We start from the raw sequence: 108,933 nt of genomic DNA, 5'->3' as shown, positions 1-108,933 counted from the left end.
GGACTCCACAGAGCAGGGTGGTGGGCAACACCCACCCGGGGCGACCCGCGGGACAGTGCCACAGAAAACAGACCGCCCCCTCTCCGGTCCGCCGGCGAGGAGGTAAGGGTGAAACGGTGGTGTAAGAGACCACCAGCACCCCAGGTGACTGGGGTGGCTCGGTAAACCCCACCCGGAGCAAGATCAAGAGGATGCGCCGAGCGCGCATCTGCGGAGACGCCCGAGGGCTGCTCGCCCGAGTCTCCGGGTAGATCGCACCAGGCCGCTGGCAACAGCGGTCGCAGATGGATGATCGTCGCTCACCGTACGGTGAGAACAGAATCCGGCTTACCGACCGGCTCGTCCCCCACTCCCGCCTGGCCGGGCCGAATTAAGGCTCTGACCAGGGATCGCACGTTCCCCCGCGACTCCACTTCACTCCAGTTCGCGCCAGTCCGCGACGGAGAAATACGGTGCAGTCCCCGCGTGAACTCCGGATCGGCCGAGGCCGTGACGGAGATATACGGAGCAAGCTCGGCGTCCAGGATCGCCACCAGATCGGCCTTATCCGACGGCCACAGATGGGCGTAGGTCCGCAGGTTCTCGGCCGCGTCGGCATGGCTCATCCGATCGGCCACAGCCTTCGGCGACCGGCCAGCGTGGATCAGCACCGACGCGTGGTAATGCCGGAACTCGTGCCACCCCGTGCGGGGCCGCAACCCCATGCCCGCAGTGGCCACCCGCCAGATCTCACTCATCTGCTTCCGGCGGAGCGCGCCCGACTCGCGGCTGGTGAAGATCAGACCCTCCGGGCCCGGCGGGAACTGCTCCATGTGCTCAGCCAACGCCGCCCGGCCGAGGTGACCGTTCGAGATCCGGCGATCGAGGCATCCGACTTCGGCGGCCCGAACACCGGCGCACCGCCGGGCAGCACGTCGACCAACTGCCGGTCGATGACCAGGTCACCGAGGACGGCCTGCTCCGTTGTCAGGCCGGCCAGCTCGCCCGGCCGCAGCCCGTTCTGTGCCGCGATGATCACCATCGCCCCGTACCTCGGTGCGACGGCCGCGGCGATCGCTCCGACCTGCCCCGAGGTCAGGGGGATGATCTTGCGCCGGGCCCGCGGCGGCAGGTTCAGCCGGACGCACGGCGAGACCGGGATCAGCTTGTCCTCGGCCGCCGAGCCGAACATGTTGCGGAGGAAGCTGACGACGAGCCGCACCGCGTTCGGCGCCAGGTCGTCGGACCAGCGCGTGATCTGTGTCTGCACATCGAGCCTCGTGATGTCGACCTTTGACCTTCCGACCGTTGGGGCCCTTCCTCATCCAGACGTCGTGGACATGCGCCATCAGCGGGAGAGCGTGACAAGGAACTGGATGATCACGTAGAAGATCGCCAGCAGCCCGACAATGCATCCCATGATGATCAAGAAGTTCACGTCGGCAGGCCGCTTGGGCCGGGTCGCCTCGGCGAGCAGCTTGGCCCGTTGAATCTCCCAGCGGATCGGGTCGATCTCGCCGGCCGCCCTCCTCGAGTCGAGGCGGCCGATGGCCGTCACATACTCATCCACCTGTTGCTTCGTGTTGCCCATTGCGCCACTCCCCTAGATTCGAATTGATCGCGGTGATCATCTATCTGCTCTCGGGGTACCGAAGAGGACCAGGACGAACCCGCTCGCGTCGCATTCGTCCTGCTCGCAAAGGCCACCCTGCTAGATCAGGTGATGATCAAGGTAAAGATGTGCGATCGCGTGGGCCTGGGCTTCCGCCCAGTGGTCACCGCTCCACGCCCGAGCGTCCAGCAGGATCAGCTGGTGCTCGCGGTCGATTAGCTCCGTGCTGCCCTACAGGTATGCGAGCGCGATCCGCCAGCCCGGCCAACGCGTTCTCGCGTCTTCGGCCTGGTCGTAACTGGTCGCACGTCCGTCATCAGACACGCTCTACTTCCCCCGTGCCACCGGGGTTGTCGACGTTGACACCCTCCGGTGTTGATCTTGGTCTAGGTGCCGCCCCATGGCGGTGCGGCAATACTAGGCGCTCAATTCAGGGTCTGTAACCGGTTCACAAGATGCTGAAGATTCTCAACCTAAGGTCTGGGCTTGCGCGATTTTTTGCGGCGACCGGTACACCGTGCCCCCGGATGCCGCTCAAGCTTTGTCCGGACGAAGCCCGGCCGCCACCTTCCTCCGACTCACCGTCGGCGCGCCCGTCCGTCGTCTTCTGAGCCTCAGGCTGCCGGTCATCCGCTGTACCTCCGTCTCCCAGTAGCCTGGCGGCGAGGGCGAAGATCCCGGACGGCTGGCAGCTGATCGTCTGGGTCGCACCAGAGCACCACCCCGAAAGCTAGCGCCGGAGCTCGCCGATCGCGCACACAGGCTCGCTGCGGTGCCCCCAGACGACCAGGCCGTGATGCACGATCGGCTCGAGGTGCATTGTCCGGCCCCCCTGGTCGACGTCCGGCCAGGACTGCATCAGATGGCCCATCACGTCGTCCTGCACGCGGTCGGCCAGCCACGCCAAGCCGTCCGGCGGCTCATCCCCGGACAGCATCAGGAAGTCGGAGCCGTAGATCCGGCCGACCATCCCGGTCGGGCCGAAGTCCTCCGGCGGCTCCAGCCGATCAGGCGAGGGCTCGACTACCCACCCTTCCACTTCGAGGTCGTAGATTCCGATGATGGCCGCCGGGTCCACGCCGGCGACATCGCGCTGCAGCCGCTCCACGAACTCCCGCAGCTCGGCCAGCTCCGCCGTATCTGTTGCCATGTCACAGCCCTTCGTCGCTCCGCAGGGGCACCTACAGCACCCGGCACCGCATCGTATAAGCGAGGACCAGCTTGCCGCCCTCCGTGACCTTGCCGGTGATCTCCAACGTCTTCCCGGAGCCCTTGCGGGCCTGGTCCGGATGGATCGAGCCGTGAGGTGGGTAGCGTTGCGACTTGTCGCCGATCTTCCTGCCGCCGAGGATGACCTTGACCGTGTACAGGTCGCCGGTCAGGTGCTCCTTCGGGTAGGCACCCCACGCGATCCTTCCACCCTTCTTCTCCTGCTGTACGGTGAACCGGCCGAACAGCGTGTGTGCCCGGTAGTCGTGGCAGGTCGTGAACACCGGGTCGGCCTCCACCCGGCCACGACCCCCGGCGCAACCGGCCAGCAGCACGACCATCGTTAGTACCGAGGCCAGCACCACAATCGCTCGCCGGATGATCATGATCATGGCGTCAGAACGTCCCACAGCTGCTCGCACGGTAGTGGCGTGAGCCCGTCACTGACGTCGGCGTCGACTTTGATCGTCAGCCCCGGAAACCGTCGGCCAATCGCCGCCGCGTACTCCTCGGCGGCCGCCGCGCCAGCTCGGTAGTTGTGCAAGAGGTGTGGGCCGAACCACAGTTGCACCCGCCGGTCGGCCACAGTCTGCCGTTCCGCTGTCTCCGCATCGTTCATACACCCACGATCGGCCTGAACGCGGCGGTCACAGGTCACCGACGGTGAAGGGACACTCCCAGTGGCCCTGAGTCAGTCCGGCAGACTCGCCGCCGTCAGCAGGGGCTGCAGGTCTGGCAGCACGGCCGCCTTCGCCCGCCCCTGTAGTTGACGCAGCGTCTCCCGCACCTGGACGCTGTGCCGAAGTTCCTCCGGGGACTCTCGGTAGATCCGCTGGAGCATATGCACTGCCGCGAAGTCGTTGTCCTTGCGCAAGTACCCGCGCGCCGCGTCGAGGTGGTACGTCAGCCTGCGCTCGACCGCCGAAGCCTTCTCGATCGTGACCCGCTCGGCCATGCTCAGGGCTTGCCTCGTCCGGCCGAGCTCCATCGCCACGGAGACGCGGTGCAGGGCCACGTTCATCGGGCCGAAGACCATCCGGAAGTGGTTCGTCTCCCCGACCCGCCCGGCAAGCTGCTCGGCGAGGTCAAGCCTCCGCTGCGCCTCGTCGGCATGGTCATCGCGGGCCGCCGCGACGGCGCCCATCAGGTGCAGCCCGCCGAGCACGGCCAGCCGCTGGTCGGACGGCTCCTCAAGGTGCGGCTGCAGGTCCTCGATCGCCCGGACCGCGACCTCCCTGGCCGAGTCCGTCTTGCCCTGCGCCGACAAGATCATCGCCATGTTCCACGCCGCGGCGGCTGCCAGGTCAGGATCGTCGGCGTCCAGCGCGGCCGATACAGCCCGATCGGCCGCCAGCAGCGAGAGCTCGAACTCGCCGACCCGCTTCGTCCAGGTCCGCACCAGTTGATAGGTCTTGCTCGCCTGGCGCAGAGCGCGCCGCCGCTCCCCGCCCCGGGCCCGGAGCGCCAGTTCGCAGGCGCGCACGAGCACCGGAAGTCGCTGACCCACGATCGAGTACCGGAAAGCCGATGGCTCCTGCCAGGCGCGCCAAGTCTGCTCGATGTCGCGGGACAACCCGTCCGGATCCGGCGGGTCACCGGCCGCCGACCGCACGGTCATCGCTCGCCGGACCGCCTCGGCAGCCGGGTGGCCACGGTGCCCGCCTGGCATCATCGGCAGCGGGACACCGGTCAACTCCTGCAGGTCCTTGACCCGCAGCACCTGCGCGAACAGCACCAGCTGCGAGAACCTCGTGACCAGGCGATCGCCGGACTCGATCTTCTTCATCATCGAGAGGCTGATCCCCGCCAGCCCGGCCAACTCCTCCTGAGTCAGGCCGCGCCGAGCCCGATGACTGGCTATCCGCCGGCCGATAGCCCACTCGTCGACTTCCATGCCACCGCCCAACGTCGTCACGGCGAAACCTCACCTGCCAGAGTAACGGCCCCGGTGCGACACTCGTCACATGCCGATCGCCGGGACCCGACCGACCCTCATCCTGTGGGACATCGATCACACCCTCATCGAGACCCGCGGAGTGGGGGGCCGGCTCGCCCGGGCGGCCTTCGCAGAGGTCACCGGCATCGAGCCAGCCCGAATGGCCACAGCGAACGGCAAGACCGAGGGCGTCATCCTCGCCGAGACGCTCCGGGCCCACGACATCGAGCCGACCGAGGAGCACCACGTGCGGTACGCGGTCGCGCTGCCCGAGCAGTATCGGCTGCACACCAACGACCTGCGCCATGCCGGCCGGGCACTCCCAGGCACGAGCGAGGCCATCGCGGCTCTGAGCCGACTCCCTGGTGTCATCCAGACCGTGCTGACGGGCAACTACCGTGCGGTCTCCGTGATCAAGCTCGCGATCTTCCATCCCGGCGATGTCCTCGACCTCGAGGTCGGCGCCTACGCCGATGACTCGGCCGACCGTGCCGCGCTGGTCCCGATCGCGCAGCGTCGATCGCGCGACAAATACGGGCACGAGTACACCGGCACGAATACGTTGATCATCGGCGACACGTCCCACGACGTCGCGGCCGCGCATCATGGCGGCGCCAGCGCAATCGCCGTCGCGACCGGGCAGGAATCCGCCGACGACCTTCGGGCCGCCGGCGCCGACATCGTCCTCGACGACCTGGCCGACACCGACGCCGTGATCAACACCGTCGACCAACTCGTACGGACAGCAGGGCTATGACGGATCACTGACGGAGCGCCTCGATCGTTCGGCCTAGTCAGAGCATGTTCGTGTGGAATCCGGCTTACCGACCGGCTCGTCTCCCACTCCCGAACCCGCCAACCGGGCACAAACGCAGGCGTTCTGGCGTGTGCTGCACAGGTGCCGACTCGATCGGGGGTCAGACGACGTCGCCTCGACGACGCCGGGCGCGCACGCGGGTCCTTAGTACGCGACGTGTCACCCTGGCCAGGGGCGCCATTCGACGCCGGTCGGCCGGTCGCCGCGGTTGATCATGAAGTCCTTCACCGCGGCCCGGACGAGATCGATCGGGACCAGCGAGTCGGCCGGCCACTCCTCGTCCTTGCCGAGGTGGAAGTACTCGAGGGGTGGATCGTCGGCGAGCGTGCCCGCCGCGTACCAGGTGCCGTCCGCGCCGTCGGCGGGGCCGCCGTACAGGATGCCGCCCCTCGTGCAGAGGGCCGCGATCCGAAGTTCGTGATCGGGCAGTCCGCTCGGCAGGGTCGGTCGGTCCGGGCAGGTCAGCGACGCCACCGAATAGTCGGCTCCGGACCGGACCATGCTGTCGATCATCGCGTCGACGTCACCGTCCGTGGACAGGATCGACGCCGCACCGTGCTGCCACCACGCTTCGACCATGATCATCCTCCCGCACTGGATGTAGTTCAGGACATGCCGAACGTACCGATCACCGGTCGCACCCCCGACCGGAAACCGGCAAGCTCCCGTCCCAACCCGCATGCCGGCGAATGACCGCGTCGTCCGTCGAGAACCATGGTCCCGCATCTCGGCCAGGAGTTCACCCCGCCGGGCGCTGCTGATATCAACTCGGGACCTCCGCCACCCCCAGTTGAGGCTGCCTGACCCTGGAATCCGGCCTCCAGTCCATCCCAAGGACCGGAATCGCCGCGTGCCGGACCGGTCCCGGCCGACTGCGGGGTCGATTCCAGGGACGAGTCAGCGCGGGCACCGGGCGCTGAGACCGGAGACCTTGATCCTGCCGGAGCCGTCCACCCGGATTCGGGTCACCCGGCGCCGGCGCCCAGCGCTCCCGCGGCCGGCAGTGACCGCGTTGTCCACAGCGCCCGAGCACCCGATCGACCGCCGGGACTGCGGGTTTCATCCCTGGTCAGGGCAATTTCCTAGGGTACTTGAGCCGATCCTGAGCCGCCGGAGGCCCGGTTCGGTCCGCGCCCGATTGATCGATCGGCAACAATAGGGCCCATGTCCAGGGAGCCGGAAGGCAATCGGACCACAGCAGCGCATCGGGGGGTGCCCGCGACCGCTGCATCGTCGCGTGCCCGCTTTGGAGTGGCGTCCCTGGCCGGCCGGGTCGCTGCTGCGGCGAGCCGCATCACCCGCCAGGACGGGTCCGCGCTGCGTGGTCAGGTGATTCGCCGCGTCGACCCTGCCGCGCTGTCCCGGGTGGTCCGCCGCCAGCCCTGGGTCCTGGTCGTCGGGCAGTACGGGACCACCGTGCTGTCCAGCCTGCTGGTCGCGGCGGTACGCGCCTCGCACGGTACTCACGAACGCCCGCTCGCGCAGCTCGAGGCCGACGACGGACTGGACGGAGTGGTCGCCGCGCTGACCGGTCGCGTCGTCCCGGAACTGGCCGTCATCGCCGCCCGGCCCGACGACGCCGTGGAACTACTCACCACCGGCGACCTGCCGCGGGCGATCGTGCTGCTGAACAGCTCCGGCGCGTCGCCCAACGAGCGGTACGCCCAGGCCCGCCGATTACGCGCGGCGATCGATCGGATCCATGCGGTCGTTCCGGTGATCGCCGACGCCGACGATCCGATGACCGTCCTGGCCGCCGGTTCAGCCCGGCGGGCGATCTGGGTTCGCGGCACCAGGACGTACCATGATCAACTTCTGTGCCCGAACTGCGGTTCGATCCTGACCGGCAACACCGATGATCATCCCGGCTGGAGTTGTCCGCGGCGTGACTACCAGCAGCCCGAGCCGGACTATCTGGTGCAGGACGGCAAGATCACCGACGCCGAGGGCCAGGTCTGGGATCCTCGATTACCGCTGCCGGGACGATTGATCATCGACCAGGCCTGCTTCGCCCTCGCCACTGCGGGAACCCTCGGCATCAATGCGGGTACGGTCTTCGTCGGCATGCGCCAGTGCGACGACGCGCTCGGCCGATTCGCTCCGATCAAGCTCGGCGAGACGATGGCCCGGCTGATCGTGGCCCGCCATCCGGCCGAGTTCACCGACGCCCTTTCCATGATCGAGAACCCTACCGTGATCATGGCCACCGACGATACCGAACTGTCCTGGATCTGGGACTGTGATCCGGCACCGCTGGCCGGCCGGACCATGATCGCCACCGGCCCGCGCGCCCCCGACGTGTCGGTACGGTTCGGCCACGCGGGACTGGACTGCCGAGACGTGCCCGACCTCGCCGCCGCGCTCGCCGGACACCGCCGCGGCGCCGACGTGATCGCCACCCCGGGCGCATTCCGTGCCCTGCTCCGGCTCGGCGGACGATCATGAACCAGACCTCCGGCGAAACGGTCGACATCGTCGTGGTCTATCCCGACCTGCTCCGCGCCCCCGGCGACGCCGGGAACGCGGAAGTGCTGGCCCGGCGGCTCGAGTGGCGCGGCTTCCGGCCCCGGCTGCGGCTGGTCGGCCACGATCAACCGTTGCCGGACAACGCCCGGCTGTATCTGGTCGGCGGCGCCGAGGGCCCGGCCCAGGTGGCCGCCGTTCAGCTGCTGGCCGCGGACGGCCGGCTCGCCCGCGCGGCTCTGGCCGGCGCCGTGGTGTTCGCGACCGGTGGCGGCTACCAGCTGCTGGGCCGTTCCTTCCCCGCCCCGGACGGCACCCGGATCGACGGTCTCGGACTGCTCGATGTCGAGACGGTTCCGGGCACCGATCCGGCGCGCGGCGATGTCGTCGGCCGCCTGCATCTGTTGGCCGGCAACCGGATCGCGGCCGAGCAGAAGGGGGCGGACCGGTCGCCCGCCGACGAGACGCACCCGCCGGAGCCCGAGCTCGACGCCGACCAGGCCGCCTCGGATCCGCAGATCGTGACCGGCTACGAAGATCATTCCGGCGTGACCCACCTCGGGCCGGAGGCCGACCCGCTGGCCATGATCAGCGTCGGCTACGGCAACTGCGGCGACGGCACCGAGGGCGCCGTGACCGGATCGGTCATCGGGACCAACCTGCAGGGGCCGGTGCTGGCCCGCAACCCGGGCCTGGCCGACCGGATCCTCGGCCTGGCGCTGGATCGTTCCTTGCGTTCTCTGGTCCGAACTGACGTCGATGAGCTCCGTCGTCGGCGTATCCTGGCGGCCATGAGGACGACCCACTGATCATGACCACACGGAACGGCCTTGCGGGAGCCGACCGGCGAACGATCCTGCCCACGCTCTGGACCAAGATCTGGTTCGGGGCGTTCCTGATCATGAGCATCGCCGACGTGGCGGCCGAGTTCGCCGAGGCGAAGCCCCTCACCCGAATCCTGATCTTCTTCCCGATGCCGCTGCTGTTCGGCTACGTGCTGGCCCGGGTCCGGCCGACCGGAGCACTGGTCCGCTGGCTGCTCGCCGCGATCGTGTTCTCCTGGCTCGGCGACGCCTTCGGTCAGCAGGTGATCGTCAAGATCGGCTTCTTCGCGGTGGCCCAGATCTGTTACCTGGTGGCGTTCCTGCCGTACTGGCGGAACAGTGTGCTGCGACGGCGGCCGCTGTTCCTGATCTTGTACGCGATCGCGACCGTCGCCATGATCGTGTTCCTGATCCCGTACGCGGGCACGGTGGCGATCCCGGTCATCGGCTACGCCCTGCTGGTCGGAGCGATGGCCGTGCTGGCCACCGGGCTGGGCCGGCTCGGCGTGATCGGCGGGCTGCTGTTCTTCGCCTCCGACACCATCCTGGCCCTGATGCTGTTCGTGCCGAGCATGGCCTTCCCCACCCAGGGCGCCTGGGTGATGATCACCTATCTCGGCGCCCAGGCGGTGCTGGCCATCGCGGTGCTGGCCCGGGTGCCGGCCGAGGCGTACCGTGCCGGGTGATCCGGACGTCGCCGTCATCGGCGGCGGGCACAATGCGGGCGTCGCGGCGGCCTATCTCGCCCGAGCCGGGTTGCGGGTCGTCGTCTGCGAGGCACGGGACCGGTTCGGCGGGGCGGTCGCCGGCGAACCCGTCTTCCCCGGCGTCGCGGCCACCCTGTCCCGGTTCTCCTACCTGGTCTCGCTGCTGCCCGACCGGATCGTCGACGACCTCGGGCTGGCGATCGAACTGCGGTCGCGGCCGGTCGCCTCGTACACGCCGGTCGGGGACGACGGCATCTTCGTCGAACGGCCGGAGGGTGACGAGACGGCCGTGTCGTTCGCCCGGCTCGCCGGCAGCGCCGACTACCCGGCCTGGGGCCGGTTCCATGATCAACTCACCGACGTCGCGGCCGCGATCGCGCCGACCCTGACCGAGCCGCTGCCCACGGCCGACGAGGTCCGCGCCCTGATCGATCCGGAACTTTGGCGAGGCCTGGTCGAACGCCCGCTCGACGAGCTGTTGCGGACCCGCTTCAGCAGCGACGTGGTCCGCGGGATCGTCGCGACCGACGCGCTGATCGGCACCGACACCCGGCTGGACGACCCGTCCCTGCGCCAGAACCGCTGCTTCCTCTACCACGTGATCGGCAACGGCACCGGCGAGTGGCGGGTCCCGGTCGGTGGCATGGGAACGGTCGCCGCCGCGATCCACCGTGCCGCTCTGGACGCGGGCGCCGAGGTCCGGCTCGGGACCCGGGTCGAGGCGGTCCGTGCGGAGGGCGACACCCGCGTCCTCGACCTGGCGGACGGGACCGAGCTGCGCGCCGGGCTGGTCCTGGCCAACTGCGCGCCGGCGGTGCTGGACCGGCTCCGCGGCCGTACTCCGGCCGAGGTGGCCGAGGGCACCCAGATCAAGATCAACATGGTGCTCCGCCGGCTGCCCCGGCTGCGCTCGGGCCGGGATCCCGAACAGGGTTTCGCCGGCACCCTGCACCTGCACCAGTCGGCCACCGAGCTGGCCCGCGCCGCCGACGCCGCCGCGGCTGGCCGGATCCCGGACCCGCTGCCCTGCGAGGTCTACTGCCACACCCTGACCGACCGCTCGATCCTCGCCGAGGGGCTGGACACCGCCGGCTGGCACACGCTGACGTTGTTCGGTCTGCACACGCCGGCCCGGCTGTTCCGCGCCGATCCGGAGGGCACCCGGGACCTGGTCCGCGATGCCGCGCTGCGCAGCCTGCAGCACGCCCTGGCCGAACCGCTGGAGGACTGCCTCGCCACCGATGTGAACGGCCGGCCCTGCGTCGAGGCGATGAGCCCGCTCGACGTCGAGGCCGAGTTGGGCATGCCCGGCGGCCAGATCTTCCACGGTGACCTGTCCTGGCCGTGGCTGGCCGGGCCGGACGCTCCCCGTACCGCAGCCGAACGGTGGGGCGTCGGCACCGACGACCCGCGGATCCTGCTCTGCGGCTCGGGCGCCGTCCGTGGCGGTGCGGTCAGCGGCCTCGGCGGCCACAACGCAGCCCAGGCGGTGCTCGAGCTTCTTGATCACGGGCCCGGGGATAAATAAATGATCTTTCTGTACAAGCGGGCGTTCGGTCGGCCAGCATCGGTACCAGGAGGCCACATCCCGGTGGCTGCGGACCGAGGAGACTGCCATGAAGATCGCCGTCCGACTCATCCTGGGGGCCGTGCTGGCCCTGTTCATCGTCCCCGCCCTCGGCATCACGCCGGCGGCGGCCGCCGATGCGAAGCACATCTCGATCCCGTCGAACTACGTCTACAACCCGAACACGAATCACCAGCGCACGCTGCACGACTACTGCACCAAGTCGCCCGACTCGTTCCCGACGCCGGGCAAGAACGCTGACTTCCGCGGGCCGTGCGCCCGACACGACATGTGCATCCAGTACAAGCAGAAGAAGCGCAGCTCGTGCGACTCCGATCTGCTGAGCAACATGTCCAGCGAGTGCCGCTACACGTACAAGTGGTACGACCCGCGGCGTGGCGCCTGCCTGGACACGGCGAAGGTCTACTGGGCCGTCGTCCGGGTGAAGACCGTCTTCTCCTGATCTTGATCTTGACCCCCCTCCGACCCGGCCGGGTCGGGACCGGCAGAGTCCGGTTCCGGCTCGGCCGGGTCTTCTTTCATAATCAAGAACTCGCCGACCAGCCCGCGGACGCAGACGCCGAACAGGGTCCAGGTCCCGGCCACCGCCTCGTCGTCGTCGCCGATGATCACGTCCGGATGTTCCAGTCCCTCCAGCGCATGCAACCCGAACCCTTCGCCGAGCGCCGCCATCGCCCCGGCGAACTGCTCCATCGTGTACGGCCGGCGCAGCCGGTAGCCGAACCGATCGATCACCCGCTGGTAGAAGGCCATGAACTCGGCCACCGACTCGGCATGCCGGTCCCGGCTGGCGTCGCGCAGCCCGTCGCACGCCTGGGCGGTGGCGCGGACCGCCAGCGCGAGCAGGAAGAGCCGGGACGACCGTGACCGGCCGGCGGTCGCCGCGGTGAACGTCGCCACGTGCCGGGCGGACGCGATCCGGATCACCTCGTCCAGGCTCGACTCGGCCTCGAGTAGCGCGCCGACCGCCCGCTCGGTGCTGTCCACCGGCGCGTCGTGGCGCCAGCGGACCACCGCGGCGGCCAGATCACGGTGGAAATCCTCCTGGTCGGCCCAGAGCCGGTAGGCGGCACCGGTGGTCAGCCCGGTCCGCCGGACCACCTCCTGCAGCCTGATGTGGGCCACCCCGTTGGCCACACCCCGTTCGAGCAGCAACTCCTTGGCCGTCTCCAACAACAGGGCCTGGGTCTCCGCACCGGATCGGCGTGGCATCTCAGCACCTCCTGGTCACCCTCCGCAGGGTGCTGATCGTAGTGATCGGCGTCCCTCGGGGGTCGGATCGACGCCGGCCGATTCCAATTTCACGCTTCTGCCCTAGGTTTGCTACAGTCATCCCCGCGCGCCATTAGCTCAATTGGCAGAGCAAGTGACTCTTAATCACTGGGTTCGGGGTTCGAGTCCCTGATGGCGCACCGAAAGGCCCCCGACTGGAGCGATCCGGTCGGGGGTTTCGGCTTGTCAGGAGCTTGTTCTCAGTCGTCGTACGTGTCGCAGGCGCCGACCGCGTCGTAGCCGTACACCTGGCCGAACCAGCAGACCTCGTCGCCGGGCTGGTCGCCCACCTCGGCGGCCGGTACGCCCTCGAAGACCGGGTTGTCGCCCGCGGGCGCGTCCGGGTACGAGGACGACATCACCGTGGTGCCGTTCACGGTGAGCCGGCCGCCGAGGTCGGTCGGGACGTAGCAGCGGAGGTACGCCTCGCCGAAGTAGCGGGTGTCGCTCGGGCTGCTGACCGGGAAGCGTTCGACGTCGGACCGCAGCCCGACGCAGTCGCCGGAGCCGGCGGGCGGGGCCGGGGTGATCAGGCAGCCGGACGCCTCGCGGGCGCCGGAGGAGTGCACCTCGAAGCAGATCTTCTCGCCGCCCTCCAGGCCGGGCGCCTCGGCGGCGGAGAGGGTGCCGTCGACGGTCACGGTGCCCGCGCCGGTCGAAGTGGTGCTCTGCTTCACCTGCTGGCCGTTCACCAGGAACCGCAGGGTGAACTCGGTCGGCGCCGTGCAGTCGAGGACGCCGGCCCCGGTGAACGGTGCCGTGCTGGCCTGACTGCCGTTCAGGTCGATCGAGGTCGCGACGCAGTTCGTCGAGTCCGCCGTGGCGGGCTTCGCCTGGGCGGCCGTCACCGGCAGGGCTGCCGCGAGCACGACGGCCAACGCCCCGACCAGCGCCGAGATGATCTTGATGCGATGCACGATGCCTCCCACAGCCCGGAGCCCGGAACCGGCTCCACCAGCAGCAGGACATCCCAACCCGCGACCACGTGTCAACGCTCCACCAAGATCAACACGGGACCTTCCGCCGCCGTTCGACGACCGTTCGCCCAACCGTCGGCGCCGACCGCTTGCCCACCCACCTGACCCGAACCACCTTCGCGCCCGCTTCCCGAACTTCGGTCCCTCCGCAGAGGGCGGAAGGGCGAGAAGTGGGCGCGAAGGGGTCGGCGGGGGTCAATCGAGCGGTGGGTCTGTGGGGGTGAGGAGGTCGGCGGTCCGGATCGGGTGGCTGCCGACGCGCTCGGTCAGGATGTCGGGGCGGAGCAGGCGGGATCTGATCAGGAAGCGGTGACCGGTCGGGGCCTCCAGCGAGAAGCCGGAGCCCCGCCCGGGCACCACGTCGATGGTCAGGTGGGTGTGCGACCACAGCTCGAACTGCTCGACGGACATCCAGACCGGCACCGTGCGGCCGTCGCCGAGATCAAGATCACCGAGCCGGACGTCGGAGTCGCCGGTCAGGAACTCACCGTCGGGGTAGCACATCGGCGACGACCCGTCACAGCAGCCGCCGGACTGGTGGAACATCAGCGGCCCGTGCTGGTCCCACAGGTCGCGGAGCAGGTCCGCGGCCGGTGGGGTGACGGCGACCCGCTCGGTCATCAGAAGAATCCCTGGGCGTTCTCGTCGTAGGAGACGAGCAGGTTCTTCGTCTGCTGGTAATGATCAAGCATCATGGCGTGGTTCTCCCGGCCGATGCCGGACGACTTGTAGCCGCCGAACGCCGCGTGTGCCGGATAGGCGTGGTAGCAGTTCGTCCAGACCCGACCGGCCTGGATGTCCCGACCGGCCCGGTACGCGGTGTTGGTGTCCCGCGACCAGACGCCGGCGCCGAGCCCGTACAGGGTGTCGTTGGCGAGCGAGATCGCGTCGTCGTAGTCGTCGAAGCTGGTCACCGAGACGACCGGGCCGAAGATCTCCTCCTGGAAGATCCGCATCCGGTTCGTACCCTCGAAGATCGTCGGTGCGACGTAGTAGCCGCCGGAGAGATCACCGCCGAGATCGACCCGTTCGCCGCCGGCGACCACCCGGGCGCCTTCCTCCAGCCCGATCTGGATGTAGGACAGGATCTTCTCCAGTTGATCATTGCTCGCCTGCGCGCCGATCATGGTGTCGGTGTCCAGCGGATTGCCCTGGACGATCTTCTTGGTCCGCTCCGTCGCCGCGGGCAGGAACTGGTCGTAGATCGACCGCTGGATCAGCGCCCGGCTCGGGCAGGTGCAGACCTCGCCCTGGTTCAGCGCGAACATGGCGAAACCCTCGAGAGCCTTGTCGTAGAAGGCGTCGTCGGCCCGGGCCACGTCGTCGAAGAAGAGGTTCGGGCTCTTGCCGCCCAGCTCCAGGGTGACCGGGATCAGGTTCTGGCTGGCGTACTGCATGATCAACCGGCCGGTCGTCGTCTCGCCGGTGAACGCGATCTTGCGGATCCGGCGCGACGACGCCAGCGGCTTGCCGGCCTCCACGCCGAACCCGTTCACGATGTTCACCACGCCGGGCGGCAGCAGGTCGGCGATCAGCTGGATCAGCAGCATGATCGACGCGGGCGTCTGTTCGGCCGGTTTGATCACGACGGCGTTGCCGGCGGCCAGGGCCGGGGCGAGCTTCCAGGTCGCCATCAGCAGCGGGAAGTTCCACGGGATGATCTGGCCGACGACGCCGAGCGGCTCGCGGAAGTGGTAGGCCACCGTGTTGTCGTCGAGCTGGCTGAGCGCGCCCTCCTGGGCCCGGATTGCGCCGGCGAAGTAGCGGAAATGATCAACGGCGAGCGGCAGGTCGGCGGCCAGCGTCTCCCGGACCGGCTTGCCGTTGTCCCAGGTCTCGCCGACAGCGAGCAGCTCCAGGTTCTCCTCCATCCGGTCGGCGATCTTGTTCAAGATCACCGCGCGTTCAGCCGGCGAGGTCTTGCCCCAGGCCGGGGCGGCTACGTGGGCCGCGTCCAGCGCCAGGTCGATGTCCTCGGCGGTGGACCGGGCCACCTCGCAGAACGTCTGACCGGTGACCGGCGACGGGTTCTCGAAGTAGCCGCCCTTGACCGGCGGTACGAACTCGCCGCCGATCCAGTTCTCGTAGCGGGATTGATAGCTGACCGGCTGTCCGCTTCGCCCGGCTTGGCGTACGTCGTCATCGACACTCCTCGAAATCTGCGGCGCCGAGCGGCCTCGCCCGGCGACTCGACGCTAGGCCGGGCAGGGTTGCAACAACGTTGCGACCGAGGTCAGCGCAGCGAGGCGTCGAGCCGGGCCAGGTGGGCCTCGACCTGAGGCCGCCGCGGCGACGCCGGCGGCAACGCCCGCAACGAGGCCAGCCAGACCTCGTAGTCGTCGGCGCCATGGGCGGTGTCGGCGAACCGCAGCAGGGCATCGGCGTCACCGGACCGGAGCAGGCCCGCCCGCAGCCGGTGGTGCAGATCGGCCCGCAGTTCCCTGATCGCCGGGGCCTCCGACTGCGGCAGCACCGGTCCGCGGTACGCGGTCACGGCACCCCTCAGGTCGCCCCGCGCCAACGCGATCCGGAGCAGGCCGATGTCGGTGTCCAGCGGATCGCCCAGCCGGTACGGCCGGGCCAGCAGCCGGACCGGCGCGAGCACCTGGCGCAGCCGGGCCAGCTCGGCGCGGACGGTGACCTCGGGAACCTCGCGGTGATGCAGCGCCACGGCCAGCTCGGCCGCGGTCAGGCCGTCCCCGGCCAGCGCGAGCAGCACCAGCAGTTCGGAGTGCCGCAGGCTCAGCCGGTGCACGGTGTCGGGCCCGGCCAGGATCCCGGTATGGGCACCGAGGACCTCGAGTCGCGGGGTCTGCGGATCGACGGCAGTCCGGGCCGGGACGGAACGGCCGAGGATCCGGGCCACCCGGAGCTCGGCCTCGACCGCCGACGCGGTGGCCCGGACCAGCGACAGGCTCTGCGGCAGCGCGACTTCGTCGCCGCCGGTGACGTCGAGCACGCCGAGCATCGCACCGGTGTCGGGGTCGTGGATCGGCGCCGCCGCGCAACTCCACGGCGTCACCTGGCGGACCAGGTGCTCGGCGCCGAGGATCTGCACCGGCCGGTCCAGGCTGAGTGCGGTTCCGGGCGCGTTGGTGCCGGCGACCTCCTCGCTCCAGTCCGCGCCCTCGACGAACAGCATGCCCTCGGCCCGGCCGCGCAGGCCACGGTCGCCCTCGACCCAGAGCAGCCGGCCGGCCGCGTCGGAGACGGCCACGATCAGGCCGGCGTCGGCGGCCTCGGCGACCAGCAGCTTGCGGATCACCGGCATCGCCGGAGCCAGCGGATGATCGGCCCGCAGCCGGTTCAGGTCGTCCCCGGTCAGCCGGAGCGGGACCTTGGCGTACTCGGGATCGACGCCGGCGGCGAGGCTGCGCCGCCACGATTCCAGGACCAGCCCGCGGGCGGCCCCGGTCTCGCCGGTGGCCAGGAATTCGTCGTGGACCCGGCGCAGCTGCCGTACTCGATCATCGAGTTCGGCCAGCCGTGGCAGCGCCGCCCCGCCGTCGGGGCGCGGTCGGTCCATCAATCCACTGTAAGGGCCCCGCCGAGTTGTTGCTGCACGGCGGGAGCGATCTGGTCGACCAGCTCGTCGAGCGGAAGGCCGGCCAGTGGTTCCACCCGCAGGATGTGCCGTACGACAGCGATGCCGAGCAGCGTGCCCAACGCCAGCTCGACCCGCTGTTCCGCCCGCTCGCGACCGATCACCATGATCAACCGTTCCGCCAGCACCTCGGTCAGGAACTCCCGGATCAGCGCCGTGACGTCCGCATCGGTGACCGCCGCCCGGAACACGGCCTGCAGCCGCGGCCCGGTGTCGGCGGACTCCCACATGCCGAGGAACCCGGCGGCGAGCCGGCGGCCCAGCCCGTCCGGACCCGCGGCCGTGAGTTGATCAAGGAACACCGCCGGGTCGAAGGGCCACTCGATGACGGCCCGGAACAGCCCTTCCTTGGAACCGAAATAGTGCACGACGAGCGACGGGTCGACCGCCGCCTCGGCCGCGATGGACCGGAGCGACGCGCGGGCGTACCCGACCTCGGCGAACCGTCGCCGGGCGGCGTCGAGCACCACCTTCCGGGTGTCCGCTCCGCCGGGCCTTCGTCCTCGCGCCATAGGTGTTATTCTACAAGTGTTGAATTACGGGGAAGGGCCAAGGACATGGTGTTTTCCAGGAAGATCGCCGAACGCAATCGCGTCGGACTCAACCGCTTCACCCGGCACATCGCCGACCGGCTCCCGGGGTTCGGCATCGTGCTGCACCGCGGTCGCCGATCCGGCCGCGAGTTCCGTACCCCGCTCAATGTCTTCCGGGCCGACGACGGCTTCGTCATCGCCCTCACCTACGGGCCGGAGGCGGACTGGGTGAAGAACGTGCTCGCCGCGGGCGGCTGCGACCTGCTGACCCGGGGTCGGCGGTATGCGCTGACCAACCCGCGCGTCGTGCACGACGAGACCCGGCGGCACATGCCGAAGGTGTTCGTCAGCCAGGTTCTGGCCCTGGCCGACGTGAAGGAGTTCCTCTACCTGGACCGGGCTCAGAGATAGAGGCCGGTGTTGCCGTCGGACAGCCGTTCGGCGGCGACGGCGTGCAGGTCCCGCTCGCGGAGCAGGACGTAGTCCTTGCTGCGTACCTCGACCTCGGCCCGGTCGGCCGGGTCGTACAGCACGCGGTCATCCACCTTGACGGTACGGACGTTGGACCCGACCGCGACCACCTTGGCCCAGGACAACCGCCGCCCGATGGCCACGGTCGCCGGAATGACGATCCCTCCCCCGCTGCGGCGCTCGCCCGCCTCGCTCTCGGCCGAAACCAGAACCCGGTCGTGCAGCATCCGAATCGGCAGCGGGTCGACGCTGCCAGTTTGATCAGCCACGAGTCAGCTTTTCCTCTTCCGTACGATCGCGCGGACGATGACCACGAAGGTGACGAAGCCGGCCACCGCCCCACCGATCACGGCGAGACGCTCGGTCCGTACCTTTCCGTCCTCGTTGACGAACTGCGCCTTGGCGTTCTCCACCTCGGCGGTCACCCAATCCTTGAGGCCCGCGATCTGCCGCTGCTTGATCCGGGTCGGGTGCACCTGATCGATCAACTGCTCCACCGAGTGACCGAGCCGTGCTCGGGCCGCCGCGAGATCGGCTTCGATCTGGTCCCGCGTCCGCTCCGGGCGTTGTGCTTCCGTCGCCATCGCTGATCCTCCTTCGACCGATTCTCCTGCGACCCCGTGCCGTCAACCCGCAACAGCGTATTGCACTGGCCCGGTGCGCACGCCGTGCCCCGGCCGTGACCGCGAAGATCAGGCCGTAGGGTGCTCACCATGACCGACCGACTGACCGCGGGCGACGTCGCGCCCGCCTTCTCCCTGCCCGACGCGGACGGCAAGGCGGTCTCGCTGTCCGACTTCGCCGGCCAGCGCGTGATCGTCTACTTCTACCCGGCTGCGATGACGCCCGGCTGCACCACGCAGGCGGTCGATTTCACGGCAGCCGGACCCGACCTGGACCAGGCCGGTCTGCAGGTCCTCGGCATCTCGCCGGACCCGGTCCGGAAGCTGGCCCAGTTCCGCGACGCCGAGGCGGTGTCCTTCCCGCTGCTGTCCGACGAGGACAAGTCGACGCTCGAGGCGTACGCGGCGTTCGGCGAGAAGATGCTGTACGGGAAGCTGATCCAGGGCGTCATCCGCTCAACCTTCGTGATCGACGTCGACGCCGACGGGAACGGCACCATCGCGGTCGCCCAGTACAACGTGAAGGCGACCGGGCACGTGGCCAAACTTAGGCGCGACCTCGGCGTCTGAGCGGCACTTCCACCCTGGCCGGGACGGCATCGCGCCAGGAGTGACCTTGTGCCGAAGGCGGGACTCGAACCCGCACACCCGTGGGTACGGCATCCTAAGTGCCGCGTGTCTACCAGTTCCACCACTTCGGCTCGTGCCCGCATCATCCTACTCAGTGTCGTCATCGCCCAGATGCGGGCGCGAACGGACGTACGACCCGGCGCTGCGACCCGCATGATTCGGAGTCTGTCGGTGGCAGTTCGGGCAGAGGAACCTCAGGTTCGCCCTCTCGTTGTTGTAGAAGTCGCCATCGATGTGATCAACCTCGAGAATCAGTTCGCGCCCGAACCACCGGCCGTCATTGCCACAGGCAACGCAGGCGTACCGAACCCCGCTCTCGACCAAGGCCCGACGCAACAGTCGTGGCTTCTGACGACGACTTCCCTCGGCAGTACGGACAAGGATCTGGTCGGGCGTAAGACGATTCACCGGACCTCCTATCGGCCCTCGCCGAAAGTGGGCGGTGTCCAGGCCGTAGCGCCTTGATCAGGCCACTGAGGTGCGCATGGCTCCCACCGTTCGCTCGAAGACCGAGCCGGCGAAGAACATCGGCAACCGAAATTGAACGCTCGACAATCGGGCCGAGCAACTCCGCCGTGTACTTGCGTGGACCGCCCATGGCGCTGACGTTAGGCGTCGACTCCGACATTGATCCTCAAGCCGACAGGCTCGCGACAGGCTGCACCCACGATCCGGCGCCGGCACCTTCCGTCGCGTGGGACGATGTGCAGTCAGGAGGTGCTGAAACGTGACTGCAACAGTCCGAGACATCGCACGGCTCGCGAAGGTGTCGCCCGCAACGGTGTCGCGGGCCCTCAGCCGGCCGGACACGGTGGCCGAGGCGACCCGTCATCGGGTGCTCCAGGTCGCCGACGAGCTCGGCTATCAGCGCCAGCCCAGCCGGCCCGCGGAACGCCCGGAGCAGACCGGGGCGATCGGGATCGTGCTGCCGGACCTGGACAACCCGACCTTCGCCTCGCTGCTCAAGTCCGCCCAGCACCGCCTCCAGGTGCGTGGGTACGGGGTCTACGTGGCCGACTCGGACCGCAACGCCGAGGCCGAGACCGAGTTGGCGCGGTCGTTGGCGCCGCGGGTCGACGGGTTGATCATCTGCTCCCCGCTGGGTGACCCGCAGACCAATCTGGAGCTCGGCGCGGAGGTGCCACTGCTGCTGGTGGACGGCCAGGTGGAGGGCCTCTCCTCGGTCAACATCGAGTACGCCGACGGGATGCGGCAGGCCGTCACTCACCTTGCAGCGTTGGGACATCGCCGGATCGCGTACGCCGGCGGGCGGATCGTCACCTGGTCCGAGGCGCAGCGCCGGGTCGGCCTGGAGCAGGCGATCGCCGAACACGCACTGCCGGACCTGATCGATCTTGGTCACTTCTTCGCCGGCGTCGGCGGCGGCTACGCGGCAGCAGACCAACTGCTGGCCACCGACGCGACCGCGATCATCTGCGTCAATACGTTCGTCGCGATGGGCATCGTCAACCGGCTCGCCCAGCGCGGCGGCCGGGTGCCCGACGACCTCAGCATCGTCGAGTTCGACGCGGCCAACACCAACCACCTGGTGACGCCGATGCTGACGACGGTCGCCCCGTCCTACGGCTCGGTCGGCTGGGCCGCCGCCGACGCGATCGTGCAACTGATCGGCACCGAGGGATCCGCGATCGGCCGGACCGTGCCGGTGGAACTGTCCGTGCAGCAATCGACCAGCGCCCCGCCGACCCGGCCGTAATCTGTTTCATTTGTTTCTGTAACGTCTAGCGAGTTCCTGCAACAGCGTGCTATATCTGGTGCGACGGCACGGCAGAAGGAACCTCGATGACGAATCCTCAGCTCTCCCGGCGCACCCTGTTGGGCCTCGCCGGCGGCATGGCGGCGACCCTCCTCAGCGGCTGCGGCTCCGGCGACTCGGACGGCGCCACCGGCGTGATCAACTTCTGGAGTTACTACGAGGCGGCCGAGCGCGGCGCGACCTTCGGTGACCTCGCCAAGCGGTACGAGGCAGCGAACGCGGGCGTGACGATCAACCTCAACCTCGCCCCGCAGAACTTCAACACGGTGCTCCGGACCGCGATGATGAGCGACGACCGGCCCGAGTTCCTCGGCATCACGCAATACAACATGCGTGACTTCGCCGCGGCCGGCCTGCTCGCCGACGTCGGGACGGTGCTCGACGATGCCGGGATCCGGGACGACATCTTCCCGGCTGCGATCGAGGCCGGAACCGTCGACGGCACCCTGTACGGGATCTCCGACGCGCTCCGCTTCGGGATGTGGTTCTACAACCCCAAGGGCTTCGATGATCTCGGGATCGAGCCCCCGAAGACGTACGACGACCTGGCCGAGGCCGCCGGCCGGATCCGGGCCAAGAAGCGCTATCCGATCTTGTTCGGCCTCAAGGAGGTCAACACGGCAGCGAATTCGTTCCAGGCGTTCGTCCCGACCTTCATCGGGCTGACCGAGATGATCAAGGCCTCGGCGGCCCGCGACTACACCGGCCAGCCTTTCGTCGACGCGCTGACGATGTACCGGACGATGGTCGAGGACGGCATCCTCGACCCCGCCGACACCGGAATGGCCGCAGCCGACACCCAGGCGATGCTGGCGACCGGCGAGGCGGTGATGCTGCCGTCGGCCAGCTATCAGATCGGCAGCTTGATCAAGCTGGATCCGGAGATCTCCGCGTTCGACGAGCCGGTCAAGCTGATCGACGACCCGGTCGCCACCTACTGGGGCGGCGCAGGGCAGATGTACTGCCTGACCGCGGACTCGGCGGTCGAGGAGGCCGCCCGCAAGCTGCTCACCTGGTGGGTGTCGCCGGAGCAGCTGACGGTTCAGGTCGAGAAGTCCGGGCTGGTCTCCAGTCTGCGGTCCGCGAACGAGAAGATCCCGGCCGGCGGGCTGGCCGAGTTCGCGGCCGCCCGGCTCGATCAGGTCGACCCGGAAGGGCTGTTCTACAACAACTACATCCCGCCCGGCGAGGCCGAGGCGTGGGGCCGCGCGATCCAGGAGGTCGTCTCCGGGGCGAAGACGCCGGAGCAGGCGATCGAGACCACGGTGCAGGCCGGGTTCAAGGGCTGATCTACCGGCATGCGTACCCTCAGGCGGTCGCTGGTTCCGGCCGCGTTCCTGCTGCCGGCCATCGCGATCTACTCGCTGTTGCACATCGCGCCGTTCCTCGGCACGTTCGGGCTCAGCCTGTTCGACTACAACGGACTGGGCCGGCCGAAGTTCGCCGGCGGTCGCAACTACGCGGCCATGCTCGCCTCGGACAGCTTCTACCAGGCCTTGATCAACAACCTGGTCTGGTTTGCCGGCGAGGTCGTGGTGAGCACACTGGTCGGACTCGGACTGGCCCTGTTGATCAACGCCCGGCCGCGGCTCGCCGCCCTGTTCCGGACCGTGCTGTTCCTGCCCTACATCCTGTCCTGGGCGGTGGCCGGGATGCTCTGGTCGCGGATCCTCAACCCGGCGCCCACGTACGGGATGTTGAACTCGCTGCTGGCCGCGATCGGCCTGTCGGACTGGACGCAGAACTGGCTCGGCGACGCCCGGACGGTGCTGCCGAGCATCATCGTCGCGGCGATCTGGAAGGGTTTCGGCTTCTCGATGGTGATCTTCCTGGCCGGCCTGCAGAACATCCCGGCGGAGTTGATCGAGGCGGCCCGGATCGACGGTGCCGGCGCAGCCCGGGCCCTCTGGCACGTCACCCTGCCGCTGCTCCGGCCGATCACGTCGATCGTGATCATCCTCGGCCTGATCGGGACGTTCCGGGTGTTCGACCCGGTCTGGGTGATGTCCCAGGGCGGACCGGGTACGGCCAGCTCGCTGCTCGCGATCCTGGTCTACCGGGCCGGCATGAACGACTTCGAGCTCGGCTACAGCGCCACGCTCTCGGTCGCCCTCTTCGCCTGTACCGCGATCGTGATGGGGCTCTACTGGCGGATCTTCGGCCGGCGGCGGGTGCTCGATGACTGAACCTCTCCGCAGGCGCCGGCCGCCCGCCGTGGTGGCCCGCCGGTTCGCCGGCTCGGCCGTGATCTTCACGGTGCTGGCCGTCGTGTCGGTCGCCACCGTGGTGCCGATGATCTGGATGATCTTCACGTCGCTCAAGTCGCCGGCCGAGTATCTGGTCAACAGCTGGTTCTGGCCGCGAGATCCGCAGTGGTCGGCCTACCTCACCTTGTTCACCGAGAAGAACTTCGGCCGCTACTTCCTGAACTCGACTGCGGTCACGGTGCCGGCCGTCGCCGCGATCCTGCTGATCGGCGCGATGGCCGCGTACGGGCTGGTGATCAGCTCCCGGCGGGCCCGCGACCGCACCCTGATGTACTTCGTGATCGGGCAGATGATCCCGGTCACCGGGATCATCGCGCCGCTCTACCTGATGCTGCGCGGCGCGGACTTGATCAACAACTACGCCGGCCTGATCCTGGCCTACATCGCCGGAGCGATGTCGTTCACGGTGTTCCTGACCTACGGGTTCTTCCGCGCCGTGCCGCCCGAGATCGCCGAGGCCGCGGCGATCGACGGCGCCGGCCGGCTCAGGACCTTCTGGAGCATCTACCTTCCGCTCGGTGCGCCCGGGCTGGCGACGGTCGGGATCTTCCAGTTCCTGTCCGTCTGGAACGACATCCTGCTGGTCATCCTGATCATGCAGCGCAACGAACTGCAGACGCTCAACGTCGCCGTGTTCCAGGCCGTCGGCGAGTACGGCACCGACGTGCCCGCCCTGTTCGCCGGGCTCACCGTCGCCGCCCTGCCCGTGGTCATCGTCTACCTCCTCTTCACCCGACAGTTCGTCGCCGGCCTGACCGCCGGCGCGACCAAGGGCTGAGTCACCCGCAAACCGACGAACGGAAGGCACTCTTCGATGGAAACCCTGCTGCAGGACGACTTCACGACGGCGCCGGTCGCCGTGATCGCCGGTGACTACACCCCGTCGGGCGAGTACCACGTCGTCCCCGCGCTGACCGACAGCGGCACCTGGCGGGAGGTGATGATCCATCACAGCTACCGGCGCAAGTCCACCAGCCGGGGCAACTGGCAGGTGGTCGAGGAGACCGACGGCAGCCGGTCGGTGGAGCAGACGATCGTCAGCGACGAGCACCCGCCGATGCTGGCCGCCGGCGACGAGACCTGGCTGATCACCGAGGCGTCGGTACGACTTCGGCCGCTGACCCACGGTGGCACCCGGGGTCTCGGCTTCCAGGTCCGGCACGCGAGCGACTACTACGCCGCCCTGGTCACCTGCTCGACGCTCCGGCTGGTCCGGTTCCGCTTCTTCACCGAGACCGTCCTCGCCGAGACCGAGGTCCGGCCGGACCCGGACACCGCGACCGAACTCAAGATCACGATCGACGGCGGAGTCGCGACGGCGAGGTTCGGCGACGTCTCGGTGTCGGCCGCCGTGGCGGCGGGCGGAGGCGGCGTCGCCCTGATCGCCGACCGGCCGGCCCGCTTCGGCGACGTCCGGGTCCGAGGTGACCGTCAGCCGGTCCGGGCCGGTTCGGTCGATCCCGAGCCCGCCGTCCGGCCGTACCTCTGGAGGCGGTTCGGCACTGGCGCCTGGGGCACCGACCGCAACCTCCGGATCGGCGACCTGAACGGCGACGGCCGGCCCGAGGTCGTCGTCGCCCGACGGACCGACCGGATGGGCAGCGACAACTTCTCCACGATCAGCTCGGTGGCCGCCTTCTCCCTGGACGGCGAGTTGCTGTGGACGTTCGGCACGCCCAGCGTGAACACGTTCGCCACCACCAGCGACCTCTGCTTCCAGGTCCACGACTGGGACGGCGACGGCGCGGCCGAGGTCATCCTGTGCAAGGACTGGGAGTTGTTGATCTTGGACGGCCGGACCGGCGAGGTCCGGCGCCGGACGACCGTGCCGCACAACCCGGACACCTCCGACGACGCCTACGTCCGGATGCTCGGCGACAGCCTGTACTTCGCCGACCTGACCGGGTCCGGCCGGCCCGACTCGTTGCTGCTGAAGGACCGCTACAAGAACATCTGGGCCTTCGACCGGGACCTCAACCAGCTCTGGACCTGGGCCGGCAAGACCGGCCACTACCCGTACACCAAGGACATCGACGGCGACGGGCGGGACGAAGTCATGATCGGCCATGCCCTGCTCGACGACGACGGCACCGAACTGTGGGCCACCAGCTATCCCGATCACTCCGACAACGTCGTGTTGATCAACCTGGACGACGGTGCCGGCGGCCTCGACCTGCGGTCGGTCATCGCCGGCAGTGATGCCGGCCTGATCATGCTCGACGGCAAGGGCCAGGAGTTGTGGCGGTTCCCGATCGGGCACGCACAGAGCATGTGCTTCGGCAACCTGATCCCGGAGCGGCCCGGGCTGGAGTTCATGTGCAACACGTTCTGGGGCCGGCTCGGCGTGAACGCAACGTTCGGCGAGACCGGCGAACTGCTCTGCGACTTCGAGCCGATGCCGTACGCATCCCTGCTACAGCTGGTGAACTGGGTGCCGGCCGGCGACACGGATCGGCCGGCTGACCTGGCGTTGCTGTCCACCCATCCGGTGCAGGGCGGCCTGATCGACGGTCACGGCGTCCGCCGGGTGATGTTCCCCGACGACGGGCACCCGGTGCTGTGCGCCGCGGTGTACGACCTGGACGGCGACGGCGTCGACGAGATCCTGACCTGGGACGAGGACGAGATCTGGATCTACAAGGCCGACGTGGCGGGCCGGACGCCGGCCAACTATCCGGTCCGGAACCCGTGGTTCAACGAGTCCAACTACCGGACCCAGGTGTCCCTGCCGCCGGGTGAGGCCGCGCGCCGCTGACCCCGCCCGGCGGGACGGACGGTCAGCCGGGGATTTTGTCCAGGAAGCCACGGACGTCGAGGATTCGGCCCTGCTCGTCGAGCACGATCACGTCGAACCCGATCACCACCGGCTCGGCGCCCTCGGGTCCCAGGCCCCACTGGAAGCGGACCTGCCGGTGGTGGCCGTCGGGCTCGCCGACCGGGGTGAAGACGAAGTTCGGGAACTGTTGCCGGGCGCCGTCGATCACCGCGGCGATCCCGGCGTGGCCGGTCACCTCGGCGAGCGGGTCGGTGTAGCCGACCGACTCCGACCAGTGCTCGGCGAGCAGCTGGTCGCGGTCGGCACCGTCGGCGTTCCAGGTGGCGAGGTAGGCCTTGACGATGTCGTTCATGATCTTGCTCCTTCGTGGGTTCCGTGAGGTTCGACGGGACCAAGCCTCGCCCGGCCGGTGTCCAGGGGCCATGACCTCGGAGGTCATGAAGGTCTGGACCCGCGGAGTTAGAGTGGCGGCCATGATCAGCACCGCCGAGCAGCGTCCGGTCGGGCCGCTGCTGCGCCAGTGGCGGGAGCGTCGCCGCTTCAGCCAGCAGGAGCTCTCGGACCGTTCGGACATCTCCACTCGGCACGTCAGCCGGGTGGAGACCGGCAAGGCCCACCCGACTGCGGAGATGATCATCCGGCTGGCCGATCATCTGGAAGTTCCGCTGCGGGACCGGAACCGGCTGCTGCTGGCCGCCGGCTATGCGCCGCGCTATCAAGATCAGCAGCTGGACAGCGCGGGCGTGTCGGTGGTGATGGACGGGCTGCGCCGGTTGCTCGACGCGCATCTGCCCTACCCGGCGCTGCTGCTCGATGATCACTGGGACGTGATCGACTCCAACGCCGGCGTCGAACCGCTGCTGGCCGGCTGCGCGCCGGAGCTGCTGGAACCGCCGATCAACGTGATCCGGCTCTCGGTGCACCCGGACGGCCTGGCACCGCGGATCGTGAACTTCGATGACTGGGCCGCGCACCTGTACCACCAGCTGGTGGCCCGGGCCGAACGTACCCACGACCCTCGGCTGGAGGAGCTGGCCGGCGAGGTCGGGGCCCGGGTCCGGCCGTCCGGCGGTGCCTCGGCTGCCGGGCCGGTGCTCGCCCTCGAACTCGCCGTCGACCACGGGGTGCTGCGGCTGTTCAGCATCTCGAGCCGGCTGACCACGGCGGCCGACGCGACCCTGGAGGGGCTGCACCTGGAGACCTTCGTCCCCGCGGACGACGAGACCCGGCGCCGATTCGCCACGACAGCGACCGACGCCGGGTCTTGAGAACCCACCGGGTGGATCAGGGGTTGTTGGCGACCCCCTCGTCCACCGGTGTCGCGTTGGCCCCGGTGATCAGCGCGTACGTGAAGCCCGCGATCGCCGCCCCGATGATCGGCGCGACGATGAACAACCAGACCTGCGACAACGCTGCCCCACCGGCGAACCAGGCCACCCCGAGCGAACGGGCCGGGTTCACCGAGGTGTTGGTGACCGGGATGCTGACCAGGTGGATCAGGGTGAGGCCGAGGCCGATCGCGATCGGCGCGAAACCCTTCGGTGCCCGGTCGTCGGTGGCGCCGAGGATGATGTACAGGAACACCGCGGTGAGCACCACCTCGATGATCAACGCCGCCAGCAGGCCGTAACCGTCCGGCGAACGATCACCGAAACCGTTGGTCGCGAACCCGCTCTCCACCGCGTTGAAGCCGTCCTTGCCGGCCGCGATGATGAACAACACCAGTCCGGCGAACGAGGCCGCGACGATCTGGGTCACGATGTAGGGCAGTACGCCCTTCCACTCGAACCGCTTCGCGATCGCCAGGCCGATCGTCACGGCCGGGTTGAAATGGCCGCCGGAGACGTGCCCGAAGGCGTACGCGCCGGTCAGCACGGTCAGGCCGAACGCCAGTGAGACGCCGACGAATCCGATCCCGAGCTGAACCTGGGTATTGGTACCGGGATCAGCCGACAGGAACTTCGCGGCAAGCACCGCGCTGCCGCATCCCCCGAAGACCAGCCAGAACGTGCCCAGGAACTCGGCGCCGAGTTTGGCGGCCAAGCGAGGCTCTGTCATGGAGATCTCCTCCTTGCCTAGGGCCCCTCGGAATGACGGGCCCGATTCCGGCATTGTCAGCCGAGAACCCCGCCCAGGCAATGATTCAGGCGACGACCCGCCGATAACCGACCCAGGCGAATCCGTCCCGCGCGTCCCGGGACACCTCGTGCCAGGTGGCGTCCGTGATCTCCGGGAACGTGACGTCACCCTCCGGTTCCGCATCGACCTCGGTGACGTCGAGGAATTCCGTACGATCCCAGGCGGCCCGGTAGATCTCGCCGCCGCCGGCGATGAAGATGATCGACTCCGGGTGCCGGGCCCGGGCCACCTCGATGGCTCGGTCGAGGCCGTCGGCGGTGATCACCCCGTCGGCCCGCCAGTCGGGATCCCGGGTGATCACGATCGTGTGCCGGCCGGGCAGCGGGCGACCGATCGACTCGTACGTCTTCCGGCCCATGATCAGCACGTGGCCGGTGGTGATCCGGCGGAACCTCTTCCAGTCCGCCGAGATCCGCCACGGGATCTCCGGGCCGTTGCCGATCACCCGGTTGCGGGCGTACGCGGCGATCGCGACGATCGAGCCGGGGCCCGCCCCCTCGACAAGCGCGGGAACCTCGACAGGCTCAGGGATCGAGGACATCAGACGGCGATCGGGGCCTTGATGCCCGGGTGCGGGTCGTAGCCCTCGATAGTGAAGTCGGCCAGGGTGAACTCGTCGATCTCCTTGACGTCCGGGTTCATGATCAGCTTCGGCAGCGGGCGCGGCTCCCGGGTCAGTTGTTTCTTGGCCTGCTCGACGTGGTTCAGGTAGAGGTGCGCGTCGCCCAGCGTGTGCACGAAGTCGCCCGGCGCCAGGCCGCAGACCTGGGCGATCATGCTGGTCAGCAGCGCGTACGAGGCGATGTTGAACGGGACGCCGAGGAAGATGTCCGCGGATCGCTGGTACAGCTGGCAGGACAGCCGCCCCTCGGCCACGTAGAACTGGAACATCGTGTGGCACGGCGGCAGCGCCATCTGGTCGAGATCGGCCACGTTCCAGGCGCTGACCAGGTGCCGCCGCGAGTCCGGGTTGGTCTTGATCGCATCGATCACCGCGGCGAGTTGATCAAGGTGCCGGCCGTCGGTCGTCGGCCAGGAACGCCACTGGTAGCCGTAGATCGGGCCGAGTTCGCCGTTCTCGTCGGCCCACTCGTCCCAGATCGACACGCCCTGTTCCTGCAGCGACCGGACGTTGGTCGAGCCGGCGATGAACCAGAGCAGCTCGGCGAAGATCGACTTCGTGTGCAGCTTCTTCGTCGTCAGCAACGGGAACCCTTGCGCCAGGTCGAACCGGAGCTGGTAGCCGAACGTGCTCAACGTCCCGGTCCCGGTCCGGTCGCCCTTGCGGACTCCCGTGGTCAGCACATGATCAAGAAGATCGAGATAGGTCTTCACGTCCAACCCTTCCCAGCTCGTCGGTCAGCACCTCGAGGATCGCCCGGACCGCCTTGCCGCGATGGCTGATCGCGTCCTTGGCCTCCCCGGTCAGCTCGGCGTTGGTCACCGTCTGCCCGTCGGTGACGAACAGCGGGTCGTAGCCGAAGCCACGCACGCCGGCCGGCGCCCGGAGCAGCCGGCCGTGCATCTCCCCGGTCCTGGTGTGCTCGGTCCCGTCCGGGAGGACCAGCGCCATGGCGCAGACGAACCGTGCGGTACGGCGCTCGTCCGGCACGTCGTCCAACTGCCGCAGCAGCAGCGCGTTGTTGTCGTCGTCGGTCGCGTCCGGCCCGGCCCAGCGCGCCGACCGTACGCCCGGCATGCCGTTCAGGACGTCGACGGCGATCCCGGAGTCGTCCGCGAGAGCCGGCCGGCCGGTCGCCGCGACGCAGGCCCGGGCCTTGATCAACGCGTTGCCCTCGAACGTCGGCTCGGTCTCGGCCGGCGGCGGATAGTCCGCGACCTCACCGAGCCCGTGCACCGTCACGTTCAGGCCGGCCGCCACCACCAGCCGGCGCAGTTCGGCCAGCTTCTTCGCGTTGGCGGTCGCCAGGACGACGGACTCCATGATCAACGACCCGTCAGGGCCTTCTCCTGCAGCTTCGTCAGGGCCACGCAGCCGGCGCTGCCCAGCTCGAGCAGGTCGTCCAGCGTGGTCCGGTCGAACGGCGCGCCCTCGGCCGTACCCTGCACCTCGATGAACTCGCCGGCGCCGCTCATCACCACGTTCATATCCACCTCGGCGGCGGCATCCTCGGTGTAGCAGAGATCGAGCATCGGGTCGCCGCCGACCACGCCGACCGACACCGCGGCTACCGACCCGGTCAGCGGCTCACCGGCCAGCAGGTTGCGGTGCCGCAGCCAGTCGACCGCGTCCGCCAGCGCGACGTACGCGCCGGTGATCGAAGCGGTCCGGGTGCCGCCGTCGGCCTGCAGCACGTCGCAGTCGAGCACGATCGTGTTCTCGCCGAGTGCCTGGTAGTCGATCACCGCGCGCAGGCTGCGGCCGATCAGCCGGCTGATCTCGTGGGTCCGGCCGCCGACCCGGCCCTTGATCGACTCGCGATCGGACCTGGTGTGGGTGGACCGGGGCAGCATCGCGTACTCGCTGGTCACCCAGCCGAGCCCGGAACCCTTCCGCCACCGCGGCACACCCTCGGTCACGCTGGCCGCGACCAGCACCCGGGTGTGACCGAATTCGACCAGCACCGATCCCTCGGCGTGGTCCAGCCACCCCCGCGTGATCTTCACGTCGCGTAGCTGGTCGTTGGCCCGTCCGTCGGCTCGTGTCGTCACGACAGCCCACCCTAGTGCCCCACACCGGCGGAGGTACGGGAGGTGGGAATCCGGCGGGCTGGGACACTGACCCCGTGGCCCAGCCTCCGACCGAAGCCCCGCGACTGCCTCCCCGGGAGGGCCTGGACCGGCTGCTGTCCGTGCTGACCGCCGAGGGCTGGCAGCCGGCGCTCGGCGGCTCGGGCCTGCTGGTCGCCCTCGGGCTCGGTACGGTCGCGCACGACTGGGACGTGACGGTCGACGCCCCGCCCGACGCCGTGCTCGCCGCCCTCGACCGCGCCGGGCTGCCGTACCGCGACGCCACCCGGACCGACGGCGTCTACGGCACGGACCGCTGCCTCAAGGTCCATGATCACCTCGACCTGATGGTCAACTTCGCCCTGCGCGGACCGGACGGCCTGGAGCCGCTGCCGACCCAGGTCACCGGCGCCTGGCGCGGACTGCCGCTGGCGGATCCGGTGGTCTGGGCGAGGGCGTACCGGCTGCTCGGGCGCACCGCGAAGGCCGATCTGCTGCAGGACTGGCTGGCCTCCGGCCGGCTCAGTTGATCATGAACCCTGCGGGCCCGGGAACCGGTGCACCTCCTGCGGCCAGTCGAGCGCGACGGCCATCCGGCCGGCCCAGTAGCGGGCCGCCTCGTCGTCCGGCACCTCGATGACACAGAACCCACCGAGGTGCTCCTTGGTCTCGACGTACGGCCCGTCGGTGAAGATCGGCTTCCCGTCCTTGGTCCGGACACTGCAGACCACGGTCGAGGCGTCGATGCCGCCGTTCTCGAACTGGAAGATGCCGGCTTCCTTCATCTCGGCCGACACCGCCCGGACGGCGACGCCCTTCGCGGTGAGCTCCTCCGGCGTGTGGTCGGGCACCCACTCGTCGTTGAACGCGATCAGATACTGCGGCACGGTCGTCTCCTCTCGGACGCGGCGACCCCGAGCGGGTCGCTCGCCAGGTCCACGAACGTCTGGGCCCCGATCCGACACCTTCCCAGAAACCTCGGCCGAAATTCGATGGCCCGGCCACGGATCCGCCACTATCGTGCGACGGGTGAATCCCCCGTCGGAGAGCCCGGAAGCCTCCTAGCTCCGGGCAGGCCGCTGCCCACCGATCCGGTGCGCGGCGGAGTTGGCGTCCCTGCCTCCGCGGACCGTGACGGTCCGCCAGCTCTCTGAGGGGAATCCTTCGTGATCACCGGAATTCCTCCGGTTCGTCGGTCTGCCCGCGACCGGATCGTTCCCGACCACACGGCCCGCTGTGCCCTCGTGCTCCGGCCCGAGGTCGGCCGTGACCCGCCCCGGCTCCTTGGCCATCGCATCCCACGACACCAAGGAGTTCGATCATGTCCAGTTCGATGTTTCGACGACGCTCCCGGGCCCGGGTCCGGCGGCACCGTGCGCAGTGGCGGCGGATCGCCGCCGTACCGCTGACCAGGTGCGCCAACCCGGCCTGCGGTGAGCTGACCCCGAAGCACCAGGCCTGCCCGGCCTGCGGTCGCTACCAGGGTCGGCAGGTGCTGCCGCCGCGCGAGCGCTAGGCGTCATCTCCTTCGACGGCCTGGTTTGATGGCCGGCGCCGCGGACCGGAAGCTGGTGACCAAGGTCCGTTCCGGTCCGCGGTGCGACGGGCGGATGATGAGCAGGGGCCCATCAAGGTGGGAGGTCACGATGGCTGTGCCGACGAGGACGCAGGAGCGGGACGGGGTCGAGTACGAGGTCCTCGATCTCGGCCGAGATCTCCTTCTGGGCAAGGTGGAGACCGACGAGGGCATGATCATCGTGTTCCGGATGAACGATGCCACCGGCCCGACCGAGGACGACTGGAACCTGGTGAAGTGCAGGCTTGCGAATCTGGTGAAGTGCGCCCGGGAGATTCCGCGGGGAACGCCACGTCCGCGATCACGCGAGATCCTCGATCGTTGTCTCGAACGGGAGTGTGGCAGGGGTCGCGGGGGCGGCGTGGTGATGGTGCTCAGCTGACGCGCTCGCCGAGCGCTGTCGCGAAAACTCCTCAACTGGAGTGCTGGAGCCCGAAATCGACCTCCAGCGGCCGAGTTGAGGAGTTCTGGCGACAGTCAGCCGATCGTCCAGCGCGCCCCGGACCGGGCCAGCTCGATCGAACCCGCGAAGTGCGGGGTCGCCTCGGCGAGCACCTGGTCCGGGTCGTGCCAGGGCGGGATGTGGGTCAGCACGATGGCGCCGACGCCGGCGGCCGTGCCGAGTTCGGCGGCCTGGCGGCCGGACAGGTGCAGCCCGGCGGGGTTGTCCGGCCGGTCCAGGAACGAGGCCTCGATCAGCAGCAGGTCGGCGCCGGTGGCCAGCTCGGCCAGCGCGGGCGACGGGCCGGTGTCACCGGAGAAGACCAGGGAGGCGCCGCTGCCGGCCCGCTCGGTGAGGCGGATCCCGTACGCCTCGACGGGGTGCGCGACCCGGGTCACGGTGACGTCGAAGGGCCCGATCTGCTGGCTCGGCTGCCAGGTGCGGTAGTCGAAGTAGTCGGCGATGCCCCGGGTCGGTTCGGCCGGTTCGGTCCCGGGCGGTGCGGCGACGTCGTACGCGCGAACCAGCCGCTCGGCGGTGTCGGCCGGGCCGTAGACGGCGGCCGGCCGCCAGGGCGCGGTCGGCGAGTAGCTGGCCCCGACGTACAGGGCGCACACGTCCAGGCAGTGGTCGGGATGCAGATGGCTGAGCAGGACGGCCTCGATGTCGGCCGGGTCCAGGTAGCGGTAGAGCGCGCCGAACGAGCCCGGCCCGAGATCCAGCAGCAGCGAGAAGGTACGGCCCTCGTGGTCGGCCTGGACCAGATAGCTCGAGGCCGGCGACTCCGGGCCGGATCCGGAACCGCTGCAACCGACGATGGTCAGCTTCATGGCGCCCTTTCGCCTCAGGTGAACTGGTCGACGGAGTTGATCATGCCCGGCATCAGCCGCTGCCCCAGCCGGGCGAACTGGTCCGGGCTGCCAGTGGTGAGGAACCGGGTGCTGCTCCGGCGCGGGGTCTCGTGCACCAGCCCGAGCCGGGTCAGCACCGCGTACGCCTCCTTGGCGCACTCCTCCGCGCTGGACACCAGGGTCACGTCGCCGATCACGTACGAGATCACGCCGGTGAGCAGCGGATAGTGCGTGCAGCCCAAGATCAATGTGTCGATATCGGCCGCCTGCAAGGGTTTCAGGTACTCCTCGGCGCAGGCCAGCAATTCCGGACCGCCGGTGATCCCGGCCTCGACGAACTCGACGAACCGCGGGCAGGCCGCCGTGTGCAGGTCGACCTGCGGCGCGGCGGCGAACGCGTCGTCGTACGACAGCGAGGTCGCCGTCGCCTCGGTGCAGATCACCCCGACCCGGCCCGTCCCGGTCGCCGCCACCGCCCGTCGGGCGGCAGGCAGGATCACCTCGACCACCGGCACCGGGTAGCGCTCCCGGGCGTCCCGGAGCACCGCCGAGCTGGCCGAGTTGCAGGCGATGACGAGCAGCTTCACGTCCTGCTCGACCAGGTGGTCCAGGCACTCCAGCGCGTACTCGCGAACCTCGGCCAACGGCTTCTCGCCGTACGGGGCGCGGGCGGTGTCGCCCAGGTAGAGCACGTCTTCGTACGGCAGCTGGTCCAGCACCGCGCGGGCGACGGTCAGCCCGCCGAACCCCGAATCGAAGATCCCGATCGGCGCCTGAGGATTCACGGGGACAGAGTAATGCCCGTCAGCCGGCGAACCAGAAGGAATAGAGGTCGGCGTTCACGATCGAGATCCGCAGCTTGACCTGCTGACCGCGCAGGTCGGACAGCTGCCGGCCGCCGCGCCAGGTGACCTCGGCGTCCAGCCGGTCGCCGGTGATCGGCACGGCCTGGTCGCGGCCGAAGCCGTCGATCACCCGGCCCTGCTCGTCGAGCACCTCGACCACCAGCGAACCCTCCGGCCGGGCCGTCGCGTTCAGGTGCAGCCGGCCGTCCGGGACGGTGATCGGCTTCGTGATCACTTGGCCCGGGTCGCCGACGCCTCCCGCGGCGCCGTTGCTGAGCGACACCCAGCCGTCCCGGCGCCAGCCGGCCAGGCCGATGTTGCCGACGTGCCGGTCCCGGTTCGGATCGTTCGGGTCGGCACCGCCGTGCTCGTTGTTGAACGCGCCGTAGAGCAGACTGACCGTCTCCGGCGTCACGTGCAGGGTGCTGGCCGTGTAGTGCGCGCCGTCGTTCCAGGCGCCGGGCGTTCCGATGTCGATCACCGGGTCCCGCACCGGCCGCTGCCAGTCGATCAGGTCGCGGGACGAGGCGACCTGGACCTCGACCGGGCCGTCGGCCGCCGACTTGTACTCACCGGAGGTGAAGTCGGTCAGCGAGAAGACCCAGGGGAAGCCGACGTACGTGCTCTCGTACCGGATCGCCGGCATGCCGTAGATCTGGCCCTCCAGGCCGCCGAGCTGCTCGGCCCGGCCGTCGTCGGCGTAGTCGCCGCTGACCGCGAGCGTCGGCTCGGTCCAGGTGATCGCGTCCGGGCTGGTCGACACGAAGGCCGACCGCTCGTAGGTGCCCGGCGTGCGCGCGGTGAACATCCGCTTCTTGATCGTCGCGACGTAGCGCTTGGTCACCGGATCCCAGGTGAGGTTGGAAACATCGCCGTCCAGCAGGGCCGGCTTGGCGGCCACCTCGGTCCAGCTGTAGCCGTCGGCGGAGAACCGGGTGTAGTAGCCCAACGTGTCGTTCACGGTGCCGGACCGGAAGGTCAGCATCACGTAGCGGCGGTCGGCCGGGGCGTCCGGGTTGTAGGCGACCGTTCCGGAGTGCGCGGCGACGATGTTGGTCTTCGAGGCCGGCAGGTCCCGGTACCCGACCGAGCCACGGCCGAGCGGCTTCGCCCAGGTCTTCAGATCCTTCGACTCGGCGTAGCAGAGGTGATAGTTCGGGGCCTGGTCGTTGTAGCACGTGTACCACATCCGGTACGTCGAGCCGAGCTTGATCACCGAGCCGTAGATGTACGCGCTGTGCTCCCACGGCTGGTCGGCCCGCAGCACCGGGGTCGGCGACACCTGGGCCGGATGGACGACCCGGCCGATGTCGTGGGCCGACTCGATCCGGTAGTCGTCCAGGAACAGTTCCCGGGCCGTCGTCAGCCGCGGGTCGTAGCCGGCCGCCGCCGCTTCAAGATCGACTTCGTCCCAGTACGAGACGCCGGCCGGAGCCTGGGTGCCGTAGATCAACACGGTCACGTGGGCCGCGGTCGGCGGCGCCTTCGCGGTCAGGGTCACCGTCTGCCAGTCCGGGGACGGCTCCGGCGCGACGACCTCGACGCCGACCCGGCTCCGGTTGAAGTCCCAGAACTCGAGGTAGAGCGAGCCGGGCGTGCCGCTGCCGGTCTTGACCTTCGCCGTCAGCCGGTAGTCCCGACCCGGAACGGCGACGACCTTCTCCGAGCGGACCGAGACCGAGCCGTCGGCCGGGTCGGTCAGCTGGAGCGAGCCCGGTCCGGCGGTCCGGTCGGCGGCCCGGTTGATCACGACCGCGGACCCCTGCGGCCCGGTGACGGCCCAGCCGATCGGCTGCCCGGATCCGTTGCCGGCATCGAATCCCGGGTTGGCCAGCAGCGGTGCCGGCGCGCCGACGACCCGCTGCGGCAGGGTCTGAGCCTGGGCCGTCGCCAGGCCCAGCAGCGCCGCGACCGCGATCACGGCGAACGTCCGGGGCAACCTCCGAGCAGGCCTCTTCCAGTTCATGATCAGTCCCCTCGCCGCGGATCATGCGGACACGAAACGATGTGCCACGTCACGATGATCGTGATCGCGGCCCCGTTCCATGTCAAGGACGAGGGGCCGTGGTGATCATGAACCGCCGAGGTACTGGCCCACCCGGGTGAAGAAGTGGAACGTCGTCCAGGCACCCTGGATGATCGTCACGAACTCCCGCTCATTGGTCTGGAACACCTGCCGGCCGGCCGGCGAGAACGGGTCCGGCGGCTCGAACTCGAACGCGACCCGGCGCGCCTCCTGGGTGGCCTGCTCCAGCGTCGGGAAGGCCTGCTCGACGCCGTACTCGATCAAGGTCGGCGGCTTCGCCTCGCCATGGTTCGAGAACTCCACCAGCACATAGAACATGTTCTCGGGAGTCGCCTCGGAACTCTGGCCCGGTTTGTAGACAGGGAATTCGGTCACCCCGGGGAGCCTAGCGGCGCGAGGCTCGCGTCAGGCCCAGAGCGTGAGGCGGGCCCCGCTGAAGCCGGCCCGGCGACCGTCGTCGGCCGTGTCCCCGGCATGGGCCTGCTCCCGGACCAGCAGGAAGCCGAGCCGGCCCTGCCGGGCCTTGCCGAGCACCCGGGTCACGTCGAGCCTGGCGACACCGGCCGCGGCCGGCGCGGTCAGCTGCCCGGCCGGGAATGCCTCCCGGCCGACCGAGTCCGCCCTGACCTCGACGGGATCGAAGCACGGCGCCGAGTCCCAGGTCAGGGTGTCATCCGCCCAGTCGGTCCGGGCCAGCGCGTAGACCTGGAAGGTCAGCGGCGAGCCGTCGCCGGCGGCGCCGTCGAGCTCGAGGATCGCGGACCGCCCGCCGTCGTCGGGCACGTCGAAGGCGAGATAGCTGACGGCCGGCCCCGCGCCGCGACCGACGGGCAGGTTGTCTGCCGTGCCGTCGGGAGTCAGACCGACGGCAGCGAGCGGCCGGTGCTGCCGCGGCTCGGATCGGCGTTCCAGCAGGGTGATCAGCCAGACGCAGCCGGCCGGCTGGGACACCGTGATCACGCCGGACTCCGGCACGGCGTCCACCATGATCACGTCTCCGCTGTGGTCGGCACTGACCTCGCGAACGATCATCGTCGCGCCGGCGGCCCGGAACGGGGTGCCGGTCAGGTCGAGGGTCAGCGGGTGGGCGACCTCGGACGAGCGGTGCGGCAGCCACACCGAACAGCGACCGAGGTCCCGGTCGTGGGACGCGACGATCGCGCCCGGCATCACCGTCGGTCCGGCGGAGCTGACGTTCGCCGCCAGCACGACGCGCTCGTCCCGGGCCGCGAAACGGTCGGCGAACATCCGGTTCGACTCGGCCGCCTTCTTCGCGCCGCGGATGTTGTAGTCGCCCGTGTTCTCGACGTAGTAATGCCCTGTCCCGTAAGGGATCCCGTTGGCCCGCATCGTGTTGTCGAACTTGAAGCAGATCATTCCCTCGGCGCCGCCGGTCAGCGTCGCACCCCAGATCTCGGCCAGTTCGCTGAAGACCAACGGGGTGTTCAGATCGTCGCCGCTGGTCTCGAACGCCCCGGTGTTGCGACGGTTGAACTCCGAGTAGACGACCGGCAACGCCACCCCGGTCGGCGTGTACTCGCGCATCTTCGACTCCATCATCCGGAGCTCGTACGCATACGTCTGGGCGGTCTTGTTGTACAGGTGGGTGTCGAACACGTCGAACAGATCATGATCAACGGTGTCGCCGTGATAGTCGGTGCGCAGGTTGCGCAGACAGATCTCGCCCCAGCCGTGCTCGTCGTCGCGCGCGTCGGCATCCGGGTCGGCGTCCATGTGATAGTCGGCGCCGGTCTGCGAGGCATGGGTGATCACCGGTGCCTGCACGATCGCCCGCAGCTTCTTGCCCTGCTCGGCGTTGACGTCCGCGATCGCCGCCCTGATCGCGTCCGCGGCGATCTGCAGCCCGCGGATGTAGACGGTCTGGTCGACGATGTCGTGGGCCGCGCTCGGATGATCGGGTTCGTTGACGAAGTTGTAGCGTTCGACATCCCACCGCGACGCCAGGTGGTGGGTGAACGCGTAGTGCTTCTGCCACATCAGCCAGAGGCCGGACCAGGGCGAGTTCCAGCGGAACTCGGCGGCCTCCATGATCGGCGTGATCCCCAGCCGGTGCAGCCGGTCGACCTGGTAGTCGAGGTTGTAGTGGTTGGTCGTCTCGTAGATGTGGGTGGACCAGACCCGGCGCAGCGCCCGCCAGTCGATGTAGCGGTCGGAATCCTTGCGCAGCTCGGCTTTCCGGGCGTCGAAGTCGTCGACCGTCTCGATGCCGGCACCCGCGTCGAACGCCGCGTCCGGGCACCAGATGGACAGCGTGGCGAAGAACCGGACCGCATTCACGGCCGCGTACTCGATCCAGGCGGCCGTGTTGCCGTCCGGCATGAAGTGCCCGGTGTTGAAGCCGACCAGCGGCATCCCGCCGCCCACGGCATCGCCGACGCGAACCGTGATCCCTTCCCCGGCAGCGTGCGCGGTCCCACCCACGAGGGCGGCACCGGCCGTACCGGCGGCCCCGACGGCCAGGAACTGTCGACGGTTGAACGGAGGCATGTTGATCACTCCCGGGATGCGGCCACTGTGCCGTGCTTCACCTCGAAGCCCGGCTCAACCTAGCACCGCCGGTTCATGATCGGCAAGCGTTTACCGAGAGTTTGCCGGAGGCGGCAGGCTCAGGGCACGTCGGTTGGGATCAGGCCCAGACCTGGCCGTCCAGCAGTTCCTCGGCGGTGTCCAGGTCGGTGTCGTAGGCGCCGGTGGACAGGTACTTCCAGCCGCCGTCGGCGATGATCACCACGATGTCGGCGGTCTCGCCGGCCTTCAGGGAGCGGGCCGCCTGGGCCAGCGCGGCATGCAGCACGGCGCCGGTGGACAGCCCGGCGAAGATGCCCTCGGTCTCCAGCAGTTGCCGGACCCGGCGGATGGCGTCCCGGGAACCGACCGAGAACCGGCCGGTGACGTACTTCTCCTCGTACAGCTCCGGGACGAAGCCCTCGTCGAGGTTGCGCAGGCCGTAGACGAGTTCGCCGTAACGCGGCTCGGCGGCGATGATCTTGACCGAGGGACGGTGCTCGGCGAAGTAGCGGCCGATGCCCATCAGGGTGCCGGTGGTGCCCAGCCCGGCGACGATGTGGGTCACCTCGGGCAGGTCGGCGGCGATCTCGGGCGCGGTGCCGGAGTAGTGCGCGTCGGCGTTGGCCTGGTTGCCGTACTGGTAGAGCATCACCCAGTCCGGATGCTCCGCGGCGAGCTTCTTGGCCACGGTGACCGCCTGGTTGGAGCCGCCGGCCGCGGGCGAGGACACGATCTCCGCGCCCCACATGGCGAGCAACTGCTTCCGTTCGGCGGAGGTGTTCTCCGGCATCACGCAGACCAGCCGGTAGCCCTTGATCTTGGCCGCCATGGCCAGCGCGATCCCGGTGTTGCCGCTGGTCGGCTCCAAGATCGTGCAGCCCGGCCGCAGCGTGCCGTCCGACTCCGCCGCCTCGATCATCGACAGCGCGGCCCGATCCTTGATCGATCCGGTCGGGTTGCGGTCCTCGAGCTTGGCCCAGAGCCGGACCCCCTCCCCCGGCGACAGCCGGGGCAGTCCGACCAGGGGCGTGTTGCCGACCGAGGCCGCCAGCGACTCGTACCGGGTCATCGGGCGGTCAGCCCCCGGCGACGGCCGGCAGGACGACGATCACGTCACCGTCGGCGACCGGCGAACCGAGCCCACCGGTGAACCGGACGTCCTCGTCGTTCACGTAGAGGTTGACGAAGCGGCGGATGCCCTGCTCCTCCACCAGCCGGTCCTTGAGTCCGGGATGCCGGCTCTCCAGGTCGTCGATCACCCGCTCGACGGTGTCACCGGTGCCCTGCACCTGCTTCTGCCCGTCCGTGTACGTCCGCAGAATGGTCGGAATCCTGATCTCGACGGCCATTCACCTTCTCCTTCGCTCGCCCGCCGGTGCGGGTCCCACTTCGTCAGCAACACCCTCGCCGGGCCGGGCTATTCCCGGAACGCGATCTCCTCTTCGGTGACGACACCGTCCAGGATCCGGTACGAACGCACCTCCACCGGGCCGTCGCCGTTGCCGCTCTCCGCCGTCGACACCAGCAGATAGTGCGCCTGCGGCTCCGCGGCCAGCGAGATGTCGGTCCGCGACGGGTAGGCCTCGGTCGCCGTGTGCGAGTGGTAGACCACGACGATCTCGTGGTCCTGCTCGAACAGCTCGTTGGCCAGCTGCTTGTGCTCGGTCGAATCGAACTCGAAGAACGTCGGCGACCGGGCGGCGTTGGTCATCCGCACCAGCCGGACCGGGTCGTCGGAACCCTCCGGCCCCGTGATCACGCCACAGGCCTCGTCCGGATGATCTTGCTTGGCATGCGCGATGATGTCATCGACCAGGTCACGGCGAATCGTCAGCACAGACGTGGAGCCTAGGTCGTCCGGCGCGGGCTCCGGCACCACGCCCGCATCCTGAGACTTCGCCTGCCGGCGGCTCTGCTTGACCCCGGTGATGATCGAGATGCCGATGATCACGGCCAGGCTGACCCAGAGCGCGTACTTGTCGACGGTGAGCACGATGTCGACCGCCCACTGGCCGAGCTGGAAGCCGAGGCCGGCCACCAGGCTGGTGATCAACAGCGCGCCGAGCGCGTCCAGCAGCAGGAACGTCAGCAGCCGCATCCCGGTCCAGCCGGCGATCGCGAAGACCAGCGCCGACGGGATGCCCGGCAGCATCGCGAGCACCACCGCGGACCGGACCAGCCAGGGATTGAGGTCGTGCGCCCGGCCGGCCAGCCGCTTCGCCCGCTCCCCGTTGGCGAACAACTTGATGATGCCGCGGCCCCACTGCCGCCCGGTCCACCAGAACAGCCAGTCGAACTTGATCATGCCGACCACGCCGGCGAAGATCACCTGCCAGAGCGGGAACTCGCCGATCCGGGCGAAGGCGGCGGCCGCGCCGATGGAGGCGTACCCGCCGGTCATGAACTCCAGCAGCACCGGGTGGGACGCGATCAGGAAGGGCTTCAGCGGCATCATCGCGAACCCGTACCCGATCAGGGCGATGATCGCGATCAGCAGCGCCTTGTCCAGCCGGGTCGCCTTGCCCTGCCAGGGCGCCAGGTCGCGCCAGCTGGTCGGCGGACCGGAATCGGTGGTCGTCAACCCGTCACCGGTCCAGGGCCATGATCATCGTCTCCTGGGCGAAGCCCAGCCACTCGTACACGCTGGCCATGAAGGCCCGCGGATCGTGCGGCGGGATCGAGGCGATCTCCTCCGCGCCCGCGGCGTCGGTGACGCCGAGCCGGGTGGCCACCGCGAGCCGGACGCTGGTCAGGGTGCGCAGCCAGGCGTCGGTCTCCTCGGCCGGGATCCGGAGCGGGTTGCGACCGCGGTCCGTCTCGCCGAGCCGGCGCAGCACCGCGGTGGCCTCGGCCACCTTGGTCGTCCGCAGGTCGCGTTCGGTGAACCGGCGGAAGTCGGAGGCGGCGTCCGCATCGGTCGGGTAGGCGTTCGGGAACAGCCGTTTCAGGACCGGATCCTCCGGCTCGCTCGTCTCCTCGGGCTGCTCCAGCTCCCGGGCCCACTGGGCGAACGAATCGTCCGCCGGACCCGAGTACTGCGCCGGCTCCCCCTCGGACACCATCTCGACCAGCTGTCCGACCAGCGAAGCCAGCAGATCGACCTCGTCGGCGGTCAGGGTCGTGACGATCGTCCCGCCCTTGCGCTTGAACCTCTGCAAAGTGGTACCCAGTTCCTTACTGTTCCGCGCGGTCGAGCGTCGCCCAGAGCCCGTACTCGTGCATCGCCTTGACGTCGCGCTCCATCGCCTCCCTGGTCCCGCTGGCCACGATCGCCTTGCCGTCGTTGTGCACCTGCAGCATCAACCGCTCGGCCTTGGCCTTCGGATAGTGGAAGTACGTGACGAAGACATGGGTGACGTACGACATCAGGTTGACCGGATCGTCCCAGACGATCGTCACCCAGGGAGTGTCCTGAACAGCGTCCTCGACCGGACGCTCGGCGATCGCGGTCCCTCCGGCCGGCGTGACGACCGGACCCTCGGTTTGCGACATGCCGCCATTGTGTCAAAGGCGGAGCCGAGGAGACGAAACCGCCGGGTTGGCCGCCGGGACCAGCGCCCCGACCTCGGACAGCCAGGCGTCCAGCCGGCCGGCGAGTCGGCCGACCAGCTCGGGCTCAGCGGCCGAACGGTCGTCCTGCTCGCCGACGTCGGCGGCCAGGTCGTAGAGGGCCTGCCGGCCGTCCTCGAACCAGCGGATCAGCTTCCACCGGCCCTGGCGAACCGCCGCACCGGGCGTACCGCCCTGGTTGGAGTAGTGCGGGTAGTGCCAGAACAGCGGCCCCCGGTCGAACGGTTCGCCGGCCGCGGCCGGAGCCACGTCGACCCCGTCCCGCGGGTACCAGTCCGGCGGCTCGACGCCGGCCAGCCCGAGCAGCGTCGGGTAGAGGTCCGGCGTGCTGGTCAGCGCATCGGTCTCCAGCGGCTCGATGCCGGGCCCGCTGATGATCAACGGCACCCGCAACCCGCCGTCCTCCATCCAGCCCTTGCCCTCGGCCAGCGGCGCGTTGCAGGTCGGCGAGCCCTCGGCGGTGGCGAGCCCGCCGTTGTCGGAGGTGAAGACGATCACGGTCCGGTCCAGCTGGCCGGTCCGGCGCAGCGCCGCGACGATCGCGCCGACGCTGTCGTCCAGCGTCTCGATCATCGCGGCGTAGCCGGGGTGGGAGTGCCGGGTCCGGCGGCGGACCCGGACGCCGTCCAGGTGCCAGGCCGGCATTGGTTCGCCCTCGACGATCGGCTCGGTGTCCAGGCCGAGCCGGTCGGCCTTGGCCTGGTACTTGTCGATCAACGGCTGCGGCGCCTGGATCGGCGTGTGCACGGTGTAGTGCCACAGGTTCAGGAAGAACGGCCGACGATGATCATGCTCGTCGATCAGCCGGACCGCCTCGTCGGTGAGCCGGCCGGTCAGGTACTCACCGTCCGGGCCGTCGGAAAGGGTCGGGATCCCGTACGGGCTGAAGTAGCTCGGCGGGTGGCCCAGGCCGCAACCGGCGACGTTGACGTCGAAGCCGTGCACCTCGGGCGAGGTCAGCCGGTCCCCCAGGTGCCACTTGCCGACGTGCCAGGTCGCGTACCCGCCGTCGGCCAGGGCCCGGGCCAGCGAGTGCTCGTTGCGCGGCAGAGCATGGAAGTACGGCACGTCGGCCAGCCGGCCCACCGCGTGGCCGCCGATGAAGTTGGTCACGCCGACCCTCGCCGGCCACTTGCCGGTCATCAGCGCGGCCCGGCTGGGCGAGCAGACCGGTGCGGCCGCGTAGGCCTGGGTGAACCGGGCGCCGCCGGCCGCCAGCGCGTCCAGGTGCGGCGTCTCGTAGAAGTCCGACCCGTAGCAGCTGAGATCGGTCCAGCCGAGGTCGTCGACCAAGATCACGATCAGGTTCGGCGTCACTTCAGAGCTCCTGACATCACGTCGGATCGGAAGAATCGTTGCAGGTAGAGGAACAGCGCGACCACCGGGATGCTGATCACCAGGACGACGGCCATCAGCCGGTTCCACTGGGTCGAATTCTCCTGGAAGAAGGTGGTCAGCCCGAGTTGGAGGGTACGGCGCTCGGGGCTGCGGGTCATCACCAGCGGCCAGAGGAAGTCGTTCCAGGCGGACTGGAACGCGAACACGGCGACGACGGCGACCGCGGGCAGCACCAAGGGCGTGTAGATCCGGGCGAACACGGTGAACTCGCCCGCCCCGTCGACCCGCGCCGCGTCACCGAGTTCGTCCGGCAGCCCACGGTAGAACTGGCGCATCAGGAAGATCGCCAGCGCACTGATCAGATGCGGCACGATCAGGCCCGCCATGGTGTCGATCAGTCCCTGCCCACCGAGCCCGAGCAGGTCGTTGCCGCCGGCCAGCGGGAACCGGGCCATGATCAGGAACAGCGGCACCATGACGATCTCCGGTGGCACCACGATCAGGGCGATCAACAGCAGCAGCCACCACCGGCTGCCGGGCAGCGGCAGCCGGGCCAGCGCGTAGCCGGCGGTCGCGGCCAGCACCACCTGGGCGATCACCGAGACGACCGCGATCAGCAGGCTGTTCAGGGCGAGCACACCGAACGAGCCACCGCCCAGCCCGGCCACGACATTTTCGAAGGCCAGCCGGCTGGGCCAGCCGCCGATCTCCTCGCCGTCCGGCGTCAGGGCGGCGAGCAGGACGTAGCCCATCGGCAGCACGTAGCCCGCGGCGAGGGCGATCGCCAGCAGGTGCCAGACGGCGCGGGCGCCGCCGCGGCGGGCCGATCCGGGACGCGCTCTCATACCGCCACCCGCCGACCGACCAGCCGCAGCGCGACCGACACCACGACCACGGCACCGAACAGCAGCACCGCGATCGCCGACGCCTTGCCGAAGTTCAGTGCGGCGAAGGCCTGGTCGTACATGATGTAGACGATCGTCCGGGTCGCGTTCACGGGACCGCCCTGGGTCATCACGTAGGACTGGGTGAACATCTGCAGCGCGCCGAGGAACCAGGTGATCGCGACGAAGATCACGGCCGGGATGATCTCCGGCAGGGTCACCCAGCGGAACCGGCTCACGGCACCCGCGCCGTCCACCCGGGCCGCCTCGAGCAGCTCGTTCGGCACCGCCTGCAGCGCGGCCAGCACGATGATCATGAAGTAGCCGAGGTTGCGCCACAGACTCATCACGACGATCGCGGGCAGCGCCCGGCCGGAATCGGTGAGAACCGGCAGGATCTCCCCGGTGAACTGCTGCACCAGCCGGCTTAGCGGTCCCGCGAACGGGTCCAGCAGCAGGTTCCAGACCAGCGCCACGACCACGTACGAAGCAGCCTGCGGCAGATAGACGATCGTCCGCATGATCGCGCCGCCGCGCAGCGCCTGGTTGAACAGTACGGCGACGAAGATCACCACGACGATGCCGACCGACACCTGGCCGACCGCGAAGATCAACGTGTTGCCGGTCGCGGTCCAGAACACCGGATCGGCCAGCAACTGTTGATAGTTGCGCAGGCCGATGAACCGCGGCGACGAGAACAGGTCGAAGCTGGTCAGGCTCAGCCCGACCGCGGCGATCAGCGGCACCACCGAGAACCCGAGCACCAGGAGCAGCGCCGGCGCGGACAGGACGATGCCGAAGGCGCGCTGCCGGTGCCGGGTCGAGGCCCGGGCCGCTTCAGACGCCATTGATCTCGTTGAGCTTGGCGTCCAGGGCGGTCAGGATCTCCTTCGGAGTGCCGGACAGCCGGATCGCCTGCTGCAGGTGGGTGGTGATCTGCGGCGCGATGGTGAGCATGTTCGGGTGCGGCGGCTGCGGCACGATGGACTCGGCGGCCCGGACCAGGTTCGGGCTGAGGTCCTTCAGATAACCGGCCTCGGCGAGGTCGGTCCGGGCCGGCAGGCCGCCGTACTGCTCGTCGAAGGTGACCGCGATGTCGGCGGAGACCAGGAACTGCAGCAGCCGCCAGGCACCGTCGCGGTTCTTGGTCTTGGCCGAGATCCCGATCTTGTTGATCCAGGCCGAGGTGACCGGACGGCCGGACGGATCCGCGCTCAGCGGGGTGCCGACCACGATGTCGTCGACCGCCTCGGCCAGATTGTCCCGTGCGTTCTTGATCGCGGAGAGGCCGGAGAAGATCATCGACGACCGGCCGCGGGTGAACGGCGAGGCACCGCTGCCGGTGTTGACCAGGTCGGGACTGGCGAGCTTGTCGGCGTAGAAGCTGATCATGAACTCGAGCGCCCGGACGCCGGCATCGGAGGCGAAGGTCGCCCGCCCGGCGTCGTCGTAGTAGCTCCCGCCCGCCTGCAGGAACAACTGGGCGAACGTCTGCTGCAGGCCGACCGACTTGTCCTGACTCCAATCGACCGGGAAGTCCGCCGGGCCGTCGGCGCCCAGCCGGCGAGCCGCCTCGGCGTAGTCGTCCCAGCTCTTCGGCAGCCGGTCCGGGTCGAGCCCGGCCTGCTCGAGATGGCTCTTGCGATACAGCGCGGTCCGGGTGTCGGAGTAGAGCGGCAGGCCGTACGTCTTCCCGTCGTAGCGGCAGTCCTCGAGCATCGCCGGATAGAACGCGTCCAGGTCGCCGTAGTCGCCGAGCAGTTCGTCCAGCGGCAGCAGGGCCTGCTTCGCGGCCAGCGGCGCGGTCCAGATGCCGCCCAGCATCAGCAGGTCCGTCAGGGTTCCGCTCGCCGCGGCCGTGAGCACCTTCTGGAAGCCGGAACCCCAGTCGGACTGCTGCAGCGACACCGTGATCCCGGTGTCGTCGGCGAAGCGCGGGATCACCGTCTCGGTGAAGAACCGTACGGTCTGATCGCTCGGACCGAGCAGCAGCACGGAGAGTTCCTGGCCGCCGGTCGTCCCGCGCGACGCCGAGCCCGGGCTGCACCCTGGCAGCACGGTCGCCGCGGCACCGGCCAGACCGGTCGTCAGCACGGTCCGCCGCGGCCAGCGGGCGGCATCGGAATGTGAGTCGTTCATCGGCGAGCGATCCTCCTCGGTCGGTCCCGCACGATTTATGTACCTGCGGTACATAATTAAGCCGGTTTGCTGCTCCCGTCAAGGTGGAGGCACGATCTGATCACATTCGGCCGCTGATCATGGAGGGAGGACGGATGCGGGACGACACCGAGCAGGGCGCCTCCCAGGCGCACATCCGGCAGCACAATCGCGTGCTGGCGCTGGCCGCCGTGGCCCAGCACGGCCGGCTCACCCGGGCCGCGCTGTCCGACTCGATGCGGCTGACCAAGCCGGCGGTGAGCCGGATCGCCACCGAGTTGATCACGGCCGGCCTGCTCACCGAGACAGCGGCGGAGGCGAGCAGCCGGCGCGGCCGGCCGACCACCTATCTCACCCTCAGCACCGGTCGCCACCTGTTCGTCGCGGTGGACGTTCGGGTGGACGGCTTGCTGGTGCAGGCGCGCGATCTCAGCGGCGCCGTGCTGGCCGAATCCCGGCACGCCCTCCCCCGGACCCTCGGCGCCGATCGCTCGGTCGAGTTGATCTCCGGCCAGATCGAGGCGCTCTGCACCGACCTCGGCCGGCGACCGGACGGGATCGGGCTGGCCGTGGGCGCCGGCGTCGACCCCGCCGGCCGGATGATCACCAGTTCGCCGTACCGGCCCTGGCGGGACGTCCCGCTGCCGGAGTTGATCAAGGAACGGCTGGGCTACGACCCGGGCCCGGTGGCGATGCGGGACGTCTCCACCTGTGCCGCGCTGGGCAACTGGCAGGAGATCGCCGCCGACCCGCTGGTGACCAGCCTGGCCCACATCCAGATCGGCATCGGGGCCGGCGGCGGCCTGGTCCGGCGCGGCGCGACCCTGCCCCGGGTCAGCTCGCTGACCATCTCGCACCTGCCGATGCAGGCGGACGGACCGCCCTGCGCCTGTGGCGCCCGTGGCTGCCTCGATGCCGTGGCCGGGTTCGATGCGCTGGTCCGGCACGCCGAGCCGACCGGCCTGCGCCCGCGGCAGGGCGCCCGCATGCTGGAGCGCTATTGTGCCGCCCTGCTCCGGCTCGCCGACGACGGCGATCCGGCCGCCCGGCGGGCGATCACCGAGACCGCGGGCTGGTTCGCCCGGGCCGCCGCGATGGTGATCAACATCGTGCGGCCGGACCGGATCACCTACGGCGGCTACCCGCTGCTGCTGGGACCCCTGTTCCGGGAACGCTTCCTGGCCGTCGCCGGTGATCATGCGCCGGCGGTGTCGACCCAGCTGACCGAGACCCGGGTCGGCGACGGCGCGTCGGTGACCGGCGCGTTCTGGCTGGCGCTCGGCGAGTTCCTGGCCGAACCGTTCCCGGTCGGAACCCTGGCCTGACCCGGCTCAGCCCGCGACGGCGGCCGCGAACACCTCGGCCGGGAACCTCCCCCACATCCCTTCCAGGGCGGTGTTCGTGCAGCTCACGATCGTGATCCCGCGTTCGAGGTCGACCGCCCAGCTGTGCCCGAACACGCCGCCCCAGCTGATCGAGCCGGCCGACAGCGGCGAGCCCTCCGCGGCCGGGTCGATGATCACCGACCAGCCGCGGCCGAACCCGCCGGTGACTCCGGGCGCCACCTCGCGGGCGATCCGGGACGGCAGCATCCCGGCCACCGTCTCGGCGGCGAGGATCGGGCCGCCGCCGGTCCGGATCGCCTCCAGGAACGACAACAGGTCGCCGGCCGGGCCGGCCATTCCGGCACCGCCGGCCGGGAACTGGCCCGCGTCGAGGATCCGCTCCGGCGACATCCGGAGCACGCCCAGGTCGCCGAACGGGACCGGGTTCGCCTCCAGCAGCCGGACCGGCTCCGGCACGCCGTCCGCGTACGGAGTCGCCAGCCGTTCGCCGCTCTCGACGGCGAACCGGGCCGACAGCCCCAGCGGGCCGGTGATCAACTCGGCCACGACATCCGGCAGCGGCCGGCCGGTGGCCGATTCGATCACGGCCCCGAGGACGTCGTAGCCGACCGAATAGGCCCACTCCGTGCCGGGCTCGAACAGCAGCGGGACCCGGGCGATCCGGGCGAGGTTGTCGGCCAGGGTCAGCGTGGTCCGGTCCAGACCGTCGGAGATGCCGGCCGCCGGGTAGTCGCCGGTCGGGTCGCCGAAGCCGTACCGCAGGCCCGACGTGTGCAACAGCAGCTGGTCGACGGTGAGCTCGGGCCGGGTGCCGTCGGCGAGCGCCGGCCGGAAGTCGGGCAGCCAGCGGGTGATCGGGCTGGTCAGGTCGAGGACACCGCGCTCGACCAGGGCCATCGTGGTCGCGGCGGTGATCGGTTTGGTCAGCGACGACCAGCGGAACCAGGTCTCCTCGGTCATCGGCCGGCCGGTCTCCCGATCGGCGAGCCCGGCCGCGCGCCGGTACGCGAGCTCCCCGTCCTCAGCGATCAGCACCACCGTGCCGACGATCCGCCGCTCCGCCAGCGCAGCGTCGATCGCCGCATCCACCGCGTCCCAGCTCATCCGGAGTCCTCTCGGGTCGACCGCGAAGGGACCTGCGGCCCTCCCGTGGTCTGGCTCAACCTCGCGGCCACGAGCGGCATTCCCGGCCGTCGCCGGATCGGAGCCGTAGGCTGGCCAGGTGGCAGCGGAACACGACCCGGCCGAGATCACGCCGAGCTGGGGACCGAGCGAAGTGCCGACCACGGCACTGCTCACCGACCATTACGAACTGACCATGCTCCGCGCCGCCCTGCGCAACGGGACGGCCTTGCGGCGCAGCGTCTTCGAGCTGTTCCCGCGGCGGCTACCGCCCGGTCGCCGGTACGGCGTCGTGGCCGGGGTCGGCCGGGCGCTGCGCGCACTGCGGCACTTCCGGTTCGACGACGAGACGATCCGGTTCCTGATCGACCGCGACGTGGTGGATTCCGAGACCGCCGACTGGCTGGCCGGCTACCGGTTCGCCGGATCGATCTGGGGCTACCCGGAGGGCGAGATCTACCTGCCCGGTTCGCCGCTGCTGGTGGTCGACGGCACCTTCGCCGAAGGCGTACTGCTGGAGACCGTGCTGCTCAGCATCTACAACCACGACTCGGCGATCGCGTCGGCGGCATCCCGGATGACGGTGACCGCGGGCGACCGGCCGTGCATCGAGATGGGTTCCCGCCGGACCCAGGAACTGGCCGCGGTCGGGGCCGCCCGGGCCGCCTACATCGCCGGCTTCCAGGCCACCTCCAACCTCGAGGCCGGGCGGCGGTACGGGGTGCCGACGACCGGGACCGCGGCCCACTCGTTCACCCTGCTGCACGACACCGAGGAGGCCGCCTTCGCGGCCCAGCTGGCGGCGATGGGCGAGCAGACCACGCTCCTGGTGGACACCTACGACGTCTTCGAGGCGGTACGGACCGGAGTGCGGCTCACCCAGGGCCGGCTGGGCGCCGTGCGCCTCGACTCCGGCGATCTCGGGCTGCTGGCGAAGCAGGTCCGCGAGCTGCTGGACTCGCTCGGCGCGACCCGGACCAAGATCATCGTGACCAGCGACCTGGACGAGTTCACCATCGCGACCCTGTCCGGCGCGCCGGTCGACGGCTACGGCGTCGGCACCGCCCTGGTCACCGGCAGCGGGCACCCGACCTGCGGCTTCGTCTACAAGCTGGTGGCCCGGGCAGGCTCGGCCGACCGCGATGCCGAGCTGGTCAGCGTCGCCAAGAAGAGCACCGACAAGATCAGCGTCGGCGGCCGCAAGTTCGCCCTGCGCCGGCTGGACCGGGCCGGGGTGGCGGAGGCCGAGGTGATCGGGATCGGCGAGCCGCCGGAGGGCGACGAGAACGACCGGCCGCTGCTGACGCAGTTCGTCGATCATGGCGAGATCGTCGGCGAGGAGCCGTTGTCGGCCGCCCGGGAGCGGCACTTCCGGTCCCGCGCCGAGCTGCCGATCGAAGCGTTGAAGATGTCCCGCGGCGAGCCGGTGATCGAGACCCGTTATCTCGATCATGGTGAGGACGCCGCGAATCCGTACCGGACCGGGAAGGGAAGTCGATCATGAGCACGGCACTGATCGTCGTCGACGTACAACGGGACTTCTGTGAGGGCGGCTCGCTGGCCGTCACCGGCGGCGCCGCCGTCGCGAGCAGGATCAGCGCCCTGTTGCAGGGCGGGCACGGCTACGACCACGTCGTGGCGACCCGTGATCACCACATCGATCCCGGTGATCATTTCTCGGAACAGCCCGACTTCGTCGACTCCTGGCCGCCGCACTGCGTGGTCGGCACCCCGGGCGTCGAGTTCCATGATCAACTGACGTTCCGCGACTTCGCGGCCGTGTTCGACAAGGGTGAGTACGCCGCCGCCTACTCCGGCTTCGAGGGCCGCTCCGCCGACGGCAAGGTGCTGGCCGCCTGGCTGACCGAGCACCACGTCACCCAGGTCGACGTCTGCGGCATCGCCACCGACTACTGCGTCCGCGCCACCGCCCTGGACGCCCGCTCCAACGGCCTGGACACCCGGGTGCTGCTCGACCTGACCGCCGCCGTCGCCCCGGACCGCTGGCCCGCGGCGAAGGCCGCCCTGGACGACGCCGGCGTCACGTTCACCGGCGACCTCGGCTAGCCGTCGTCACGCCAGGCGTACAGGTCGCGCAGCAGGCTGACCTCGGCACCGTGGTGGATCACCTCACGGTGAATGTGCAGGACGAACTTCGCCATCGGCGCTTCGGCGAACAGCTGCGGCCGGCCCTGCCGCAGCCCGAGTCCCGGCCCGCCGATGCCGCGGAGGTCCGCCAGCCACGCCGCGTAGCCCTCGTCGAGCGCGCCCAGCGCCCCGCTGGCCGTACCGGGAAAGCCGACCACCGGATGATCGGCCCGCGGGCTCTCGAAATGCGGCTGGTCCGGCGGACCGAACACGTCGATCAGGTGGGCCAGCCGCCAGGCGATCGTGGTCACCGGCTCCCGCTCATACGGCGGCGGGCTGTAGTCCATGACGAACTCACCGTCACCGATCGGCGACGTCGTCGGGCTGGCGCCGCGCCGGTTCAGCGTCCAGCAGCCACGGACCGGCTCCCAGAAGAACTCGTCGTCGGTCAGCCCGTCCAGCCGCGGCCGGAGTTGCTGCTGCCAGTGCGTTTCGAGTTGATCAACGAGCTCGGCGTTCCAGTCGACGTCCACCCCAAGACCCTAGACCGACCCGACTCCGAAAGGCGTGATGATGCCTGCCTTGCCCGAACTTCCGCTGCCGAACGGTGCAAGATCACGAATCGCCGCGATCTTCGCCCACCCCGATGACGAGTCCTACTTCGCCGGTGCCACCCTGGCCGACTACGCTCGCGCCGGCTGCGAGGTCCGCCTCGCCACACTCACCGGCGGTGAGGTGTTCGGCCCGATCCGGTTGCGGCAGTACGCTCTCGCCGGCGCGGCGCTGGGTGCCTCCGACTCACAGCTGTTGCGGCCCGGGACCTGGCAGGACCTCGGGAACTCGGGAGCGGCGGGTTCACTGTCCGCCGCGCCGCTGGCCGAGCTGTCCGACGCCATCGCCGAGTTCGCGGCGGAAGTCAGTCCGGACCTCATGATCATCAACGACGCCGACGGGGTGACGGGCCATCCCGACCACCTCCGAGTGCACGAGGCAGCCTTGGCCGCCCGCGGGTCGGTGCCCGTGGTCCTCGCCGGTTGCGTCCGCGCCGCGGACGTCGAAGCCGCGACCCTCCGGCTCGGCGAGCTCGCGCCCGGCGCCAAGATCGGATCCGGTGGGATTCGCGGAGTCCCGGCCGACGCCGAGCTGGTCGAGGTCGCTCCTTCCTCGTCCGCAAGGCGTTCTCGGGCCGCCGCGCTGGACGTCTACCATCCCGGACTCGGGACCTCGGCGTTGGAAGAGCTGACCGATCCTGGCGCCGGCGTGCACGACGGGGTGGTCCTGCGAGCGATCGCCGAAGCGGCCGCCCATCGTGAATTCTTCCGGCGGCTCTGAGTTCTCACCCAGAGCCGCGTGTCGGCTGACCTCGCCGGGAATCACGAGCCACTCGACTTGATCACCGCGACGCGGGGGCTTCGACGTTGCTCTCCCGCAGCGCGGTCAGGTCTACCGGCGGAGACCCGAGGTCGAGGGCGGCGATCTTGGCCCGGGTCTCGTCGGTCACGGTGACGCCCCACTCGTCCCAGAAGTCGGCCAGGTCGACGCCGGCGGCCACGCTGGTGCTGTAGACCACGTTCTGCCACCGCGCGGCGTCGTCCGGTGCCGGCAGGTCCTTGTCGCGGACCACGTCGTGCCAGCGGGTGATCATCTTCTCGCCGTAGGCCAGCCGCAGCTGCTCGAACGGGATGATCTTGACGAAGACGTTCAGGTCGACGTACGAGCCGATTCCTTGATCAAGAGCTGCCATCGCGTCGTCCCAGTACGAGGTGCCGCCGGAGTTCACCACCCGGAGCCGCGGCCGCTGACCGTACTGCTCGAAATCCCGTTGTACGGCGAGCGAGTAGATGTTGACCGATACCTCGACCAGATCGCCCGGATTGACCGGCGTGCGCTGATGCTGATGGCCGACCTCGTGGTACGGACCCCAGCCGTCGGTGCGCAACCCTTCGACGGTGAGCAGCTTCGACTGGATCGGCGGCGGATAGGCGGTGAAGGACGTGGTGGCGTACGCGCCGACGCCGTCGATCGCCCCGGGATACCCGACCAGGTGGTGCGGCCCGGCCGGGCGGGCGGCGGGGCCGCTGTCGTCGTAGCCGGCCAGCCGGTCCTCGATCTCGATCACCCGGTCCAGGGTGCGCAGCAGATCGGCGTGGTTCTCGTTGCGATAGAGCAGCACCTGGTCCCGCTGGAAGGTCATCATCGAACGCGCACCGTACAGCTCGACGAAGGGAGCGGTACGTTGATCAAGTTCCTGCTGGAACTGCTCTTCCGAGGTCGCGCCGAGGGTGAAGGTGGCCATCGGCTGCGCCGCGTCACCGAGCGTGAGGGTGGCGGTGCTCGGCTCCGCGGTCCGGGCCGGATAGCTGACGTAGATCACGCCGCCCTCCGAGTCCGAAACCGTGGTGGATCCCCGCTTCAGCTGGGTGTAGCGCGGGTCGAGAACGCGCTCGTACCACGGCGTCTCAGGCGTCGCGTCGGGATCGACCTGGGTCGCCGGCGCACCGATGGCGATCTGAGGCAGCCCGTTCGGATCACCGGCGTCCACGCCGGCGAGCGTGACGGTGAGGTCGGTGTCCGGCGGCAGGTAGAGCTTGGTCGGCTGCAGGTCGGTGCCGGGCGCGATGGCCAGCTTGAGCCGGGCCGCATCGTCGGCCGCGGCCGTCCGGGTGGTGATCTTCAGTTCAGTCGCCGCGGTGTCCTCCGCGACGGCGGCCGGTGCTCCGGCGGTGACGGTCGCGCAGGCGGCGGCCACCAGCAGGGCGAGCACGGTCCGGGGGCGGGACGAGAACATCATCGTTGGGGTCCTATCTGCTCCGCATGCAGGTCACGACGCGGGCCGTTAATCGATTAACACGCGCCGCGGAACACGCTAACAAGATGCCCGGCCGACCACAAGGGTCTGGATCATGATCATCAGTCGCCCCTCCGGAAATTCCTTTGTACGCCGACGAACGACTCCCTATCCCGGAACGTTCGCGTCAAACGACCGGCACCAAGGAACGCCCTGTCCGTTCGCGGAGCGGAGCGGGGGTTAAGGGGGGCGCCCCCTTGCCAAACGAAGGGACCCATGGACGACATCTCGATGCAGTCGCGGCTGCTCGGCGAACCGCACGACGTGCGGCGAGCGCTGCAACTGCTCGGCGAGCTGCTCACCGACACGGCGTCGATCACCGAATCGCCCGAGTCGTTCGTCTGGCGCGCCCTCGGCGCCCAGCCGACCTCGCTCGCCTGCGAGTCGATCACGACGACGGCCTGGGCCGGCATCTCGCTCTCGGCCGCGTTCAACGACCTGATCCTGAAGCACGATCCGCGGCTCGGTCCGTCGGTGAGCGACGAGGCCCCGACCTGGACCCAGTTCGACATCGACGGCGAGACCCTGTCCCTGCCGTCCGCCACGGCGGCCCACTTCCCGGCCGGCACGGTCTCGTCGGCACCTCTGGTCGTGCAGATCGAGCGCGAGGACTACGGCTCCTACTCCTGGTTCCTCCGGGTGTTCGCCGATCCGGCGCACCGGGCCGAGGCGCGCGCCCTGCTCGACGAGCTGAACCGCACCGCCGTCGAGGACAAGAACTTCTACCGCGGCCGGATGGTCGGTGTCGATCATGCGATGGGGCTGCAGTGGAAGATCCTCGACCCGCCGCTGCTCCGCCGCCAGGATCTGATCATCAAGCCCGACGTCTGGACCGAGCTCGATCTCAACCTGGCCGCCCTGACCGACCGGGCCGCCGTGATGCGCGAGCACGGCTTCCCCACCCGCCGCGGTGTGCTGATCGCCGGGCCGCCCGGCGTCGGCAAGAGCGCCGTCGCCCGGGTGATCGCCGGCGAGCTGGTCGGCCGGTTCACCGTGATCGTCGTCGACGCCCGCGCCGGGGCCAACGCACTGCGTGACGTCTACCGGGAGACCGAGCGGTTCGGCCCGGCCTTGATCATCCTGGAGGACATCGACCTCTACCTCGGCGACCGCCGGCAGGGCGATCGCGGTTCGGCGCTGGCCGACTTCCTCTCGGTGATGGACGGTGCCGAGGAGTACGAGGAGGTGATCACCATCGCCTCGACCAACGATCCCGGCGCGCTCGACGCGGCCGCGATCCGGAGCGCCCGGTTCGATTCGATCATCACCCTCGGCTACCCCGACCAGGCCGACCGGGCCCGGATCCTCACCCGCTATCTGGCCGGGCTCGACCCGCTGGTCGACGTCGACGCGATCGCCGCGCTGCTGCCGGACAACGTGTCCGGTGCCGATCTCCGCGAGATCGTCCGGCGGGCCCTGCTCGCGTACGGGGAAGAGCTGACCACCGACCGGCTCCGGACCGTGGTCAAGGACGGCCGCTGGCAGCCCGAGCCGCTACAGGGCAGCTACCTCTGATCCTGATCATTGAGCTGCTCCAGCACCCGCTTGGGAGCGACGGTCCGGAACGCATCCAGGCAGATCGCGTCCAGCTCGCCCTGGTCGATGTCGATCAGGTGGACGCCGAGCCAACCGCGGTGCCCGACGTACGGCGGCACGAAGAACCGGTCCGGCTCGGTGTCCACCTGATCCGCCTGCACCCCCGGCGGAGCGGCACACCAGATCGCCAGCCGCCCGTCCCCGTGATGATCATCGAGAAACATCACGAAGCACTTCTTGTCCTTGATGAAGAACGCCGGCCCGCCGTGACTCGGCCGCTCCGACGACTCCGGCAACCCGAGACAGGCCGCCCGGACAGCGGCCAGCGCACGATCGACATCCCCGTCGGTGTAGGTAGCCATGCCGCCCATTCTGCCTGTCGCCAAACCGCTGCCGGCGAAGCGCTGGAGCCGATTCCCACGTTGAACCGATCGAGTTCAAGAGCTTTGGCGACACCGCCCCGAGAACGCGCGCGGCGTTAGGCTGCGGGGATGCCGAACCGGGTCATGTTGGTCCGCCACGCGGCGCCGGTGAGCCAGGCCGGTCTCGATCCGGGCGCATGGCCGCTGAGCCCGGCCGGGCGGCGCGCCGCCGCCGAACTCCGCTCGCGCATTCCGGCCGACGCCACCCTCGCCGCCAGTACCGAGACGAAGGCGATCGAGACCCTGTGCCTCGCTGCCGGCCGCACCGCCGACGAACTTCACCTCGATCACCGCTTCGGCGAGGTCGTGCGCCCCGGAGAGCCGTTCGACGATGATCATCGGAGCCGACGGCTGGCCTGGGTGATCGGCCGGCCGGACGGGCGTCACCGCAGCTGGGAGACCCCCGAGCAGGCGGCCGCCCGGTTCCAGGCCGGACTTGATGATCTTCACGGCGACGTGGTGGTGGCCACGCACGGGATGGTGCTCACGGCCTGGTTGGTGGCCCGCGGGGTCGTCGCCGCCGGGGCCGCGGCCGGCTCGTTCTGGACGGGACTCGCCTTCCCGGACGTGATCGCGACCGAACGCTGACCCGCGGCGGCTACCCTGGCCCCGTGGTCGATTCCTGGCTGACCGGGTTGTTGGACGACGCGTCCGCGCGGATCGAGCCTGCCAAGATCACGGAGAACGGGCTGCTGGGCTCGGTGGTCGTGCCGGACGACCGGCTGGCCGCTGTCGATCGAGGTCTGGACGGACCCGATCCGGTGCCGTGCCGGGTGATCAACACCGGCGGGGCCGGCGGGCTGCTGGCGTTGTCCCGGCGGCGGTTCGAGCGGCTCCGGGTCACCGGCGTCCGGACCGGGTTGCGGGATCTCGACGACTTGGCGGGCGCGGCGGCCAGGGTTGCCGTGGCGGCCCGCGAGCTGGATCCCGACCTCCTGGTCATGATCGAGATCCCGGACGCGCCCGGCTGGCAGCGGGCGGTCGAGACGGCCGAGCTGGAGGGACTCTCGGCAGCGGTCCGCGACGACGGCGATCCGGCGCCCCGGCTCGAGGCGTTGATCGAGGCCGATGTCCCGTTCGTGATCACCGGGCCGGTCGGCACCGCCGACCGGGTCGTCGAGTTGATCATGATCATCGCGGGGATCGTGGACGGAACAGTACCGGCCGACGGGCCGCCGGACCCGGACCAGGGCCGCCGGATCCGGCGCCGGCTGCTCGGGATCGAGGTCGAGTCGCCGGCCGCGGTCGCGCAGCAGCTGGCCGACCGCGGCTGGCCCCTCGACCACTGACGCAACCCCATACGCGCTCGACCTCTGAGCCGAGACGATCACGCATGCCGCCGAGACTCAGAACGATGGTCCCAACGCTCCGCAAACCGTGTACTGGAGACACCAAGCCAGACACACACCAAGGAGCAGGTCATGAACATCACCGTCATCGGAGCCACCGGAACCGTCGGCCGACTGGTCGTCGAGCAGGCGCTCGACGCGGGTCACGCCGTCACCGCCGTGACCCGGGACCGCACCAAGATCACCCTCCGGGCCGAGCGGCTCACCGTCGTCGAGGCCGACCCGCTCGACCCCGACCAACTCACCCCCGCGCTGACCGGTACGGAGGCCGTGATCGTCGCGCTCGGCGCCGGCGCGAAGGGCGGGGTCCGCGCCGCCGGCACGATCGCGGTGATCGAGGCGATGCGCCGGGCCGGCGTCCGCCGGCTGATCTGCCAGTCCACCCTCGGCACCGGCGACAGCCGGCCGCACCTGACCTTCTGGTGGCGCTACATCATGTTCGGGCTGCTGCTGCGCAAGGCGTACGCCGACCACGAACTCCAGGAGGCCGCGGTACGCACGAGCGGCCTGGACTGGACGATCGTCCGGCCGGCCGCCTTCACCGACGGCCCGCGGACCGGGATCTATCAGCACGACTTCGACACCCGGGCCGGCCTCACCCTGAAGATCTCCCGGGCCGACGTCGCCGACTTCCTGATCGGCCGGTTGACCGACGAATCCTCGCTGCACAAGGCGCCCGGACTATCGTACTGATCAACTCCCACCAGGAACGGTGATCATCATGGACATGCTCGACGGATTGCTGGACGGGCCGCGGGCCCGGAGCGCGTTCCTGTTGCGGTCGATCATGAGCCCGCCCTGGTCGATCCGGATCGAGGACGAGTCGCCGCTCACGGTGGTCACCCCGATCGACGGCTGGGCCTGGATCGTGCCGCCCGACGGCGACGCGATCCGGCTGGTACCGGGCGACATCGCGGTGGCGACCGGCGGCGGCCACTACACGGTCGCCGACCATCCGGACACCGAACCGTCGGTGATCGTCTACCCGGGCCAGCGGTGCACCAGCGCCGCCGACGGCAGGTCCCTGGTGGACGAGTGGAACCTCGGCATCCGGACCTGGGGCGAGCACGCCGACGGTGCGACGGTGCTGCTCACCGCGAGCTACGAACGCGCCGGCGAGGTCAGCCGGGCTCTGCTGGCGGCGCTGCCGGCGCTGCTCGCGGTCCGCCGCGAGGAATGGGATTCACCCCTGGTCTCGTTGATCGCGCACGAATCGAACCGGGACGGCCCGGGCCAGCGGGCCATGCTGGACCGGCTGCTGGACGGGCTGGTGATCGCCGTCCTGCGCACCTGGTTCGGCCGGCAGCGGGACAAGGCCCCGGCCTGGTACCGCGCGCAGGGTGATCCGGTGGTCGGCAAGGCGCTGCGGCTGCTCCAACACGCGCCGGAACACCCGTGGACGGTGGCCGCGCTGGCCAAGGAGGTCGGGGTCTCCCGGGCGGTGCTGGCCCGCCGGTTCTCCGACCTGGTCGGCGAGCCGCCGATGGCGTACCTGACGGGCTGGCGACTGGCCCTCGCCGCCGACCTGGTCTGCCAGCCGGACCTGACCCTGGAGACCGTCGCGCGCCAGGTCGGCTACGCGACGGCGTTCGCCCTGAGCGCCGCCTTCAAGCGGGAACGCGGGATCAGCCCGCAACAGCACCGGCAGCTCGCGGCGGCTGCTTCCTGATCATGCCCCGGGTGTCTTCTTGATCACCTGGGTTCCGGCGGCGAGATCGTGCAGCGCCTGCTTCTTGGGATGACCGAGCGGCACCAGGACGTCGATCAACTGGAAGATCGACAGGATCGCCGCGACTCCGGGCAGCACCCAGATCAGGGTCCGCAAGATCACCGCGCGCCAGGGCAGCTGTCCGGCGAACCGGCCCTGATCGAGCGGCACCACCCGCAGCCCGACGACCAGCTTGCCCGGCGTCGCGCCGCGCCAGCGCAGGAAGAAGCCGTGGTAGAGCAGGCCGACGCCGACCGCGATCACGGTCAGCAGCATTTGATCACCGGGCGGCAGCAGCCGCGTGGTATCGGTCATCGGCATGATCCGGCCCTGCTCGGCCGCCCGCATCGACTCCTCGAACAGCGCCTGCAGCGCCGGCACCATCCGCAGATAGATCGGGATCGAGACCAGGCCGGAGATCACCGTGAAGATCAGCCAGTCGATCACCGCGGCCAGCACCCGGTACCACCAGCCGGAGACCTCGACCCCGTCGGCGGTACGCAACGCGGGCTGACCGCCGGGCGGCGTCCCGTACGGCTGCGGCATTCCGTACGGCTGCGGCATTCCGGGCTGGGGCATTCCCGGCTGGGGCGGCTGACCCTGCTGAGGCGGCATCCCCTGCTGGGGCGGGTAGCCCTGCTGCTGCGGCGGCTGGCCGGGCTGCTGCGGGTAACCCTGTTGGGGCGGATAGCCCTGCGGCGGCAGGCCCGGACCCGGAACGCCGGGCTGCGGCGCGGGCGGCGGCGGAGCCTCGGCCTCGCGGATGTTCCGCGACCACTGCCAGCCGTCCCAGTAGCGCTCCCGCGCCGGATCGACCGGATCCGGGTACCAGCCGCCGGGCGCCGCGTGGCGGCCGGGCGGGACGGGCGGGGAGCCGACCGGGATGTCATTACTCACGCGCCCTAGCCTAGTGAGGTGGGTACGAACACCGAGATCTTGATCACCGCGGGCGAGCTGGCCGAGTCGCTGGACTCGTCCGAACGGAAGCCGGTGCTGCTGGATGTGCGCTGGACCCTGGCCGAGCCGGACGGGCGGCCGGCCTATCGGGAGCGACATCTGCCCGGCGCCGTCTACGTCGACCTTGATCAACAACTGGCCGCGCCGGCCACCAAGGCCGACGGTCGGCACCCGCTGCCCGAGCTCGAGTTCCTGCAGCAGGCGGCCCGGAGCTGGGGCGTCGACGACGACTCGTCGGTCGTGGTCTACGACGACAGCGGCAACCTGGCCGCGGCCCGGGCCTGGTGGCTGCTCCGGTACGCCGGACTGGCCGACGTCCGCATCCTCGACGGCGCGCTGTCGGGCTGGGTCGCGGCCGGACTGCCGACCGAGTCCGGCGACGCCGAGCCGGAACCCGGTTCCGTCACGCTGAACTACGGTTCCCTGCCGACCACCGACCTGGACCAGGTCACCGACTTCGCCGCCGCCGGCCGGCTGCTCGACGTCCGGGCCGCCGAGCGCTACCGCGGCGAGACCGAGCCGATCGACCCGCGGGCCGGCCACATCCCGGGCGCCCGGAACGCGCCGACCGGCGAGAACCTCGACCCGGAGCAGCGCTTCCTGGCCCCGGCGGCGCTGCGCGAGCGCTACGCCGGACTCGGGCTGCCGGACGGCGCCGAGGTCGCGGTCTACTGCGGTTCCGGGGTCACCGCCTCCCATGCCGCGGCCGCGCTCACCGTGGCCGGCTACCGGCCGGTCCTCTACCCCGGCTCCTGGTCCCAGTGGTCCAACCGGCCCGAGCTGCCCGTCGAGACGGCCTGACCGCAGAGCCCGCACGTACGCGACACGCACAGAGGGGAGCCGTCGGCCCACGTGACGCGTCCGTGGGCAAGAATGTCCACGATGGAGACGATCGGTCGCTACCGCCTGGTCCGGCGCCTCGGCGCCGGGTCTTTCGCGACCGTGTACCTGGGCCACGACGACAGCCTCGACGTTCCGGTCGCGATCAAGGTGCTGGCCGAGAACTGGTCGGCCAACGAAGACGTCCGGCAGCGCTTCCTCGCCGAGGCGCGGATCATGCGCAAGATCCGGGACAAGCGGATCGTCCAGGTGTACGACATCGGCACGCTGGAGGACGGCCGGCCGTACTTCGTGATGGACTTCATCGACGGCGGCTCGCTTGACGACCTGCGGAAGAAGCGGGTCGAGCCGGAGCGGGCGCTGCGGCTGTGCGCCGAGGGCTGCCGGTCGCTCCAGGTGCTGCACGACAACGACCTCATCCATCGCGACGTCACCCCGGGCAACCTGCTGGTCAGCAACGGCTCCAACGGCGAGACCCGGGTCCTGATCGCCGACCTCGGCGTGGCCAAGTCGATGATCGACGCGGCCGGCGCGACGATGACCGCGGGCACGCCTTCCTATATGGCGATGGAGCAGGCCACCGGGATCGGCACCCTGGACCACCGCGCCGACATCTACTCCTTGACCGCGCTGACGTACGCGATGCTGACCGGCGAGCCGCCGTTCAAGGTACGGTCGCTCGCCGACATCCTCGGCCGCGGGCCGCAGTCCGACCCCGAGCCGATCGCGGAACGGCTCGGCGCACCGCCGATCCTGGACGCGCTGATGGTGTCCGGTCTCTCCATCGATCCGCAGCGCCGGCCGCCGTCCGCCGACGTGCTGGCCCAGGCGCTGGACAGCATCGCCGACCAGATGCACGCCGCGTCGGCCGAGGTCAGCCCGCTGCCCGACTCCACGACGCTGCGGCCGTCGCCGGCGACCGCGTACCTGCAGAACCCGACGCCGCACAGCCCCGGCACCTCGCCGCCCGGACCCGGCGCGACCCAGCCCGGTATGACACCGCACAGCCCGGGCACGTCGCCGCCGGTGCAGTCCGGCGGCAGCCCGACCAGCATGATCGGCCCGCCCGGATCGGGGCAGCCGCCGACCTACCTGCAGCAGGGGTACGGCTTCGAGTCGCCGGGCACCCAGCCGCCGACCTACCCGCAGCACCAGCCGGACCCGTACCGGCAACAACAACCGCAGCAGCAGTACGTCGAGCAGCAGCCGGCGGCCGAGACCACCGGCGAGACGCAGCGTCCGGTGATGTTCTACATCCTGATCGGGCTGGCCGCGCTGGCCCTGTTCGCAATCTCGCTGTTCGTCACGATCACCGCGCTCAACGGCTGACCGCGGCGCCGGACCCCGATGGCCGGGCCGTTCGGGCGATCGGTGAAGATCTTGGCCATGGATCACCTCACACCCAGGCCCGACCGCTACGACGTCCCGTACGCGATGGACAGCTTCCACCAGATGCCGTACCGCAAGCTCGGCGGCTCCGGGCTGTCGGCCGCGTCGATCGGCCTGGGCACCTGGAAGTTCGGCTATCCCGATACGGGCGACGGGTCCCGGGTGGACGGGCCGGGCAGCTTCGAGATCCTGGACCGCTCGGTCGAGCTGGGCGTCACGTTCTGGGACACGGCGAACCGGTACAACAACGGCTCCGGCAACTCGGAACGGATCATCGGCCGCTGGTTCAAGGCGAACCCGGATCAGCGCCGGACCATCGTGCTGGCCTCCAAGGTGCACGGCGGCATGGACGGCTACACCCCGAACCACTGCGGGCTGTCCCGCGGCGCGATCATCGACGCGCTGGACGCCTCGCTGGCCCGGCTCCAGCTGGACTACCTGGACGTGCTGTATTTCCACCGGCCGGATCCGAGCACGCCGGTGGAGGAGAGCCTGGAGACGATCGACGACCTGGTCCGGGCCGGCAAGGTCCGCTACCTGGCGGTGTCCAACTTCTCCGTCGACGAGCTGACCGAGCTGGTCGACGCGGCCGGACAGATCTCGCGGCGGTGCCGGCCGGTCGCGGTGCAGAACCAGTACAACCCGGTCGACGGCGAGACCGACAACCATGCCGGGGTGCTCAAGTTCTGCGCCGAGAACGCGATCTCCTACGTGCCGTACTCGCCGCTCGGGCGGGGCCTGCTGACCGGGCGTTACCTCGATCCGGCCAAGGTCGGCGCCGGCGATCGGCTGCACGACGAGGGGTCGATGGAGTCGGTCGCGGGGAGCCTGAACAAGGTGCGCGCGCTGGCCGGGCTGGCGAAGGAGTGGGGCCTCGAGGTGAGCCAGCTCGCGCTGGCGTACCTGCTGACGCTGCCGGGCATGGGCCCGCAGATCCCGAGCTCCTCCAACGTCGGCCAGCTGGAGTCCAACGCGCAGGCCGGCAAGGTCGCGCTGACCGACGACCAGGTCGCCGCGATCGGCCAGGCGCTGGCCTGAGCTAGCTCCTGGGCGGCGGTTGGCCGTACCCCTGCTGCGGCGGCCCGGGCGGATAGGCCCCGGGCTGCTGCGGTACGGGTGGGTAGGGCCCTGGCTGCTGCCGTGCCGGCGGATAGGGCCCCGGCTGTTGCGGTGCCGGCGGATAAGGCCCCGGCTGTTGCTGCCCCGGCGGATAGGGCCGGGGCTGCTGCGGTGCCGGCGGGCCCGGCTGGTGCGGCGCGGGCGGGTAGCCCTGCTGGGGCGGCGGACCCTGCGGCGGCGGGCCGGGCGGATAGGGCTGCTGGACCGGGACCGGCTGATAGGTCGCCTGCTGCTGCGGGTACGGGCCGGGCTGCTGCGGTGCCCCGGGCCACGGCTGCTGGGGCGATTGCCGGTACGGGAGCGGCGGCCGTTGCTGCTGCTGTTCCGGCTGCTCGGGCCCGCGGATCGCGCGGGACAGGACGTTCTTGAGCTTCGCGATCCCGTACAGCAGGAAGGCGCCGGCCAGCGAGGCGAACACCAGGCCGAGCACAACCATGGGGTAGCTGCCGCGGCCGGGATTGAGGAAGCTGTAGAGCGGGCTGCCACCGCGGACCCACGCGTAGCCGTCGGTCAGCGTGTAGCCGATCAGCCACGCCGCCGGGACGATGATCCAGAGGAACGGGTGCCACCAGCGGGCCCGGTTCTGGCTGCGGCCGACGAAGCACCAGTCGATGAAGACGAGCAGCGGCGTGACGACGTGGGTGAGCAGGTCGTACACCTCGGAGGTGTCGCCGCCCATGACGCCCACGTACGTGCCGCCGACCACCATCAGCAGCAGGGTCATCGCCCCGCGGAGCTTGCCCCGGCCCGGCTCGCGGCCGAGCGCGAGGCTGGCGATCGGATAATAGAAGGCGAGCCCGAGGTACACGATCGCCACCAGCAGGTTGCCGCTCTGGGTGAGAAACGGCAGCTCCTCGAACTCGTGGCCGTAGAGCCACCAGCCGGCGAACGCGCAGACGGCGATGCCGATCCGCCAGAGGGCGGTCAGGATCACGAGCACCGGATTTGGCTTCTTCATCGGCGCCGATCTTAGGGGCAACCGATGCCAGCGCGGTGGCGCGCTGGGGCGGATCAGGAGACCAGTGGGCGCGGCGTGGCCGCCAGGGAGCTCTGACCGATCCAGGTCGGCAGCGCGCGACGGGCCTGTTCGGGTCCCTCCAGGACCACCCGGCCGGTCCGCAGCGCGGCCTCCCAGGTCAGGTCGCCGCGCCAGATCCGGGTCAGCGTGACCAGTCCGGTCCGGACCGTGACCGTGACGTCGAAGCCGGGGTCGTAGTCGCACAGGTCCGCGTCCTCGCCGTCGACGACCAGCCACCAGGCCGTGGCCCGCGGGATGTCGTCGAACCGGATCGCGACCGTGGTCCGGGTGCGCGGCCAGGCGGTGACCGGCACCGTGCGCTGCACGTCCCAGAGCAGCAGGTGCGGATCGAGATCGGCGTCACCCAGTTCGCCGATCCAGCGGGTGCCCCAGATGCCGAGCGCGGTCACCACCTCGACCAACTCGGAGCCGCAGGGGGTCAGGCTGTAGCCGGCCGGGGTCCGGGTCACGATCCCGGCCCGGGTCAGCGTCCGCAGCCGTTTCGACAGCAGCGCCGGCGACATCTTCGGGACGCCGCGGCGGAGTTCGTTGAACCGGGTGCTGCCGAGCAGCAGTTCCCGGACCACGAGCAGCGTCCACCGCTCGTCCAGCACCTCCATCGCCTTGGCGACGGGGCAGTACTGCCCGTACGACGTCATCGTCATTCCCCCGATTCCCGATCACCCTCAGTAGAACCCCGGGCCGGACCGGCGCACCAGGGACCTTCGGTACAGATCGTGAACCGGTGCCGGTACAGATCTGGCACTGGAGGAGGGCGCCCGCCCGGGACGACTCTTGAGCCGACAGCACTCTCACCACACTCAGGGGGAATCATGAACCAACAGACCGTCGGCGGACCCGCCGACACCGAGGCCGATCGGGCACTGAAGGCCAAGCACCGCGCACTCTGGGCCTTGGGCGACTATCCGGCCGTCGCCGCCGACGTGGTCGCGCCGCTCGGGCCGATCCTGGTCGACGCCGCCGGAGTGACCGCGACCGACCGGGTGCTGGACACCGCTGCCGGCACCGGCAACGCGGCGATCGCGGCGGCACTGACCGGCGCCGAGGTGATCGCCACCGATCTGACGCCGGAACTGCTCGCCACCGGCGAACGCTTCGCGACCGAGCACGGGGTCCGGCTGACCTGGCAGGAAGCCGATGTCGAGGCGCTGCCGTTCCCGGACGCCGAGTTCGACGTGGTGCTGTCCTGCATCGGAGCGATGTTCGCGCCGCACCACCGGCGGACCGCCGACGAACTGCTCCGGGTCTGCCGGACCGGCGGCCGGATCGCCATGATCAACTGGACGCCGGAGGGCTTCATCGGGCAGCTGTTCGCCACCATGAAGCCGTACGCGCCGCCCCCGCCGCCCGGCGCCGAACCGCCGCCGCGCTGGGGCGACGAAGATCATCTCCAGGAGGTGTTCGGGAACCGGGTCCGCGACCTGACCGTGCGCCGGCAGGAGCTGGTCGTTGATCATTTCGCCGACGGCGCCGCGTTACGCGACTACTTCAAGCTCAACTACGGGCCGACCATCGTCACCTATCGCGCCATCGCTGACGACCCGGACCGGGTTGCCGCCCTCGACCAGGCGCTGGTCGATCTGGTGGACCGGTACCAGTCCGCCGGATCGATGCCGTGGGAGTACCTGGTGGTGGTCGGCGAGAAGGGTTGATCAGGACCTACCGCAGGTTTCAGAGCCAGCCGAGCCCGCCGGCTCGGCGCGGTGGCCGCGCACCACCGCGGCCGCGCAGCCGCAGCCGCCGCTTCGCGCTTTCCGGCAGCTTCCGGATCGTGATCGCCGTCATGGATCCACCTCCGCGACAAGGCTATCCCTGTTGCACGAGTGAGATGCCGACCTGCTGGCCCTCGCCGACGTCGACGGTGTCGCTGCCGGTCGACTCGGTGACGGTGAGCTCGTCGGTCAGGGTCTCGCCGACGATCAGGTCCCGATGGGTCTGGATCGCCGCCCGGACGTCGTGATCACCGGACAGGGTCAGCGCGATCCGGTCGGTGATCGCCAGGCCGGCGTCGCGGCGGGCCTGCTGCACGGCGCGTACGACGTCGCGGGCCAGGCCCTCGGCGGCGAGGTCCGGGGTGACGGCGGTCTCCAAGATCACGAACCCGGCGCCCGGCAGCAGCGCGACCGCGCGATGATCATCGGGACCGGACCGGTCGGCCACCGTCTGCACGGCGTACTCCCCTTCCAGCAGGGCGATCCCGCCGGCCGTGACCCGGCCGGAGTCGTCGATCGACCAGTCCCCGCTCTTGCTGGCCCGGATCGCCGTCTGCACGTCCCGGCCGAGCCGCGGCCCGGCAGCGCGGGCATCCACCCGCAGTTCTGCGTGTACGCCGAGCGTCGCCGGATCAACGTCGGCCGGGTCGAGGAGTTCGACCTCGCGCACGTTCAGCTCGGCGGCGATCACCTCGGTCAGCCCGGCCAGCGCCGTGGCATCGGCGGCGACGACGGTCAATCGGGACAGCGGCAGCCGGACCCGGAGCCCGGCCGCCTTCCGCAGCGCCGACGCCGTCGAGCAGATCGTCCGGACCCGCTCCATCGCCGCGACCAGCGCGTCGTCGGCCGGAAGTCGATCAAGGTCGGGCCAGTCGGTCAGATGCACCGAGCGACCGCCGGTCAGCCCGCGCCAGATCTCCTCGCCGACCAGCGGCAGCAGCGGCGCCATCGCCCGGACCGCGACCTCGAGCACCGTGTGCAGCGTGTCGAAGGCGGCCAGGGCGTCCGCGGACGTGCCGTCCCAGAAACGATCCCGGGACCGCCGGACGTACCAGTTGGACAGCGTGTCGAGGAAGTCCTTCACGTCGTCGCAGGCGTCGGCGATGTCCAGCGCCTCGAGATGATCACCGAGGGCCGCGACGAACGTCCGGGTCCGGGCCAGGATGAACCGGTCCAGGACGTGCTCCGCGCTGTCGATGATCTTGGCCTCGTAGCCGCGGCCGCCGCGTGCCACCCCGGCGTACAGGGCGAGGAAGTGCCAGGTGTTCCAGAGCGGGATGATCACCTGCCGGACGCCCTCGCGGATGGCCGGCTCAGTGACCACCAGGTTGCCGCCGCGCAGGATCGGCGATGACATCAGGAACCAGCGCATCGCGTCCGCGCCGTCCCGGTCGAACACCTCCCGGATGTCCGGGTAGTTGCGCAGCGACTTGCTCATCTTCTGCCCGTCGCTGCCGAGCACGATGCCGTGACTGAGGCAGTTCCGGAAGGCCGGCCGGTCGAAGAGCGCGGTCGCCAGCACATGCATGGTGTAGAACCAGCCCCGGGTCTGGCCGACGTACTCGACGATGAAGTCGCCCGGGAAATGATCATCGAACCAGTCCGGGTTCTCGAACGGGTAGTGCACCTGGGCGAACGGCATCGACCCGGAGTCGAACCAGACGTCCAGTACGTCCGGCACCCGGCGCATGGTGGACCGCCCGGTCGGGTCGTCCGGGTTCGGCCGGGTCAGCTGGTCGACGTAGGGCCGGTGCAGGTCCGGCACCGGGACCCCGAAGTCGGCCTCGAGTTCGGCGACCGAGCCGTACACGTCGATCCGCGGATGGGCCGGATCGTCCGACACCCAGATCGGGATCGGGCTGCCCCAGAAGCGATTCCGGCTGATCGACCAGTCCCGGGCCCCGTCCAGCCAGCGGCCGAACTGGCCGTCCTTGATGTGCTCCGGCACCCAGCCGATCTCCTGGTTCAGTTCGCCCATCCGGTCCCTGATCTTGGTCACCGCCACGAACCAGCTGGTCACCGCCTTGTAGATCAACGGGTTCCGGCAACGCCAGCAGTGCGGATAGGAGTGCACGTACGGCGCGCTGCGCAGCAGCACGGTGCCCGCCGACACCCGGCCCGATCCGGCCCGCAGGTCGTCGATGATCATCAGGTTGGCGTCCAGCACCACCAGGCCGGCGTACTCGTCGACCGGCGCGGTGAACCGGCCGCCGGCGTCGACCGGCAGCACCGGCTCGATCCCCTCGACCCGGGCCACCTCGAGGTCCTCCTCGCCGAACGCCCCGGCGTTGTGCACCAGGCCGGTCCCCTCGTCCGTGGTGACGAAGTCGGCGGCGACGATCCGGTGCGCGCCGGGATGGCCGGCGAAGTAGTCGAACGGCGGCGTGTAGGTCCGCCCGACCAGCTCGGATCCCTTCAGGCGTTTGACGATCGTGCCCTCGGCGAGCTCCGGATAGCTAGCCAGTAGGGCGGCGGCGATCACGTACCGCTCGCTACCCGCCTCGACCACCACGTAGTCGATCCCGGGCCCGACCATGATCGCCAGGTTGGACGGCAGGGTCCACGGCGTGGTGGTCCAGATCAGCGCCAGTTCGCCGGTCTCCAGCCGCAGCCCGACCGTGACCGACGGATCCTCGCGATCCTGGTAGACGTCGTCGTCCATCCGCAGCTCGTGCGACGACAGCGGCGTCTCGTCGTTCCAGCAGTACGGCAGCACCCGCAGGCCCTGATACACCAAGCCCTTGTCGTACAGGGTCTTGAAGCCCCACAGGACGCTCTCCATGTAGTCCCGGTCGAGCGTCTTGTAGTCGTTCTCGAAGTCGACCCAGCGGGCCTGCCGGGTCACGTAGCGGACCCATTCCTCGGTGTAGCGGAACACCGACTCCCGGGTCGCCGCGTTGAACTTCTCGATGCCGAGCTCGAGGATCTCGTCCCGCTTCTTCAGGCCGAGCTGGCTCATCGCCTCCAGTTCGGCCGGCAGCCCATGGGTGTCCCAGCCGAACCGCCGTTCCACCCGCCGGCCCCGCATGGTCTGGAAGCGCGGCACCACGTCCTTGACGTAACCGGTCAGCAGATGCCCGTAATGCGGCAGGCCGTTGGCGAACGGCGGCCCGTCGTAGAACACGAACTCGTTCGACCCCCGGTCGCCGGCCGGCCGCTGCTCGATCGAGGCGCGGAAGGTGTCGTCCGCCTTCCAGTACGCCAGCACCCGCTCCTCCAGCTCGGGCAGGCTCAGACCGGACGGGACCTTGTCGTGATCACCGGTGGTCGCCTTCGGGTAGTTCATGATCAATCCTCGTCTCGGTCGCTCAGGCCGAGGACGATGTCACCACCGCGGTACCACCTCGATTGCCGCGCCGGCCGGGCCGGTGCGACCACTCGTCGCGGGCTGTGACGGGCCCACCCGTCCGGTTCTACTGCAGCTTGTTCGCTGGTTCTTCCGGAGGCTCACCGGTGATGGCCGGGTCAACGCCGTGCTGTGCCGATCGTAGCTCGCTCCCGCCGTCGCCCGCCTCATCCTTTTCCGGTACGGTCCCGCCGCGCCGGACCAGCCGCGGGATCACCAGGGCCAGCGTCGCCAGCACCAGGGCACCGCAGAGCGCCACCACGGACAGGCTGTCGACGAACACCGAGCGAGCCGCCGTGATCATCGAGCCGGCCAGCTCCGGGCTCAGCTCCCGGGCCGAGCCGACGGCACCGGCCAGGGTCGCCTCGGCGACCTCGCGGACCGGACCGGGCAGCCCGGCCGGCAGGGCCGACCCGATCGACGCCCGGTACAGCGCGGTGCCGACCGATCCGAGCACCGCGACGCCGAGCGCGGCCCCGAGCTCGTTGCCGGTCTCCGAGATCGCCGAGGCCGCCCCGGCCCGGTCCGGCGGTGCCGCCGCGACGACCAGGTCGGTCGCGATCGTCAGCGCGACGCTGAGCCCGAACCCGAAGATCAACTCCGCGGCGACCACGACCGGTAGCCCGCCCGAGTCCGGCGTGAAGATCAACACCGCGACGCCGGTGGCGGCCGCGACGAAGCCGACCAGGAACGTCCGCGGTGCGCCGAGCCGGTCCCGCAGCTTCGGCGAGAGCACGGCGCCGACCGCCACGGTGATCATGCCGGGCAGGGTCCACAGGGCCGCCGGCAGCGGATCCAGTCCGAGCACCAGCTGCAGGTACTGGCTGAGATAGAGATTCACGCCCAGCAGGGCGAAGAGCGACATCATCCCGCCGAGCACCGCGCCGCAGACGGCCGGCCGCCGGATCAGGTCGAGGTCGACCAGCGGCGTCGCGAGCCGCTGCTGCCGGCGGACGAACCCGATCGCCGCCGCGACCCCGATCAGCAGCGCCAGCGCCGTCCAGCCGTCCACCGCGAGCCGCTCCGCGGCGTGCTTGATCGCCCAGACGATCGGCAGGATCGCCCCGATCGACAGCACGACGCTGACCAGGTCGAGCCGGTCCGGCCGCGGGTGCCGATACTCGGGCACCAGGATCAGAGTGCCGACCAGCATGATCAACACCACCGGCACGTTGATCAAGAAGACCGAACCCCAGGGCAGGAACTGCAGCAGCACGCCGCCGACGACCGGGCCGAGCGCCGAACCGCCGGCGAAGGCGGCACTCCAGATGCCGATCGCGGTGGCCCGCTGCCCGTCGTCGTCGAACAGGTTGCGGATCAGCGAGAGCGTCGACGGCATCAGCGTCGATCCGCCGATCCCCATCAGGACACGGGCGACGATCAGCTGCTCGGGGCTGGACGCGAACGCGGCCAGCGCGGAGGCCAGCCCGAACACGGTCGCGCCGATCATCAGCAGCCGCCGACGGCCGATCCGATCACCCAGGTTGCCCATGGTGATCAGCAGGCCGGCCAGCAGGAAGCCGTACACGTCGAGGATCCAGAGCAGTTCGCCGGCCGTCGGCTGCAGGTCCTCGGACAGCCGCGGCACCGCCAGGTAGAGCACCGAGATGTCCATCGACGTGATCATCACCGGCAGCAGCAGGGCTGCCAGTCCGAGCCATTCCCGGGTCCCGGCCCGTGCCATCGCATCCTCCTCCGAACGATCGTTTGCGTACGGCGTACGCATCGATTGCGTACACTATACGCACGGGTTCGGTAGACTGCCAAGCCATGGCCGTACAGCGAGGCATCCTGAGCGTCGGCGCGATCGTCGAGCACGGCATCGCGCTGGCGGACGCCGGCGGTCTCGAAGCGGTGTCGATGCGGGCCATCGCCGAACGGCTGGGCACCGGGGTGATGTCGCTCTACCGGCACGTACCCAACAAGGAGGCCCTGATCGGGCTGATGGTCGACACCGTATCGGACCGCTATTCCTATCCCGATCACTCCGACCTGGACTGGCGGCAGAGCCTGACCATGCTGGCCCGGGTCGACTGGGCCATGTATCTGGACCACCCCTGGACCCTGGTGGCGTCGGCGACCAGCCGGCCACCGGTCGGGCCGAGCACCGTACGCGCGATGGAGTGGGCCTACTCGGCGATCGCCGAACTCGGGCTGTCAGCCCGGGACACGACCGGCGTGATCATGGCCGTGAGCGTCCACGTGCAGGGTGTCGCGCAGCAAGCCATCGCCGAGCGCCGGCTGGTCGAGGCGACCGGCGTCGATGCCGCCGAATGGTGGCGCCAGCAGATCAGAGGACTGGACGACGGTGATCATCCCCTGCTGGAGCCCATCGCAAAGAGCTTCGTCGACGGCAACACCGAGGGCTGGCTCGAGTTCGACCTGAAGTTGATCTTGGACGGGGTCGAGCGGCTGGCCGGCCGCTGATCACTCCCCGGGCCGCAACTCCAGCCGCTGCGTCGCAGCGCCCTCGACCTGGCCCCGGCCGGCCAGGAACGGCCAGGTCTCGTTGCGCGCCCAGAGCTGGGTCTGATCGTCGTAGTTCGGGTGATAGGCGTGCCCGGAGACGCCGGACTGGTTGACCCAGCGGGACCGGTCGGGATCACCGAGATCGACCAGCATCCGCATCGTCGGCCCGTTGATCACACGGTACGGCTCGGCCAGGCTGTAGCCCTGCGCGTTCACCACGGCCGGTCCGCCGGGCGCCGCGAAGTCGCCGCGGTTGAAGATCGCCTCGACGGGCGCGATGCCGCTGGCGCCGAGGGTCTGGTGCCGCAACGTGACCCGGTGCAGCTTCCCCCATTCCCAGTGCTCCGTGTCCCGGGCGATCTTGGCCGTGATCTCCTTGCGCGCCTCGACCATCGCCCGCTGCAGCACGTCGTCGCGGCGCTCGGTGACGTCCGGCGTCGCCTTGTCGTCCCACCAGTCGGCCTTCGGGTGCTCCAGCAGCCGGGACAGCACCCCGTACCAGCGATCGCCGCCGGCCGGCCAGACCCGCTCCGGCAGTTCGTCGCGGAAGGTGTGCTCGAGCAGGTTGCTCACCACGACGTTGAAGTACGCGGCCGCCGCCGAGTCCGCCGGCGTCCCGTAATCCCAGCCCACCAAGGTCTGCTGGCCCTCGGTCACCCACGGGTCGTCGACCTTGATCTTGAGCAGCAGCGGCACCAGGTCGGCCGCGAACCGATTCGTGTCGATGTAGAAGAGCTGCTCGGCCTGGTCGAGCGTGAGGCCCTCGGCGTTCGCCAGCCGGTCGGCCAGTTCCTGGCTGCGCCACCCGTACGAATAGTCCGAACCGAGCCGGTACGGGTAGCCCTTGCCGACGATCGGCTGGTTGGCCGCGACGATGTAGCCGGCCGGCGGATTGAAGCTGTACGGCAGCGCCTCGAACGGGACCAGGCCGCGCCAGTCGTACCCGGGGTCCCAGCCCGGCGCGAGGGTGCGGCCGTCGCCCTTGCGGCGCAGCGGGAGCTGGCCCGACAGCTGATAGCCGATGTTGCCCTCGACGTCGGCGTACACGATGTTCTGCGAGGGCGCACCGAACCTGGCCAGCGCCTTGCGGAACTGTTCGAAGTTCCCGGCCTGGTTGAGATCGAAGATCGCGTCCATCGACCGGCTCGGCTTGAGGGCGACCCAGTTCAGCGCGATCCCGTAGTTCTTACCGTCGTCCGGCTGGCCGGTGGAGATCTGCTGCAGGTCCTGGTCGACGTCGGACAGCAGCGGACCGTGCCGGCCGGTCCGGATGATCAAGGTCCGCGGCTCCTCCTCGCCGCGTACGGTGATCTGCTCGGTCCGCACCTCGAGCGCCTCGAAGGTGTTGCCGACCCGCACCGTGTTGCCCTGGAGCTCTTCCAGGTAAAGGTCCTGGACGTCGGCGTAGCTGGTGGTCAGGCCCCAGCTGATCTTCGCGTTCCGGCCGATCACCACCCCGGGCATGCCGGCGAAGCTGAAACCGCTGACGTCGAACGGGCAGGCTTCGGAGACCACCCGGCAGTGCAGCCCGACCTGGGCGAAGACCGACGGGATCGACGTGGCCAGGTGCGGATCGTTGCCCAGCAAGGGCTTCTTGGACTCGGTCCGCGAGCCGGCGACGACCCACGAGTTCGAGCCGACCTCGGCGCCCAGGCCCTCCGGCGCGACCAGCTCCGGCAGCGACTCCGAGATCCGGCGGACCGTCTCCAAGGCCGGGACCGCGGACCTCCGCTGGGCGTCGGTGAGCGAGGCCGGCGCGCCGGACACCGCGCCGCCCGGGTCGAAGGAACCGCCGTCGACCTTGCCGGTGCCGACGATCGGGGCGAAGTCGTGCATCGGGTAGCCCGGCCACAGCTCGGCGGCTCGCTTGCTGCCCACCGCGGCCGCTGTGAGGGCCTGATCGATCTCCTGCTGCCGGTTGGCGCCGAGGTCCCAGGCCATCGCCTTCAGCCAGGCGATCGAGTCGACCGCGGTCCAGTCCTCCGGCCGGTAGTTCAGGCCCTGGACCCCGAGCAGGGCGTATTCCAGGGACAGGTCGCTGGTGCCGCGCTCGCGGAGGTAGGCGTTGACGCCGGACGCGTAGGCGTCCAGGTAGCGCCTGTTCTTGGCCGACAGCAGTTCGAGCTCCTGCTCGGCCACCCGGCGCCAGCCCATGGTCCGGATGAACGCGTCCGTGTTCACCTGGGACGGGCCGAACAGTTCGGAGAGGCGGCCGGCGGTGATGTGCCGCCGGACGTCCATCTCGAAGAACCGGTCCTGGGCGTGCACGAAACCCTGCGCCGCGAACAGATCCTGCGGGTCGTCGGCGTAGAGGTGCGGCACCCCGTGCGCGTCGCGCAGCACCTCGACCGGCTTGGACAGCATCGGCAGCGCCAGCTGGCCGTCGGTCTGCGGGAACGAGCGCCGTACCGTGGCCACGCCGAGACTGGACAGGCCGCCGAGCGCGAGCACGACGATGATGGCGGTCAGGATCAACCAGCGCGGCAGGCGACGAGGCACCGGGTCAGCCTATTGGTTCGACTCGCTCCCTGGATTAGCAGTCGGTATGCTTGAGTGCCAGCGGGCACCACCACGCCGGGCCCGGGAGCAGGAGAACCCGAACACATGCCTACCTATCAGTACCGATGCACCGCGTGCAGCAACGAACTCGAGATCGTGCAGAGGTTCACCGACTCGCCGTTGACCACCTGCCCGGAGTGCTCCGGTTCACTGCGCAAGGTCTTCAACGCCGTCGGCGTCGTGTTCAAGGGTTCCGGCTTCTATCGCACCGACAGCCGGTCGGACGGCAAGTCCGGCGGCAGCGGTACGAAGACGGAGGCGTCCTCCTCGTCGTCCGGCGAGAGCAAGTCCGACTCGTCGAAGAAGAGTGATTCCTCTTCTTCCTCTTCGTCCTCCTCGTCGGATTCCGGCTCGGCGAAGTCCGGTTCCTCGACCTCGAGCGGTTCCGGCTCGAGCGGTTCCGGCGGTTCCAGCGGCTCGAAGGTCAGCGCCGGCGCAGCCTGACCTCGGTTGTCCACAGGCACGGCTCCGGTCGCGCAACTGTGGACGGCGTGAACGGTCCGCGTTTTCCTGCTTAGCCTCCCGGGCGAGAACCCGAGGAGGTCGTCGTGCGTGTCCACCATCCCCAGAAGTCCGGTCTCGGTCAGGCCTGGCGCAGTCTGGCCCGCGCCGTGTCGTGGCACCGGCGCAAGCTGGCCGTCGTCGCGGCCGTGCTCGCCGTGCTGACCGGCATCAACGCCGCGGCGCCCCGGCCGCCGGACACCGTCACCGTGCTCCGCGCCACCGAGCTGCTGCCCGGCGGCAGCCCGGTCACGGAAAGCCAGGTCGAGGCGGCGGCGGTCCCCGCGGACGCGGTCCCGGAGGAAGCGCTGACCGACCCGGCCCAGGCCCTCGGCCGGCTGATCGCCGCGCCGGTGCCGGCCGGTCAGGTGCTGACCGGCTATGACCTGGTCGGCGAGCGGTCGGTCGGTCCGGGCCGGCTGCTGGCGCCGGTCCGGCTCGCCGATCCCGGCCTCGCCACCGTGCTGCGGCCCGGCGACCGGGTGGACATCCTGGCCGCGGACGGGCAGGGCGGCCCGGTCCGGATCGTCGCCGAGCGGGCCCGGATCGTGACGATCCCCTCAGCCGCGGACTCGGCCCGGGATGCGGGTGGGGTGCTGTTGCTCGTCGAGGCCGACGCCGAGACGGCCGCCGAACTGGCCCGGGCCGCGGGTTCCTCGACGCTCTCGGTGCTGCTCCGCTGAGCCCAAGATCATTTCGCCAAGATCATTTCTGCCGGGAACGCCTCTGCTAGTGTCCGGCGCAGGGCACTAGTGTCCTGGTGATCTTGGTCGCAGCGACGACGGGCGGCCCAGTCAGCGAAATCGCCAAGGAGGAGCAGGGGTGAAGGGCTTCAAAGAGTTCCTGATGCGAGGGAACCTGATCGAGCTTGCCGTCGCGGTCGTCATGGCCACGGCGTTCGGCGCGGTGGTCACCGCACTGGTGAAGATCATCTTGGACCTGGTCGGTTTGGTCGTCAAGGTCGAGAGCTTCAGTAACGCCGTGATCGGCGGAATCAACGTCGGTGGCTTCCTGACCGCCCTGATCACGTTCCTGATCATCGCGGTCGTGGTCTACTTCGGCATCGTGCTGCCGTACAACCGGCTGCGCGAGCGGTTCAAGAAGGAGGAGCCGGAGGCCGCGGCGACCACCGAGGAACTGCTCACCGAGATCCGCGACCTGCTGCGCGACCGGCAGAGCTGACCCGAAGGTCCGCCTTCAGCCCCCGTGATGCGGGGGCACCTCACGGAGCAGTCGGAGATCGTCGGCGTCCGGTGCCGCGGTTCGGCGCACCGGACGGCTCGGCGGCGGGTCGACCTGCTGCCGAGCCCGCTCGATCGCGGCGTGCAATTGGGCGGCGCTCAGCCCGGCCCGGAGCGATTCAGGGACCGGGTGCGGCCACGGTTTGCCCGCCGCGCGGGTTGCGGCCGCATGGGCGCGGAGTGTTTCCGTACCGCCGAGGAACGCGATCAACTCCTCCGGTCGGGCGACGGTTCCGTTCCCGGGCTCGGCGCCGGTGAGCGCGTACGCGATCGCGCGGACCAGGGCGGGATCGACGGCGGGCATGTCGGAATCGTAGGGCTAGCGCGGCAGCGTCGCGCCGAGCGGCCGGTCCGCGGTGAACCCCGGCAGGATCAAGAACGTGCCGGACGCCGTGGTCCGGGTGAACTCCATCAGCGCGTCCTGCTCGTCCATCCGCGCCTGAGTCCGGGTAAACGTCAACAGCGACCGCTGGAACGCGACGAAGATCAGGCCCTGGTCCTGCGGCCCGCGGGAGTACGAGTAGCTCCGCCGCAGCATCAGGCCGGGAGCGCCGGACGGCAGCGGATGGGCCCGCCGGACATGGGCGTCCACGGCGATCGCCCAGACCCCCTTCTCGTTCTTGGTCTGCAGGTTCGGGTCCTCGTCGAGCGAGCCGCCGGACAGCGGCACCCCGCTCCCCCGTTTCCGGCCGATCGCGGCCTCCTGCCGGTCCACCGGGAGCCGGGCGAACCCGGCGACGTCGATCGGCATGATCCGGACCACCGCGATCGACCCGCCGGCCAGGCCGGCCGCGTCACCGGGCGCCCCGCCCTGCTCCTTCGTACCGTCGCCCTCCGCGACCTCGTCCTCCTCGGTCAGCCAGACGTCGGCGGCGAGCTCGGGCTCGGTCCGCGGCACGCTGATGCCGTCGTAGAAGCCGAGCAGGTTGCGGGCCGCCGGGCCATCCAGCGCACCGCGGAAGCCGGCCAGCTGCCAGCGGGTCGTCGCCGAGCCGGACAGCCTGGTCAGCAGCGCCTGCTCGGCCAGCACGATCACCGTCGGATCGTCGGCACAAACCTGCAGCAGCAGATCACCGCCGCGGGCCGCGTCGGTCAGGTCCTCACGACGGAACCGGGGCAGCTCCTGGCTGCCCGGCCCGCCGCCACGGACCGCCGCGACGACGGCCGGGCCGATGCCGACCGTCACGGTCAGCCGGGCGGGCGGTACGTCGGCCAGGGCCGGGTCGGTGCCGCTGGTCAGGGCGGCGATGGTCTCGCCGAGCTCGGCGAGCAGGTCGAGCGGCCGGACACCGGCGGTCAGGTCCGCGACGGTCAGGCCGATGTGGCCCTGCCGGACCGCGGGCCGGGCGATGCCGGCCTGCTGCGGGCCGTACGGGTCGACCAGCTGGGACTCCGGTTCCGGCGTGGCAGGCGGTTGGGTGGAGGGGACTGTTTCCGCAGCGCTCGGGGCGACCCGGCCGAGTCCGTACCCGACTCCCGCCGCACCGACGGCGACGATGCCACCGCCGAGGACCAAGCGACGCCGCAGATTTCCCGGATCGGAACGATCCTGTTCAGGCATGCCGGAATCCTAGGGGTTCCGCTTCCGACCGCCCAGTGGAGTCGGTGCGGGCCACCCGCAGCGTTCTTTCCCTCCGCCGTGCTCCCCTGAGCAACCTTGCGGACCCCCCGGTTAGATTGTCCCCCATGCTCTTACGCCGATGGGCTCTCGCCGTGGTGCTGGTCGTGCTGGTCGCGGCCGGCGGCTGTGGCCAGCCCGAGGTCGAGGTTCGACCGCCCGGAGACGGCCCGGTGACCATCAAGGTCCCCGGTGACGCCACCACGATCCAGCAGGCCGCCGACGCCGCCCGGCCGGGCGACACGATCCAGGTGGCGCCGGGAACGTACGGCGAAAGTGTGGCGATCAAGACCGCCGACGTGACCCTGGTCGGGACCGACCGGAACGCGGTGATCATCGACGGCGGCGGGCTCCGCGGCAACGGGATCGTGGTCACCGCTCCGCGCGTGACGATCGCCAACCTGACCGTCCGCGGCTTCAACCTGAACGGCGTGTTGATCACCGGGCTGGTCGACGAGAACGGCGGGCTGGCCAGCGGCAGCGACGGCTACCGGCGGCTGGACGAGAAGAAGTTCCCGCCGCTGCAGGGCTTCGCGGTCCGTTACGTGACCGCCTCCAACAACGCCCTGTACGGGATCTACGCGTTCGACTCGCAGAACGGCGTGATCGAGAACAACTACGCCTCCGGGCACGCCGACTCCGGCATCTACGTCGGCCAGTGCGACGACTGCAACATCGTCGTCCGCAACAACATCTCCGAGTTCAACGCGGTCGGCTACGAGCAGGCCAACGCGAGCAACGTCGTCTCGGTGGTGCGGAACAGGTTCACCAACAACCGGATCGGGATGACCCTGCTGTCGGACTACCAGGAGGCGTACGTCCCGCAGCGGAAGGCCCTGATCGCGGGCAACCTGATCGCCGACAACGACGCCGAGAAGACCCCCGAGCAGGCCGAGGGCGGCTACGGCATCGGGATCGGCATCTCCGGCGGCCAGGACAACGAGCTGAGCAAGAACCTGATCACCGGGAACCCGACGGCCGGCATCGTGATCTCCTCCTCCGAGGACATCGCGCCGCTGGACAACCGGCTCACCGGCAATGTCGCCCGGGAGAACGAGATCGATCTCGCCTATGTGGCCACCGAACGGGCGCCGGGCTCCGGCAACTGCCTGGACGGCAACGACTTCAGCACCACCCTGCCGACCGGGCTGGACCACATCTGGGCCTGCCCGCAGGGCGGCGCGAAGGCGTCCGGCGAGAAGTGGAGCCAGCCGTCGGCCCCGCGCGGCATCTCGTTCCGCGACGTGATCAAGCCGCCGGAGCAGCCGCAGTTGCCCGACGCCGCCCGGTCCGCCAAGCCCGAGGCCCCGAAGCTGTCCGAGAAGGAGACCTCGCTGCCGGCCGAGGACCTCTGGGCCAAGTACGCACACCCCACGCAGTAACGGGCGGACCTCCGACCGGTGGCCTGCGGACGCTGCGGGACCGCTGGCGCCGCGCTCCCGTACTCGCTCTGGCGGACCGTAGGAGCGAGTCACGCCGTACCCGGCTCCGCATCGACCGGGCACCTCGGCAGCGACACGCCGCCCAAACGCCTGCTTTTGTGCCCGGTCAGCGGGTCTTGATGGGGGTCAGGTCAGGCGGGGCCGAGGGTTGGCGGGACCTGGCCGCCGGGGGCGTCGAGGACGGCCTCGCCGACGACTCGTACCGGCTGGTCGAAGGTCCAGTCGCCGCGGACGGAGAGCCGGGTCGCCTCGCGCAGCGAGGGCACGACGCGGATCCGCTCGTCGAAGGCCTGGATCGTCTTGTAGTGGGCCGGGTCGAGGTCGACCAGGGGCATCGGGTCGGCGGTGCTGACCAGGCGGCCGTCCTCGCCGACCCGGTACGCGTCGGACCGGAGCAGCAGCAGGTCGTTGGTGGTCTTGACCGGGAGGAAGCGTTCCCGGCCGACGCCGATCGCGGTGGCCCCGTCGAACACCTCGACGGCGGCGCCCATCGCCGACTCCACCTGGATCACCTTCGGCGAGGACGGATCGGTCGGGTCGACCGTCTTCTCGTTCCTGATCATGGGCAGGCCCAGCACCCCGTTGCGCTCGGCCAGGGTCGCGGCCAGCACCTCGAGGTCGAACCAGAGGTTGTTGGTGTGGAAGTACGGGTGCCGGTGCTCGTCGGTGAAGTAGTCCATCTCGTCGGCCGAGGTCTGCGCCGTGTCGCGCAGGATCAGCCGCCGGTCCGCCTTCCGGATCGCCAGGTGGCCGCCCTTCCGGTCGGCGGCGGTACGGCGGCACACCTCGGCCGCGTACGGCGCACCGCTGGCCGCGAACCAGCCGGCGATGGTCGCGTTCGGCGCCGCCCCGAGATTGTCGGAGTTGGACACCGAGGCGTACCGGAAACCCTGCTCCAGCAGCCGGTCCAGCAGGCCGGAGGCGGCCAGCGCCGGGTAGAGGTCGCCGTGCCCGGGCGGGCACCATTCCAGGCTCGGGTCGGCCGGCCACTCGACCGGGGTCAGGTCGTCGGCGCGCAGCTTCGGCTCGGAGTTCTGCAGGAAGTCCAGGTCGAGCCCGGCGACGGCGAGCTCCGGGTGCCGGCGCAGCCGCTCCAGGGTGTCGTCCCGGGTCCGGAAGCTGTCCATGAAGATCAACGGCAGCCGCGCGCCGTGCTCGGCGCGGGCCGCGAGCACCTGCCCGGCGATCAGGTCGAGGAACGTCGCACCGTCCCGCACCGGCAGCAGCGACTTGGCGCGGTCCAGGCCCATCGAGGTGCCCAGGCCGCCGTTCAGCTTGATGATCACCGTCTGGTCGATCGCCCGACGCGCGTCCTCCGGATCCAGTTCGACCTCGCTGAGCAGGTCGGGATCGGTGAGCGGTTCGATCGAGTCCTCGGCGATGTAGCCGGTGCTGCCCTGCTGCAGCTGTCGGTAGTAGTCGGTGAAGACGTTGATCGCCTGCTCGGCGACGCCGGCGTCGGCCATCTTCTGCTGGGCTCGCTGCAATCCGTCGGTCACAGGCAACGATCGTAGGGCAGCCCCGCTTCCGCCGGACGGGTCAGGGGGCGGGCTTGATCGCCTTCAGCAGTTCGACGGTCTCCTTGATGATCGCGCCGCGCAGGTTCCGGTCCGCGGCCGCGTCGCCGGTCTCACCGCCGTAGTCGCCGTACACGTCGTGGGTGGCGCCGTCCAGCGCCACGTAGCGGGTCTTCGGCGGCAGCAGGTCCTTCGCCGCGTCCACCCGGGCCGGCGTGGTCTGCTCGTCCGCGGAGCCGAACAGCGACAGCGCCTGGAAGTCGTCGCGTCTGATCTTGGCCGACGGGTACGAGGCGTAGAGCACCAGGCCGTCCACCCGCTCGTCGGTGTCCACGTACGCGGCCGCGGCCACCCCGCCCAGCGAGTGCCCGGCGACCGACCAGGCGTCGATCTCGGGATGCACGTTGATCACCGACCGGGCGTGGTCGATGTCGATCATGGCCAGCGAGAGCGGCACCTTGAGCACCGCGACCAGATAGCCGGCCTCGGCGAGCGGCCGCAGCATCGCCGCGTACGCCTGCGGGTCGACCCGGCCGCCCGGATAGAAGACGAACCCGGTTGTCGGTTCGATCACGTTGTCGTAGCGATCCCGGCGGTCCGGGACGAGCTCGTACCAGGTGAGTCGGTCGACGACTCTTACCGTTTCGTCCGACCGAAGTTCACCCAACGCCGGCTCGACCGCAACCCGCGGGCTCGCGTACCCGACGGCGACGACCAGCACCAGCGAGATGATCATGGCCGGTACGGCGAGCGCGATCCGCCGCTTCACCTGCCGCTGGATCTCCTCCGGAGTGCGCTGCCGGGGCCGGCGTTCACTGCGGTCGAACTGGTCGTAACGCTCGCCGAGGATCAGGCTGCCGATTCCCCAGGCGAACCCGATCACGCCGATGACCAGGCAGATCACGGTCAGGATCAGATTGACCGGGTGCCCGGCCAGGGTTGCCCGCAGCGCGTTCAAGGCAACCAGGGTCGGGATGATGATCATCGCCGCGCCCAGCACCAGCCAGGCGCAGGCGACGATGACCCGGCTCTTGATTCGGACCGCCATGATCGCAGAGTCTACGGACGGTCGGACCCCCGGCGAGCCACGTGGCCCCTGGTCAGACCTCCCGCGGGGTCAGCACGAAGACCTGGATCTCGCGGTCGGTCTTGGTCCGGTAGTCCGCGTAGTCCGGCCACGACTCGACCGCGCGGTCCCACCAGACGGCCCGTTCCTCGCCGGTCACCTCACGGGCGCGGTAGTCCTTCTTGTCCGCGCCGTCCTGCAGTTCGACGTCGGGGTGGGCCAGCACGTTGTAGTACCACTTCGGCGGCTTCGGCGCGCCGCCCAAGGAGGCCACCACGGCGTACTCGCCGTCGTGTTCGACCCGCTGCAGCGGCGTCTTGCGGACCTTCCCGCTCTTCGCCCCCAGGGTGGTCAGCACGACCACCGGACGGCCCCGGTTCGTGGTGCCTTTCTGGCCACCGGACGACTCGTAGAGCTCCACCTGGTTACGGGCGAAGTCCGACGGACTGGGTTCGTAATCTCCGTTCAAGGGCATGCCAGCCGTAACCAGTCCGACCCCTTCGATATTCCTAGTCGCTTTGCAGGCATCCGGAACGGGCGGGCGGTCTTTCAACTGGCCCGACCGCGCCGGGCCGGGGTAGCGTTGCCGCGTCACGCCCCCGTAGCTCAGGGGATAGAGCAGAGGTTTCCTAAACCTTGTGCGCAGGTTCGAATCCTGCCGGGGGCGCCACCTTCTCCGCCGCACGCAGTCGCCGTGCGTCGCTCGACCGCCGGTAGCTCTCCGGCACCGGCTGAGCCAGGTAGTCGATGGTCAGTTCGTCTCCCGGCGCGATCGGTGCCCCGGCCCGGACCTGCCGCGCATCCGGATCGATGATTACGTTCGGGTGGTCGCTGTGATTCATGAACCCGTAACTGGTGCGGATGGGCCGCACCAGGAGGGTCGTCGGGTTCAGCGCGTTCCACTCCAGTGCGTCGACGACGTCCGGATGGGCGTCCGCGTCGACGAGTTGGCCGTCGAGTACGCCGAGCAACGCGCCGGCCGGAAAGGTGTCGGTCGCGAAGAGGCCGCGGCCGTGGATCGTGCTCGGCCGCACCGCCGTGCCGGGCATGGTGTCGAGATGCCTGCCGCCGAGATGGTGATCGGCGACCGCGTCGATCGGTGCCGGATCCCGCCGCGTCTCGCCGCGACCAACGGTGTCGATGATCACGGCCGCGATGGACGGGCGGACGCGTCGCGGCAGCTCGTGGCCCAGGCCGGGTACTACGTGCAGCGTTGCAGCCGGCAGTTCGCGGGCCAGTGCCTCTCCGTTGCCCAGCGGGAAGAGCGGATCGTCCTCGCCGTGGATCACGGCGGCCGGCACCTCGATCTCCCCCAGCCGCTCCCGCCAGCGATCACCCTGCGGCGCGACCGGATGGTTGGCCAGCATCGCGCCGAGATCCCGGGTGCGCTCGACCACCACCGTCGCCAGCGCCCGGGCATCCGGGACATCGAACGGCGCCGTCGTACTCGCGAAGGGCCGTTCGCCGTCGACCAGGAACTGGATCCAACCCTCCCGGTCCGTGGCGTCCGGCATGGGCGCCGTCGCGGTGAAGGACGCCAGGAGTGCGTCGGAGAGCTCAGGCAGATCGGCATCGTTCGGGCCGTGCGCCACCGGCCGGGAAGCGATCAGCGTGAGGGACGCGACCCGTCGCGGATGCTCCAGGGCAGCGAGTTGGGCGACCCAGCCACCCTGGGAGAAGCCGACCCAGTGCGCCTGCCGTACGCCCAGCGCATCGAGCACGGCGACGGCGTCCTCGACCAGATCCGGCAGGCCGTACGACGGAGCACCGGCCGGGTCCGCCGACGCCGCGCCCGTGTCGCGCTGATCGAACCGGATCACCCGCAGCCCGGCCGCGACGAGGGCGTCGCACAGGTCGGTTCGCCAGAAGTCCAGCGAGCAGCCGGTGCCGGCCACCAGCAACACGGCCGGGCCGGGCGCGGCCGGCGATCGTTCGTCGACCACCACATGTCCGCCCCGGACGGGAACATTTCTCATCGTCACCACTGCCCCTCATCAAGATCTGAGCCCTGCACTGATATTGATACTGGTACTGTACCGTCTGGACGGTACAGTAAAACGAAAGGTGATCCGTGGCAAGAACCCGATCGGAGACGACCCGGGCCCGGCTGCTCGACGCGACGAAGCAGATCCTCGTCGAACGCGGCGCGGGCCAGTTGACCCTCGATGCCGTGGCCGAACTGGCCGAGGTCTCGAAGGGCGGCCTGCTCTATCACTTCCCCACCAAGTCCGCGCTGATCGAAGGGCTGGCCGAGCGGTTGCGGGACTACACGACGGCCAACGTGCAACGGGCCGCCGAGGACGGCGTGGTGCGTACGTTCCTCGAGACCTCACGGCCCGGCAGCGTCGAGGCCGAGCACTACTGGGCCGTGTTCAGCGCCCTGCGCAGCGGGATCGAGGTGAGTCAGGAGACCCGCGACCTCGTGCAGGAGGTCTTCAGCGTGTGGAGCGACGCGCTCCGCACCGAAGTCGACGACCCGGTGCTCGCCGACATCATCCGCCTGGTCGGTGACGGTCTCTATCTCGGCGCCGTGCTCGGGCTCGAACCCCTGGAACCCGACGCCGTGCAGCAGGTCTTCAGGCGCCTGGGCGTCCGGGGAGGATGAAGCCGGTACGGCCCACGGTCCAGGTCGGCTGTTCCCCGCGCACGGCCGTCCCCGAGTGGTCGGCCGTCTCGAGCTCGTCGGCGATCGCGACGATCAGGCCGCCCAGCATGAACGCGACCAGCGCGGCGACCAGCGCCCCGGTCCGGAACGACGGGATGAAGCGCCGAGGCCCCTCGTCAGTGGAAGCCCCGTGGTAGCCGTGCGTCAGGGCGTGACCCTTCCCGCGCCGGAGCAGCCACCGGTTGACCGGGAAGGCGGCGACGAACGCCGCGGCGAACGCGATCATCATCCCGACCCAGAAGACGACGTTGACGAGTCCCGCTGCCAGGGCGCCGGGGATGATCATCATCACGAGGTTGTCGACGAGTTCCATCGTGGCGATCGAGGCGGTGTCGGCCGCCAGCACGATCCGCAGCGCCGCGGCGACGGCGAGCCCGGCCTTGAGCAGCGGCAGCGTGGACAGCAGGTAGCCGAAGCAGAACGCGAGCAGGATCGAGACCGCGATCGTCGGCGCGTTCGACCAGCCGGCGGCCGTACCGATCAACAGGCCGGTGATCTCCCCGATGGCGCAGCCGGTCAGGCAGTGCAAGGTCGCGCTCACGGCCATGGCGTTCACGCTGTCGGTCACGGGTCCTCCCGGGCGGCGGTGGCGTGCGTCCCCGAGACGGCGTACCCATTGTGCGACGGGCCCACGCCGCGCAGGATCGACGGGTGATCGATCTCCGGAGGTTCGACCGGTCCCACCTCGACGGGGTACTCCGGCTCTGCGTCGCGGAGGGCTGGCCGTCGCTCCCGGCCGACCCCGAGCGAGCGGTACGGGTGCTCACCGCCCCCGGTGTGACCACGGTGGTCGCGGCCGAGGAGGGTACGGTGCTCGGCTTCGCCCAGCTGTTCAGCGACGGCGAGCTGCAGGCGTTCCTGGCCCTGCTCGCGGTCGACCGGGACCGCCGCGGCGAGGGAATCGGGCGAGCCCTGGTGACCGAGGCCCTGCGGCTGGCGGGCGGAGCCCGGATCGACCTGCTCAGCGAGCCGGAATCGCTCGGGTTCTACCGCTCCTTCCCGCACGTCGAGAGCCCCGGGATCAGGCTCTACCCGACCCGGACCGGGCAGGACGGGGTCAGCGGTTGAGGCTGCGCCACCTGGCCATCGACTGCTGGATCTCCTCGCGCATGAAGGCGAAGAACCGCCGCGTCTCGTCCAGCCGGCGACCGGCCGGGCTGTCGGCGCCCAGCACCTCGATGCCCTCGTCGGCACCGCTCTGCACCCGTACGAAGACGGGGTCGGACTGACTGATGAAATGGCTCCAGGTGTGCTCGTGGATCCGGCAGAAGTCTCGCCGGGTGCCGGGATCGCGGCCGCGTTCGACCAGCCGCACCTGGACCAGATACTTGACCGCGCCGGAGACGGCCGACGGGACCACGCCCAACCGCTCCGCGAGTTCGGCCGGAGTCAGCGTGCCGGAGTCCTCCACGAACAACGCCGCGTAGACCCGGGCGGCCATCCTCGGCATGCCCGATTCGATCATGATCTGGGCGAACCGTTCCCGGAAGGCGGCGACGGATTCGTCCCTGGCTGCGGTCACCCTCGCAGTTTAGAGGCTGCAAGAACTTCACGAATTTCGTGACATTCGGCTACCGTAGAGTTCGTGGCCCACCACGAACTCGTCGGGGTCCAGCGGACCCTCACTCCGGTCCTCCGCGCCAAGGCGCTGGACAACCGACTGCCCGAACCAGTCCTCGGCGACCGCGACGCCGAGCGGACGATGCGAGCCCTGGACCCGGACTACGACCGGCGGTGGTTCGGGACCAGCCAGGCCGGCATCGGCGCGGTGATCCGGGCCAAGACCCACGACGACTGGGCCCGCGACTTCCTCGCCGACCACCCGGACGCGGTGGTGCTGCACCTGGGCTGCGGCCTGGACGCCCGGGTCTTCCGGGTCGATCCGCCCGGCACCGTCGACTGGTACGACCTGGACTATCCCGACGTGATCACGTTGCGCCGCGAACACCTGCCCGACCGCCCCCACACCACGATGATCGGGACCAGCGTGACCGACCCGGGCTGGCTGGACCGGATCCCGCGCGACCGGCCCGTGCTGATGATCGCCGAGGGACTGGTTCCGTACCTGACCGTGGCGGAGGTGCGCCGGCTGCTGACCGACCTCATCGAGGCGTTCCCGCTCGGCCAGTTCCAGTTCGAGACCTGCCCGGTCTGGGTTCAGCGCAGCTCGGGCTGGGATCCGACGCTGCGCAAGTACGGCACCAGGTTCAACTTCAGCTGCAACGATCCGGCCGCCCTGGCCGACTGGCATCCGCGGCTGCGGTACCTCGGCGAGGCCCCGATGAACGACTCGCCACTGATCGCGCGCGCCCCCGCGAACATCCGGTTGCTGTACGCGATCATGAACCGGCTCGGCATGCGCCACACTATGCGGATCGTCCGGTACGGCTTCGCCGGCTAAGCCAGCGCGGCCAGCAGCTCGCGCTCCTCGGCGGGGCTGAGCCCGGCCTTCCGATCGGCCCGCTCCAGGCCGCGCTCCCGTTCCTCGGCCAGCGCACCCGCCAGCGTCTCGACCATCGGCCGGCGGACCAGGCCGTCGGCCACCGCCCGCTCGTCGCTGCGGGACATGAAGCCGGCGTAGTCGTCGCCCGGCAGCCACAGCGGCAGCGACCGCGGCCCCATCCACGGCTGGACGCCCTGGTCCTGCAGCCAGTCGCCGTCCGCCTCGACCACGTCGCCGTCGTGACCGGCGATTTCGCGCGCGGCGGTCAGCAGGTCGCCGAAGGAGATCCGTTCGCCGAGCACGTTGTACGGACCCGTCAGCCGCTGGTCGCCGGCGAGCAGCAGCCAGGCCGCCAGGTCGCGGACGTCGATGGTCTGGATCGGATCGTTCGCCATGGCCGGGACCAGGACCGGGCCGGACCGGGCGAACCGGCCCGGCCAGTAGCCGAACCGGTCGCTGAAGTCGCCCCGGCCGCCGATCAGCCCGACCCGGGCCAGCACCACCCGGTCGCCGAGCACGTCGAGGCAGGCCTGTTCGCAGGCGACCTTGCCCTCGCCGTACTGCTCGACGGTCGCCGTGTCGCCGTCCAGCGCGGGCAGCAGCCCGTCGGACTCGTCGACGCCGGGCCGGGAGTGATCGGCGTACACGGAACAGGTGGAGACGAAGACCCAGTGCCCGGCCCGCGCGCCGAGCGCCCGGACCGCGCCGCGGACCTGACCCGGCTGCCGGCTGACGTCGATCACCACGTCCCAGTCAGTGTCGGCCACCGCGGCATAGGCGTCGGGAGCCTCGCGGTCAGCCCGGACCAGCCGGGTTCCGTCGGGCACGTCGCCGCTGCCACCGCGGGCCAGGCAGGTCACCTCGTCGCCGCGTCCGACCGCCTGGGCGGCGAGTTCGCGGCCCAGCCACGCGGTGCCGCCGAGAATCAGGAGCTTGGTCATGCCGCCATTCCACCGGTTCCGGGCCGAGCGGGCGAGCCGACTTCGCGCAGGGCAGAAGAAGCGACCCTAGTCCTGATGAAGCCGCGATGTTAGCGTTAACACATGCCTTGGTCGCCCGCCCGACTGCGTCGTCGGGCCCTGATCGCCGGCGCCGGCGTCACCGCGCTGGCCTCGACGCTCCCGCTTCCCGCCCACGCCGAACCCGGCACCGACCGCGAGCCCTCCGGCACCGAACTCCGCACCGTCGACGGCACCGTCGTGGTGTTCAGCTACGGCGCGGTACTGCCGGCCCTGGACGGTTGGTCCAACCGGGAACCGACCCGCGACTACCGCAGTCTGGACGGCCGTTGGAAGTTCGCCTACGACCGCGACGGGGCCGGCGAGGAGGCCGGCTGGCAGCGGCCGGACTTCGACGACGACGGGTGGGGCACGATCGCCGTACCGTCCTCGTGGGACCTGCGCGACAACAACGGCTGGGCCGGCTACGACGGGGCCGACTTCGGCAAGGGCGGCAGCCTGATCGACGGCCACGGCTGGTACCGGCTCTCGGTCGAGATCCCCGCCGACTGGCGGAACCGGTATGTGCGGCTCGCCTTCCTCGGTGCGTTCTACCGCGCCGACGCCTGGCTGAACGGGACCTGGCTCGGCACCCACGAGGGTGGCCACACGCCGTTCGCGCTGCCGGTCGACGGCGATGCGCTACGGCCGGGCCGCACCGCGACGATCGCGATCCGGGTCCACCGGGCCGCGACCTACACCTCCTACGACGGGACCGGCCAGCCGATCGCCGACGACCGGGCCCTGCCGTCCGGGCCGGTCGACTACTGGCCGTACGCCGGGCTGACCCGGTCGCTCTGGCTCGAGGCCGTACCGCAGGTGACGGTGGCGAAGCTGCTGCTGAACACCGACGGCCCGACCCTGGATGCCCGGGCGGTGATCGAGAACCACGGCGACCGCCCGTTCCGCGGCAAGATCACGATCGACCCCGGCCGTCGCACCGGCGGCAAGGCGGTCACGCTGCCGGTCGAGGTGCCGGCCGGCGGCGTCGCGGTGCCCGCGGCCGAGCTGAAGATCCCCGGGGCGCCGGAGTGGAGCCCGGAGAATCCGGCCGTGCTGCGGGCGACGGCGACGATCACCGGAACCGCCGGCACCCCGGTCACCGACACCCTGTCCTCGACCTACGGGCGGCGCACCGTGTCGGTCGGCCAAGATCAACTTCTGCTGAACGGGAAGCCGGTCTTCCTCAAGGGCTACAACTGGCACGAGGAGACCGACAGCAGCGGCCGGTCACTGACCCGAGCCGAATATGATCATGAACTCGGCCACGCGAAGACCTTGGGGGCCAACCTGCTCCGGAACGCGGTCTACCAGCGGCACCCGTACGTCACGGACTGGGCCGACCGCAACGGCCTCCTGCAACTGGACGAGTGGGACACGATGTGGATCTCCGAGGCCCAGCAGGCGATCCAGCTCGACTACGGCCTGTCCGCAGCCCTCGCCGCGGCAACCGCCTGGAACAACCACAATCACCCGTCGGTGATCATGTGGGGGCTGCAGAACGAGTGCACCCCGAACACGCCCACCTATCGGGCCTGGCTGGCCCAGATGCGGGACGTGGTGAAGGCCGTCGACCTGGCCGACCGCCCGGTCACCTGGGCCTCGGCGACCAGCTGGGACGAGGCGTTCGACCTGGCCGATGTGGTCGGCTTCAACGAGTACTTCGGCTATTTCTACGGCAAGAACGAAGATCTCACCCCGACCCTCGACCAGGTCCACGCCAACCATCCCGGCAAGCCGATCATGATCACCGAGAACGGCACCTGGTCCTTCTGGGGCAACCACGGCGACCCGACCGAGGCCGGCACCGAGGAGCATCATGCCGCCTACTTCCAGGCCCACTGGGACCAAGTGGTGGCGAAGCCGTACGTCGCCGGCTATGCCTTCTGGGTGCTCAAGGACTACAAGCAGCGGCGGAACTACAACCTGGACCTGAACGGCCTTTCCTACATGGGAATGCTGCGCTGGGACGGCGACACCCCGAGGGTCGTGTACGACACGTTCCGGGCCGCGCAGCCGCCCGACTGGTCCCGCTGAACGATCACGGGACCAAGATCGTCCGGCCGGCCAGGCTGCCGGCAACGCCTTGATCATGGACGTCGGCCAGGTCCGTCAAGGACCGGCGGTCGGCGACGTCGATCACCAGCTCGCCCGCGTCGACCAGCGCGACCAGTTCGGCGAGCTGGCCGGCGTCGGGGCGTACGAAGACCCGTTCGGTACGCACTCCGCGGCCGGCCTGGTCCGGGCCGGGCGTGGTGCTGCTGACGAAGACCCCTCCGTCACCGACGAAGTCGACCAGCCGGGCGGTCTCCTCCGGGTCGGTGCGCACCAGTTGCAGGACGACGTCGAAGCGCCGGTCGGCCAGCGAATCCTCGATCGGCCCGGCGGTGTAGTCGATCACCTCCGCGGCGCCGCGGGCCCGGACCCGGTCCCGGCTGCGCGGACCGGCGACCGCGGTCACGGTGGCACCGGCCCGGCGGGCCAACTGCACGGCGTAGCCGCCGACTCCCCCGCCGGCGCCGTTGATCAGGATCCGCTGCCCCGGCTGCAGGGCGGCGACCTCGAACAGTGCCTGCCAGGCGGTCAGCCCGACCACGGGTAGCGCGGCCGCATCGGCCAGCTCGACCGTCTGCGGCGCCCCAGCCAGGACCGCGGCGGGCGCGGCGACGTACTCGGCGGCCGCCCCGGGTTCGGTCGCCGGCAGCATCCCGATCACGGCGTCGCCGACCCGCCAGCCGTCGACCCCGGGGCCGAGCTCGGTGATCACGCCGGACACGTCGAGATTGGGGATGTGCGGGAGGGCCACCGAGAAGGCGTCCCGCATGATGCCGACCCGGATCGCCGCGTCCAGCAGGTTGAAGGCGGTGCCGGCCACCTGCAGCAGCACCTGCCCCTCGCCGGGCACCGGGCGGTCCGCGTCCTCGTACACCAGGACGTCGGAGTCGCCGTGGGAGTGATAGCGCATGGCCTTCATGATCATGTCCTCTCGATCCACTTGCTTCGAATGTGAAGCACTTGGGGTCGATCGTAACTTGCTTCAAATTCGAAGCACAGACCTTCGCGGGGTGACCTCCGCCACATGCTTCGAAGTCGAAGCAGGTAGGCTGGCCCGCCATGACCGGCCCACTGATCGACCTCGGCGACGTCGAGGCTCCCGATCCACAGCGATTGAGCGCGTACTTCGCGCTCATGGAGGCCGTCACGCTGCTTCAGCACCAGGTGGAACAGCAGCTCCGCAGCGTCGGGTTGAGCACCGTCCAGTTCCAGGTGCTGAGCAGCCTCGCGGCCGCCGACGGGAAGCTGACGATGACCGCGCTGGCCGACGGCGTCGTCTACAGCCGCAGCGGGCTGACGTACCAGGCGGGGCTGCTGGAGAAGGCCGGGCTGATCACCCGCGAACCCAGCCCGGATGACGAGCGGGGCACCCTGGTCACGATCACCAAGAAGGGCGTCGCGCTGCTGAACCGTGCCCTGCCCGGTCACATCGAGGTGGTCGGCCGGCTGCTCTTCGAGCCGCTGTCGGAACGGGACCTGGGCCGGCTCGGCGAGATCATGAGCCGGGTCCGTGATCACATGCGGGCGCAGCCGCCGCGGTCAGCGGCGCCGCGCAAGCGCCGGAACGGCGATCAGTCCAAGGGCGGGACGGGCCGGTAGAGCCGAACCTCGTCGTAGATCGCGTCGTAGTCGAGATAGCCGCCGGGCAGCCGGGCCCACTCGGTGAAGCCCAGCCCGCGATAGGCGCGTTCCGCCGCGGTACCGCCGCGGCAGGCCACGTCCAGGATCGACACATCCCACTCCCGCCGGGCATAGCGGGCCAGGTAGTCGATCATCCGGCGGGCCAGCCCGGACCCGCGTTCGGCCGGAATGATCACGAAGCCACCGAGCTCGGCCCGGTGCCGGCGCATCCGGTGGGTCTCCCGGATCAGGTTGCAGCTGGCGACGATCTCGCCGTCGTCGTTCTCGGCGACGATGTGCAGCGAGTCCGGCGGGCGGTTGAACCTCTCGTCGGCCGCCCGCAACTCGGCCAGGCTCATGTCGGTGAAGATCGCCCGCTGGAGTTCCCCGAGATCGGCCTCGGCGGCCCGGCGAATCCTCATGCGCTGAGACTACGGGTTTCGGTCCGCGCCCGTACGGGTACGTCGGGCGAGACACCCAGCACCCTTGAAGGAGAACTCCGATGGACCCCACCGCATGGCTCCTGCCGGTCCTCGGTCTCGTCGTCCTGCTCGTCCTCGCTCTGATCGTGATCTCCGTGGTGATGCGGAGCCGGGCCCGAGCGCGGGAGGCCCAGCTGGACCGTGATCAGCAACGCGCCACCGCGCTTCGCGACGCCGGCAGCCAGTCCCAGCTCGCGGCGAAGGCCCGTCGCGCCGATGCCGTCCAGGAGCGGGCCGCGGCCGACCAGGCCCGAGCCGACGCCGGGCAGGCCCGGGCCGCGGCCGACCGGGCCGAGGTCGAGGCGGAGCGCCACGACCGCGCCGCCGAAGCCCGCCAGTCCGACGCCGACCGCAGGCAGGCTGAAGCCATCGAACGCCTGGACGCCGCGGAGTCAGCGGGCCCAGGCCCCACGCCGGAGGGCGCAGAGCACCGGCAGCAGCCGCCGCAGGATCGGATCGACGGAGACCGCGGCCAGGATCGGATCGACGGAGACCGCGGCCGGGCCGAGCCGGCGCACCCTCGGCGAAGCTATCCGTCCGACCGGCCCGAGGAATAGGCCAGCAGCGTCCGGACGGCGTCGACGGTCACCACGCCGCGCCAGGTCAGCGTGGCCACCTCCCCGGGCGGCTGCCAGGTGATCGGCCAGCCGCCGTCCTCCTGTTGCCCCTCGGCGAGGTGGCGCAGGTGCGCCGTGATCGCGGCGTCGGGGAAGAGCCGCCGGGCCGGGGCGTCCGGGCTGGACGCGAACTGGAGCGGAGTGACGCCGTAGCCCGGTCCCGGATAGAGGTGGAAGTGCGACAAGGTGTCGAGCCGGGCGGCGAGGAGTTCGAACTGCTCGTCCGCCCAGCGGCGATCGTCGCTGCCGGCGAGGAACGCCGCGATGTTCAGGGCCGTATGGCCGCCGAGTTCGGGCTCGGCCAGTGACTGCTCGACGTCGGTACGGCAGCACGCCTCGGCCCGGTCCAGCCAGTCGGAGACGAGGCCGAGCCGGCGCAGCCGGACCACGATCCCGCCGGTCGGGTTGAGGCCGAGCGGGAACGCCTCGCTGTCCCAGTGATCGGCGTGCGGATGGTCCAGCGCCGTCGGCAGCACGATCGGCAGCGCGCCGCTGGGTGTCGCCACCGCCTCCAGGTACGGCAGCGTCCGGGCCCCGAAGTCGCGTGCATGATCACGGACGCCCGCGTCGTCGACCAGATCGAGCACCTGGGCGACCACGGCCAGCGCGAAGTCGACCGCGACCGGCTGGCTGTCCGGCGCCTGGACGTCGGACTCCAGGCCGTGGCCGAGGCCGCCGTCGGGGTTGCGATAGCCGTCCAGCGCGGACAGCACCGCGTGCCCGATCGCCGGGTCGGCCGGTCCGCGGACGAGCTGCCAGAGCCGTCGTTCGATCAACCGGCCGTTGCCGATCACGAAGCGCCCGGCCCGGTCGATCATCTCCTCCGTCACCATGCGCAGGACTCTAGGGACCGGCACCGACAGTGCCCCGGGCCGCCGGGTTACCGTGACCGCGTGCAGCAACGTCTCCCGGCGGGGATCCCGCGCCGATGAGGGCCCTGGTCTACGACGAGCTCGGTGCGCCGCCTGCGGTCCGCGACGTCCCGGACCCGGACTGCCCGTCCGCCGGAGTGATCATCCGGGTGGCGGCGACCGGGGTGTGCCGGTCCGACTGGCATGCCTGGCAGGGCCACGATCCGGTCCGGCTGCCGCACGTCGGCGGCCATGAGTTCGCGGGCGTGGTCGCCGCGGTCGGCGACCGGGTTCGGCGGTGGACGGTCGGCGACCGGGTCACCGCGCCGTTCGTGAACGGCTGCGGCCGCTGCGCGTACTGTGCGGCGGGCCAGGCGCAGGTGTGCCCGGAGCAGACCCAGCCCGGGTTCACTGGCTGGGGCTCGTTCGCCGAGCTGGTGCCGGTGGTCGCGGCCGATCTCAACCTGGTCCGGTTGCCGGACGCGCTCGGGTTCGCCGCGGCGGCGGCCCTCGGCTGCCGGTTCGCCACCGCCTACCACGCACTCACCGCCCAGGGCGGCCTGGCCGCGGGTCAGCTGGTCGCGGTGTTCGGCTGCGGCGGTGCCGGGCTGTCGGCGATCATGATCGCCCGCGCGCTCGGGGCCCGGGTGATCGCCGTCGACCCGGCCGCGGCGGCCCGCGAGCTGGCCGCCGGGTTCGGGGCCGAAACGATCATGGACCCGGCCGCGCTGGACGTACCGAAGTCGATCATGGAACTCGGCGGCGCCGACCTCACCCTGGACTGCGCCGGCTCGCCGGCCGTCGCGGTCGCCGCGGTCTCCTCGCTGCGCCGCCGCGGCCGGCACGTCCAGGTCGGCCTGCTGCTCGGTGATCAGGCCACCCCGCCGTTGCCGATGGACCGGGTGATCGCCTGGGAGCTGGCGGTGCTCGGCTCGCACGGGATGCCGGCGGCCGACTATCCGGCGATGCTGGAGTTGATCACGTCGGGCGCGGTCGATCCCGGGAAGTTGATCATGAACCGGACCGACCTGGCCGGGGCGGGCGACGCGTTGCAGGCGATGGACCGGCCGGGCAGCCAGGGGATCACGGTCGCCGTGCTCAGTCCTTCAACAGCTCCGTAATCGCCCGGAGCAGCTCGGCCTCCGCGGCCGGGCTGACGTTGCTGGCCCGCTCGCTGGTCTCGTAGCCGCCCTCGTCGTACGCCCGCGCGGTGCCGATGTAGCCGGGACCGTAGTCGCCGTACGCCGCGACGCCGACCCCGAGATCGGGCCGCAGTTCCTTGGCCGCGAGCTGGAACTCGACGAAGGCCTCGCCCGGCAGGTGCAGCAGCCGGACCTGCCCGGCCCGGAGCAGCTGCAGGTCGATCGCCCGGCCGGCCCGGGACCGGCGCAGCCAGCCGAGCCGGTCCGCGCCGGACAGGAACGCGTCGCCCTGGCCGGCATCGATCAGGGCGAGCAGGGTCGGCTCGTCGAGGTGGTCGGCAGGAGGCAGCCGTACCGGTTCGGTACGCCAGCCGACGTCGGCCGCCGTGATCGGGGTCCGTTCGGTCCCGTCCCAGGCCCGCCGCAATCCGTCCGCCAGCCGACCGGCCAGCACGACCCGGTTCTCCGGGTCGCCGTCGTTGTACTTGCCGGCGCCGATGTTGCCGCCGGCTCCGTTGAAGTGGACGTGCAGCGCGCCCGGCACCGACTGCCCGCGCAGGAAGCGGGCGATGCCGGGGAAGTCCGGGCTCGGCGTCTCGGTCAGGTAGTAGCTCTGCGGATGGCAGGCGTAGTAGCTGAGCAGCGCGACCGGACGCTCGCCGTCGAAGAACGTGACCAGGCTGACCTCGGGATCGATCACGCCCTCCGGCTCGGCCCGCAGCTCCGGCTCGACCGTTTTGGTCATCCGCATCGCCCGGACCCGGCCGTCGTCGCCGAGAATCCGCCGGTTGGAGGCGACCTGCTCCACGGTCGCGGTGCCCCAGCCGAGGTGGCTGACCGGCACCGGCTCGGCCAGCGCGAGCTTGATCGCGGCGGTGGCGTCGTCGAGCACCCGGCGGGCCAGCGAGCCGTCCCAGCGGCCGGCGTCGCGGCCGGCCTCGATCAGGATCCGCTCGGCCGAGAAGTCGCAGGCCGGCGCGTCGTGCTGGTGCAGCGTGTGTACGGCGACCCGGTCCGGGGTGGTGCCGGCCGCCGCGGCGAGCCGCTCCCGGAACACGTCGTGCCCCTCGTTGCCGATCCCGATCCAGTCCACCGCGCACAGCACGATCGGTGCCTCGGCGCCGAGCAGCACGATGCCGCGGCAACTGAGCGAGAGTTCGTCGGCCGTCCCGACCTGCGTGTACGCCATCTGGCTGCCGACCGGCGGCGTGGCATCGACGTGGAACGTGGCCAGCGCCAGCGGCGCCGTCGTGGTCATGATCAACTTCTATCAGGTACGGCAGCGCGCAGCCCGCACCGGGGTCGCGCCGCGGACCCGACGGCAGGGTGACGGAAGCCCCGGCACCTGTCACCAGGCGCCGGGGCGTCGAACACGGGGCTCAGGCCTCGCCGTGCTCTTCCTTCAGCTTCGCGACCTCCGCATGCACCTTCTCCATGTCGAGGCCCTTCACCGCGTCCACGACCTGCTTCAGCTGGGGGGCCTGCAGGGCGCCGGCCTGGTTGAAGACCAGCACGCCCTCCCGGAAGGCCATCAGGGTCGGGATGCTGGAGACGCCGAGCTGGCCGCTCAGGGCCTGGTTGGCGTCGGTGTCCAACTTGGCGAACACGATGTCGGAGTGACCCTCGGACTCGGCCTCGAAGACCGGGCCGAACCGCTTGCACGGCGGGCACCATTCGGCCCAGAAGTCGACCAACACGATGTCGTTGTCGGAGATCGTCTTCTCGAACTGGTCAGAGTTGAGTTCGATCGTTGCCATGTCTTCTCCTGGCTGCCCTGCTGGCAGCGGTTGTGATGAATGCCTTGTCGCCGCTGTAACGCACGGCGGGGGCCGGACTATTCCGGGGCCGGCAGGCCCCGCACGCTATTTGATCGCCACCACCCGCCGCATCGGAATGGTGATCGGGAACGGCCCGCGCTTGGCCAGCCGGTGGGTCAGGAAGTCGACCGCGGAAGCGATCCGGGCCGCCTTGGTGCTCGGCAGATAGAGCGCGGAGAGCAGGAGTTCGGCGTCCTCGCGGGAGGTCACCGTGTAGTGGTAGCGCTCGCGGGCATCCTCGACCCGACGCAGCCCGGCCGCCCGCAGGGTCCGGCTGAAACCGGCCAGCTCCACCGAGCCGGGGAACCGGGGCGATCCGCGCAGCCGGGCGTTGATCCGGGCCGGTACCCGCATCTCGGCCGGGGACAGCGGGCGCAGCGCCGGGGCGATCGCGGCCAGCACGCCGCCCGGCTTGAGCACCCGGGTGACCTCGGCCAGCACCTGGTCCAGCGGCCGGACCACGAGCAGGCCCATCGAGCTGGTGACCGCGTCCACCGACCCCTCGCGGAACGGCAGCCGCAACGCGTCGCCGCGGACCCAGGGTCCGGGGCCGCGGTCCGCCGCCAGCCGCAGCTCGTCGGCGGACAGGTCGACGCCGATGACGGTCCGTACCTTGGAGGAGCTCGGCGGCCGGCTCAGCAACTCCCGCGACATCGGGCCCGAGCCACAGGCGAGGTCGAGCACCGTACCGGCGTCGGAGACGGCCCGGGCCAACCAGCGGTACGGCGTGTGGTCGCCGGCCAGCGACCGGGACAGCACGGCTTCGATGACGCCCGGGCGAGCCGCGTGGAACTGGGCCAGATACCGCGGCCAGTCCAGACCGTCCTCGGACACGACGAGGGCCGGCATCACACCCGGGAGACGAACAGATAGGCGGACGCCTCGAGCGAGATCTCGCACGGCGGCGCGTCGGCCGCGGACAGTTTGACCCCGAGGCCGCCGCCCTCGACGGTGACCTCGACGCCGGGCTTGATGCCCGCCGCGCGCAACGTCCCCATGGTGTCGATGTCCTTCTGGATCTCTTCGCTGATCCGCTCCACCACGACCCGGGCCGCGGCGCCGTCGGTCCGCTCGACGAGGTCCCGCAACTGGTCGTTGCCGGCCCGGAACTCCACCTTCGGCGTCTTGACACCGAGTTCTTCCAGGCCCGGGATCGGATTGCCGTACGGGGAGGCGACGGGAGCCTCGAGCAGCTCGACCAGCCGGTGCTCCACGTCGGTGGAGATCACGTGCTCCCAGCGGCACGCCTCGACGTGCACCTTCTCCCACTCCAGGCCGATCACGTCGGTCAGCAGGCGTTCCGCCAGCCGGTGTTTCCGCATCACCCGCATGGCCCGGTCGCGACCTTCGGGGGACAGCTCCAGGTGGCGGTCGCCCTCGACCTTGACCAACCCGTCCCGTTCCATCCGCGCGACCGTCTGCGAGACGGTCGGTCCACTCTGATGCAAACGCTCGGCGATCCGGGCCCGCAGCGGCACGATCCCCTCTTCTTCAAGCTCGAAGATGGTCCGCAGATACATCTCCGTGGTGTCGATCAAATCGCTCACGGTGCCCATTCTCCCTGATCAAACCAAAGTTACACGGCGCAGTCGTCAGCGCCCTCGTATCCAACTGCCGCGCTGCACTGTCGAGGAGGCCGCACGATCGTGTTCGTAAGACTAGAACATGGCCATCGCTGCCGTCCCCGACCGAGGTCAGGATGCCAGCAGTGTCAGCAGCCGTGCCACTTCCGCGGCCACCGCGTCGCGGGCCGGGCCGAGGTACTTCCGGCTGTCCACCATCGCCGGGTTGTCGCCGAGCACGGACCGGACCCGGTCGGTGAACACCGCGTTCAGATGGGTGGCGATGTTGATCTTGGTCATGCCGGCGGCGACGGCCCGGACGATCTCGTCGTCGGCGACGCCGGACGAACCGTGCAGCACCAGCGGCACCGGTACGGCAGCGGCGAGTTCGGCGATCAGGTCCAGATCCAGCTTCGCGGTCCGCTCGGTCATCGCGTGCGACGAACCGACCGCCACCGCGAGCGCGTCGACGCCGGTCTCCGCGACGAAGCGGACCGCCTCGTCCGGCCGGGTCCGGGCGCCCGGCGCGTGCACGCCGTCCTTGCCGCCGACCTCGCCCAGTTCGGCCTCGACCGAGATCCCGGCGGCCCGGCACTGGGTCACCACGGCCGCCGTCTCCGCCACGTTCTCCTGGTACGGCAGCGCCGACGCATCGAACATCACCGAGGTGAAGCCGAGCTCCACGGCCTGGTCGACCAGGCTCCGCTCGGTCGCATGGTCGAGGTGCACCACGGCCCGGACCGACGCCGCCTCGGCGATCGCGAGCGTCGCCAGCCCGATCGGGCGCAGCGCGCCGTGATAGCGGACGGCGTTCTGGGAGACCTGCAGCACCACGTCGGTGCCGGCCTGCTCGGCACCGGCCACCAGGGCCTCGGCGTGCTCGATGCTGAACACGTTGAAGGCACCGACCGCCTTCGTCCGCTCGGCCGCGGTCGCGAGGACGTCGGTCAGGGTCGCCAGGGTCATCCGTTCACTCCGCCACTTTCCAGCGGCCGCCCTGCAGCACGCGCTGCAGCCGGCCTTGATCATCGACAACGCAGAGATCGGCCTGCCGGCCGACCGTGAGCTCCCCCACCCGGTCCAGTCCGTGCGCCCGGGCCGGGGTGGTCGCGGCCATCCGCGCCGCGTCGGGGACGGGCACCCCGAGACCGACGACGAACTCGACGGCGCTGGCCATGGTCAGGGTCGACCCGGCAATCGAGCCGGCACTGCCGTCGGGGTTGACCAGGTGGACGGCACCGCCCGCGACCGCTACGTCCAGGTGGCCGAGCGCGTACGAGCCGTCGGCCAGTCCGGCCGCGGACATCGCGTCGGTGATCAGCGCGACCCGGTCCGGCCCGGCCGCCGCGATCGCCATCGTGATCACGTCCGGATGCAGGTGGATCCCGTCGCAGATCAGTTCGACCGTGACCCGGTGATCATCGAGCAGCCGCGGGACCGGCCCGGGCTCACGGTGGTGGATCGGCCGCATCGCGTTGAACAGGTGGGTCGCCACCGTCGCGCCGGCATCGATCGAGGCGGCGGTCTGCCGGTCGTCGGCATCGCTGTGCCCGAAGGCGACCCGGACGCCGGCCCGGGACAGCCGCTGCACCGCGTCCCGACCATGATCGAGTTCCGGGGCGATCGTGATCATGGCGATCCGGCCGGCGCCCGCGGCCAGCACCCGGTCCAGCAGTTCCGGGGTCGGCGGGGTCAGCAGTGCCGGGTCGTGCGCGCCGCACTTGGCCGCGGACAGGAACGGCCCCTCGAGGTGGATGCCGGCGAACGCGCCCGCCTCGACCAGCGGCACCAGGGTCTCGATCTGCCGGACCAGCAGGTCCGGTTCGGCGCTGACCAGGCTGGCGTAGCTGGTCGTGGTTCCGTTGCGGGCATGGAATTCCCGGGCCTGCAGAGCTTCGTCCGGGTCGGTGGTCGGGTAGTCGCCGCCACCGCCGCCGTGGACGTGGGTGTCGACGTAGCCGGGCAGCACCCAGCCCTCGACCGGCTCCCCCGAACCCGTCGACGGGCCGAGCTCCGTGATCACCCCGTCGCCGATCTTGATCATGGCGTCGGTACGGACTCCGTCCGGCGTCACCACCCGCTCGCAGCGCAGCACGGTCTCAGTCATGATCGACTCCCCGCAGTTCGGCCCAGCCGAGCAGCCCGGCCCCGATCAGCCCGGCGTCCGCGCCGAGGGTGGCCAGCCGGAACTCCGGCACCCGCTGGAACGTCGCCGTGGCAGCGATCCGGCGCTCCACCTCGGGCAGGAACAGGTCGGCCGCGCCGGACAGCCCGCCGCCGATGATGATCACTTCCGAGCCCAGCAGGGTGGTGCTCAGCAGCAACGATTCGGTGAGCGCGTCGATCACCACCGCGAACGCGGCGAGGGCGTCCGGATCGCCGGCACGGGCTGCCTCCGCGACCGCCCGGGCGTCCGGGTTGGTCCCGACCTCGACCCCGCGGGCCGCCGCGTAGCCGCGGGCGACGCCGGCGGCCGAGGCCACGGTCTCCAGACAGCCGATCTGGCCGCAGGCGCACGGCGTCTCGCCGGCCGCCCGGACCCGGGTGTGGCCGATCTCGCCGGCATAGCCGCCGGCCTCGAGCAGCCGCCCGTCGACGATCATGGCGGCCGCGATGCCGGTGCCGATCGGGAGGAAGAACACGTTCTGCGCGTCCGGGCTGCCGAGCCGTCCTTCGGCGAGGCCGCCGGCCCGGACGTCGTGGCCGACCGCTCCGGACAGCCCGGTCCGGTCGTGCAGCCGGTCCCGGATCGGCATCTCGGTCCAGCCGACGTTGGGCGCGGCCCGGACGGTGCCGCTGGCCGCGTCGATGATGCCGGGGACGGCGATCCCGAAGCCGTGGCAGGGTCCCGGCGCCGTGGCCGCAGCCTCGGCGATCCGGTCGCCGAGCCAGTCGGCCAGGCCGTCCGCGCCGCCGGCCCGGTAGGTGTCGAGGCGGCGCACCGCGGTGGCGGTGCCGTCCTCGTTCACGTACCCGATCTTGGTCAGGGTGCCGCCGAGATCGACCGCGACGACACACTCGGGCGAGTCGGCCATTAGGCGCCCAGCACGACCGAACGGCTCAGGTGCCGCGGCTCGTCCGGGTTGACCCCGAACCCGATCGCCCGCGCCACCGCGACCCGCTGGGCCAAGATCAGGTCGACCAGCGGATCAAGATCATGATCGACGAACGTCGCGCCGGTCGCGGTCACGTCGTCGGCCAGCCCGGCCGGCGGCTCGCCGAACATCCAGACCGCGCGGCCCTTGTTGGCGATGGAGATCGGGCCGTGCCGGTAGTCCATCGCCGGGTACGACTCCGCCCAGCTGGCCGAGGTCTCGCGGAACTTCAGGGCCGCCTCGTGAGCGATCCCGACCGACCAGCCGCGGCCGAGGAAGGTGAGCTGCTCCGCCTCCGGCAGGCCCTCCGGCAGCGGTGCGGCGACCGCGTCCTTGGCCGCCGCGATCAGCGGATCAAGATCATCACCGAGCGCGGACCGGAACAAGGCCAGGGTCGAGGTGGCGAACCGGGTCTGCACCACCGACTGCTCGTCGGCGAACGCGAGGTCGACGATCTCGTCGGCCAGGTCGACCACCGGAGTGCTCAGGTCACCGGTCACCGCGACGGTGGGCACCCGGCCGCGCAGCCGGGTCAGCACCTCCAGCACCTCGGTGGTGGTGCCGGACCGGGTCAGCGCGACGACCCGGTCGTAACCGCGGTCCAGCAGCGCCTCGGAAGCGGTGTAGGCGTCGCTCTCGCCGAGGCCGCGGGACTCGCGCCAGTGCGCGACGACCTGGGCGACGAACCAGGAGGTGCCGCAACCGACGAAGGCGACCCGTTCACCGGGCTTCGGCAGTCGGTCGGCCACCCGGGCGGCACGGTCGACTGCGGTGGACCAGCAGTCGGGTTGAGAGGCGATCTCCGCCTCGACATGGAAGCTCATGAGACAACATCCTGGTCGTAATTGTGCGTGTTTCGTACCCAAATGTGCAGATATGAACATATCATGCTGATCACCATGAAAGCCGAACTCACCCGAGCGGAGCGGTTGTCGGCACTCCTCGAACGCCTCGTCTCCGCCGGGCAACTCGAGGTCGAGGACGCTGCTGCCTTCTTCGGAGTCTCCGCCGCGACGATCCGGCGCGACCTCGACTACCTGGCCGAACAGCAACTTCTCGCCCGGACCCATGGTGGCGCAGTCCCGAACACGACCAGCTACGACCTGCCGCTGCGCTACAAGACCAGCGCCCGCAGCGAGGCCAAGGCCCGGATCGCGGAGCGCGCCGTCGAACTCCTCTGGCCGGGCTGCACGGTCTCGATGAACGGCGGCACGACGACCGTCGAGGTGGCCCGCGCCCTGCCCCGGGCGGCCCGGCTCCGCGAGTCCGCGCCCGGCAGCATGGAGCCGCACGGGATCACGGTGGTCACCAACGCGCTGAACATCGCCACCGAGCTGACCGTCCGCCCGTTCATCAAGATCGTCGTCTGCGGCGGCGTGGCCCGGCCGCAGAGCTACGAACTGGTCGGCGCGATCGCCGGCGAGACGCTGAGCCAGCTCACCCCGGACCTGTGCATCCTCGGCGTGGTCGGGCTCGACCCGGAGGCGGGGCTGACCACCAACGACGAGTCCGAGGCCGCGATCAACCGGGTGATGATGCAGCAGGCCAAGCGGACCGTCGTCGTCGCCGACGCCGCGAAGCTCGGCCGGGTCGACTTCTGCCGGATCTGCCGCGTGGACGAGGTGGACGCCGTGCTCACCGATGCCGACGCCGACCCGAAGATCGTGGCCGCCCTGCGCGCCGCCGGACCCGAAGTGATCTTGGCCTGAGCGCCTGTCCTCGCCCTGCTCGACCGTGGCCGGCGCAGCCGGTTCGGATCGCTGCGAGTGAAATCCGTTGACGCCTTTTTGGTCGCCGCCTACGGTTGGTGGCACACGTGAAAGGAGGTGGTCCGAAGAATGAATTCTTTTGGGACTCGTGAGGTGGCGGCCAGCTAGTCGCTGACCCGGTCCTTCTGGACTGTCGGTCGACGACCGGCTAATCCAAAGGCCGACACCCGGACCCGCGAGCGCCAGGGCTTGTCCTCCTGGCCGTCGATCAGCCGACGCACTGAGATCGGTCGACGACGACCGCTCGCGGGTTCGTCCTTTCTCTGGTAGAAGATCGGACCATGATCAGCAGGACGGTAACCATCCCCGGTGCCCGGTTGCCGGCCTGGCTGGACGGCTTCCGGCGCCGGCACGGCGAGTTCCGAGCCGACCGGGACGCCGACAAGATCACCATCACCGCCGACGACCGGGCGGTCGCCGTGATCACTCCGCCCTTCCCACCGCTGCCACCCGACGGCGATCCGCTGACCGTCCTGCTCGACCATGTCGCGACCGAACGCCGGGTCGGGGCGCTGCTGGTCCGCCGCAGCGGCTACGCGGTCGGCGTCTTCGCCGGCACCACCTTGATCGTCTCGAAGGTCGGTTCCCGTTACGTACAAGGCAAGACCAAGGCCGGCGGCTGGTCGCAACAGCGGTTCGCCCGCCGCCGGGACAACCAGGCGAGCGCCCTCTACGGCAACGTCGCCGATCACGCCGACCGGCTGCTGATCCCGGAACTCCCGACCCTCGACGCCCTGGCCACCGGCGGCGACCGGGCCGGCGTCGACGCCGTCCTCGATGATCATCGACTGGCCCCGCTGCGCCCGTTGATCATGCCCCGGCTCTACCCGGTCCCGGACCCCAAGCTCACCGTCCTGCAGGACCTGCCCCGCCAGTTCACCGCGGTCGAGATCGGCCTCAACGACCTCGCCTGACCCTCGTCACTCTGACCTCAAGTTTTTCACGTAGCGTGAAAAACTGGCTCTTCCCTCGAGATGTATCTCGCGGGAAGAGCCAAGAAGTGTGGGGAAGATGAGGCGGCGGTCAGGGGGCGAGGCGGGTGATGGTCCAGCCGCCGCCGACGCGGTCGTACCGAAGTCGATCATGCATCCGGCTCGGCTGGCCCTGCCAGAACTCGATCATGGCCGGGGTGACCCGGTAGCCGCCCCAGTGCGGCGGGCAGGGTACGTCGCGGTCGGCGAACCGCTGCTCCGCCTGCCGGTACGAGTCCTGGAGTTCCTCGAAGCTCACCTCGCTGGACTGGGCCGACGCCCAGGCGCCGAGCTGGGAGCCGCGCGGCCGGGTGGCGAAGTAGGCCTCCGACTCGGGCCGGGGCAGCGGGGCCGCCGTACCCTCGACGCGGACCTGGCGGTGCAGCGGGTACCAGCCGAAGAGCAGTGACACGGCGGGCTGACCGGCCAGCTCGCGGCCCTTTGCCGAGTCGTAGTTGGTGTAGAAGACGAAGCCGTCCGGGTCGGCCTCCTTCAGCAACACCGTCCGGGACCGCGGGCGGCCCTCGCTGACCGTACCGACGACCATCGCGGTCGGCTCCGGCAGCGCGCCGGATTCCTTGGCGGCAAAGGCTTCCGCGAGCCATGCCTCGAACAGCGGGTACGGACTCGGCGGCGCGGCGGACTCCAGAAGATGATCACCGGTGTAGTCCACCCGCTCGGCGGCGAGGTCTGCGTTGCTCGGAGTGTCGGCCACGGGCCCAGTCTCGCATTCGACGGCGATAGGGTCGCGGCATGGCCGATTCGGACTACGCGATCTTCCTCAACGGCTCGTACGGAGTCGGCAAATCGTCCACCCTGGACCACATCGGCGACCTGCTGTTCCGGACCGAGCAGCCGTTCAGCCTGATGGATGTCGACTGGTTCCACCGGTCCTGGCCGGTCGCGGACTTCGACCTCGGCAACAAGATCATCGAGGCCGAGAACATGGCCTTCGCCTGGAACAACTACCAGCGGGTCGGGCCGCGCCGGCTGGTGATCAGCGGCGTGATCTCCGACCCGGTGATCCACGACCGCTATCGGACCGCGCTCGGCCTGGAGATCCGGCCGGTCCGGCTGGTCGCCTCGCCGGAGACCACCGAGCGGCGGCTGCACGGCCGCTACTCGGCGTCCCAGGACGATGCCCTGACCTGGCATCTGGAACGGCACCTCGAGCTCACCCGGCAGCTGGCCGAGGCGGACCTGGACGAGGTGGTGATCGACACCGACGCGCTGCCGCCGCATGCGGTCGCGGAGCAGGTGCTGAGCCATTTCGGCCTGCTGCCGGCCGGATGGAAGAATGACCGGACGTGACCGAGCTTCAGATTCCCGCCGAACTGCTCCCTGCCGACGGCCGGTTCGGCTCCGGCCCGGCCAAGGTCCGGCCGGAGTCGATCAAGGCGCTGGCCGTTGACCGGGCCGACCTGCTCGGCACCTCGCACCGGCAGGCTCCGATCCGCCGGCTGGTCGCCGAGGTGAAGGAGGGCCTGGCCACCCTGTTCGCCCTGCCGGACGGCTATCAGGTGGTGCTCGGCAACGGCGGCTCCACCCTGTTCTGGGACCTTTCCATCGCGTCCCTGATCCGGCGCCGCAGCGCCCACGGCAGCTTCGGTGAGTTCTCCGCGAAGTTCGCGGCGGCGGCCGGCGCGGCACCGCATCTGGAGGCGCCCGCGGTCACCTCCGCGGATCCCGGCTCGATCGCGGTCCCGGCCGCGGTGCCCGGCGTGGACAGCTACGCCTGGGCGCACAACGAGACCTCCACGGGTGCGATCGCGCCGGTGCGGCGGGTGGCCGGTGCCGACGACGGCGCGCTGATGATCATCGACGGTACGTCCGCGGCCGGCGGCGTCCAGGTCGACGTCGCCGAGTCCGACGTGTACTACTTCGCTCCGCAGAAGAGCTTCGGCTCCGACGGCGGCCTCTGGCTGGCCCTGCTGTCGCCGGCCGCGCTGGACCGCGCCGCCGAGATCGCGGCCACGGACCGGTGGATCCCGGAGAGCCTCAGCCTGGCCGTGGCGATCGACAACTCGGCCAAGGACCAGACGCTGAACACCCCGGCGATCGCGACGTTGATCATGCTCGCCGACCAGCTGCGCTGGCTCAATGATCATGGAGGGCTGGCGTTCGCCGCGGCCCGGACAGCCGAGTCCTCGACCCGGCTCTACGACTGGGCGGAGGCCTCGCCGGTCGCCACCCCGTTCGTCACCGATCCGGCGCAGCGCTCCCCCGTCGTCGGCACGATCGACTTCACCGGCGTGGACGCGGCCCGGATCGCCGCCGTGCTGCGCGCGAACGGGGTCGTCGACACGGAGCCGTACCGGAAACTGGGCCGGAACCAGCTCCGAGTCGGGATGTATCCGAACGTCGACCCGGACGACGTCAGCCAGCTCTGCCGCTGCGTCGACTGGGTCCTGGACCGCCTTGCCGACTGAGCTACGACTGACGGCTGCTCAGCGGCCCTTGAGCAGGGCGACCACCAGGCCGGCGATCAGGGCGACCACGGCCGCGGCACCGAGGGAGAACATGGTGCCGACCCGGCTCGGCCCGGCCGTCGGCGGCGCCGTCTCGGACGGTTCCGGCGCCGGGGCACTGGTGGACGGCTTCGGGGTCTTCGACTCCTTCTTCGGCGGCTTGTTCGATCCCTTCGCGGCCTCTTTCACCTCGTCCGGGATGGCGACCTGGAGTACCTCGGAATCCTTGCCCTCGCTGCCGACCAGCAGGTTCTCGCCGTCCAGCGAGACGGTGATCGACTCGCCCTGGCGCTGGAACGGCAGCGGCGCCCGGGCGATCAGTTCATGATCATCGTTGTCGTAGATCTCGACCGAGACGTACGTCCGCAGAGCCACGCCCTGGCCGTCCGGCAGGGAGACCGCGTCGGTGACGAAGGCCGGCGCGTCGGCGATCCGTTCCAGCTCGTTGACGCCCTGCCGGGACGGGTTCTCCGGGGCCGCGTAGACGCCGCCGTCGGATTCCTTGCTGACGATGTAGAGCCGGCCGTCGTCGTCGACGTACAGCGCCTCGGCGTCCCGCGGGCCGTCCGGATACTCGAAGTCGAAGGAGCGGTACTGGCGCGACTCGGAACCCGGTTCAGCATTGTCGAAGTAGTAGACCGTGACGAACTCGCGCTCGCCGTCGTTGTCACCGATGTCGGCCAGATAGAGCCGGCCGTCGTGGAAGGCGACCGCCTCGATGTCGGTCGGCTCGCCGCGGAAGGACAGGGTGCCGGTGACTTCGCCGTCCGAGTCCAGCGCGAAGGCCCGGCCCTCGTCGCCGGAGTCGTTGACGGTCCAGTAGCGCTCGTTGTCGAAGTCGGTCGCCAGCCCGGACGACTCCTCGATCCGCTCGTCGCTGATCGTGAACGCCACCTTGTCCTCGGCCGTGGCCGGGCGCGGCGTCGCCGCCCACAACCCGGCGGAGAGCGGCAGCAGGATCAGCGCCGACACCAGGACGCGCCCGGCCGTCCGCATCATCCGTTGTCCTCCGTTTCGGCGATTCATCCGCCAACAGAGAGTACGTGATCCTGCCGAGCCCGCCGAGTGCTGGCCCATCGGCCGCGCGCTCTTTACGCTTCAACCATGGAACTCGCCGGGATACCGCTGCACCCACTGGTCGTGCACGCGGTGGTCGTCTTCGTCCCGCTGGCGGCTCTCGGCGCGATCGCCATCGCGGTCTCGGTCTGGGTCCGCCGCCGGTACGGCTGGCTGACGACCGCCTTCGCCCTCGTCGCCGCCGGGTCGACCTTCGTGGCGCAGCAGGCCGGCGCCCACCTGTACGAGTCGTTCCCGCGCCCGACCGCGGAGATGACCAGCCACATGGAGATCGCCAGCGGCCTGCTGCCCTGGGTGGTGCTGCTGTTCGTCGGGGCCGCCGCCGTGACCGTGCTCCAGTTCCTGATCGACCGTTCCGACACCGCCCCGGAGCTCTGGCAACGGATCGCCACCTGGGTCGGCATGGCGCTCTCGGTCGTCGCCGGCGTCGGCGCGACCGTCCAGGTGGTGCGTGCGGGCCATTCCGGTTCGACGGCCGTGTGGGGCTGAGCCGGGCCTCGTCAGCCGAGCCGCTGCCAGAGGGCGGCGATCACGATCACGGCGAGAAGTCCGATCAGCACGCCGGAGACGATGGCGCGCCTGGTCCGCGGGGTCACCGGTCCATCCTCGCTCCCCGGACCGGCCGATCGAAAATCCACAGGCAGGTGAGCCGCGCCGACTCTGGCAACCCCCGTCGCGGCTCCATTACGGTTCTGCCATGGGAGAGCTTCGGCTGTACGCGATCGGGATCGACGAGGTCCGCGGCACGTACGGCGCCCGCCCCGCGGAGGCGGCCCGGCTGCGCGAGGTGGCGCAGCGAGCCCTCGAGCCCACCCCGGCCGCGCCGTCCGGCGGCCTGCTGTCCAGGCTCGGCCCGATCTTCCGGCGGGACAGTTCGGCCCCGGTGCTCTCGCCGACCCAGCCGCTGCCGGCCGATCTGGACGCGCTGCTCGGCGGCGCGTACGTACCGCCGGA

115 protein-coding genes, 3 tRNA genes, 1 other RNA gene and 3 pseudogenes (2 of these 122 only partly in view) are annotated in these 108,933 nt (G+C 70.3%); 51 read left to right on the top strand and 71 right to left on the bottom strand.

Going from position 1 to position 108,933, the window contains the following annotated elements:
- Positions 1–346, top strand: an RNA gene (gene rnpB / locus ACFQU4_RS09080) — RNase P RNA component class A; it begins 51 nt to the left of the window's first position.
- 271 nt (positions 347–617) lie between these two features.
- Here the strand turns inward: rnpB and ACFQU4_RS09075 are convergent.
- The 7 genes and pseudogenes from ACFQU4_RS09075 to ACFQU4_RS09045 form a co-directional block, all read right to left on the bottom strand.
- Positions 618–737, bottom strand: a pseudogene (locus ACFQU4_RS09075) (hypothetical protein); the annotation flags it as partial.
- Positions 738–778: 41 nt separating this feature from the next.
- The gene (locus tag ACFQU4_RS09070) at positions 779–1,249 is read right to left on the bottom strand and encodes a hypothetical protein (protein WP_377489874.1); all 471 of its coding nucleotides are present in this window, start codon (positions 1,247–1,249) and stop codon (positions 779–781) included.
- Between the two features lie 78 nt (positions 1,250–1,327).
- Positions 1,328–1,570: a hypothetical protein gene (locus ACFQU4_RS09065; protein ID WP_377489871.1), complete on the bottom strand. Its 243-nt coding sequence runs from the start codon at positions 1,568–1,570 to the stop codon at positions 1,328–1,330.
- A gap of 751 nt (positions 1,571–2,321) precedes the next feature.
- A complete protein-coding gene (locus ACFQU4_RS09060; RefSeq protein ID WP_377489868.1) occupies positions 2,322–2,741 on the bottom strand; it encodes a hypothetical protein in 420 nt (139 codons plus the stop codon).
- A 31-nt stretch (positions 2,742–2,772) separates the two neighbouring features.
- The gene (locus ACFQU4_RS09055) at positions 2,773–3,210 is read right to left on the bottom strand and encodes a hypothetical protein (RefSeq protein ID WP_377489865.1); all 438 of its coding nucleotides are present in this window, start codon (positions 3,208–3,210) and stop codon (positions 2,773–2,775) included.
- Positions 3,189–3,419: a hypothetical protein gene (locus ACFQU4_RS09050; protein ID WP_377489863.1), complete on the bottom strand. Its 231-nt coding sequence runs from the start codon at positions 3,417–3,419 to the stop codon at positions 3,189–3,191. The genes ACFQU4_RS09055 and ACFQU4_RS09050 overlap by 22 nt, the downstream gene beginning before the upstream one ends.
- A 72-nt stretch (positions 3,420–3,491) precedes the next feature.
- Entirely contained in the window at positions 3,492–4,715 is a 1,224-nt protein-coding gene (locus ACFQU4_RS09045; protein WP_377489860.1) for a helix-turn-helix domain-containing protein, read from the bottom strand.
- Between the two features lie 49 nt (positions 4,716–4,764).
- Between ACFQU4_RS09045 and ACFQU4_RS09040 the strand changes: the two genes are divergently transcribed.
- On the top strand, positions 4,765–5,493 hold the full coding sequence (locus ACFQU4_RS09040) for an HAD family hydrolase (protein WP_377489857.1): 729 nt from the start codon (positions 4,765–4,767) through the stop codon (positions 5,491–5,493).
- A 219-nt stretch (positions 5,494–5,712) separates the two neighbouring features.
- Here ACFQU4_RS09040 and ACFQU4_RS09035 read toward each other — a convergent pair whose 3' ends face one another.
- Positions 5,713–6,138 carry an Imm1 family immunity protein gene (locus ACFQU4_RS09035; protein WP_377489854.1) on the bottom strand — a complete coding sequence of 142 codons (426 nt, stop codon included), beginning with the start codon at positions 6,136–6,138 and terminating at the stop codon, positions 5,713–5,715.
- Between the two features lie 744 nt (positions 6,139–6,882).
- On the opposite strand from ACFQU4_RS09035, the gene ACFQU4_RS09030 reads away from it, so the two are divergent.
- From ACFQU4_RS09030 to ACFQU4_RS09010, 5 genes are all read left to right on the top strand, one after another.
- On the top strand, positions 6,883–7,998 hold the full coding sequence (locus ACFQU4_RS09030) for a MurT ligase domain-containing protein (RefSeq protein WP_377489851.1): 1,116 nt from the start codon (positions 6,883–6,885) through the stop codon (positions 7,996–7,998).
- Complete coding sequence (locus ACFQU4_RS09025; RefSeq protein WP_377489848.1) at positions 7,995–8,825, top strand: glutamine amidotransferase; 831 nt, start codon at positions 7,995–7,997, stop codon at positions 8,823–8,825. Before ACFQU4_RS09030 ends, ACFQU4_RS09025 begins: the two co-directional genes overlap by 4 nt.
- Positions 8,826–8,827: 2 nt before the next feature.
- On the top strand, positions 8,828–9,526 hold the full coding sequence (locus tag ACFQU4_RS09020) for a lysoplasmalogenase (RefSeq protein WP_377489845.1): 699 nt from the start codon (positions 8,828–8,830) through the stop codon (positions 9,524–9,526).
- Positions 9,516–11,075, top strand: a complete 1,560-nt coding sequence (locus tag ACFQU4_RS09015) for a phytoene desaturase family protein (RefSeq protein WP_377489842.1) — start codon at positions 9,516–9,518, stop codon at positions 11,073–11,075. Before ACFQU4_RS09020 ends, ACFQU4_RS09015 begins: the two co-directional genes overlap by 11 nt.
- Positions 11,076–11,163: 88 nt before the next feature.
- Positions 11,164–11,577 (top strand): hypothetical protein, encoded by a 414-nt coding sequence (locus ACFQU4_RS09010; protein ID WP_377489839.1) that lies wholly within the window; start codon positions 11,164–11,166, stop codon positions 11,575–11,577.
- On the opposite strand, the gene ACFQU4_RS09005 is transcribed toward ACFQU4_RS09010, so the two are convergent.
- On the bottom strand, positions 11,538–12,347 hold the full coding sequence (locus ACFQU4_RS09005) for a hypothetical protein (protein ID WP_377489836.1): 810 nt from the start codon (positions 12,345–12,347) through the stop codon (positions 11,538–11,540). The genes ACFQU4_RS09010 and ACFQU4_RS09005 overlap by 40 nt on opposite strands.
- Before the next feature lie 127 nt (positions 12,348–12,474).
- Here ACFQU4_RS09005 and ACFQU4_RS09000 point away from each other — a divergent pair.
- Positions 12,475–12,547, top strand: a tRNA-Lys gene (locus ACFQU4_RS09000).
- A 60-nt stretch (positions 12,548–12,607) separates the two neighbouring features.
- Here the strand turns inward: ACFQU4_RS09000 and ACFQU4_RS08995 are convergent.
- From ACFQU4_RS08995 to ACFQU4_RS08975, 5 genes and pseudogenes are all read right to left on the bottom strand, one after another.
- Positions 12,608–13,324 carry a hypothetical protein gene (locus ACFQU4_RS08995; RefSeq protein ID WP_377489833.1) on the bottom strand — a complete coding sequence of 239 codons (717 nt, stop codon included), beginning with the start codon at positions 13,322–13,324 and terminating at the stop codon, positions 12,608–12,610.
- A gap of 255 nt (positions 13,325–13,579) precedes the next feature.
- Positions 13,580–14,005: a DUF779 domain-containing protein gene (locus ACFQU4_RS08990; RefSeq protein WP_377489830.1), complete on the bottom strand. Its 426-nt coding sequence runs from the start codon at positions 14,003–14,005 to the stop codon at positions 13,580–13,582.
- Positions 14,005–15,527, bottom strand: a pseudogene (locus ACFQU4_RS08985) (aldehyde dehydrogenase family protein). Before ACFQU4_RS08985 ends, ACFQU4_RS08990 begins: the two are co-directional and overlap by 1 nt.
- Positions 15,528–15,617: 90 nt before the next feature.
- Positions 15,618–16,910 (bottom strand): GAF domain-containing protein, encoded by a 1,293-nt coding sequence (locus ACFQU4_RS08980; RefSeq protein WP_377489827.1) that lies wholly within the window; start codon positions 16,908–16,910, stop codon positions 15,618–15,620.
- A complete protein-coding gene (locus tag ACFQU4_RS08975) occupies positions 16,910–17,500 on the bottom strand; it encodes a TetR family transcriptional regulator (protein ID WP_377489824.1) in 591 nt (196 codons plus the stop codon). Before ACFQU4_RS08975 ends, ACFQU4_RS08980 begins: the two co-directional genes overlap by 1 nt.
- A 45-nt stretch (positions 17,501–17,545) precedes the next feature.
- Between ACFQU4_RS08975 and ACFQU4_RS08970 the strand changes: the two genes are divergently transcribed.
- A complete protein-coding gene (locus tag ACFQU4_RS08970; protein ID WP_377489821.1) occupies positions 17,546–17,932 on the top strand; it encodes a nitroreductase family deazaflavin-dependent oxidoreductase in 387 nt (128 codons plus the stop codon).
- Here ACFQU4_RS08970 and ACFQU4_RS08965 read toward each other — a convergent pair.
- Both ACFQU4_RS08965 and ACFQU4_RS08960 read right to left on the bottom strand, forming a co-directional pair.
- Positions 17,923–18,219 carry a GroES family chaperonin gene (locus ACFQU4_RS08965; protein ID WP_377490536.1) on the bottom strand — a complete coding sequence of 99 codons (297 nt, stop codon included), beginning with the start codon at positions 18,217–18,219 and terminating at the stop codon, positions 17,923–17,925. The genes ACFQU4_RS08970 and ACFQU4_RS08965 overlap by 10 nt on opposite strands.
- A 45-nt stretch (positions 18,220–18,264) precedes the next feature.
- Positions 18,265–18,576 carry a DUF3618 domain-containing protein gene (locus ACFQU4_RS08960; RefSeq protein ID WP_377489818.1) on the bottom strand — a complete coding sequence of 104 codons (312 nt, stop codon included), beginning with the start codon at positions 18,574–18,576 and terminating at the stop codon, positions 18,265–18,267.
- 129 nt (positions 18,577–18,705) lie between these two features.
- On the opposite strand from ACFQU4_RS08960, the gene bcp reads away from it, so the two are divergent.
- Complete coding sequence (gene bcp, locus ACFQU4_RS08955) at positions 18,706–19,185, top strand: thioredoxin-dependent thiol peroxidase (protein WP_377489815.1); 480 nt, start codon at positions 18,706–18,708, stop codon at positions 19,183–19,185.
- 49 nt (positions 19,186–19,234) lie between these two features.
- On the opposite strand, the gene ACFQU4_RS08950 is transcribed toward bcp, so the two are convergent.
- Positions 19,235–19,316, bottom strand: a tRNA-Leu gene (locus ACFQU4_RS08950).
- A 656-nt stretch (positions 19,317–19,972) separates the two neighbouring features.
- Between ACFQU4_RS08950 and ACFQU4_RS08945 the strand changes: the two genes are divergently transcribed.
- The 5 genes from ACFQU4_RS08945 to ACFQU4_RS08925 all read left to right on the top strand — a co-directional run bounded on the left by ACFQU4_RS08945 (position 19,973) and on the right by ACFQU4_RS08925 (position 26,044).
- Positions 19,973–20,962 (top strand): LacI family DNA-binding transcriptional regulator, encoded by a 990-nt coding sequence (locus ACFQU4_RS08945; RefSeq protein WP_377489812.1) that lies wholly within the window; start codon positions 19,973–19,975, stop codon positions 20,960–20,962.
- Positions 20,963–21,048: 86 nt separating this feature from the next.
- On the top strand, positions 21,049–22,311 hold the full coding sequence (locus tag ACFQU4_RS08940) for an ABC transporter substrate-binding protein (RefSeq protein WP_377489809.1): 1,263 nt from the start codon (positions 21,049–21,051) through the stop codon (positions 22,309–22,311).
- A 9-nt stretch (positions 22,312–22,320) separates the two neighbouring features.
- Complete coding sequence (locus ACFQU4_RS08935; RefSeq protein ID WP_377489806.1) at positions 22,321–23,208, top strand: carbohydrate ABC transporter permease; 888 nt, start codon at positions 22,321–22,323, stop codon at positions 23,206–23,208.
- Positions 23,201–24,067, top strand: a complete 867-nt coding sequence (locus tag ACFQU4_RS08930; RefSeq protein WP_377489803.1) for a carbohydrate ABC transporter permease — start codon at positions 23,201–23,203, stop codon at positions 24,065–24,067. Before ACFQU4_RS08935 ends, ACFQU4_RS08930 begins: the two co-directional genes overlap by 8 nt.
- A gap of 36 nt (positions 24,068–24,103) precedes the next feature.
- Positions 24,104–26,044 (top strand): hypothetical protein, encoded by a 1,941-nt coding sequence (locus ACFQU4_RS08925; protein ID WP_377489800.1) that lies wholly within the window; start codon positions 24,104–24,106, stop codon positions 26,042–26,044.
- A 22-nt stretch (positions 26,045–26,066) separates the two neighbouring features.
- On the opposite strand, the gene ACFQU4_RS08920 is transcribed toward ACFQU4_RS08925, so the two are convergent.
- Positions 26,067–26,417 (bottom strand): nuclear transport factor 2 family protein, encoded by a 351-nt coding sequence (locus ACFQU4_RS08920; protein WP_377489797.1) that lies wholly within the window; start codon positions 26,415–26,417, stop codon positions 26,067–26,069.
- Between the two features lie 121 nt (positions 26,418–26,538).
- On the opposite strand from ACFQU4_RS08920, the gene ACFQU4_RS08915 reads away from it, so the two are divergent.
- On the top strand, positions 26,539–27,333 hold the full coding sequence (locus tag ACFQU4_RS08915) for a helix-turn-helix domain-containing protein (RefSeq protein ID WP_377489794.1): 795 nt from the start codon (positions 26,539–26,541) through the stop codon (positions 27,331–27,333).
- A gap of 16 nt (positions 27,334–27,349) precedes the next feature.
- On the opposite strand, the gene aqpZ is transcribed toward ACFQU4_RS08915, so the two are convergent.
- The 5 genes from aqpZ to rph all read right to left on the bottom strand — a co-directional run bounded on the left by aqpZ (position 27,350) and on the right by rph (position 30,877).
- Positions 27,350–28,123 (bottom strand): aquaporin Z, encoded by a 774-nt coding sequence (gene aqpZ / locus ACFQU4_RS08910; RefSeq protein WP_377489791.1) that lies wholly within the window; start codon positions 28,121–28,123, stop codon positions 27,350–27,352.
- 85 nt (positions 28,124–28,208) lie between these two features.
- The gene (locus tag ACFQU4_RS08905; RefSeq protein WP_377489788.1) at positions 28,209–28,745 is read right to left on the bottom strand and encodes a dihydrofolate reductase; all 537 of its coding nucleotides are present in this window, start codon (positions 28,743–28,745) and stop codon (positions 28,209–28,211) included.
- Positions 28,745–29,539, bottom strand: a complete 795-nt coding sequence (locus ACFQU4_RS08900) for a thymidylate synthase (protein WP_377489785.1) — start codon at positions 29,537–29,539, stop codon at positions 28,745–28,747. The genes ACFQU4_RS08905 and ACFQU4_RS08900 overlap by 1 nt, the downstream gene beginning before the upstream one ends.
- On the bottom strand, positions 29,514–30,149 hold the full coding sequence (gene rdgB / locus ACFQU4_RS08895; RefSeq protein WP_377489782.1) for an RdgB/HAM1 family non-canonical purine NTP pyrophosphatase: 636 nt from the start codon (positions 30,147–30,149) through the stop codon (positions 29,514–29,516). The genes ACFQU4_RS08900 and rdgB overlap by 26 nt, the downstream gene beginning before the upstream one ends.
- Before the next feature lie 2 nt (positions 30,150–30,151).
- Positions 30,152–30,877 (bottom strand): ribonuclease PH, encoded by a 726-nt coding sequence (rph, locus tag ACFQU4_RS08890; protein ID WP_377489779.1) that lies wholly within the window; start codon positions 30,875–30,877, stop codon positions 30,152–30,154.
- A gap of 74 nt (positions 30,878–30,951) precedes the next feature.
- Between rph and ACFQU4_RS08885 the strand changes: the two genes are divergently transcribed.
- Positions 30,952–31,425: a hypothetical protein gene (locus tag ACFQU4_RS08885; RefSeq protein WP_377489776.1), complete on the top strand. Its 474-nt coding sequence runs from the start codon at positions 30,952–30,954 to the stop codon at positions 31,423–31,425.
- Here the strand turns inward: ACFQU4_RS08885 and ACFQU4_RS08880 are convergent, their stop codons facing one another.
- On the bottom strand, positions 31,426–31,782 hold the full coding sequence (locus ACFQU4_RS08880; RefSeq protein ID WP_377489773.1) for a YciI family protein: 357 nt from the start codon (positions 31,780–31,782) through the stop codon (positions 31,426–31,428).
- 434 nt (positions 31,783–32,216) lie between these two features.
- Between ACFQU4_RS08880 and rpmF the strand changes: the two genes are divergently transcribed.
- Both rpmF and ACFQU4_RS08870 read left to right on the top strand, forming a co-directional pair.
- Entirely contained in the window at positions 32,217–32,411 is a 195-nt protein-coding gene (gene rpmF, locus ACFQU4_RS08875; RefSeq protein ID WP_377489770.1) for a 50S ribosomal protein L32, read from the top strand.
- Positions 32,412–32,439: 28 nt separating this feature from the next.
- Positions 32,440–32,853 carry a hypothetical protein gene (locus tag ACFQU4_RS08870; RefSeq protein WP_377489767.1) on the top strand — a complete coding sequence of 138 codons (414 nt, stop codon included), beginning with the start codon at positions 32,440–32,442 and terminating at the stop codon, positions 32,851–32,853.
- A 95-nt stretch (positions 32,854–32,948) separates the two neighbouring features.
- On the opposite strand, the gene ACFQU4_RS08865 is transcribed toward ACFQU4_RS08870, so the two are convergent.
- From ACFQU4_RS08865 to ACFQU4_RS08800, 14 genes are all read right to left on the bottom strand, one after another.
- Positions 32,949–33,743, bottom strand: a complete 795-nt coding sequence (locus ACFQU4_RS08865) for an MBL fold metallo-hydrolase (RefSeq protein ID WP_377489764.1) — start codon at positions 33,741–33,743, stop codon at positions 32,949–32,951.
- Between the two features lie 14 nt (positions 33,744–33,757).
- Complete coding sequence (gene murI, locus ACFQU4_RS08860) at positions 33,758–34,549, bottom strand: glutamate racemase (RefSeq protein WP_377489761.1); 792 nt, start codon at positions 34,547–34,549, stop codon at positions 33,758–33,760.
- Positions 34,550–34,568: 19 nt separating this feature from the next.
- The gene (locus tag ACFQU4_RS08855; protein WP_377489758.1) at positions 34,569–36,575 is read right to left on the bottom strand and encodes a hypothetical protein; all 2,007 of its coding nucleotides are present in this window, start codon (positions 36,573–36,575) and stop codon (positions 34,569–34,571) included.
- Between the two features lie 105 nt (positions 36,576–36,680).
- Entirely contained in the window at positions 36,681–37,010 is a 330-nt protein-coding gene (locus ACFQU4_RS08850; protein WP_377489755.1) for a hypothetical protein, read from the bottom strand.
- 30 nt (positions 37,011–37,040) lie between these two features.
- Positions 37,041–39,143 (bottom strand): hypothetical protein, encoded by a 2,103-nt coding sequence (locus tag ACFQU4_RS08845; protein WP_377489752.1) that lies wholly within the window; start codon positions 39,141–39,143, stop codon positions 37,041–37,043.
- 139 nt (positions 39,144–39,282) lie between these two features.
- Positions 39,283–40,233: a PLP-dependent cysteine synthase family protein gene (locus ACFQU4_RS08840; protein WP_377489749.1), complete on the bottom strand. Its 951-nt coding sequence runs from the start codon at positions 40,231–40,233 to the stop codon at positions 39,283–39,285.
- A gap of 7 nt (positions 40,234–40,240) precedes the next feature.
- Positions 40,241–40,513 (bottom strand): MoaD family protein, encoded by a 273-nt coding sequence (locus tag ACFQU4_RS08835; protein ID WP_377489746.1) that lies wholly within the window; start codon positions 40,511–40,513, stop codon positions 40,241–40,243.
- Positions 40,514–40,581: 68 nt separating this feature from the next.
- Complete coding sequence (locus ACFQU4_RS08830) at positions 40,582–41,745, bottom strand: Mov34/MPN/PAD-1 family protein (protein WP_377489743.1); 1,164 nt, start codon at positions 41,743–41,745, stop codon at positions 40,582–40,584.
- 4 nt (positions 41,746–41,749) lie between these two features.
- Positions 41,750–42,322 (bottom strand): DUF2017 domain-containing protein, encoded by a 573-nt coding sequence (locus tag ACFQU4_RS08825; RefSeq protein ID WP_377489740.1) that lies wholly within the window; start codon positions 42,320–42,322, stop codon positions 41,750–41,752.
- A gap of 16 nt (positions 42,323–42,338) precedes the next feature.
- Positions 42,339–42,656 carry an ATP-dependent Clp protease adapter ClpS gene (gene clpS, locus ACFQU4_RS08820; RefSeq protein WP_377489737.1) on the bottom strand — a complete coding sequence of 106 codons (318 nt, stop codon included), beginning with the start codon at positions 42,654–42,656 and terminating at the stop codon, positions 42,339–42,341.
- A 12-nt stretch (positions 42,657–42,668) separates the two neighbouring features.
- Positions 42,669–44,051: a sulfatase gene (locus tag ACFQU4_RS08815; RefSeq protein WP_377489734.1), complete on the bottom strand. Its 1,383-nt coding sequence runs from the start codon at positions 44,049–44,051 to the stop codon at positions 42,669–42,671.
- The gene (locus ACFQU4_RS08810) at positions 44,048–44,917 is read right to left on the bottom strand and encodes a carbohydrate ABC transporter permease (RefSeq protein WP_377489731.1); all 870 of its coding nucleotides are present in this window, start codon (positions 44,915–44,917) and stop codon (positions 44,048–44,050) included. Before ACFQU4_RS08810 ends, ACFQU4_RS08815 begins: the two co-directional genes overlap by 4 nt.
- The gene (locus ACFQU4_RS08805) at positions 44,914–45,804 is read right to left on the bottom strand and encodes a carbohydrate ABC transporter permease (RefSeq protein WP_377489729.1); all 891 of its coding nucleotides are present in this window, start codon (positions 45,802–45,804) and stop codon (positions 44,914–44,916) included. Before ACFQU4_RS08805 ends, ACFQU4_RS08810 begins: the two co-directional genes overlap by 4 nt.
- Positions 45,794–47,095, bottom strand: a complete 1,302-nt coding sequence (locus ACFQU4_RS08800; RefSeq protein ID WP_377489726.1) for an ABC transporter substrate-binding protein — start codon at positions 47,093–47,095, stop codon at positions 45,794–45,796. Before ACFQU4_RS08800 ends, ACFQU4_RS08805 begins: the two co-directional genes overlap by 11 nt.
- A gap of 134 nt (positions 47,096–47,229) precedes the next feature.
- On the opposite strand from ACFQU4_RS08800, the gene ACFQU4_RS08795 reads away from it, so the two are divergent.
- Positions 47,230–48,438, top strand: coding sequence for an ROK family transcriptional regulator (locus ACFQU4_RS08795; RefSeq protein WP_377489723.1), 1,209 nt, complete (start codon positions 47,230–47,232; stop codon positions 48,436–48,438).
- 6 nt (positions 48,439–48,444) lie between these two features.
- Here the strand turns inward: ACFQU4_RS08795 and ACFQU4_RS08790 are convergent, their stop codons facing one another.
- The gene (locus ACFQU4_RS08790; protein WP_377489720.1) at positions 48,445–49,563 is read right to left on the bottom strand and encodes a serine hydrolase domain-containing protein; all 1,119 of its coding nucleotides are present in this window, start codon (positions 49,561–49,563) and stop codon (positions 48,445–48,447) included.
- Between the two features lie 172 nt (positions 49,564–49,735).
- Between ACFQU4_RS08790 and ACFQU4_RS08785 the strand changes: the two genes are divergently transcribed.
- A complete protein-coding gene (locus ACFQU4_RS08785) occupies positions 49,736–51,085 on the top strand; it encodes a nicotinate phosphoribosyltransferase (protein ID WP_377490533.1) in 1,350 nt (449 codons plus the stop codon).
- Positions 51,082–51,648: an isochorismatase family protein gene (locus ACFQU4_RS08780; protein WP_377489717.1), complete on the top strand. Its 567-nt coding sequence runs from the start codon at positions 51,082–51,084 to the stop codon at positions 51,646–51,648. Before ACFQU4_RS08785 ends, ACFQU4_RS08780 begins: the two co-directional genes overlap by 4 nt.
- Here ACFQU4_RS08780 and ACFQU4_RS08775 read toward each other — a convergent pair.
- Entirely contained in the window at positions 51,645–52,202 is a 558-nt protein-coding gene (locus ACFQU4_RS08775) for a DinB family protein (protein WP_377489714.1), read from the bottom strand. The genes ACFQU4_RS08780 and ACFQU4_RS08775 overlap by 4 nt on opposite strands.
- Before the next feature lie 49 nt (positions 52,203–52,251).
- Between ACFQU4_RS08775 and ACFQU4_RS08770 the strand changes: the two genes are divergently transcribed.
- On the top strand, positions 52,252–53,001 hold the full coding sequence (locus ACFQU4_RS08770) for a PIG-L deacetylase family protein (RefSeq protein WP_377489711.1): 750 nt from the start codon (positions 52,252–52,254) through the stop codon (positions 52,999–53,001).
- 61 nt (positions 53,002–53,062) lie between these two features.
- On the opposite strand, the gene ACFQU4_RS08765 is transcribed toward ACFQU4_RS08770, so the two are convergent.
- Positions 53,063–54,460, bottom strand: a complete 1,398-nt coding sequence (locus ACFQU4_RS08765) for a M60 family metallopeptidase (protein WP_377489709.1) — start codon at positions 54,458–54,460, stop codon at positions 53,063–53,065.
- A 273-nt stretch (positions 54,461–54,733) separates the two neighbouring features.
- Between ACFQU4_RS08765 and ACFQU4_RS08760 the strand changes: the two genes are divergently transcribed.
- Positions 54,734–56,032, top strand: coding sequence for an AAA family ATPase (locus ACFQU4_RS08760; protein WP_377489706.1), 1,299 nt, complete (start codon positions 54,734–54,736; stop codon positions 56,030–56,032).
- Here ACFQU4_RS08760 and ACFQU4_RS08755 read toward each other — a convergent pair.
- The gene (locus tag ACFQU4_RS08755) at positions 56,023–56,415 is read right to left on the bottom strand and encodes an MmcQ/YjbR family DNA-binding protein (protein ID WP_377489703.1); all 393 of its coding nucleotides are present in this window, start codon (positions 56,413–56,415) and stop codon (positions 56,023–56,025) included. The two genes, ACFQU4_RS08760 and ACFQU4_RS08755, sit on opposite strands and share 10 nt — an antisense overlap.
- A 129-nt stretch (positions 56,416–56,544) precedes the next feature.
- Between ACFQU4_RS08755 and ACFQU4_RS08750 the strand changes: the two genes are divergently transcribed.
- From ACFQU4_RS08750 to ACFQU4_RS08735, 4 genes are all read left to right on the top strand, one after another.
- The gene (locus ACFQU4_RS08750; RefSeq protein WP_377489700.1) at positions 56,545–57,063 is read left to right on the top strand and encodes a histidine phosphatase family protein; all 519 of its coding nucleotides are present in this window, start codon (positions 56,545–56,547) and stop codon (positions 57,061–57,063) included.
- Between the two features lie 23 nt (positions 57,064–57,086).
- Positions 57,087–57,764: a hypothetical protein gene (locus tag ACFQU4_RS08745; RefSeq protein ID WP_377489697.1), complete on the top strand. Its 678-nt coding sequence runs from the start codon at positions 57,087–57,089 to the stop codon at positions 57,762–57,764.
- A gap of 132 nt (positions 57,765–57,896) precedes the next feature.
- Entirely contained in the window at positions 57,897–58,517 is a 621-nt protein-coding gene (locus ACFQU4_RS08740) for an NAD(P)-dependent oxidoreductase (RefSeq protein ID WP_377489694.1), read from the top strand.
- Between the two features lie 28 nt (positions 58,518–58,545).
- A complete protein-coding gene (locus ACFQU4_RS08735; RefSeq protein WP_377489691.1) occupies positions 58,546–59,493 on the top strand; it encodes a cupin domain-containing protein in 948 nt (315 codons plus the stop codon).
- Here the strand turns inward: ACFQU4_RS08735 and ACFQU4_RS08730 are convergent, their stop codons facing one another.
- Positions 59,494–60,429, bottom strand: coding sequence for an RDD family protein (locus ACFQU4_RS08730; RefSeq protein WP_377489688.1), 936 nt, complete (start codon positions 60,427–60,429; stop codon positions 59,494–59,496).
- A gap of 18 nt (positions 60,430–60,447) precedes the next feature.
- Between ACFQU4_RS08730 and ACFQU4_RS08725 the strand changes: the two genes are divergently transcribed.
- From ACFQU4_RS08725 to ACFQU4_RS08715, 3 genes are all read left to right on the top strand, one after another.
- Complete coding sequence (locus ACFQU4_RS08725) at positions 60,448–61,290, top strand: sulfurtransferase (RefSeq protein WP_377489685.1); 843 nt, start codon at positions 60,448–60,450, stop codon at positions 61,288–61,290.
- 81 nt (positions 61,291–61,371) lie between these two features.
- Positions 61,372–62,658, top strand: a complete 1,287-nt coding sequence (locus tag ACFQU4_RS08720) for a protein kinase (protein ID WP_377489682.1) — start codon at positions 61,372–61,374, stop codon at positions 62,656–62,658.
- A 57-nt stretch (positions 62,659–62,715) separates the two neighbouring features.
- A complete protein-coding gene (locus tag ACFQU4_RS08715; RefSeq protein ID WP_377489679.1) occupies positions 62,716–63,756 on the top strand; it encodes an aldo/keto reductase in 1,041 nt (346 codons plus the stop codon).
- Position 63,757: 1 nt separating this feature from the next.
- On the opposite strand, the gene ACFQU4_RS08710 is transcribed toward ACFQU4_RS08715, so the two are convergent.
- Together ACFQU4_RS08710 and ACFQU4_RS08705 are read right to left on the bottom strand one after the other, a co-directional pair.
- Positions 63,758–64,795 (bottom strand): Pr6Pr family membrane protein, encoded by a 1,038-nt coding sequence (locus ACFQU4_RS08710; protein WP_377489676.1) that lies wholly within the window; start codon positions 64,793–64,795, stop codon positions 63,758–63,760.
- Between the two features lie 53 nt (positions 64,796–64,848).
- The gene (locus tag ACFQU4_RS08705) at positions 64,849–65,520 is read right to left on the bottom strand and encodes a winged helix-turn-helix transcriptional regulator (RefSeq protein ID WP_377489673.1); all 672 of its coding nucleotides are present in this window, start codon (positions 65,518–65,520) and stop codon (positions 64,849–64,851) included.
- A 168-nt stretch (positions 65,521–65,688) separates the two neighbouring features.
- Between ACFQU4_RS08705 and ACFQU4_RS08700 the strand changes: the two genes are divergently transcribed.
- Positions 65,689–66,528, top strand: coding sequence for a class I SAM-dependent methyltransferase (locus ACFQU4_RS08700; RefSeq protein ID WP_377489670.1), 840 nt, complete (start codon positions 65,689–65,691; stop codon positions 66,526–66,528).
- 154 nt (positions 66,529–66,682) lie between these two features.
- Here ACFQU4_RS08700 and ileS read toward each other — a convergent pair whose 3' ends face one another.
- Both ileS and ACFQU4_RS08690 read right to left on the bottom strand, forming a co-directional pair.
- On the bottom strand, positions 66,683–69,874 hold the full coding sequence (gene ileS / locus ACFQU4_RS08695; protein ID WP_377489667.1) for an isoleucine--tRNA ligase: 3,192 nt from the start codon (positions 69,872–69,874) through the stop codon (positions 66,683–66,685).
- Between the two features lie 127 nt (positions 69,875–70,001).
- Positions 70,002–71,618 (bottom strand): MFS transporter, encoded by a 1,617-nt coding sequence (locus ACFQU4_RS08690; RefSeq protein ID WP_377489664.1) that lies wholly within the window; start codon positions 71,616–71,618, stop codon positions 70,002–70,004.
- Positions 71,619–71,704: 86 nt separating this feature from the next.
- Between ACFQU4_RS08690 and ACFQU4_RS08685 the strand changes: the two genes are divergently transcribed.
- Complete coding sequence (locus ACFQU4_RS08685; protein ID WP_377489661.1) at positions 71,705–72,361, top strand: TetR/AcrR family transcriptional regulator; 657 nt, start codon at positions 71,705–71,707, stop codon at positions 72,359–72,361.
- Here ACFQU4_RS08685 and ACFQU4_RS08680 read toward each other — a convergent pair whose 3' ends face one another.
- Positions 72,362–74,902, bottom strand: a complete 2,541-nt coding sequence (locus ACFQU4_RS08680; protein ID WP_377489658.1) for a penicillin acylase family protein — start codon at positions 74,900–74,902, stop codon at positions 72,362–72,364.
- Between the two features lie 105 nt (positions 74,903–75,007).
- Between ACFQU4_RS08680 and ACFQU4_RS08675 the strand changes: the two are divergent.
- Positions 75,008–75,100 (top strand): annotated as a pseudogene (locus ACFQU4_RS08675) (FmdB family zinc ribbon protein); the annotation flags it as partial.
- A gap of 62 nt (positions 75,101–75,162) precedes the next feature.
- Here ACFQU4_RS08675 and ACFQU4_RS08670 read toward each other — a convergent pair.
- Positions 75,163–75,525, bottom strand: coding sequence for a hypothetical protein (locus ACFQU4_RS08670; protein ID WP_377490568.1), 363 nt, complete (start codon positions 75,523–75,525; stop codon positions 75,163–75,165).
- Between ACFQU4_RS08670 and ACFQU4_RS08665 the strand changes: the two genes are divergently transcribed.
- On the top strand, positions 75,511–76,146 hold the full coding sequence (locus ACFQU4_RS08665; RefSeq protein ID WP_377489655.1) for an SAF domain-containing protein: 636 nt from the start codon (positions 75,511–75,513) through the stop codon (positions 76,144–76,146). The two genes, ACFQU4_RS08670 and ACFQU4_RS08665, sit on opposite strands and share 15 nt — an antisense overlap.
- Before the next feature lie 139 nt (positions 76,147–76,285).
- Positions 76,286–76,645: a large conductance mechanosensitive channel protein MscL gene (gene mscL, locus ACFQU4_RS08660; protein ID WP_377489652.1), complete on the top strand. Its 360-nt coding sequence runs from the start codon at positions 76,286–76,288 to the stop codon at positions 76,643–76,645.
- 15 nt (positions 76,646–76,660) lie between these two features.
- On the opposite strand, the gene ACFQU4_RS08655 is transcribed toward mscL, so the two are convergent.
- A complete protein-coding gene (locus ACFQU4_RS08655) occupies positions 76,661–77,008 on the bottom strand; it encodes a hypothetical protein (protein ID WP_377489649.1) in 348 nt (115 codons plus the stop codon).
- Between the two features lie 15 nt (positions 77,009–77,023).
- A complete protein-coding gene (locus tag ACFQU4_RS08650) occupies positions 77,024–78,265 on the bottom strand; it encodes a Dyp-type peroxidase (RefSeq protein WP_377489646.1) in 1,242 nt (413 codons plus the stop codon).
- Positions 78,266–78,390: 125 nt separating this feature from the next.
- Here ACFQU4_RS08650 and ACFQU4_RS08645 point away from each other — a divergent pair, with 125 nt between their 5' ends.
- Positions 78,391–79,704 carry a nitrous oxide reductase family maturation protein NosD gene (locus ACFQU4_RS08645; protein ID WP_377489643.1) on the top strand — a complete coding sequence of 438 codons (1,314 nt, stop codon included), beginning with the start codon at positions 78,391–78,393 and terminating at the stop codon, positions 79,702–79,704.
- 191 nt (positions 79,705–79,895) lie between these two features.
- Here the strand turns inward: ACFQU4_RS08645 and ACFQU4_RS08640 are convergent, their stop codons facing one another.
- The 3 genes from ACFQU4_RS08640 to ACFQU4_RS08630 form a co-directional block, all read right to left on the bottom strand.
- Positions 79,896–81,230: a UTP--glucose-1-phosphate uridylyltransferase gene (locus tag ACFQU4_RS08640; RefSeq protein WP_377490530.1), complete on the bottom strand. Its 1,335-nt coding sequence runs from the start codon at positions 81,228–81,230 to the stop codon at positions 79,896–79,898.
- Positions 81,231–81,303: 73 nt separating this feature from the next.
- Entirely contained in the window at positions 81,304–82,329 is a 1,026-nt protein-coding gene (locus ACFQU4_RS08635) for an alpha/beta hydrolase (RefSeq protein ID WP_377489640.1), read from the bottom strand.
- A 52-nt stretch (positions 82,330–82,381) separates the two neighbouring features.
- Positions 82,382–82,822 carry a nitroreductase family deazaflavin-dependent oxidoreductase gene (locus tag ACFQU4_RS08630; RefSeq protein ID WP_377489637.1) on the bottom strand — a complete coding sequence of 147 codons (441 nt, stop codon included), beginning with the start codon at positions 82,820–82,822 and terminating at the stop codon, positions 82,382–82,384.
- A 120-nt stretch (positions 82,823–82,942) separates the two neighbouring features.
- Here ACFQU4_RS08630 and ACFQU4_RS08625 point away from each other — a divergent pair.
- A tRNA-Arg gene (locus ACFQU4_RS08625) sits at positions 82,943–83,017 on the top strand.
- Here ACFQU4_RS08625 and ACFQU4_RS08620 read toward each other — a convergent pair.
- Positions 82,977–84,323 carry an alpha/beta fold hydrolase gene (locus tag ACFQU4_RS08620; RefSeq protein WP_377490527.1) on the bottom strand — a complete coding sequence of 449 codons (1,347 nt, stop codon included), beginning with the start codon at positions 84,321–84,323 and terminating at the stop codon, positions 82,977–82,979. The genes ACFQU4_RS08625 and ACFQU4_RS08620 overlap by 41 nt on opposite strands.
- Before the next feature lie 95 nt (positions 84,324–84,418).
- Between ACFQU4_RS08620 and ACFQU4_RS08615 the strand changes: the two genes are divergently transcribed.
- Positions 84,419–84,952: a TetR/AcrR family transcriptional regulator gene (locus ACFQU4_RS08615; protein WP_377489634.1), complete on the top strand. Its 534-nt coding sequence runs from the start codon at positions 84,419–84,421 to the stop codon at positions 84,950–84,952.
- Here the strand turns inward: ACFQU4_RS08615 and ACFQU4_RS08610 are convergent.
- The gene (locus tag ACFQU4_RS08610) at positions 84,924–85,580 is read right to left on the bottom strand and encodes a DUF4396 domain-containing protein (RefSeq protein WP_377489631.1); all 657 of its coding nucleotides are present in this window, start codon (positions 85,578–85,580) and stop codon (positions 84,924–84,926) included. The two genes, ACFQU4_RS08615 and ACFQU4_RS08610, sit on opposite strands and share 29 nt — an antisense overlap.
- Before the next feature lie 83 nt (positions 85,581–85,663).
- Here ACFQU4_RS08610 and ACFQU4_RS08605 point away from each other — a divergent pair, with 83 nt between their 5' ends.
- Positions 85,664–86,080: a GNAT family N-acetyltransferase gene (locus ACFQU4_RS08605; protein WP_377489628.1), complete on the top strand. Its 417-nt coding sequence runs from the start codon at positions 85,664–85,666 to the stop codon at positions 86,078–86,080.
- Here ACFQU4_RS08605 and ACFQU4_RS08600 read toward each other — a convergent pair.
- Complete coding sequence (locus ACFQU4_RS08600) at positions 86,070–86,534, bottom strand: GbsR/MarR family transcriptional regulator (RefSeq protein ID WP_377489625.1); 465 nt, start codon at positions 86,532–86,534, stop codon at positions 86,070–86,072. The two genes, ACFQU4_RS08605 and ACFQU4_RS08600, sit on opposite strands and share 11 nt — an antisense overlap.
- A 63-nt stretch (positions 86,535–86,597) precedes the next feature.
- Between ACFQU4_RS08600 and ACFQU4_RS08595 the strand changes: the two genes are divergently transcribed.
- Positions 86,598–87,413 (top strand): class I SAM-dependent methyltransferase, encoded by an 816-nt coding sequence (locus ACFQU4_RS08595; RefSeq protein ID WP_377489622.1) that lies wholly within the window; start codon positions 86,598–86,600, stop codon positions 87,411–87,413.
- Here the strand turns inward: ACFQU4_RS08595 and ACFQU4_RS08590 are convergent.
- On the bottom strand, positions 87,410–88,396 hold the full coding sequence (locus ACFQU4_RS08590; protein ID WP_377489619.1) for an NAD-dependent epimerase/dehydratase family protein: 987 nt from the start codon (positions 88,394–88,396) through the stop codon (positions 87,410–87,412). The genes ACFQU4_RS08595 and ACFQU4_RS08590 overlap by 4 nt on opposite strands.
- Positions 88,397–88,498: 102 nt before the next feature.
- On the opposite strand from ACFQU4_RS08590, the gene ACFQU4_RS08585 reads away from it, so the two are divergent.
- The gene (locus ACFQU4_RS08585; protein ID WP_377489616.1) at positions 88,499–90,490 is read left to right on the top strand and encodes a glycoside hydrolase family 2 protein; all 1,992 of its coding nucleotides are present in this window, start codon (positions 88,499–88,501) and stop codon (positions 90,488–90,490) included.
- Positions 90,491–90,494: 4 nt separating this feature from the next.
- On the opposite strand, the gene ACFQU4_RS08580 is transcribed toward ACFQU4_RS08585, so the two are convergent.
- Entirely contained in the window at positions 90,495–91,433 is a 939-nt protein-coding gene (locus ACFQU4_RS08580) for an NADP-dependent oxidoreductase (protein WP_377489613.1), read from the bottom strand.
- A gap of 134 nt (positions 91,434–91,567) precedes the next feature.
- Between ACFQU4_RS08580 and ACFQU4_RS08575 the strand changes: the two genes are divergently transcribed.
- Positions 91,568–92,107: a MarR family winged helix-turn-helix transcriptional regulator gene (locus tag ACFQU4_RS08575; RefSeq protein WP_377489610.1), complete on the top strand. Its 540-nt coding sequence runs from the start codon at positions 91,568–91,570 to the stop codon at positions 92,105–92,107.
- On the opposite strand, the gene ACFQU4_RS08570 is transcribed toward ACFQU4_RS08575, so the two are convergent.
- Positions 92,080–92,550, bottom strand: a complete 471-nt coding sequence (locus ACFQU4_RS08570) for a GNAT family N-acetyltransferase (RefSeq protein ID WP_377489607.1) — start codon at positions 92,548–92,550, stop codon at positions 92,080–92,082. The two genes, ACFQU4_RS08575 and ACFQU4_RS08570, sit on opposite strands and share 28 nt — an antisense overlap.
- 80 nt (positions 92,551–92,630) lie before the next feature.
- Here ACFQU4_RS08570 and ACFQU4_RS08565 point away from each other — a divergent pair, with 80 nt between their 5' ends.
- The gene (locus tag ACFQU4_RS08565) at positions 92,631–93,167 is read left to right on the top strand and encodes a hypothetical protein (RefSeq protein ID WP_377489604.1); all 537 of its coding nucleotides are present in this window, start codon (positions 92,631–92,633) and stop codon (positions 93,165–93,167) included.
- On the opposite strand, the gene ACFQU4_RS08560 is transcribed toward ACFQU4_RS08565, so the two are convergent.
- Positions 93,140–94,060, bottom strand: coding sequence for a hypothetical protein (locus ACFQU4_RS08560; RefSeq protein WP_377489601.1), 921 nt, complete (start codon positions 94,058–94,060; stop codon positions 93,140–93,142). The genes ACFQU4_RS08565 and ACFQU4_RS08560 overlap by 28 nt on opposite strands.
- 95 nt (positions 94,061–94,155) lie before the next feature.
- Here ACFQU4_RS08560 and ACFQU4_RS08555 point away from each other — a divergent pair, with 95 nt between their 5' ends.
- Positions 94,156–95,199 carry an alcohol dehydrogenase catalytic domain-containing protein gene (locus ACFQU4_RS08555; protein ID WP_377489597.1) on the top strand — a complete coding sequence of 348 codons (1,044 nt, stop codon included), beginning with the start codon at positions 94,156–94,158 and terminating at the stop codon, positions 95,197–95,199.
- On the opposite strand, the gene ACFQU4_RS08550 is transcribed toward ACFQU4_RS08555, so the two are convergent.
- From ACFQU4_RS08550 to ACFQU4_RS08515, 8 genes are all read right to left on the bottom strand, one after another.
- Positions 95,177–96,478 carry a hypothetical protein gene (locus ACFQU4_RS08550; protein ID WP_377489594.1) on the bottom strand — a complete coding sequence of 434 codons (1,302 nt, stop codon included), beginning with the start codon at positions 96,476–96,478 and terminating at the stop codon, positions 95,177–95,179. The genes ACFQU4_RS08555 and ACFQU4_RS08550 overlap by 23 nt on opposite strands.
- Before the next feature lie 121 nt (positions 96,479–96,599).
- The gene (gene trxA / locus ACFQU4_RS08545) at positions 96,600–96,977 is read right to left on the bottom strand and encodes a thioredoxin (protein WP_377489591.1); all 378 of its coding nucleotides are present in this window, start codon (positions 96,975–96,977) and stop codon (positions 96,600–96,602) included.
- 105 nt (positions 96,978–97,082) lie between these two features.
- Entirely contained in the window at positions 97,083–97,886 is an 804-nt protein-coding gene (locus ACFQU4_RS08540) for a methyltransferase domain-containing protein (protein ID WP_377489588.1), read from the bottom strand.
- Positions 97,886–98,584 (bottom strand): iron dependent repressor, metal binding and dimerization domain protein, encoded by a 699-nt coding sequence (locus tag ACFQU4_RS08535; protein ID WP_377489585.1) that lies wholly within the window; start codon positions 98,582–98,584, stop codon positions 97,886–97,888. The genes ACFQU4_RS08540 and ACFQU4_RS08535 overlap by 1 nt, the downstream gene beginning before the upstream one ends.
- Before the next feature lie 147 nt (positions 98,585–98,731).
- A complete protein-coding gene (locus ACFQU4_RS08530; RefSeq protein ID WP_377489582.1) occupies positions 98,732–99,565 on the bottom strand; it encodes a class II fructose-bisphosphate aldolase in 834 nt (277 codons plus the stop codon).
- Positions 99,566–99,569: 4 nt separating this feature from the next.
- Positions 99,570–100,706, bottom strand: a complete 1,137-nt coding sequence (nagA, locus tag ACFQU4_RS08525; RefSeq protein WP_377489579.1) for an N-acetylglucosamine-6-phosphate deacetylase — start codon at positions 100,704–100,706, stop codon at positions 99,570–99,572.
- On the bottom strand, positions 100,699–101,634 hold the full coding sequence (locus tag ACFQU4_RS08520) for an ROK family protein (RefSeq protein WP_377489576.1): 936 nt from the start codon (positions 101,632–101,634) through the stop codon (positions 100,699–100,701). Before ACFQU4_RS08520 ends, nagA begins: the two co-directional genes overlap by 8 nt.
- A complete protein-coding gene (locus ACFQU4_RS08515; protein WP_377489573.1) occupies positions 101,634–102,518 on the bottom strand; it encodes an SIS domain-containing protein in 885 nt (294 codons plus the stop codon). Before ACFQU4_RS08515 ends, ACFQU4_RS08520 begins: the two co-directional genes overlap by 1 nt.
- A 75-nt stretch (positions 102,519–102,593) precedes the next feature.
- Here ACFQU4_RS08515 and ACFQU4_RS08510 point away from each other — a divergent pair, with 75 nt between their 5' ends.
- Both ACFQU4_RS08510 and ACFQU4_RS08505 read left to right on the top strand, forming a co-directional pair.
- On the top strand, positions 102,594–103,403 hold the full coding sequence (locus ACFQU4_RS08510; RefSeq protein ID WP_377489570.1) for a DeoR/GlpR family DNA-binding transcription regulator: 810 nt from the start codon (positions 102,594–102,596) through the stop codon (positions 103,401–103,403).
- A 341-nt stretch (positions 103,404–103,744) separates the two neighbouring features.
- Entirely contained in the window at positions 103,745–104,377 is a 633-nt protein-coding gene (locus tag ACFQU4_RS08505) for an acVLRF1 family peptidyl-tRNA hydrolase (RefSeq protein ID WP_377489567.1), read from the top strand.
- 109 nt (positions 104,378–104,486) lie between these two features.
- Here the strand turns inward: ACFQU4_RS08505 and pdxH are convergent, their stop codons facing one another.
- Positions 104,487–105,149, bottom strand: coding sequence for a pyridoxamine 5'-phosphate oxidase (gene pdxH / locus ACFQU4_RS08500; RefSeq protein ID WP_377489564.1), 663 nt, complete (start codon positions 105,147–105,149; stop codon positions 104,487–104,489).
- A 38-nt stretch (positions 105,150–105,187) separates the two neighbouring features.
- On the opposite strand from pdxH, the gene ACFQU4_RS08495 reads away from it, so the two are divergent.
- Both ACFQU4_RS08495 and serC read left to right on the top strand, forming a co-directional pair.
- Positions 105,188–105,745: a hypothetical protein gene (locus ACFQU4_RS08495; protein WP_377489561.1), complete on the top strand. Its 558-nt coding sequence runs from the start codon at positions 105,188–105,190 to the stop codon at positions 105,743–105,745.
- Complete coding sequence (gene serC, locus ACFQU4_RS08490; protein ID WP_377489558.1) at positions 105,742–106,863, top strand: phosphoserine transaminase; 1,122 nt, start codon at positions 105,742–105,744, stop codon at positions 106,861–106,863. Before ACFQU4_RS08495 ends, serC begins: the two co-directional genes overlap by 4 nt.
- A gap of 18 nt (positions 106,864–106,881) precedes the next feature.
- Here serC and ACFQU4_RS08485 read toward each other — a convergent pair whose 3' ends face one another.
- Entirely contained in the window at positions 106,882–107,901 is a 1,020-nt protein-coding gene (locus ACFQU4_RS08485; RefSeq protein ID WP_377489555.1) for a hypothetical protein, read from the bottom strand.
- Between the two features lie 105 nt (positions 107,902–108,006).
- Between ACFQU4_RS08485 and ACFQU4_RS08480 the strand changes: the two genes are divergently transcribed.
- Positions 108,007–108,468, top strand: a complete 462-nt coding sequence (locus ACFQU4_RS08480) for a DUF2231 domain-containing protein (protein WP_377489552.1) — start codon at positions 108,007–108,009, stop codon at positions 108,466–108,468.
- Between the two features lie 208 nt (positions 108,469–108,676).
- Positions 108,677–108,933, top strand: partial view of a hypothetical protein gene (locus ACFQU4_RS08475; RefSeq protein WP_377489549.1) — the beginning only. Its footprint extends 403 nt past the window's final position; the window shows 257 of its 660 coding nt (coding positions 1–257); it begins with the start codon at positions 108,677–108,679; its stop codon lies beyond the right edge, outside the window.

The organism is Microlunatus sp. GCM10028923 (assembly GCF_042666975.1).
Lineage (GTDB): Bacteria > Actinomycetota > Actinomycetes > Propionibacteriales > Propionibacteriaceae > Microlunatus.
The sequence above is the reverse complement of the archived record's forward strand: the minus strand, read 5'-3'. Positions and strand labels throughout refer to the sequence as shown.

What these genes read in the sequence shown, in the direction of transcription:
- ACFQU4_RS09065 (WP_377489871.1), bottom strand. Translation starts at nt 1,570, where the DNA reads ATGGGCAACACGAAGCAACAGGTGGATGAGTATGTGACGGCCATCGGC.
- ACFQU4_RS09060 (WP_377489868.1), bottom strand. Translation starts at nt 2,741, where the DNA reads ATGGCAACAGATACGGCGGAGCTGGCCGAGCTGCGGGAGTTCGTGGAG.
- ACFQU4_RS09050 (WP_377489863.1), bottom strand. Translation starts at nt 3,419, where the DNA reads ATGAACGATGCGGAGACAGCGGAACGGCAGACTGTGGCCGACCGGCGG.
- ACFQU4_RS09040 (WP_377489857.1), top strand. Translation starts at nt 4,765, where the DNA reads ATGCCGATCGCCGGGACCCGACCGACCCTCATCCTGTGGGACATCGAT.
- ACFQU4_RS09035 (WP_377489854.1), bottom strand. Translation starts at nt 6,138, where the DNA reads ATGATCATGGTCGAAGCGTGGTGGCAGCACGGTGCGGCGTCGATCCTG.
- ACFQU4_RS09025 (WP_377489848.1), top strand. Translation starts at nt 7,995, where the DNA reads ATGAACCAGACCTCCGGCGAAACGGTCGACATCGTCGTGGTCTATCCC.
- ACFQU4_RS09020 (WP_377489845.1), top strand. Translation starts at nt 8,828, where the DNA reads ATGACCACACGGAACGGCCTTGCGGGAGCCGACCGGCGAACGATCCTG.
- ACFQU4_RS09010 (WP_377489839.1), top strand. Translation starts at nt 11,164, where the DNA reads ATGAAGATCGCCGTCCGACTCATCCTGGGGGCCGTGCTGGCCCTGTTC.
- ACFQU4_RS09005 (WP_377489836.1), bottom strand. Translation starts at nt 12,347, where the DNA reads ATGCCACGCCGATCCGGTGCGGAGACCCAGGCCCTGTTGTTGGAGACG.
- ACFQU4_RS08990 (WP_377489830.1), bottom strand. Translation starts at nt 14,005, where the DNA reads ATGACCGAGCGGGTCGCCGTCACCCCACCGGCCGCGGACCTGCTCCGC.
- ACFQU4_RS08980 (WP_377489827.1), bottom strand. Translation starts at nt 16,910, where the DNA reads ATGGACCGACCGCGCCCCGACGGCGGGGCGGCGCTGCCACGGCTGGCC.
- ACFQU4_RS08975 (WP_377489824.1), bottom strand. Translation starts at nt 17,500, where the DNA reads ATGGCGCGAGGACGAAGGCCCGGCGGAGCGGACACCCGGAAGGTGGTG.
- ACFQU4_RS08970 (WP_377489821.1), top strand. Translation starts at nt 17,546, where the DNA reads ATGGTGTTTTCCAGGAAGATCGCCGAACGCAATCGCGTCGGACTCAAC.
- ACFQU4_RS08965 (WP_377490536.1), bottom strand. Translation starts at nt 18,219, where the DNA reads ATGCTGCACGACCGGGTTCTGGTTTCGGCCGAGAGCGAGGCGGGCGAG.
- ACFQU4_RS08960 (WP_377489818.1), bottom strand. Translation starts at nt 18,576, where the DNA reads ATGGCGACGGAAGCACAACGCCCGGAGCGGACGCGGGACCAGATCGAA.
- bcp (WP_377489815.1), top strand. Translation starts at nt 18,706, where the DNA reads ATGACCGACCGACTGACCGCGGGCGACGTCGCGCCCGCCTTCTCCCTG.
- ACFQU4_RS08940 (WP_377489809.1), top strand. Translation starts at nt 21,049, where the DNA reads ATGACGAATCCTCAGCTCTCCCGGCGCACCCTGTTGGGCCTCGCCGGC.
- ACFQU4_RS08935 (WP_377489806.1), top strand. Translation starts at nt 22,321, where the DNA reads ATGCGTACCCTCAGGCGGTCGCTGGTTCCGGCCGCGTTCCTGCTGCCG.
- ACFQU4_RS08930 (WP_377489803.1), top strand. Translation starts at nt 23,201, where the DNA reads ATGACTGAACCTCTCCGCAGGCGCCGGCCGCCCGCCGTGGTGGCCCGC.
- ACFQU4_RS08925 (WP_377489800.1), top strand. Translation starts at nt 24,104, where the DNA reads ATGGAAACCCTGCTGCAGGACGACTTCACGACGGCGCCGGTCGCCGTG.
- ACFQU4_RS08920 (WP_377489797.1), bottom strand. Translation starts at nt 26,417, where the DNA reads ATGAACGACATCGTCAAGGCCTACCTCGCCACCTGGAACGCCGACGGT.
- ACFQU4_RS08915 (WP_377489794.1), top strand. Translation starts at nt 26,539, where the DNA reads ATGATCAGCACCGCCGAGCAGCGTCCGGTCGGGCCGCTGCTGCGCCAG.
- aqpZ (WP_377489791.1), bottom strand. Translation starts at nt 28,123, where the DNA reads ATGACAGAGCCTCGCTTGGCCGCCAAACTCGGCGCCGAGTTCCTGGGC.
- ACFQU4_RS08905 (WP_377489788.1), bottom strand. Translation starts at nt 28,745, where the DNA reads ATGTCCTCGATCCCTGAGCCTGTCGAGGTTCCCGCGCTTGTCGAGGGG.
- rdgB (WP_377489782.1), bottom strand. Translation starts at nt 30,149, where the DNA reads ATGGAGTCCGTCGTCCTGGCGACCGCCAACGCGAAGAAGCTGGCCGAA.
- rpmF (WP_377489770.1), top strand. Translation starts at nt 32,217, where the DNA reads ATGTCCAGTTCGATGTTTCGACGACGCTCCCGGGCCCGGGTCCGGCGG.
- ACFQU4_RS08870 (WP_377489767.1), top strand. Translation starts at nt 32,440, where the DNA reads ATGGCCGGCGCCGCGGACCGGAAGCTGGTGACCAAGGTCCGTTCCGGT.
- ACFQU4_RS08865 (WP_377489764.1), bottom strand. Translation starts at nt 33,743, where the DNA reads ATGAAGCTGACCATCGTCGGTTGCAGCGGTTCCGGATCCGGCCCGGAG.
- ACFQU4_RS08855 (WP_377489758.1), bottom strand. Translation starts at nt 36,575, where the DNA reads ATGAACTGGAAGAGGCCTGCTCGGAGGTTGCCCCGGACGTTCGCCGTG.
- ACFQU4_RS08845 (WP_377489752.1), bottom strand. Translation starts at nt 39,143, where the DNA reads ATGCCTCCGTTCAACCGTCGACAGTTCCTGGCCGTCGGGGCCGCCGGT.
- ACFQU4_RS08840 (WP_377489749.1), bottom strand. Translation starts at nt 40,233, where the DNA reads ATGACCCGGTACGAGTCGCTGGCGGCCTCGGTCGGCAACACGCCCCTG.
- ACFQU4_RS08835 (WP_377489746.1), bottom strand. Translation starts at nt 40,513, where the DNA reads ATGGCCGTCGAGATCAGGATTCCGACCATTCTGCGGACGTACACGGAC.
- clpS (WP_377489737.1), bottom strand. Translation starts at nt 42,656, where the DNA reads ATGTCGCAAACCGAGGGTCCGGTCGTCACGCCGGCCGGAGGGACCGCG.
- ACFQU4_RS08810 (WP_377489731.1), bottom strand. Translation starts at nt 44,917, where the DNA reads ATGAGAGCGCGTCCCGGATCGGCCCGCCGCGGCGGCGCCCGCGCCGTC.
- ACFQU4_RS08805 (WP_377489729.1), bottom strand. Translation starts at nt 45,804, where the DNA reads ATGGCGTCTGAAGCGGCCCGGGCCTCGACCCGGCACCGGCAGCGCGCC.
- ACFQU4_RS08800 (WP_377489726.1), bottom strand. Translation starts at nt 47,095, where the DNA reads ATGAACGACTCACATTCCGATGCCGCCCGCTGGCCGCGGCGGACCGTG.
- ACFQU4_RS08795 (WP_377489723.1), top strand. Translation starts at nt 47,230, where the DNA reads ATGCGGGACGACACCGAGCAGGGCGCCTCCCAGGCGCACATCCGGCAG.
- ACFQU4_RS08790 (WP_377489720.1), bottom strand. Translation starts at nt 49,563, where the DNA reads ATGAGCTGGGACGCGGTGGATGCGGCGATCGACGCTGCGCTGGCGGAG.
- ACFQU4_RS08780 (WP_377489717.1), top strand. Translation starts at nt 51,082, where the DNA reads ATGAGCACGGCACTGATCGTCGTCGACGTACAACGGGACTTCTGTGAG.
- ACFQU4_RS08765 (WP_377489709.1), bottom strand. Translation starts at nt 54,460, where the DNA reads ATGATGTTCTCGTCCCGCCCCCGGACCGTGCTCGCCCTGCTGGTGGCC.
- ACFQU4_RS08760 (WP_377489706.1), top strand. Translation starts at nt 54,734, where the DNA reads ATGGACGACATCTCGATGCAGTCGCGGCTGCTCGGCGAACCGCACGAC.
- ACFQU4_RS08755 (WP_377489703.1), bottom strand. Translation starts at nt 56,415, where the DNA reads ATGGCTACCTACACCGACGGGGATGTCGATCGTGCGCTGGCCGCTGTC.
- ACFQU4_RS08750 (WP_377489700.1), top strand. Translation starts at nt 56,545, where the DNA reads ATGCCGAACCGGGTCATGTTGGTCCGCCACGCGGCGCCGGTGAGCCAG.
- ACFQU4_RS08740 (WP_377489694.1), top strand. Translation starts at nt 57,897, where the DNA reads ATGAACATCACCGTCATCGGAGCCACCGGAACCGTCGGCCGACTGGTC.
- ACFQU4_RS08735 (WP_377489691.1), top strand. Translation starts at nt 58,546, where the DNA reads ATGGACATGCTCGACGGATTGCTGGACGGGCCGCGGGCCCGGAGCGCG.
- ACFQU4_RS08720 (WP_377489682.1), top strand. Translation starts at nt 61,372, where the DNA reads ATGGAGACGATCGGTCGCTACCGCCTGGTCCGGCGCCTCGGCGCCGGG.
- ACFQU4_RS08715 (WP_377489679.1), top strand. Translation starts at nt 62,716, where the DNA reads ATGGATCACCTCACACCCAGGCCCGACCGCTACGACGTCCCGTACGCG.
- ACFQU4_RS08710 (WP_377489676.1), bottom strand. Translation starts at nt 64,795, where the DNA reads ATGAAGAAGCCAAATCCGGTGCTCGTGATCCTGACCGCCCTCTGGCGG.
- ACFQU4_RS08705 (WP_377489673.1), bottom strand. Translation starts at nt 65,520, where the DNA reads ATGACGATGACGTCGTACGGGCAGTACTGCCCCGTCGCCAAGGCGATG.
- ACFQU4_RS08700 (WP_377489670.1), top strand. Translation starts at nt 65,689, where the DNA reads ATGAACCAACAGACCGTCGGCGGACCCGCCGACACCGAGGCCGATCGG.
- ileS (WP_377489667.1), bottom strand. Translation starts at nt 69,874, where the DNA reads ATGAACTACCCGAAGGCGACCACCGGTGATCACGACAAGGTCCCGTCC.
- ACFQU4_RS08690 (WP_377489664.1), bottom strand. Translation starts at nt 71,618, where the DNA reads ATGGCACGGGCCGGGACCCGGGAATGGCTCGGACTGGCAGCCCTGCTG.
- ACFQU4_RS08685 (WP_377489661.1), top strand. Translation starts at nt 71,705, where the DNA reads ATGGCCGTACAGCGAGGCATCCTGAGCGTCGGCGCGATCGTCGAGCAC.
- ACFQU4_RS08670 (WP_377490568.1), bottom strand. Translation starts at nt 75,525, where the DNA reads ATGGTGGACACGCACGACGACCTCCTCGGGTTCTCGCCCGGGAGGCTA.
- ACFQU4_RS08655 (WP_377489649.1), bottom strand. Translation starts at nt 77,008, where the DNA reads ATGCCCGCCGTCGATCCCGCCCTGGTCCGCGCGATCGCGTACGCGCTC.
- ACFQU4_RS08650 (WP_377489646.1), bottom strand. Translation starts at nt 78,265, where the DNA reads ATGCCTGAACAGGATCGTTCCGATCCGGGAAATCTGCGGCGTCGCTTG.
- ACFQU4_RS08645 (WP_377489643.1), top strand. Translation starts at nt 78,391, where the DNA reads ATGCTCTTACGCCGATGGGCTCTCGCCGTGGTGCTGGTCGTGCTGGTC.
- ACFQU4_RS08640 (WP_377490530.1), bottom strand. Translation starts at nt 81,230, where the DNA reads ATGGCCGACGCCGGCGTCGCCGAGCAGGCGATCAACGTCTTCACCGAC.
- ACFQU4_RS08635 (WP_377489640.1), bottom strand. Translation starts at nt 82,329, where the DNA reads ATGGCGGTCCGAATCAAGAGCCGGGTCATCGTCGCCTGCGCCTGGCTG.
- ACFQU4_RS08630 (WP_377489637.1), bottom strand. Translation starts at nt 82,822, where the DNA reads ATGCCCTTGAACGGAGATTACGAACCCAGTCCGTCGGACTTCGCCCGT.
- ACFQU4_RS08620 (WP_377490527.1), bottom strand. Translation starts at nt 84,323, where the DNA reads ATGAGAAATGTTCCCGTCCGGGGCGGACATGTGGTGGTCGACGAACGA.
- ACFQU4_RS08590 (WP_377489619.1), bottom strand. Translation starts at nt 88,396, where the DNA reads ATGACCAAGCTCCTGATTCTCGGCGGCACCGCGTGGCTGGGCCGCGAA.
- ACFQU4_RS08585 (WP_377489616.1), top strand. Translation starts at nt 88,499, where the DNA reads ATGCCTTGGTCGCCCGCCCGACTGCGTCGTCGGGCCCTGATCGCCGGC.
- ACFQU4_RS08580 (WP_377489613.1), bottom strand. Translation starts at nt 91,433, where the DNA reads ATGATCATGAAGGCCATGCGCTATCACTCCCACGGCGACTCCGACGTC.
- ACFQU4_RS08575 (WP_377489610.1), top strand. Translation starts at nt 91,568, where the DNA reads ATGACCGGCCCACTGATCGACCTCGGCGACGTCGAGGCTCCCGATCCA.
- ACFQU4_RS08570 (WP_377489607.1), bottom strand. Translation starts at nt 92,550, where the DNA reads ATGAGGATTCGCCGGGCCGCCGAGGCCGATCTCGGGGAACTCCAGCGG.
- ACFQU4_RS08565 (WP_377489604.1), top strand. Translation starts at nt 92,631, where the DNA reads ATGGACCCCACCGCATGGCTCCTGCCGGTCCTCGGTCTCGTCGTCCTG.
- ACFQU4_RS08560 (WP_377489601.1), bottom strand. Translation starts at nt 94,060, where the DNA reads ATGGTGACGGAGGAGATGATCGACCGGGCCGGGCGCTTCGTGATCGGC.
- ACFQU4_RS08555 (WP_377489597.1), top strand. Translation starts at nt 94,156, where the DNA reads ATGAGGGCCCTGGTCTACGACGAGCTCGGTGCGCCGCCTGCGGTCCGC.
- ACFQU4_RS08550 (WP_377489594.1), bottom strand. Translation starts at nt 96,478, where the DNA reads ATGACCACGACGGCGCCGCTGGCGCTGGCCACGTTCCACGTCGATGCC.
- trxA (WP_377489591.1), bottom strand. Translation starts at nt 96,977, where the DNA reads ATGGCAACGATCGAACTCAACTCTGACCAGTTCGAGAAGACGATCTCC.
- ACFQU4_RS08540 (WP_377489588.1), bottom strand. Translation starts at nt 97,886, where the DNA reads ATGCCGGCCCTCGTCGTGTCCGAGGACGGTCTGGACTGGCCGCGGTAT.
- ACFQU4_RS08530 (WP_377489582.1), bottom strand. Translation starts at nt 99,565, where the DNA reads ATGACCCTGGCGACCCTGACCGACGTCCTCGCGACCGCGGCCGAGCGG.
- nagA (WP_377489579.1), bottom strand. Translation starts at nt 100,706, where the DNA reads ATGACTGAGACCGTGCTGCGCTGCGAGCGGGTGGTGACGCCGGACGGA.
- ACFQU4_RS08520 (WP_377489576.1), bottom strand. Translation starts at nt 101,634, where the DNA reads ATGGCCGACTCGCCCGAGTGTGTCGTCGCGGTCGATCTCGGCGGCACC.
- ACFQU4_RS08515 (WP_377489573.1), bottom strand. Translation starts at nt 102,518, where the DNA reads ATGAGCTTCCATGTCGAGGCGGAGATCGCCTCTCAACCCGACTGCTGG.
- ACFQU4_RS08510 (WP_377489570.1), top strand. Translation starts at nt 102,594, where the DNA reads ATGAAAGCCGAACTCACCCGAGCGGAGCGGTTGTCGGCACTCCTCGAA.
- ACFQU4_RS08505 (WP_377489567.1), top strand. Translation starts at nt 103,745, where the DNA reads ATGATCAGCAGGACGGTAACCATCCCCGGTGCCCGGTTGCCGGCCTGG.
- ACFQU4_RS08495 (WP_377489561.1), top strand. Translation starts at nt 105,188, where the DNA reads ATGGCCGATTCGGACTACGCGATCTTCCTCAACGGCTCGTACGGAGTC.
- ACFQU4_RS08485 (WP_377489555.1), bottom strand. Translation starts at nt 107,901, where the DNA reads ATGATGCGGACGGCCGGGCGCGTCCTGGTGTCGGCGCTGATCCTGCTG.
- ACFQU4_RS08480 (WP_377489552.1), top strand. Translation starts at nt 108,007, where the DNA reads ATGGAACTCGCCGGGATACCGCTGCACCCACTGGTCGTGCACGCGGTG.